The sequence below is a fragment of the Longimycelium tulufanense genome (assembly GCF_014645795.1).
In the GTDB taxonomy this organism is placed as follows: Bacteria; Actinomycetota; Actinomycetes; order Mycobacteriales; family Pseudonocardiaceae; genus Longimycelium; species Longimycelium tulufanense.
This window is the reverse complement of record NZ_BMMK01000005.1, coordinates 1-115,343: the sequence shown is the minus strand read 5'-3', so window position 1 is coordinate 115,343 and position 115,343 is coordinate 1. Positions and strand designations below refer to the sequence as shown.

Annotated in this window: 75 protein-coding genes, 2 pseudogenes and 2 riboswitches (1 of these 79 running past the window's edge); of the genes and pseudogenes, 42 read left to right on the top strand and 35 right to left on the bottom strand. The window is 70.2% G+C overall.

From position 1 onward, the window contains the following. Nucleotides 1–1,586: the 5' portion of a thiamine pyrophosphate-binding protein gene (locus IEY55_RS07900; RefSeq protein ID WP_189055514.1), read on the bottom strand. 148 nt of this gene lie to the left of the window's left edge; the window shows 1,586 of its 1,734 coding nt (coding positions 1–1,586); the start codon lies at nt 1,584–1,586; the stop codon falls past the left edge of the window. A gap of 471 nt (nt 1,587–2,057) precedes the next feature. On the opposite strand from IEY55_RS07900, the gene IEY55_RS07895 reads away from it, so the two are divergent. The 7 genes from IEY55_RS07895 to IEY55_RS07865 all read left to right on the top strand — a co-directional run bounded on the left by IEY55_RS07895 (nt 2,058) and on the right by IEY55_RS07865 (nt 27,833). Beyond that, nucleotides 2,058–3,650: an MFS transporter gene (locus IEY55_RS07895; protein WP_189055512.1), complete on the top strand. Its 1,593-nt coding sequence runs from the start codon at nt 2,058–2,060 to the stop codon at nt 3,648–3,650. Nucleotides 3,651–4,410: 760 nt separating this feature from the next. Beyond that, nucleotides 4,411–6,198, top strand: a complete 1,788-nt coding sequence (locus IEY55_RS07890) for a fatty acyl-AMP ligase (protein ID WP_189055511.1) — start codon at nt 4,411–4,413, stop codon at nt 6,196–6,198. Nucleotides 6,199–6,294: 96 nt separating this feature from the next. Then, on the top strand, nt 6,295–13,107 hold the full coding sequence (locus tag IEY55_RS07885; protein ID WP_189055509.1) for a type I polyketide synthase: 6,813 nt from the start codon (nt 6,295–6,297) through the stop codon (nt 13,105–13,107). Beyond that, nucleotides 13,104–18,467, top strand: a complete 5,364-nt coding sequence (locus IEY55_RS07880; RefSeq protein ID WP_189055507.1) for a type I polyketide synthase — start codon at nt 13,104–13,106, stop codon at nt 18,465–18,467. The genes IEY55_RS07885 and IEY55_RS07880 overlap by 4 nt, the downstream gene beginning before the upstream one ends. After that, nucleotides 18,467–22,960: a type I polyketide synthase gene (locus IEY55_RS07875; protein ID WP_189055505.1), complete on the top strand. Its 4,494-nt coding sequence runs from the start codon at nt 18,467–18,469 to the stop codon at nt 22,958–22,960. The genes IEY55_RS07880 and IEY55_RS07875 overlap by 1 nt, the downstream gene beginning before the upstream one ends. Next, on the top strand, nt 22,960–27,033 hold the full coding sequence (locus tag IEY55_RS07870; RefSeq protein WP_189055503.1) for a non-ribosomal peptide synthetase: 4,074 nt from the start codon (nt 22,960–22,962) through the stop codon (nt 27,031–27,033). Before IEY55_RS07875 ends, IEY55_RS07870 begins: the two co-directional genes overlap by 1 nt. A 50-nt stretch (nt 27,034–27,083) precedes the next feature. Next, nucleotides 27,084–27,833, top strand: coding sequence for a thioesterase II family protein (locus IEY55_RS07865; RefSeq protein WP_189055501.1), 750 nt, complete (start codon nt 27,084–27,086; stop codon nt 27,831–27,833). Between the two features lie 229 nt (nt 27,834–28,062). Here IEY55_RS07865 and IEY55_RS07860 read toward each other — a convergent pair whose 3' ends face one another. Genes IEY55_RS07860 through IEY55_RS07850 form a run of 3 tightly spaced genes read right to left on the bottom strand, consistent with a single transcriptional unit; the run spans nt 28,063 to nt 31,774 of the window. Next, nucleotides 28,063–29,412: a lysine N(6)-hydroxylase/L-ornithine N(5)-oxygenase family protein gene (locus tag IEY55_RS07860; RefSeq protein WP_229686164.1), complete on the bottom strand. Its 1,350-nt coding sequence runs from the start codon at nt 29,410–29,412 to the stop codon at nt 28,063–28,065. After that, nucleotides 29,409–29,996, bottom strand: a complete 588-nt coding sequence (locus tag IEY55_RS07855; protein WP_189055499.1) for a GNAT family N-acetyltransferase — start codon at nt 29,994–29,996, stop codon at nt 29,409–29,411. Before IEY55_RS07855 ends, IEY55_RS07860 begins: the two co-directional genes overlap by 4 nt. Before the next feature lie 5 nt (nt 29,997–30,001). Next, entirely contained in the window at nt 30,002–31,774 is a 1,773-nt protein-coding gene (locus IEY55_RS07850) for an IucA/IucC family protein (RefSeq protein WP_189055497.1), read from the bottom strand. A 686-nt stretch (nt 31,775–32,460) separates the two neighbouring features. Between IEY55_RS07850 and IEY55_RS07845 the strand changes: the two are divergent. Further along, nucleotides 32,461–32,586: pseudogene (locus IEY55_RS07845) on the top strand (DUF2397 family protein); the annotation flags it as partial. 93 nt (nt 32,587–32,679) lie between these two features. On the opposite strand, the pseudogene IEY55_RS07840 reads toward IEY55_RS07845, so the two are convergent. After that, a pseudogene (locus IEY55_RS07840) lies at nt 32,680–33,447 on the bottom strand (PIG-L family deacetylase); the annotation flags it as partial. Nucleotides 33,448–33,732: 285 nt separating this feature from the next. Between IEY55_RS07840 and IEY55_RS07835 the strand changes: the two are divergent. Continuing rightward, nucleotides 33,733–34,935, top strand: coding sequence for a YncE family protein (locus IEY55_RS07835; protein WP_189055495.1), 1,203 nt, complete (start codon nt 33,733–33,735; stop codon nt 34,933–34,935). 257 nt (nt 34,936–35,192) lie between these two features. Here IEY55_RS07835 and IEY55_RS07830 read toward each other — a convergent pair whose 3' ends face one another. After that, entirely contained in the window at nt 35,193–35,522 is a 330-nt protein-coding gene (locus tag IEY55_RS07830) for a hypothetical protein (RefSeq protein ID WP_189055493.1), read from the bottom strand. 161 nt (nt 35,523–35,683) lie between these two features. On the opposite strand from IEY55_RS07830, the gene IEY55_RS07825 reads away from it, so the two are divergent. From IEY55_RS07825 to IEY55_RS07800, 6 genes are all read left to right on the top strand, one after another. After that, entirely contained in the window at nt 35,684–36,556 is an 873-nt protein-coding gene (locus IEY55_RS07825; protein WP_189055491.1) for a helix-turn-helix domain-containing protein, read from the top strand. A gap of 77 nt (nt 36,557–36,633) precedes the next feature. Further along, nucleotides 36,634–36,837, top strand: a complete 204-nt coding sequence (locus IEY55_RS07820; RefSeq protein ID WP_229686178.1) for a DUF397 domain-containing protein — start codon at nt 36,634–36,636, stop codon at nt 36,835–36,837. Nucleotides 36,838–37,497: 660 nt separating this feature from the next. Then, a complete protein-coding gene (locus IEY55_RS07815; RefSeq protein WP_189055487.1) occupies nt 37,498–47,043 on the top strand; it encodes a polymorphic toxin-type HINT domain-containing protein in 9,546 nt (3,181 codons plus the stop codon). Further along, nucleotides 47,027–47,281: a DUF7660 family protein gene (locus IEY55_RS07810; protein ID WP_189055485.1), complete on the top strand. Its 255-nt coding sequence runs from the start codon at nt 47,027–47,029 to the stop codon at nt 47,279–47,281. Before IEY55_RS07815 ends, IEY55_RS07810 begins: the two co-directional genes overlap by 17 nt. 45 nt (nt 47,282–47,326) lie before the next feature. Beyond that, nucleotides 47,327–49,984, top strand: a complete 2,658-nt coding sequence (locus IEY55_RS07805; RefSeq protein ID WP_229686162.1) for a DUF8189 domain-containing protein — start codon at nt 47,327–47,329, stop codon at nt 49,982–49,984. A 166-nt stretch (nt 49,985–50,150) separates the two neighbouring features. Beyond that, nucleotides 50,151–50,681, top strand: coding sequence for a hypothetical protein (locus IEY55_RS07800; protein ID WP_229686161.1), 531 nt, complete (start codon nt 50,151–50,153; stop codon nt 50,679–50,681). A 136-nt stretch (nt 50,682–50,817) separates the two neighbouring features. On the opposite strand, the gene IEY55_RS07795 is transcribed toward IEY55_RS07800, so the two are convergent. Further along, on the bottom strand, nt 50,818–51,390 hold the full coding sequence (locus IEY55_RS07795) for a hemerythrin domain-containing protein (protein ID WP_189055481.1): 573 nt from the start codon (nt 51,388–51,390) through the stop codon (nt 50,818–50,820). A 547-nt stretch (nt 51,391–51,937) separates the two neighbouring features. Between IEY55_RS07795 and IEY55_RS07790 the strand changes: the two genes are divergently transcribed. The 3 genes from IEY55_RS07790 to IEY55_RS07780 all read left to right on the top strand — a co-directional run bounded on the left by IEY55_RS07790 (nt 51,938) and on the right by IEY55_RS07780 (nt 54,790). Further along, nucleotides 51,938–52,735 carry an ABC transporter ATP-binding protein gene (locus IEY55_RS07790; RefSeq protein WP_189055479.1) on the top strand — a complete coding sequence of 266 codons (798 nt, stop codon included), beginning with the start codon at nt 51,938–51,940 and terminating at the stop codon, nt 52,733–52,735. Next, nucleotides 52,732–53,610 (top strand): ABC transporter permease, encoded by an 879-nt coding sequence (locus IEY55_RS07785; RefSeq protein ID WP_229686160.1) that lies wholly within the window; start codon nt 52,732–52,734, stop codon nt 53,608–53,610. The genes IEY55_RS07790 and IEY55_RS07785 overlap by 4 nt, the downstream gene beginning before the upstream one ends. Nucleotides 53,611–53,785: 175 nt before the next feature. Beyond that, nucleotides 53,786–54,790, top strand: a complete 1,005-nt coding sequence (locus IEY55_RS07780) for an ABC transporter substrate-binding protein (RefSeq protein WP_229686159.1) — start codon at nt 53,786–53,788, stop codon at nt 54,788–54,790. 114 nt (nt 54,791–54,904) lie between these two features. On the opposite strand, the gene IEY55_RS07775 is transcribed toward IEY55_RS07780, so the two are convergent. After that, on the bottom strand, nt 54,905–56,608 hold the full coding sequence (locus IEY55_RS07775) for a HEAT repeat domain-containing protein (protein WP_189055477.1): 1,704 nt from the start codon (nt 56,606–56,608) through the stop codon (nt 54,905–54,907). A gap of 444 nt (nt 56,609–57,052) precedes the next feature. On the opposite strand from IEY55_RS07775, the gene IEY55_RS07770 reads away from it, so the two are divergent. Beyond that, complete coding sequence (locus tag IEY55_RS07770; RefSeq protein WP_189055475.1) at nt 57,053–57,988, top strand: MBL fold metallo-hydrolase; 936 nt, start codon at nt 57,053–57,055, stop codon at nt 57,986–57,988. A 52-nt stretch (nt 57,989–58,040) separates the two neighbouring features. On the opposite strand, the gene IEY55_RS07765 is transcribed toward IEY55_RS07770, so the two are convergent. Both IEY55_RS07765 and IEY55_RS07760 read right to left on the bottom strand, forming a co-directional pair. Beyond that, nucleotides 58,041–58,835: an Rv1486c family protein gene (locus IEY55_RS07765; protein WP_189055473.1), complete on the bottom strand. Its 795-nt coding sequence runs from the start codon at nt 58,833–58,835 to the stop codon at nt 58,041–58,043. Nucleotides 58,836–58,929: 94 nt separating this feature from the next. Next, nucleotides 58,930–59,355 carry an ATP-binding protein gene (locus IEY55_RS07760; RefSeq protein WP_189055471.1) on the bottom strand — a complete coding sequence of 142 codons (426 nt, stop codon included), beginning with the start codon at nt 59,353–59,355 and terminating at the stop codon, nt 58,930–58,932. A gap of 467 nt (nt 59,356–59,822) precedes the next feature. Here IEY55_RS07760 and IEY55_RS07755 point away from each other — a divergent pair, with 467 nt between their 5' ends. Next, complete coding sequence (locus IEY55_RS07755; protein ID WP_229686158.1) at nt 59,823–60,173, top strand: STAS domain-containing protein; 351 nt, start codon at nt 59,823–59,825, stop codon at nt 60,171–60,173. Between the two features lie 80 nt (nt 60,174–60,253). Here the strand turns inward: IEY55_RS07755 and IEY55_RS07750 are convergent, their stop codons facing one another. From IEY55_RS07750 to IEY55_RS07725, 6 genes are all read right to left on the bottom strand, one after another. Next, the gene (locus tag IEY55_RS07750; RefSeq protein WP_229686157.1) at nt 60,254–60,721 is read right to left on the bottom strand and encodes a MarR family winged helix-turn-helix transcriptional regulator; all 468 of its coding nucleotides are present in this window, start codon (nt 60,719–60,721) and stop codon (nt 60,254–60,256) included. A gap of 576 nt (nt 60,722–61,297) precedes the next feature. Then, the gene (locus tag IEY55_RS07745; protein WP_189055467.1) at nt 61,298–62,806 is read right to left on the bottom strand and encodes a PP2C family protein-serine/threonine phosphatase; all 1,509 of its coding nucleotides are present in this window, start codon (nt 62,804–62,806) and stop codon (nt 61,298–61,300) included. A gap of 280 nt (nt 62,807–63,086) precedes the next feature. Continuing rightward, nucleotides 63,087–63,491, bottom strand: a complete 405-nt coding sequence (locus tag IEY55_RS07740; RefSeq protein WP_189055465.1) for an anti-sigma regulatory factor — start codon at nt 63,489–63,491, stop codon at nt 63,087–63,089. A 239-nt stretch (nt 63,492–63,730) separates the two neighbouring features. After that, nucleotides 63,731–63,922, bottom strand: coding sequence for a hypothetical protein (locus IEY55_RS07735; protein WP_189055463.1), 192 nt, complete (start codon nt 63,920–63,922; stop codon nt 63,731–63,733). Between the two features lie 273 nt (nt 63,923–64,195). After that, a complete protein-coding gene (locus IEY55_RS07730; RefSeq protein ID WP_189055461.1) occupies nt 64,196–64,660 on the bottom strand; it encodes an STAS domain-containing protein in 465 nt (154 codons plus the stop codon). Between the two features lie 415 nt (nt 64,661–65,075). Continuing rightward, a complete protein-coding gene (locus IEY55_RS07725; RefSeq protein WP_189055459.1) occupies nt 65,076–69,533 on the bottom strand; it encodes a HAMP domain-containing protein in 4,458 nt (1,485 codons plus the stop codon). A gap of 330 nt (nt 69,534–69,863) precedes the next feature. On the opposite strand from IEY55_RS07725, the gene IEY55_RS07720 reads away from it, so the two are divergent. From IEY55_RS07720 to IEY55_RS07705, 4 genes are all read left to right on the top strand, one after another. Further along, nucleotides 69,864–71,438: a PP2C family protein-serine/threonine phosphatase gene (locus tag IEY55_RS07720; RefSeq protein ID WP_189055457.1), complete on the top strand. Its 1,575-nt coding sequence runs from the start codon at nt 69,864–69,866 to the stop codon at nt 71,436–71,438. Between the two features lie 138 nt (nt 71,439–71,576). Continuing rightward, nucleotides 71,577–72,407 (top strand): DUF3097 domain-containing protein, encoded by an 831-nt coding sequence (locus IEY55_RS07715; protein WP_189055455.1) that lies wholly within the window; start codon nt 71,577–71,579, stop codon nt 72,405–72,407. Between the two features lie 91 nt (nt 72,408–72,498). After that, nucleotides 72,499–72,930 (top strand): NfeD family protein, encoded by a 432-nt coding sequence (locus IEY55_RS07710; protein WP_189055453.1) that lies wholly within the window; start codon nt 72,499–72,501, stop codon nt 72,928–72,930. A gap of 12 nt (nt 72,931–72,942) precedes the next feature. After that, entirely contained in the window at nt 72,943–74,136 is a 1,194-nt protein-coding gene (locus IEY55_RS07705; RefSeq protein ID WP_373289976.1) for an SPFH domain-containing protein, read from the top strand. A 144-nt stretch (nt 74,137–74,280) separates the two neighbouring features. On the opposite strand, the gene IEY55_RS07700 is transcribed toward IEY55_RS07705, so the two are convergent. From IEY55_RS07700 to IEY55_RS07670, 8 genes are all read right to left on the bottom strand, one after another. Beyond that, nucleotides 74,281–74,979 carry a type 1 glutamine amidotransferase domain-containing protein gene (locus IEY55_RS07700; RefSeq protein ID WP_189055450.1) on the bottom strand — a complete coding sequence of 233 codons (699 nt, stop codon included), beginning with the start codon at nt 74,977–74,979 and terminating at the stop codon, nt 74,281–74,283. Nucleotides 74,980–75,009: 30 nt separating this feature from the next. Further along, nucleotides 75,010–75,768, bottom strand: coding sequence for an acetoacetate decarboxylase family protein (locus tag IEY55_RS07695; protein ID WP_189055448.1), 759 nt, complete (start codon nt 75,766–75,768; stop codon nt 75,010–75,012). A 103-nt stretch (nt 75,769–75,871) separates the two neighbouring features. Beyond that, a complete protein-coding gene (locus tag IEY55_RS32520) occupies nt 75,872–76,000 on the bottom strand; it encodes a hypothetical protein (RefSeq protein ID WP_268239287.1) in 129 nt (42 codons plus the stop codon). 148 nt (nt 76,001–76,148) lie between these two features. Then, on the bottom strand, nt 76,149–76,646 hold the full coding sequence (locus tag IEY55_RS07690) for a MarR family winged helix-turn-helix transcriptional regulator (RefSeq protein ID WP_189055446.1): 498 nt from the start codon (nt 76,644–76,646) through the stop codon (nt 76,149–76,151). A gap of 74 nt (nt 76,647–76,720) precedes the next feature. Continuing rightward, entirely contained in the window at nt 76,721–77,524 is an 804-nt protein-coding gene (locus tag IEY55_RS07685) for an energy-coupling factor ABC transporter ATP-binding protein (RefSeq protein ID WP_189055444.1), read from the bottom strand. Next, nucleotides 77,512–78,276 (bottom strand): cobalt ECF transporter T component CbiQ, encoded by a 765-nt coding sequence (gene cbiQ, locus IEY55_RS07680; protein WP_189055442.1) that lies wholly within the window; start codon nt 78,274–78,276, stop codon nt 77,512–77,514. Before cbiQ ends, IEY55_RS07685 begins: the two co-directional genes overlap by 13 nt. Beyond that, on the bottom strand, nt 78,277–78,657 hold the full coding sequence (locus IEY55_RS07675) for a PDGLE domain-containing protein (RefSeq protein WP_189055440.1): 381 nt from the start codon (nt 78,655–78,657) through the stop codon (nt 78,277–78,279). Then, complete coding sequence (locus IEY55_RS07670; RefSeq protein ID WP_189055438.1) at nt 78,654–79,376, bottom strand: energy-coupling factor ABC transporter permease; 723 nt, start codon at nt 79,374–79,376, stop codon at nt 78,654–78,656. Before IEY55_RS07670 ends, IEY55_RS07675 begins: the two co-directional genes overlap by 4 nt. Nucleotides 79,377–79,743: 367 nt before the next feature. On the opposite strand from IEY55_RS07670, the gene IEY55_RS07665 reads away from it, so the two are divergent. Together IEY55_RS07665 and IEY55_RS07660 are read left to right on the top strand one after the other, a co-directional pair. Continuing rightward, nucleotides 79,744–80,232: a YybH family protein gene (locus IEY55_RS07665; RefSeq protein WP_189055436.1), complete on the top strand. Its 489-nt coding sequence runs from the start codon at nt 79,744–79,746 to the stop codon at nt 80,230–80,232. Nucleotides 80,233–80,467: 235 nt separating this feature from the next. Continuing rightward, a complete protein-coding gene (locus IEY55_RS07660; RefSeq protein WP_189055434.1) occupies nt 80,468–81,748 on the top strand; it encodes an amino acid adenylation domain-containing protein in 1,281 nt (426 codons plus the stop codon). A 54-nt stretch (nt 81,749–81,802) separates the two neighbouring features. Here the strand turns inward: IEY55_RS07660 and IEY55_RS07655 are convergent, their stop codons facing one another. Then, on the bottom strand, nt 81,803–82,897 hold the full coding sequence (locus IEY55_RS07655; protein WP_189055432.1) for a type III polyketide synthase: 1,095 nt from the start codon (nt 82,895–82,897) through the stop codon (nt 81,803–81,805). Nucleotides 82,898–83,846: 949 nt separating this feature from the next. On the opposite strand from IEY55_RS07655, the gene IEY55_RS07650 reads away from it, so the two are divergent. After that, a complete protein-coding gene (locus IEY55_RS07650; RefSeq protein WP_189055430.1) occupies nt 83,847–84,977 on the top strand; it encodes an NAD(P)/FAD-dependent oxidoreductase in 1,131 nt (376 codons plus the stop codon). Between the two features lie 34 nt (nt 84,978–85,011). Here IEY55_RS07650 and IEY55_RS07645 read toward each other — a convergent pair whose 3' ends face one another. The 3 genes from IEY55_RS07645 to IEY55_RS07635 form a co-directional block, all read right to left on the bottom strand. Then, complete coding sequence (locus tag IEY55_RS07645; RefSeq protein WP_189055428.1) at nt 85,012–85,281, bottom strand: DUF1876 domain-containing protein; 270 nt, start codon at nt 85,279–85,281, stop codon at nt 85,012–85,014. Between the two features lie 40 nt (nt 85,282–85,321). After that, the gene (locus IEY55_RS07640; RefSeq protein WP_189055426.1) at nt 85,322–86,071 is read right to left on the bottom strand and encodes a sigma 54 modulation/S30EA ribosomal C-terminal domain-containing protein; all 750 of its coding nucleotides are present in this window, start codon (nt 86,069–86,071) and stop codon (nt 85,322–85,324) included. 200 nt (nt 86,072–86,271) lie between these two features. Next, on the bottom strand, nt 86,272–86,679 hold the full coding sequence (locus tag IEY55_RS07635; protein WP_189055424.1) for a hypothetical protein: 408 nt from the start codon (nt 86,677–86,679) through the stop codon (nt 86,272–86,274). A gap of 253 nt (nt 86,680–86,932) precedes the next feature. On the opposite strand from IEY55_RS07635, the gene IEY55_RS07630 reads away from it, so the two are divergent. After that, entirely contained in the window at nt 86,933–89,128 is a 2,196-nt protein-coding gene (locus tag IEY55_RS07630; RefSeq protein ID WP_189055422.1) for a phospholipase A2, read from the top strand. 588 nt (nt 89,129–89,716) lie between these two features. On the opposite strand, the gene IEY55_RS07625 is transcribed toward IEY55_RS07630, so the two are convergent. Further along, on the bottom strand, nt 89,717–90,940 hold the full coding sequence (locus IEY55_RS07625; protein WP_189055420.1) for a carboxylate-amine ligase: 1,224 nt from the start codon (nt 90,938–90,940) through the stop codon (nt 89,717–89,719). A 719-nt stretch (nt 90,941–91,659) separates the two neighbouring features. Here IEY55_RS07625 and IEY55_RS31935 point away from each other — a divergent pair. Together IEY55_RS31935 and IEY55_RS07615 are read left to right on the top strand one after the other, a co-directional pair. After that, nucleotides 91,660–92,361: a hypothetical protein gene (locus IEY55_RS31935; RefSeq protein WP_229686156.1), complete on the top strand. Its 702-nt coding sequence runs from the start codon at nt 91,660–91,662 to the stop codon at nt 92,359–92,361. A gap of 347 nt (nt 92,362–92,708) precedes the next feature. Continuing rightward, a complete protein-coding gene (locus IEY55_RS07615; RefSeq protein ID WP_189055418.1) occupies nt 92,709–93,647 on the top strand; it encodes a hydroxymethylglutaryl-CoA lyase in 939 nt (312 codons plus the stop codon). 21 nt (nt 93,648–93,668) lie between these two features. Here the strand turns inward: IEY55_RS07615 and eat are convergent, their stop codons facing one another. Beyond that, nucleotides 93,669–95,132, bottom strand: a complete 1,464-nt coding sequence (gene eat, locus IEY55_RS07610) for an ethanolamine permease (protein WP_189055416.1) — start codon at nt 95,130–95,132, stop codon at nt 93,669–93,671. Nucleotides 95,133–95,426: 294 nt separating this feature from the next. Between eat and IEY55_RS07605 the strand changes: the two genes are divergently transcribed. The 4 genes from IEY55_RS07605 to IEY55_RS07590 all read left to right on the top strand — a co-directional run bounded on the left by IEY55_RS07605 (nt 95,427) and on the right by IEY55_RS07590 (nt 99,717). Continuing rightward, a complete protein-coding gene (locus tag IEY55_RS07605) occupies nt 95,427–96,773 on the top strand; it encodes a glutamine synthetase family protein (protein WP_189055677.1) in 1,347 nt (448 codons plus the stop codon). Continuing rightward, nucleotides 96,754–97,500 (top strand): gamma-glutamyl-gamma-aminobutyrate hydrolase family protein, encoded by a 747-nt coding sequence (locus tag IEY55_RS07600; RefSeq protein ID WP_189055414.1) that lies wholly within the window; start codon nt 96,754–96,756, stop codon nt 97,498–97,500. The genes IEY55_RS07605 and IEY55_RS07600 overlap by 20 nt, the downstream gene beginning before the upstream one ends. Next, nucleotides 97,497–98,873: an aldehyde dehydrogenase family protein gene (locus IEY55_RS07595; RefSeq protein WP_189055412.1), complete on the top strand. Its 1,377-nt coding sequence runs from the start codon at nt 97,497–97,499 to the stop codon at nt 98,871–98,873. Before IEY55_RS07600 ends, IEY55_RS07595 begins: the two co-directional genes overlap by 4 nt. Nucleotides 98,874–98,952: 79 nt before the next feature. Then, nucleotides 98,953–99,717: a 3-oxoacyl-ACP reductase gene (locus tag IEY55_RS07590; RefSeq protein WP_229686177.1), complete on the top strand. Its 765-nt coding sequence runs from the start codon at nt 98,953–98,955 to the stop codon at nt 99,715–99,717. 350 nt (nt 99,718–100,067) lie between these two features. Here the strand turns inward: IEY55_RS07590 and IEY55_RS07585 are convergent, their stop codons facing one another. Continuing rightward, nucleotides 100,068–101,078 (bottom strand): Gfo/Idh/MocA family protein, encoded by a 1,011-nt coding sequence (locus IEY55_RS07585; protein ID WP_189055410.1) that lies wholly within the window; start codon nt 101,076–101,078, stop codon nt 100,068–100,070. 956 nt (nt 101,079–102,034) lie between these two features. Between IEY55_RS07585 and IEY55_RS07580 the strand changes: the two genes are divergently transcribed. From IEY55_RS07580 to IEY55_RS07560, 5 genes are all read left to right on the top strand, one after another. Further along, complete coding sequence (locus IEY55_RS07580; RefSeq protein WP_189055408.1) at nt 102,035–103,366, top strand: GDSL-type esterase/lipase family protein; 1,332 nt, start codon at nt 102,035–102,037, stop codon at nt 103,364–103,366. A gap of 205 nt (nt 103,367–103,571) precedes the next feature. Then, a riboswitch (glycine riboswitch) is annotated at nt 103,572–103,676 on the top strand. Next, nucleotides 103,677–103,777, top strand: a riboswitch (glycine riboswitch). Nucleotides 103,778–103,825: 48 nt separating this feature from the next. Beyond that, entirely contained in the window at nt 103,826–104,938 is a 1,113-nt protein-coding gene (gcvT, locus tag IEY55_RS07575; protein ID WP_189055406.1) for a glycine cleavage system aminomethyltransferase GcvT, read from the top strand. A gap of 89 nt (nt 104,939–105,027) precedes the next feature. Then, on the top strand, nt 105,028–105,411 hold the full coding sequence (gene gcvH / locus IEY55_RS07570; protein WP_189055403.1) for a glycine cleavage system protein GcvH: 384 nt from the start codon (nt 105,028–105,030) through the stop codon (nt 105,409–105,411). A 32-nt stretch (nt 105,412–105,443) separates the two neighbouring features. Then, nucleotides 105,444–106,709, top strand: a complete 1,266-nt coding sequence (glyA, locus tag IEY55_RS07565; protein ID WP_308424736.1) for a serine hydroxymethyltransferase — start codon at nt 105,444–105,446, stop codon at nt 106,707–106,709. Nucleotides 106,710–107,218: 509 nt separating this feature from the next. Continuing rightward, on the top strand, nt 107,219–107,866 hold the full coding sequence (locus tag IEY55_RS07560) for a FadR/GntR family transcriptional regulator (protein ID WP_444543286.1): 648 nt from the start codon (nt 107,219–107,221) through the stop codon (nt 107,864–107,866). A 209-nt stretch (nt 107,867–108,075) separates the two neighbouring features. On the opposite strand, the gene IEY55_RS07555 is transcribed toward IEY55_RS07560, so the two are convergent. Then, nucleotides 108,076–109,587, bottom strand: a complete 1,512-nt coding sequence (locus IEY55_RS07555; RefSeq protein ID WP_189055401.1) for a M20/M25/M40 family metallo-hydrolase — start codon at nt 109,585–109,587, stop codon at nt 108,076–108,078. Between the two features lie 340 nt (nt 109,588–109,927). Here IEY55_RS07555 and IEY55_RS07550 point away from each other — a divergent pair, with 340 nt between their 5' ends. Beyond that, nucleotides 109,928–110,803 (top strand): M23 family metallopeptidase, encoded by an 876-nt coding sequence (locus IEY55_RS07550; protein WP_189055399.1) that lies wholly within the window; start codon nt 109,928–109,930, stop codon nt 110,801–110,803. 126 nt (nt 110,804–110,929) lie between these two features. After that, nucleotides 110,930–111,760: a metallophosphoesterase gene (locus tag IEY55_RS07545; RefSeq protein WP_189055397.1), complete on the top strand. Its 831-nt coding sequence runs from the start codon at nt 110,930–110,932 to the stop codon at nt 111,758–111,760. Between the two features lie 5 nt (nt 111,761–111,765). Here IEY55_RS07545 and IEY55_RS32940 read toward each other — a convergent pair whose 3' ends face one another. Next, on the bottom strand, nt 111,766–112,131 hold the full coding sequence (locus tag IEY55_RS32940) for a zinc ribbon domain-containing protein (protein WP_373289978.1): 366 nt from the start codon (nt 112,129–112,131) through the stop codon (nt 111,766–111,768). 514 nt (nt 112,132–112,645) lie between these two features. Beyond that, complete coding sequence (locus IEY55_RS31930; protein ID WP_229686155.1) at nt 112,646–112,858, bottom strand: hypothetical protein; 213 nt, start codon at nt 112,856–112,858, stop codon at nt 112,646–112,648. A 392-nt stretch (nt 112,859–113,250) separates the two neighbouring features. Between IEY55_RS31930 and IEY55_RS07535 the strand changes: the two genes are divergently transcribed. Further along, the gene (locus IEY55_RS07535) at nt 113,251–113,664 is read left to right on the top strand and encodes a DoxX family protein (protein WP_189055395.1); all 414 of its coding nucleotides are present in this window, start codon (nt 113,251–113,253) and stop codon (nt 113,662–113,664) included. Between the two features lie 418 nt (nt 113,665–114,082). On the opposite strand, the gene IEY55_RS07530 is transcribed toward IEY55_RS07535, so the two are convergent. Then, complete coding sequence (locus IEY55_RS07530) at nt 114,083–114,922, bottom strand: helix-turn-helix domain-containing protein (protein WP_189055393.1); 840 nt, start codon at nt 114,920–114,922, stop codon at nt 114,083–114,085. Between the last annotated feature and the right edge of the window lie 421 nt (nt 114,923–115,343).

Here is a 115,343-nt window from a genome sequence, read left to right as displayed (position 1 = left end):
CCGAGCATCCGTGCGAACTCGTCGTAGCGGACGTCGCCGAGGGTGTTGCCGACCCGCTCCCGTTCGACCCCGTACTTCTGGGCCTGGCCGTAACGGATCTGGTTCATCGAGGAGTTGTTCCCCACGATGCCGACGAAGGGCAGGCCGAACCGGACCAGGGTCTCGAAGTCCCAGCCGGTGAGGCTGAACGCGCCATCGCCGAAGAGGGCGACCACTTCCTTGTCCGGACACGCGTTCTTGGCCGCGAGCACGAACGGGATCCCGACACCGAGCGTGCCCAGCGGACCCGGATCCATCCAGTGGCCGGGCGACTTGGGCTGCACGACCTGACCGGAGAAGGTGACGATGTCCCCGCCGTCCCCGATGTAGATCGAGTCCTCGGTGAGGAACTGGTTGATCTCGTGCACCAGCCGGTACGGGTGGATCGGGTTGGCGTCGGACTGCAACTTCGGCAGTCGGTCCGCGTACGCCTTGTCCTCGACGGCACGGAGCTCGTCGAGCCATCCCTTCCGCTCGGCCGCGCCGTTGTCCACCCACCCGGATGCGGCCGCGGTGACCGCGGACAGCACCAGCGAGGCATCCCCGACGATGCCGAGGTCCACGTCGCGGTTCCGGCCAACCGTGCGGTAGTCCAGGTCGATCTGGACCACCGTGGCCTTGTTGGACAGCCGCCGCCCGTAGCCGAGGCGGAAGTCGAACGGGGTGCCGACGACGATGATCAGGTCGGCGCTGGAGAAGGCATAGCGGCGGGACAGCTGGAAGTGGTGCGGGTCGCCCGGGGACAGCGTGCCCCGCCCGGCGCCGTTCATGTACGCCGGCACGTTGAGCGTGCGCACGAGTTCCCTGGCCGCGTCCGTGGCGCGCGTGCTCCAGGTCTGGCTGCCCAGCAGGATCACCGGCCGCCGCGAGTGGACCACCAGGTCCGCCAGCCGCTCGACCGCCGCCGGGTCGCCGGCGTTGCGGGTCGAGGCCCGGTAGTGTCCGGCACCGGGGACCCGGGCCGCGCCCTCGGCGACCTTGGCGTCCAGCACGTCCCGCGGAATCTCCAGGAAGGACGGACCGGGAGCCCCGTGGAAGCACTCGCGGAACGCCATCGACACCATGTCCGCGATCCGCTCGGTGGTCGGCACCGTCGCCGCGAACTTGGTGATCGGTGTCATCATCTCCACGTGCGGGAGGTCCTGCAGGGAGCCCATCTTGTGCTGGCCCAACGCACCCTGGCCGCCGATCAACAGCATCGGGCTCTCTGCGCGGAAGGCGTTGGCCACACCTGTGACCGCGTCGGTGGTGCCCGGCCCGGCGGTCACCACGGCGCAGCCGGGGCGACCGGTGATGCGGGCGTAGGCATCGGCCGCGTGCGCGGCGACCTGTTCGTGCCGCACGTCGATGATGTCGATGCCCTCGTCGACGCAGCCGTCGTAGATGTCGATGATGTGCCCGCCGCACAAGGTGAAGATGGTGTCGATGCCCTCTGCCTTGAGTGCTTTGGCAACCAGGTGACCGCCGGAAACGAACTCCGTGCGGATATCGGTTGCCTCGGCGGTGCTCCTGGGCTCGTCAGCTGCATGGGGCGCTGTTGACGCCATTGATCGCTCGCTCCTCGCTCACGCCGCGTGTGTGGCGTGGTGGTCGATCCATGCCGTGTGTGCCGTCCGCGAGTATCCCGCACCCGTGAGGGGCAACGGGGAATCGCCAACGACGGTTCAAAACTCTCGGACAGTGATTCACGTCATGTATGGGGTGCCGGCTTTGCGCGGCTCACCGGCATCCGTGCTACCTGGTGCTTTCCGTCTGGTGACGAGAAAGACAGTGACCCAGGTCCTTTCCTGACAATGGAATGTCCCGCTTCGGGCAGTCGGGTGCCAATCGGGATGAAGAAGGCGTTCGATCTCGGCGGAACGTCACGGATGTCCTTTTGCTTCATCTGGTCATGACTATTCGTTAACTCGGGCGATGTTTGACCTTCGCCTATGGGCGGACGACACTCGGCCGGGATCCGAGACGGGCCCGGTTCGTAATTGCGGCTCGTACCTGTTTGGTGTGGAAGGGCAGGAATCATGCCTGGACCCCGGACGAGGACCGCCAGCCCCCGGCGCTGGTTCGGCCTCGCCCTGATGTCGTTGAGCCTGCTGGTCATCGGTCTCGACGCGACGATCCTGGCGGTGGCGTTGCCCACGCTCACCACGGATCTGAACGCCTCCACCCGCGAGCTGCAGTGGATCGTCGACGCCTACAGCCTCACCTTCGCCTCGTTCCTGCTCCCCGCGGGACTGCTGGGCGACCGTTACGGCCGGCGGGCCGTCCTGTTGCTCGGCTTCGTCATCTTCGGCGCCGCCTCCGGTTGGGCGGCGTTCTCCTCCGACGCGCAGGGCCTGATCGCGGCGCGGGCGTTGATGGGTGTGGGTGCGGCCATCATCACCCCGCTCACGCTCGCGATGGTGCCGGTGATGTTCCCCCGCGAGGAACGCGGCAAGGCGCACGCCACCTGGTCGGTCGTCTCCGGCATCGGCCTTCCGCTCGGGCCGATCCTGGGCGGTTGGTTCCTCGAGCACTTCTGGTGGGGCTCGGTCTTCCTGATCAACATCCCGATCCTGGCGATCGCCCTGATCGGCACCCCGTTCCTGGTGCCGGAGTCGCGCGCCGCCGAGGCGCCCCGGGTGGACCTGCTCGGCACCCTGCTGTCCACGGCGGGCCTGGTGTTGCTGGTCTACGGGATCATCGAGGGCCCGCACCTGGGCTGGGTCGACGTCGAGACCACCGGCACGATCGTGCTGGGCCTGGTCCTGCTGATGGTGTTCGTGTGGTGGCAGGCCCGCACCGACCACCCGCTGCTCGACCTCGGCCTGTTCCGCAGCCGACGGTTCACCTGGCCCACCATGGCGCTGGCCCTGGTGTTCCTCTCGTTGATGGGCATGCTCTTCGTGCTGACGCCCTACCTGCAGACCGTGCTCGGCGCCAGCCCGTTCGGCACCGGCATCCGGTTGCTCCCGCTCGTGGCCGGGCTGCTGCTCGGCGCCGCTCCCAGCGACTGGCTGGTCAAGCGGTTCGGGGCCAAGCTCGTCATCGCGACGGGGCTCTTCGTGCTGTCGGCCGCGTTGTTGGGCTACACCAGGCTCACCGTCGGGGACAGCTACCAGTTCACCGGGACGCTCCTGGTCGCCGTGGGGCTGGGTATGGGCATGACGCTGCCCTCCTCGATCAACCACCTGATGGAGGCGTTGTCCGCGCACAAGACCGGGGTCGGTACCGCGGTCAACAACGCCTTCCGGCAGGTCGGCGCCGCGCTTGGTGTCGCACTCCTGGGCACGATCATCAACACCACTTACTCGGACAAGATGGATTCCGCGGCGGCGCTGCTCCCGCCGCCGCTGCGGTCGGTGGTGAAGGACTCGATCGGAGCGGCGCACGAGGCCGCCGCCCGCCTCGGCCCGGCCGGTGACCGGCTGGTGGCCGCGGCCAACGACGCCTACGTGCGGGCAGCCGCGAACGCGGCCCTGGTCGCGGCGATCGTGTGTGCGGTCGGGTTCGTCGTGATCCTGCTTTTCCTGCCGTGGAAGCCCGATGCCGTGCACGCACCGGCCGAGGCACAGCAGGAGCAGGCCGGCCAATCGGACGACACCGCGGTCGAAAGCTCATCGTCGCTGCCCTGACACCGAGGCCGCCGTCGGTTTTCGTTGCCAGCCCGCAGGCCCCGCCGAGGCCCTCGTGGTCCTTGGCGGGGCCTGTTGACAGGTGGCGCCCCGGAATTCGCGGGGGTTGCGTTCGGGACGACTCAGGTCGCAGTCAACTGCTCGGCCCCTGTCAGGACCAAGCTTGATCGGGCCGGTCCGTAGGGCGTTGCTGACGCTCTTCGCCCGCGTGGCTGCCACGTCGGGATCGCATTCCTGGCGAGCCCTGAAGGGCCGAGGTTCCTGTGAGAAGTCGGCGGAACTCACGCGGTCGTGGTGGGCATGGCGGACGTGTCACTCGTTGGCGTGAGCTTTGTCGCACCGTCCCCGGGGTCCGGACGTGCTGGACCTATTTACCTGATCTGTTTTGTGTTTTTCTTTCTCGGGGCTCCCGCTTACTGTTTCATTACTCGAGAGTAGCTTATTTATTGCGCAGACTTCTCCGGAATTGGTGAATCGGGTCACCGGGGCGGTCTTGTTGACGGATCTCTGACTTTGCCTCCCCGGTCGGGGCGCATAACATGCGGGTGTCAACGCAAGCCGGTGGGATTGAGGAGACCTGTCCATGGCGGCGAGGAACCAAAAACTCGACGTACCGTCGGGCGGTGGTCTCTTTGGGGCGAATGCCTCCGTTGTGGGTCGGGACGTCCGTTTTTTGTCTCCCCCGGTTGAACTTCAGCGGTCGAATTCCCGCACCGATCCCCGACTTTCGTGAAACGGGCGCGGGAGGAACGAGGTAGCGATGGCACTGGACCAGACGTCCGCCCCGGTCGGGGCGTTGGCCGGGTGGACGCTCACGGACTGGCTGGCACGGTGGTCCGTCGAGCGGGCGGACCGGCCTGCGTTCAGTTACGTCGACTTCGGCTCGGACCCCGAGGGCACCACGGACACCCTCACCTGGAGCGAGCTGAACCGGCGGGTGCGGGCGCTCGCGGTGCGACTGCGGGAGTCCGGTGCCCGCCGCGAGTCCCGGGCCGCGATCCTCGCCCCGCAGGGCACCGGCTACGTGGTCGCCTTCCTGGGCTGCTTTGCGGCCGGCACCATCGGCGTGCCGCTGCTCCCGCCGGACGCCCCCGGCCAGTCCGACCGCCTGCTGGCGGTCTTGGGCGACTGCGATGCGGAATTCGTGCTCACCACCCGCGACATCCTGCCGGCCGTTCAGGCGTTCCTGGACCGACACCCCGCGCCCCGGCCCAAGGAGCTGATCGCGGTCGACGAGCTCGACCTCGACGCCGCCGACCGGTACACGCGCCCCGTCGTGACCGGTGACGACGTGGCGTACCTGCAGTACACCTCCGGCTCGACCCGGGTGCCCTCCGGCGCGCTGATCAGCCACGCCAATATCGTGGCCAATGTCGAGCAGGCGCTGGAGGCGCACAACGCGCACGCCGACGCGGTGGGCGTGAACTGGCTGCCGCTCTTCCACGACATGGGGCTGGTGGCGACCGTCGGTGTGCCCCTGCTGCTAGGCAACGAGTCCGTCTTCATGGCGCCGTTCGCCTTCGTCCAACGCCCCATCCGCTGGCTGCGGCTGCTCTCGCGTCACTCGCCGTGCTACGGCGCCGCCCCCAACTTCGCCTACGACCACTGCGTCCGCGTCTCCACGCAGGACCGGGAAACGCTGGACCTCGGCGGGGTGCACTGGCTGCTCAACGGCGGCGAGCCGGTCAAGCCGGGCACCATGGAGCGGTTCGCCGAGATCTTTGCCCCGCACGGGCTGAACCCGCGCGCGCTGCGACCCTCGTTCGGGCTGGCCGAGGCCACGGTGATGGTATCCACCACGCGGGCCCCGCACGTGGTCGCCTTCGACGCCCGGCTGCTGGGCGCCGGACAGGTGCGCCCGGTCGCCCCGGACTCCCCACGAGCACGCCGGCTGGTCTCGGTGGGGCAGCCCGCCGGGCAACATGTCCGCATCGTCGACCCGGACCGCCTGACCGAGCTGCCGGCCGACCGCGTCGGCGAGATCTGGGCACACGGCCCGAACATCGCCGGCGGCTACTGGGGTGACGAGCAACGCAGCCTCGCCACCTTCCACGCCCGGCTCACCGACCCCTCGCCCGGTACCCCCGAGGGCCGCTGGCTGCGCACCGGTGACCTCGGCTTCGTCCACGACGGGCACCTCTACGTCACCGGCCGGATCAAGGACCTGATCATCGTCGACGGCGAGAACCACTATCCCCAGGACATCGAGACCACCGTGGAAGGAGTCCACCCCGCCGTCCGGCGAGACCGGGTGGCTGCCTTCGGGATCGCCGACGGCGAGGAGGAACGGGTGGTCGTGGTGGCCGAGGTGGTCCGCCGGGAAGTGCCCGGCGAGGCCGACCGCGCAGAGCTGGCCCGCCGGGTCCGGCGGGCCGTCGTCGCCGCCCACAACGTCCGCCTGCACGACCTCGTCCTGGTCCGGCCTGGCGGGATCCCCCGCACCAGCAGCGGAAAGATCCAGCGCTCCGCCTGTCGCGCCCGGTACGAGGCCGGTGAGCTCCCCCTGCTCCCACCCACCGGCGAGGGACGGACCGAGCCCCCCGGCTGAGGACGACGGGCCGGCCCCGACCTGGCTCACCGCACCGCACTCCGTCCCCATCCCAAGGAGCCTCCACTCCTTTCCCCGTCCCCCGAGGAGTCCCCCGTGTCCCACCAGCCGACCGACCCCGAGATCCGCCGCTGGCTGGTCGACCGCGTCGCCGAGTACTGCGACCTGGACCCCGCCGAGGTCGACACCGACCGGCCCTGGGACGAGCTGGGCCTGCTCTCCCGCGACGCCGTCGCGTTGTCCGGCAACCTCGAGGAGTTCCTGGGCCGGTCGCTGAGCCCCACCCTGGCCTGGCAACACCCCACCATCGCGCGGCTCGCACACGCCCTGGCCACCCCCGGCTCCGTGGCTCCCGCCGAACCCCCCGCTCCCACCGTGCCCAGCCCGACCGCGGGCGAATCGTCGGACGCCCCGATCGCCGTCATCGGCCTCGGCTGCCGGCTCCCCGGCGGTGTCGAGGGACCGCGGCAGTTCTGGGAGTTCCTGCTCGACGGCGGGGACGGGATCAGTGCGGTGTCCCCGCAGCGGTGGGAGCAGTTCACCGACGGCAGCGCCGAGTCCGAGGCGATACTGGAGCGCACCACCCGCTGGGGTGGGTTCCTCGACGATGTCGCCGCTTTCGACGCCGAGCACTTCAACATCTCTCCCCGCGAGGCCGAGACCATGGATCCCCAACAGCGGATGCTGCTGGAGGTCGCCGTCGAGGCGTTGCAGCACGCCGGTGTTGCGCCGGAGCGGATCCGGGGCACGAACGGCGGCGTCTTCGTCGGGGTCTGCTCGAACGACTACGGCTATCTCACCACCGCTGGGCTGGCCAAGATCCACGCCTGGACCGGGACGGGCGCGGCGACCTCGGTGACCGCCGGGCGGCTGTCGTACCTGCTGGACCTGCGGGGGCCCAGCCTCGCCGTGGACACCGCGTGCTCCTCCTCGCTGGTGGCGATCCACCTGGCGTGCGCGAGCCTGCGGTCGGGGGAGACCGGGATCGCGCTGGCCGCCGGGGCGAACCTGCTGCTGTCACCGGCGGTCACGGTCAACTTCGACCGGGCCGGCGCGATGGCCGGCGACGGCCACTGCAAGACCTTCGACGCGGACGCCGACGGCTACGTGCGCGCCGAGGGCTGCGGTGTCGTCGTGCTCAAGCGGCTGCCGGACGCGCTGCGCGACGGCGACCGAGTGCTCGCGGTGATCCGCGGCTCGGCGGTCCACTCCGACGGACACTCCAACGGCCTGATGGCGCCCAACCCCGAGGCGCAGGAAGGGTTGCTGCGCAGCGCCTGCGCCCTCGCGGGTGTGGACCCCCTCGACGTCGACTACGTCGAGGCGCACGGCACCGGCACCCTGCTCGGCGACCCGATCGAGGCGAACGCGCTCGGCCGGGTGCTGGCGTCCGGCCGCTCCGCCGAGCAGCCACTGTTGTTGGGGTCGGTGAAGACCAACGTCGGCCACTTGGAGGCCGCGGCCGGTGTCGCGGGAGTGATCAAGACCGTGCTGTCCCTGTGGCACCGGAAGATTCCCGCCAACCTGCACTACCGCGAGCCCAACCCGCGGATCGCGTTCGACGACCTGCCGATGCAGGTCGTCACCGAGACGAGCCCGTGGCCGACGGCGGAGCGACCGGCCCGCGCGGGCGTCTCCTCCTTTGGTTTCAACGGGACCATCGCCCACGTCGTTCTCGAGGAGGCGCCCGCCTCCCCGGGCGAGCAGCAGGATATCCCCGCTGAGCCAGCGATCGGCCACTACCTGCTCTCCACGCACTCCACCGAGCGGCTGCCCGCGGCTGCCGAGTCGCTGGCTGACTGGCTGTCCGGTGCCGGCGCCGAGACCCCACTGGCCGACGTGGGCGCGACCCTGGCGCGGCGCGGCGGCGGCCCGGCACGCGCCGTGGTCGTGGCCCGGTCCCGTTCCGAGCTGGTGGACGGGCTGCGGTCGGTGGCCACCGGCGAGGAAGGCCCCGGGGTGGTCGTGGGCGAGGCGATGGCGGCCAAGCCGGTGTGGGTGTTCTCCGGCCAGGGCTCGCAGTGGGCCGGCATGGGACGGCAGCTGCTGGCCGCCGAGCCCGCCTTCGCCGAAGCCGTGGCCGAACTGGAGCCCTTGTTCCTGGCCGAGGCCGGGTTCTCGCTGCGCGAGGTCGTCGAGTCAGGGCAGGAGGCCACCGGGATCGACCGCGTGCAGCCGGTGTTGTTCGGGCTGCAGGTGGCGCTGGCCCGACTCTGGCAGAGCTACGGCGTGATGCCGGCCGGCGTGATCGGCCACTCCATGGGTGAAGTCGCCGCGGCCGTGGTAGCGGGCGCCCTGTCCGCCGAGGACGGCGTGACGGTGATCGCCCGACGCTCGCGGCTGCTGCGGTCGATCGCCGGTGGTGGCGCGATGGCCGTGCTCGAGCTGCCCGCCGAGGAGGCCACCAGGCTGGCCGCGGACTTCCCCGGCGTGGAGCTGGCCGTCCACTCCTCACCCAACCAGGCTGTCGTCGCTGGGGACACCGAGCAGGTGGAGCGGCTGGTCGTCCTCGTCGGGCAGCAGGAGCGGCTGGCCCGCCTGGTCAAGGTCGACGTGGCCTCGCACTCGCCGCAGGTCGACCCGCTCCTGGCGGACCTGGCCACGCAACTGGCCGAAGTACGCGGCACCGCACCCGAGATCCGCTTCTACTCCACTGTGGAGGAGGACACCGCCGCCGTTCCCTCCTTGGACAACGCGTACTGGGTCAACAACCTCCGCCGCCCGGTGCGGCTGGCGCAGGCGGTCGCGACCGCGGCCGCGGACGGACACGTGGTCTTCACCGAAGTCTCCCCGCACCCGGTACTGATCTACGCGGTGAAGGAAACCCTGGCGGCCGAGGGTATCGAGCGCGCCGTGGTCACCCCGACCCTGCGCCGGGACACCGACGAGACCGCGATCTTCCACGCCCAGCTGGCCACCCTGCACGCCGCCGGCCACCCGCTGGCGGTGAACCGCATCTTCCCCGGCGGACACGTGACCGACCTTCCCACCACGCCGTGGCAGCGGTCGCGTTACTGGGTCCAGCCGACCAGGACCCGCCGGCCCTCCGGCAGCCACCCCCTGCTGGGCAGCGGCAGCCCGATGCCGGGTACCGATGCGCACGTCTGGCGCGCCGATGTCGGCACGGAGCTGCTGCCGTGGCTGGCCGACCACCGTGTGGACGAGATGGTGGTGCTGCCGGCGGCCGCGTACGTCGAGATCGCGTTGGCCGCCGCCACGCAGGCGTACGAGGTCCCGGTGTCCCGGGTCCGGCTCACCGATGTCGAGCTGCACCAGGTCCTGCCCCTGGCCGGGTCCACCCCGATCGTCACCAGGCTCACCGGTACGGGCACCGTGCGGGGGGAACAGACCGCGGTCGTGGAGGTCCACACCCAGGGGCCCAAGGGCGACTGGGTCCGCCACGCCAGCACGCGGCTGGCGATCACCGAGGAGCAGGCGGAACCCGCGCCCCCGGCACCGGTTCCGCACCCGAACGGCAACGCCGAACCCGTCGAGCCCGACGACCTGTACGCGCGGCTGCGTGCGGCGGGCCAGCAGCACGGCGCCGCTTTCCAAACCGTGACCGGTATCAAGCGGCTCCCGGAGGGCACGGTCGTCGGCACTCTCCAGTTGCCCGAGGCAGCCGCCACCGGCGCGTACGGTGTGCACGCGCACCCAGTCCTGCTGGACGGCGCACTCCAGCTGCTCGGCGTCGCCTTTGCTGCGCAGTCGCCTGCCGAGGCAGGGGAAGGCGGCACCGCGGAGGCGGACGAAATCGTGCTGCCCAAGGGATTCGGCGCTGTGCACGTATATGGCGACCTGCGGCGCGCCGTGTCGGCTGCCGCCGTGCTGCGGCCGACCGAGGAGGAGCCGGACCGGTTGACGGGCAGCGTGCGACTCGCCGACGACACCGGCGACGTCCTCCTGGAGATCGCCGATGTCCAGATCGTCCGCCTGACCAGCAACCCGGCCCGGCGGGAGCTCGACTCCTGGCTGTTCGAGCCCACTTTCGAGCCCACGCCGCTGCCGGAGACTCCGACGGCGGAAGGGTCCTGGCTCGTCATCGATGAGGAACGCCCCGCGGGCGAGGAAATCGATCCCGTCCTGGCCACCCTCGGCGCGAGCGGCCACGCCACCGGCGTGCTCGCCGACAACGACGACGCGGTGGCCAGTGCCGTCGCCCAGGCCGTCCGGTGCGGCACACCGCCCACCGCGGTCGTCGTCCTGTGCCCGCCCCGGGCCAGGGATGCCCAGCTCGCCGAGGACCGCGCGCTGACCACCGCCGAGCACCGCGTGTTGCGGATCGCCCGCGTGGCCCAGGCGATCCTGCGGACCGGCGTGCGTGACCTGCCCCGGCTGTACGTGGTGACCCGCGGTGCCCAGGCCGTGCAGCCCGACGAGACCATCACCCTGGCGCAGTCGGCGCTGCGCGGTGTGGTCCGCGTCCTCACCTACGAGCACTCGGAACTACGGCCCACCCTGATCGACCTGGACCCGGATCCGGGGCAGGCGGAGGCGAACGCGGCCGCGCTCGTCGCCGAGCTGACCACCGCTGCCGAGGACGACGAGATCGCGATCCGGGGAGGCACCCGGCTGTCGGCCCGGCTCGTCCCGGCACCGGTGGACCAGCGCGCCGGCCACACCGGCACGCCCCGTCGGGTCGACGTGGCCGAGACCGCGGTCGAGCTGGTCGCGCAGCGGCCCGGGGTGCTGGACACCCTCCGGCTGGCCGTGCGGGACCACGTCGCACCGGAGCCCGGGCAGGTGACAGCGCGGGTGCACGCGGCCGGCCTGAACTTCAGTGACGTGCTCAAGGCGCACGGCATCTACCCCAGCCACCCCGATGCGGGGCCGCCGCGGCTCGGCGGCGAGTTCGCCGGCGTGGTGACCGCGATCGGGGACGGCGTCACCACGGTTGCCGTGGGTGACCGGGTACTGGGCTTTGCCCCGGGCAGCCTCGGCTCCTTCGCGACCACGTCGGTCGAGCTGGTCGCCCGGATCCCGGACGGCCTGGAGACCGCCGCGGCGGCCACCCTCCCCATCGCCTACGGCACCGCCTGGTACGCGTTGCGGCACCTCGCTCGGTTGCAGCCCGGGGAGCGCGTGCTGATCCACGCCGCCACCGGCGGCGTCGGCCTCGCCGCCCTGGCCATCGCCCGGCTCGTCGGCGCAGAGGTCTACGCGACCGCGGGTTCGGAGGCCAAGCGTGCCCATCTCCGGGACGCCGGGGTGGAACACGTCTACGACTCCCGCAGCCTGGACTTCGCCGACGAGATCCTGGTCGACACCGGCGGCGCCGGCATCGACGTCGTGCTGAACACGTTGTCCGGCGAGGCACTGCGGCGCAGCATCGCCCTGGTCGCACCCGGCGGGCGCTTGGTGGAGCTGGGAAAGAAGGACACCTACGGCGACACCCAGATCGGCCTGGGGCTGCTGGCCCAGGGCGTCACCTTCGCCACGGTCGACCTCGACCTGCTGCTCCGGCTGCGCCCCGCAGTCGGCGCCCTGTTGCTGTCCGAGGTCCTGGCCGAGGTGACCGCCGGCCGGCTCACCCCGGTACCGCACCAGGAGTTCCCGCTGACCGACGCCGAGGACGCCTTCCGGCTGATGGCGCGGGCCGGGCACATCGGCAAGATCGTGCTCACCGTGCCCGAACACGGGCGGGTGCCCGCGGTCGCCGAACCTGCCCCGGCGGTCCGGCCGGACGGCGGCTACATCCTGGTCGGCGGCCTCGGCGGTCTCGGCCAGGTCGTGGCCGACTGGCTGGCCGAGCAGGGCGCGGGTCTGGTCGTCCTCAACGGACGGTCCGAACCCGACGCCGCGAACCGCGGGCGAATCGAGGCGCTGCGGGCGAAGGGCATGCGGGTCGAGGTCGTCACCGGCGACATCGCCCGCCCCGGCACCGCACGCCGGCTGGTGGCCGCGGTGGAGGACGCGGGCTATCGGCTGCGCGGTGTCGTCCACGGCGCCGCCGTGCTGGACGACGAGACCGCGCTGCGGATGACACCCCGGGCCGTGCGCCGGGTCTTCGCCCCCAAGGTCGCCGGCGGGTGGTGGCTGCACCAGGCGTGCCTGGACCGCGACCTGGACTTCTTCGTCGTGTTCTCCTCGGCCGCCTCGTTGATCGGCTCGCCCGGACAGACCGCCTACGCCGCGGCCAACGCCTGGCTGGACGGTCTGGTCGCGCATCGCCGCGCGGCGGGCCTGCCCGCGCTGGGCGTCAACTGGGGACCCTGGGGCGAGGTCGGCGCGGCCACCCACATGGCGGGCCGCGGGTTCCAGGTGATCAGCCCGGAGCTGGGCGTGCGGGCGCTGGAGGCGCTGATCGCCTCCGGCAGGACACGGGCCGGCGTGCTCCCGCTGGACGCCCGCCGCTGGTTCCAGATGTTCCCGGCGGTGGCCGGATCCTCCTTCTTCGTCCGGCTGTCCGATGCCGCCTCCTCCGACCAGCAGTCCACCGGCACCGTGCGCGCCGAGCTGGCCGCGGTGCCCCCGGGTCCGGAACGGGTGGCGCGGGTGGAGTCCTACCTGAGCAAGGAGATCCGCCTGGTGTTGCGGCTCGGCTCGGCCGAGATCGACCGCGAGGCCCCGATCGCCTCGCTCGGCTTCGACTCGCTGATGGCCCTGGAGCTGCGCAACCGGCTCGAGGTCGGCCTCGGCGCCAGGCTGCCGGCCACCCTCGCCTGGTCCTACCCGACCATCGCGGCACTGGCCGCCGAACTGGTCACCCGGCTCGGGCTCGGCGCCGAGGAGCCGGCCGAACCCGATGGCGGCGGCGGTGCGCGTGATGAGCCGGAACAGCTGTCCGGCACCGACGCCGACGTCCTCGCCCAGCTGTTGGACACCGCCGAAGAACTGTGGTCCGGTACGCCGCACGACGCCGAGGAACGTCAGCCGGCCCACCGTGCCGCCGGAGGGGGAAGCCGATGACGGACCTCGGTGCGCTGGTCGCCAAGCTCTCGCCGCAGGCACGCGAGGCGCTCGCCCGCCACCTCGCCGAGGCCGGGACCCCGGTGCCGGCCGCGCGTACGGCCGAGCCGATCGCGGTCGTGGGGATCGGCTGCCGGCTCCCGGGCGGGGTGCACGACCCCCGGCAACTGTGGGACCTGCTGGTGTCCGGGCGGGACGCGGTGCGCGAGGTGCCCGCCGACCGCTGGGACGTCGACAGCTACTACGACCCCGACCCGGCCACGCCCGGCCGGACCAACTCCCGGTGGGGCGGGTTCCTCGACGAGGTGTCCGGTTTCGACGCGGAGTACTTCGGGGTCACCCCGCGGGAAGCCGAGTCGATGGATCCGCAGCAGCGGTTGCTGCTGGAGGTGACGGTCGAGTCGCTGGAGAACGCGGGGATCCCGCCGGAGTCGTTGCGCGGCAGCCGGACCGGTGTGTTCGTCGGGCTGTCGTCCATGGACTACCTGATCCTCGGCGTCGAACAGCACGCGTCCGCGAACGCCTACACCGCCACCGGGAACCCGCACAGCATCGCCGTCGGCCGGCTGTCCTACTTCCTGGACGCCCGCGGGCCGAGCGTGGCCGTCGACACCGCGTGCTCCTCTTCCCTGGTCGCGATCCACCTGGCCAGCCAGAGCCTGCGTACCGGCGAGAGCGAGGTCGCGATCGCCGGGGGTGTCCAGCTGATGCTCACCCCGCACCTGACGATCGCCCTGGGCAAGTGGGCCGCGTTGTCCTCGGAAGGCCGCTGCAAGTCCTTCGACGCCAGCGCCGACGGCTTCGTACGCGGTGAGGGATGCGGTGTCGTCATCCTGAAGCGGTTGTCGGACGCGGTCCGCGACGGTGACCGGATCGTCGCCGTGGTGCGTGGTTCCGCGGTCAACTCCGACGGCCGTTCCCAAGGACTCACCGCACCGAGTGCCGCCGCGCAGCGGGACGTGCTCAAGGCTGCGCTGTCGCAGGCGGGCGTCGAGGCGGGCTCGGTAGGGCTCATCGAGACGCACGGAACCGGGACCGTGCTGGGCGACCCGATCGAGTTCGACGCGTTGTCCCAGGTGTACGGAACGGGCGCGGGTCGCTGCGCACTGGGCTCGTTGAAGACGAACCTGGGACACCTGGAGGCCGCGGCCGGCGTGGCCGGGTTCGTCAAGGCGGCCCTGGCACTGCGGGCCGGGAGCGTGCCACCGAACCTGCACTTCCGCCGCTGGAACCCGAACATCGACCCGTCGGACACGCGGTTCTTCGTTCCCACCGAAGCCTGCGAGTGGCCTGTTCCGGACGGTCGGCGGTTGGCCGCCGTCTCGTCGTTCGGCTTGGGCGGGACCAACGCGCACGTGGTGCTGGAACAGGCTCCCGCGACAGCCGCCGAACCCTCCGATACCGCGGAGGAGGACGGTCGACCGACCGTCTTCGTCCTGCGGGCGAGGACCGAGGAGCGTGTCCGTGCCGCTGCCGGTCGGTTCGCCGAATGGCTGCGTGATGCGGGCAGTGCGGCACGGTTGTCGGATATCGCGTTCACCCTCGCCCGTCGGCACGCTCAGGGACGTTTCGCCGGTGCGGTGGTGGCACGGTCGCACTCCGCACTCGCCGACGGCCTTGCGAACATCGCCGCTGGAAGCACGGATGGGGTTCTGCTGACGGAGACGTCCCGCGGTACGGGTGGGCAGCCGGTGTGGTTGTTCTCCGGCCGTGGTGCACCATGGCCGGGAGCGGGTCAGCGGTTGCTGGCCGAGGAGCCGGCGTTTGCCAACGCGGTGCACGAGCTAGACCAGATCTTCGTTGCCTGCGTGGGCTTCTCGCTGCGGGAGGCACTCACCACCGGTGAGAACCTCGCGAACAGCGACCGGACGCGACTGGTGCTGTTTGGTCTGCAGCTGGCCTTGGCGCGGCTGTGGCAGCACTACGGGGTGCGACCGGCAGCGGTGATCGGGCACGGAACCGGAAACGTGGCCGCCGCCGTCGTGGCCGGGGCACTCCGGGTCGAGAACGGCCTCGCGGTGCTGGCGCGCCTTTCCTTGCCGTATAAGGAAGAGCCGGGCGGCATTCCCGCGACCGCTCCGGAGATCCCTTTCCACTCCATGCTGTCCGACGATCCCCGAGCCGTTCCCAGCTTCGACGGCACGAACTGGGCCGACGAGGAACTCGGCTCGGAAGCCCTGGCCCGGTTCGTGGCCGCGGCGGCATCGGAGGGGCACCGGACCTTCGTCGAGGTGTCCGTGCACCCGGTCCTGGCCGACGCGGTACAGGAAATCCTGTCCGACGAGGGGGCCACCGACGCCACGGTGATCGCCACCCTACGCCGGGACAGCGACGACACCCGCGAGTTCCGCACCCGGTTGACGGCTGCGGCGCTGGCCGGCTGCCCGGTGGAGCTGGACCAGCTGGTTCCGAACGGGCAGTTGGTCGACCTGCCGCCAACGCCCTGGCAGCGGAGCACGTTCTGGTTCCAGGGCAACGAGAACGGAACTCCCGTCGATGTGCACCCGATGCTTGGTGTGCACGTGACCCTGCCCGAGCCGGCGGGCAACGGGCCCGCACCGCGCCCCGGACGGCACGCTTGGCAGGCCGACGTCGGAACCGACGCCGTGCCCTGGCTCATGGACCACCGCATCTACGGCCGGGCGGTGCTGGCGCAGTCGGTCTACATGGAGGTCGCGCTCGCCGCCGCCGTCGAGGCCTACGGCGAGCCGCCCGCGCGCATCCGGCTGAATGACCTGGAACTGCACCAGCTCCTCACCCTGGACGAACACACCACGCTCGTCACCACCCTGGTGCCGGGCGAGGAGGGCGATGCCCGGGTCGAGATGTCCTCGCGCCTGCCTGACGGATCCTGGGCGCTGCACGCGACGGTCCGGGTCGAGTGCTCGTACGCCCCCTACCACCCGGGCCAGCCTCCGGTGCCACCACACCGGGCCCAGGGTGAGGGCGAGCCGATCCAGGCGAACCAGTTCTACGCGGACCTGTGGTCGGTCGGACACCACCACGGCCCGGCCTTCGAAGGCGTCACCGAGGTGCTCACGATGGGTGAGGGCAGGGTCGTCGCCTCGGTCGCGCTGCCCACCGAGCTGCCACCGAACCCGCACTTCCACGCCCACCCGGTGCTCGTCGACACCTCCTGCCAGGTCCTCGCGGCACTCAACGCCGCCTGCCACGTCGGGGACTCCGGCCACCGGTACCTGCTCAAGAGTTTCGGATCCATCCGATTCACCGGGACGCCCCGGGGCCGGGGCTACGTCCACGTCGAGATGCGGGAACGGTCCACAGCGGACGGTGGCGGATTCGTGGGCGAGATGTGGCTGACCGACGAGGACGGTGCGGTCCTCGTCGAGATGACCGGTGTCGACGTGCAGCGTTTCGCGGCACCGCACGCGCCGTTGCGGGAGAAGGTTCTCGAGTCGGTCTGGCGGCCGACCCCCTTGCCCGCCCCGGATGAGGCCACCACGGACGCAACCCAGGAGACGCCCGCCACGGTCGCCGGACCGGCAAGCTGGCTGCTGCTCGGCGCGGGGCGGGCCGCAACGGGTTCGCTCGCCGAGGTCACCGACGCGATACAGGAGCGGCTGACCGCCGCCGGGCACCGGGTGGTGCGCGCGGACTACCGCGACGAGCCCGGTATCCGCGGCGCGCTCGCCGAGACCGGCGCCGACCGGGAACGACCTCCGGCGGGAATCGTCCTGGTCGCCGACGACATCCCAGCTACCACCGAGGACCCCTCGCGGGGACTGGCCACCGCCGAGGCACTGGTCCTCGGCCTCGCCAGCGCGGTGCGGGCCGTGGTCAGCGGCTGGCACGGTCGCCCGCCGCGGTTGTGGCTGGTGAGCCGCGGTGCGGCGGCGGTCAGCGCCGGTGCGTCCGTCGACCCCACGGTCGGTGCGCTCCGCGGGCTGATCCGGGTGCTGTCCTACGAGCACCCCGACCTGCACGCCAGCCAGATCGACCTGGATCCCGCCGAGGACACCGGGCACCAGCTCACGGCCCTGCTCACCGAGCTGCACGGCGCGGGCTCCGACGACGAGGTGGCCTGGCGCGGCGGCGTCCGCTACGCGGCACGGCTCGCCAAGGCCGTCCTGGACGACGAGGCACGGGACGGGGCGGACCGGCCCGACCCCGCCAGCACCCCCGTCGTCCGCCCCGGCGCCGGTTACCTCATCACCGGTGGCCTCGGGGGCCTCGGCCTGGTCGTGGCCAGGTGGCTGGTCGAGGGTGGCGCGTCCCGTATCGTCCTCAATGGACGGTCCGAGCCGGGTGCGGACGCCGAGAAGGCGATCGCCGCGATGCTGGCGGCCGGCGCCGACGTCGAGGTGGTCCTGGGCGACATCAGCGACACCGGCGACGGTACGACCACCGGCACCGCGCGGCGGCTGGTCGCCGCGGCCACCGCCGGCAACGTGCCGCTGGCCGGGGTCGTGCACGCCGCGGCCGTGCTCGACGACGCGATGATCCTCGGTCTCGACCGGGCGAGCACGCATCGGGTCTGGTCGCCGAAGGCGTACGGGGCGTGGGCCCTGCACGAGGCCACCGCAGGACACGACCTGGACTTCTTCGTCCTGTTCTCCTCGGCCGCGTCCCTACTCGGCTCGCCGGGGCAGGCCGCCTACGCCACCGCCAACGCGTGGCTGGACAGCTTCGTGACCTGGCGGCGCTCCCGGGGACTTCCGGCCACGGCGGTGAACTGGGGACCGTGGGCCGAGGTCGGGCTGGCCGTCGGAGGGGAAGCGGAGGCGGGCCGGAGCCGGCCCACCGCCGTGCAGATCGGTGCGATGGAACCGATCCTGCCCGCGAACGGCATCGAGGCCCTGGAAGAGCTGCTGGTCCGGGACCGCGTGCTGACCGCGGTGGCGTTGCTGCGGCCCGACCGCATCATCGCCACCTTTCCCCAGATCTTCGACCTGCCGTTCTTCTCCGAGATCGTGGACGGCTACGGCGTCAACGAGATCGGCGACGACTGGCCGGGCCCGCGGGCGCTCCGCGAGGCCGAGCCGGCCGCGGCCCGGCAGCTGCTCTCCGACCGGCTGCGTGGCCGGGTCGCGGCCGCCATGGGACTGAGCGTGGACCGGCTCGACTTGGCCACGCCGCTCACCGAGTTCGGTCTCGACTCGCTCACGGCCGTCAACATCCGCAACTCCGTGTCCCGTGACTTCGGTACCGACCTGCCGGTCGCCCTCGTGCTCCAGGGCGCCACCCTTCCCGACCTCGAACGCGAGCTGTGCGAGCAGCTCGGCGTCGCCGAGAAGGGGCCGGACCGGGCCGACGCGGAGACGCCGGAGACCGTCGCGGTGAGCCGGGCCCGGCAACGCGCCGCCGCCCGTGCCCGGCGCAGTGCTGGGAGGAACCAGTGATGACCAACGACACCAACGCCGCGGTCCCCGACGGCATCGCCGTGATCGGCCTGGCCGGCCGGTTCCCGGGCGCCCGCGACGTGACCCAGTTCTGGGACAACCTCGTGGCCGGCCGGGAGTCGCTGGTCACCCTCACCGACGACGAGCTGCTCGCCGAGGGCGTGCTGGCCGACGTGCTGGCCGACCCGACCTACGTGAAGCGGGCCGCACCGGTCGACGGGCTCGCCGAGTTCGACCACGAGTTCTTCGGTTTCAGCCCGCAGGCCGCCCGGATCACCGACCCGCAGCAGCGGCTGTTCCTGCAGACCGTCTGGCACGCGCTGGAGGACGCCGGCCACGACCCCGGGCGCGCCGCCGAGGCGGTCGGGGTGTTCGCCACCAGCTCGACCGGCGGCTACCTGATCCACAACCTGCTCGGCCACCAGGACATGGCGCTGGCGTCGTGCGGGGTGAGCATGGCGATGCTCGACCTGTCGTTCGGCAACGACAAGGACTACATCGCCACCCGCGTCTCGCACGCGCTCGACCTGCGCGGCCCCAGCATCGCCGTGCAGACCGCCTGCTCCGGCTCGCTGCTGGCGGTGCACCTGGCGGTGCAGAGCCTGTTGTCGGGAGAGTGCGACATCGCGGTGGCCGGCGGGGTGGCGCTCCGCGTCCCGCACCGCGTCGGTTACTTCGCCGAGCCCGGGTCGATCGTGTCCCCGGACGGGCACTGCCGGGCCTTCGACATCCGCGCCAACGGCACCGTGTTCGGCAACGGCGTCGGCGCGGTGGTGCTCAAGCCGTTGGCGGCCGCCCTGGAGGACGGCGACCCGGTGCGGGCGGTCATCCTCGGCTCGGCCGCGAACAACGACGGCTCCCGCAAGATGGGCTTCACCGCGCCCAGCGTGACGATGCAGGCCGCGGTGGTCGCCGAGGCCATGGCCGTCGCGGGCGTGGAGCCGGACACCGTCGGCTACGTGGAGGCCCACGGCACCGGTACCCCGCTCGGTGACCCGGTCGAGGTCGCCGCCCTGCACCAGGCGTTCGGGCCGGGTCGCAACCGTGCGGACCGGTGCCGGCTGGGCTCGGTCAAGACCAACATCGGCCACCTGGAGGCCGCCTCCGGCATCGCCGGCCTGATCAAGGCCGTCCTCGCCGTGCAGCACCGCATGCTGCCGCCCACCCTGCACTTCACGGCTGCCAACCCGGAGTTGAAACTCGACCGCACCGCCTTCACCGTGCAGGACGAGCTGAGCAAGTGGGAGTCCGACGACGTGCGCCGCGCCGGGGTCAGTTCCCTCGGCGTCGGCGGCACCAACGTGCACGTGGTGCTGGAGGAACCACCCGCCCTCGAACCGCGCCCGGCCACGGACGGCCCGCGGGTGCTGCTGCTGTCCGCCCGCACCACCGGAGCATTGCAGCGGATGCGGCAGGACCTGGCGGACCGGCTCACCGCCGCCCCCGGCACCGACCTCGCCGACGCGGCCTTCACCCTGGCCGAGGGTCGCGCCCGCCACGCGGTCCGGCTCGCGGTTGTCGCGCGGGACACCACCGACGCCGCCGAATCCCTGGTCAACCCGGCGAATTCGGTCGGCAGCGTGGTGGAGGGCGCCGCCGAGCAGGTGGCGTTTTTGTTCCCCGGCCAGGGCGCCCAACACCTCGACATGGCGGCCGGGCTCTACCGCGACCACGAGGTGTTCCGCGCCCGGCTGGACGAGCTCTCCGATCGGTTCGCCGAGCACATCGACCAGGACCTGCGGAAGGTGCTCTTCGACGGCGACGAGGACACACTACGCCGCACCGACATCGCACAGCCCGCGCTCTTCGCGGTCTGCTACGCCCTGGCCGATCTCCTGGCGCACCACGGAATCCATCCCACGGCCGTCGCCGGCCACAGCATTGGGGAGTACGTGGCCGCGACCCTGGCGGGCATCTTCACCCTCGACGACGCCATCCCGGTGGTGGCCACCCGTGGCCGGCTCATGCAGCGCTCACAACCCGGCGGGATGCTGTCGGTGAGCCTGCCCGAGAACGAGGTCGTTCCGCTGATCTCGGACGGCCCGCTCTCGGTGGCCGCGGTCAACGAGCCCATGAGCACCGTGGTCGCCGGTGACCTCACGGCACTGCAACGCCTCGAAACCGAGCTGACCGCGCATGGCGTCGGCACCCGTCGCGTGCGCACCGCGCACGGCTTCCACTCCGTCCTCATGGAACCGGCGGTGCCGGAGTTCGAGCAGGTGCTGGCCGGGGTGGGGCCCAAGGCGCCGACGCTTCCGCTGACCTCGAACGTCACCGGTGCCTGGATGACTTCCGCAGAGGCGGGCGACCCGACCCGCTGGGCGGGCCAGATCCGGGCCACCGTCCGGTTCTCCGACAACGTGGCGGCCCTATTGTCCGCGCCGAACCGGGTGTTGGTCGAGGTGGGGCCGGGCCGCACGCTGACCTCGGCCGCCCGGCGCCACCCCCGGTGGCGGGACACCCACCGGGTCGCCCGGCTCATGCGGCACCAAGCCGAAACCCGCGAGGACACCGACGTGTTCCTGCAGGGGCTGGGCCAGCTCTGGGCGGCCGGCGTGGACGTGGACTGGAAGCGGACCCGCGCCCAGCGTCCGCGACGTCGGGTGAGCCTGCCCGGCTACTCCTTCGAACCCAACCGGCACTGGGTCGACCCGGCTCCGCGTTTCCCCTTGCCCGCCGGTGCCGGCGGGGGAGTGGCCAGGTTGGTCAACAGCACGGTTGGCACCGATGTCGCGACAGCGGACGAGGCCGAGGACAGCTTCGCCAACGACACCGAGCGGGCGCTCGGCGCGATCGTGCGCGACCTGCTCGGGATCGCGGTCGGCCCGCACGACAACTTCTTCGACCTGGGTGGTGACTCGGTGGTCGCGGTGCACTTCGCCACCCGCGCCGCCCGGCTCGGGCTCCGGTTCAACCCGCGCGTGCTGTTCGAGTACCAGACCATCGCCGACCTGGCGGCAATGGTCGGGCCGCTTCCCGAACAGCCCGAGCAGCAGGAACTGTCCGTGGCGGTCTCGGTCGCCGACGACGCCGTCGCCCCCGCGTTGACCCCGAGCCAGTGGCGGTTCCTGCGCAGCGGGCTGCGCCCGGCGACGGCCTGGCGGGTACCGGTCCTGCTCCGGCTCGCTCCCGGCATCGACCCCGAGCAGGTGCGCCAGGCACTCACCGCCGTGGTCGCCCAGCACGAGGCGCTGCGACTTCGGGTCGTGACCCAGGGCGGATTGCCCGAGGTGACCGTGGATCCCGTTCCCGACACCGTGGAACTCCCGGTCCGAGAACACGATCCGCGTAGCGCGGAAGAGATCCTGCAAGAACTCGTGCGGGAATGGGGCACCGAGGACGCGACCGGCGCCGAGGACGATGTGCCGACGGGACCAGCATTCCGCGCCGTCTACTTCGCTTCCGCGGATGGGGGCCCGGCACTGCTGGCGCTGGGCACGCACCAACTCGCGATCGACGAGGCCGGGCAGGAAATCCTGTTCGGTGACCTCATCACCGCGTTGGAGCAGGTCCGCGGTGGCGCACCCGTCCAGCTGCCGCCAACCACCACCCCGTGGAGGGTGTGGACGGCACAACTGTCGGCGCTGGCAACCCATCCCGCGATCCAGGCGGAACGCGCCACCTGGCTCGCGCCGGAGCTGGCGGAGGACGGGCTGTGCTTCCCGTTCACCCCGGCGGAGACGCCCGCGAGTCCGCAGGACTACGCGCGCATCAGCTCCGCACTGTCCACCGAGGACACCGAAACCCTGTTGGGGCAGGAAGGTGAGCAGTGCACCCGAATGGAGCGGACCCTGCTGGCGGCCCTCGGCCGCACGCTGGCCGACCGTGCCGGACGTCGCCGCACACTCGTCGGGCTGACCGGACAGGGCCGCCTCGTTCCCATGGCGGGCGTGAACCTCACCCACACCGTCGGCTCGTGCACCACCCTCTACCCACTCGTGGCAGCGGGCGGCAGTTCGGCAGACGCTCTGGAACACGCGCGGGAACAGTTGCGCGCGGTGCCCCGGCAGGGACTGGGATACGGCCTGCTCCGCGAGCTGTACGCACCCACCTCGGCGGTGCTTGCCGGTCGGCCCGAACCGGAGTTCGTGCTGTCCTACCTGGGTGAGATCCCGGCCGTCCCCGAGGGCCTGGCCGCCGCACCGTGTGACGTGACGCATCCGGTCCGCCTCACACCTCCCGGCTTGGGCCACGCCATCGAGCTGCGTTGCTACGTCCACAATGGAGCATTGCACCTCGACTGGTGGTACGACACCCGGCGCGTCCCGAGCGAGCTGGTGGAGGGGCTGGTCGCCACGATGCCGGTGATCCTGTCCGAGCTGGCCGTTGCCGACCGCCGTGAATCCGACCGCCCCACGTCGAACGGGGCCGACCCCGCCCGCAACGACAGGCCGCTGGTCGAGCTCTCCGACGACCAGTTCGCCGACCTGCTGGCCGAACTGGGTCCCGCCGAGCCGGGCCCCACCCCGCCCGACGTGAGGAGGTCCCACTGATGCCCGTGGCCATCGAGGACGTCTACCCGCTGTCCCCCATGCAGGAGGGGATGCTCTTCCACACCCTGGCCGAACCCGGTTCCGGTGTCTACGTGGAGCAGATGAGCGTGGCCCTGCGCGGTGCGCTGGACCCGGTCGCGCTCCGCGCCGCGTGGCAGGGCGTCGTCGACCGGCACCCGGCGCTGCGGACCGCCTTCGCCTGGCAGCGCTCGGACCAGCCGCTGCAGGTCGTGCAGGAGCGCGTCGAGATCCCCTTCGTCGAGCTGGACTGGAGCGACCTCGCCCCGCAGCAGCAGGCCGAAGGCGTGCACGACCTGCTCGCCGCCGAGCGGGCCAGCGGCTTCGACCTGCACCTGGCGCCCGCCATGCGGCTGCACCTGATCCGGCTGGCCGCCGACACCCACCGGCTGGTGTGGACCTACCACCACATCATCGTCGACGGCTGGTCGCTGCCGCTGATCCTGGCCGAGGTCGCACGCCGCTACGCCGCACACCACGACGGGACCCCGCTGGACCTCGGCCCGGCGCACCCCTACCGGGACTACATCGCCTGGCTACGCATGGTCGACCCGACCGACGACGAGGCGTTCTGGCGGGGGGAACTGGCCGGCTACGAACCCGCCACGCTGGACATCCTGCGCCGGTCCGAGCCGCACGGGCATGGTGCCCAGGAAACGGAGGAGGCGGAGGACGCCTGCGAGCTCGTCCTGGACGCCACCGAGACCGCGTCGCTGCGTGCGGCGCTGCGGACGCGCCGGATCACGCTGGGCACCGCCGCGCAGGCGGCCTGGGCGGTCCTGCTCTCGCGCTACACCGGTCGTCGGGACGTCGCCCTCGGCTCGGTGACCGCGGCCCGCCCGTTCGAGCTGAACGCGGTCGACGAGATCGTGGGCCTGTTCATGAACGCCCTCCCACTGCGCCTGGTTGTCGATCCGGCCATGACCGGCGGCGACTGGTTCGACCACGTCCAGGACGTCATCTCCGGCGTCCAGGGGCACGAGCACGTCTCCCCGCTGGCCGTGCAACGCTGGAGCGGCCTTCCGCACGGGAGCCAGTTGTTCGAGACCACCGTCGCCGTGGAGAACCTGGCCCCCGACAGCGCCATGTGGTCGCGCTTCGCCGACCTGTCCCTGTCGGACATGAAGGTGCACGGCCGGACGAGCTTTCCGGTCAGCGTGAAGGTGATCCCGGCCGAGATGCTGCGCCTGCGGCTGGACTACGACCCCGCGCGCCTGGCGGTGCCGGCGGCGCACCGCATGCTCGGACACCTGCGCCAGCTGCTGGTCGGACTGACCTTCAACCCGGCGCGCCCGATCGGCCAGGTGCCGATGCTGACCTCGGCCGAGCGAAAGCAGATCGCAACGTGGAACTCCCGCCGGACCCTGACGCCCACCGCCCGCACGTGCTACCGCGCCATCGAGGAGGTGGCGGCGCGGCAGCCCGACGCGGTCGCCCTGGTGAACCACGAGCGGACCCGCACCTATGCCGAGATGGACGCCGAGGCCAACCGGCTGGCCAACCTGCTGCGCCAACACGGCGTGGACAGGGACCAGATCGTCGGCCTGGCACTGGAACGCTCCATCGAGCTGATCGTCGGCATGCTCGCCAGCCACAAGGCCGGCGGCGCGTTCTGCGTGCTCGACCCCCGGTACCCGGCGGCGCGGCTCGCACTCGTCGTCGAGGACGCCGCCCCGACCGTCATCGTCACCACGAAGGCCCATGCCCCGGCACTGTCCGCCTCGCCCGACAACGACATTCCGGTCATCGTGCTTGACGATCCGGCGTCGGGGCTCGCCGGTCAGCCGTCCTCGCCGCCGGGCGTGGAGGCGGGACCGGACTGGCTCGCCTACCTCGTCTACACCTCGGGCTCCACCGGACGTCCCAAGGGCGTGCAGGTCGAACATGCCGGGCTGCGCAATGTCGTTGCCGGCAACGAGAAGTTGTGGGGCTACACACCCGAGGACCGCGTACTCCAGTTCTTCGCCAACACCTTCGACGCGTGCCTGTTGGAGATCTTCTGCACCTTGGTGTGCGGAGCGCAGCTCGTCCTCATTGACCGTGACCGGCTGCTCCCGGGACAACACCTGGTGGACGCTATCGAGGAACACGGGATCACCGCGGCGAAGTTCACGCCCTCCGCGTTGGCCGCACTCCCCGCCGACGCGACGCTGCCGGGACTGCACACCATCACGGTGGGTGGTGAGAAGTGCACTGCGGACCTGGTACGCCGCTTCGCCCCGGGGCGCAGGTTCGTCAACCAGTACGGCCCCACCGAGGCCAGCATCGTCACCACGGCGCGCCTGTGCGAGCCCGACGACACCGACCCGACCATCGGACACCCCCTGCCCAACTGCACCGTCCATGTCCTCGACCCCGACGGGCAGGAACTGCCCGTGGGTGTCGTCGGCGAACTGTGCCTGGGCGGGATCGGCGTGGCGCGGGGCTACGCCAACCGTCCCGAGCTGACCGCCGAGAGGTTCGTCCCGGACCCGGCCAACCCCGGCCAGCGGCTCTACCGCACCGGCGACCTCGTCCGCCGCACCGAGGACGGGGACTGCGAGATCCTCGGGCGCATCGACCACCAGATCAAGGTGCGGGGCTTCCGGATCGAGCCGGGCGAGATCGAGGCGGTGTTGCGGGAGCACCCGGCGGTGTTCCAGGCGCTGGTGACCGGGCACGGCGAGAGCAGCGAGCGACAGCTGGTGGCCTATCTCGTGCTGCACGACGACGCTCTCGCCGAAGCGGGGGACGAGCGGGTCGTCGACGAGCTGCGCGCAACGCTGGCCGCAACGCTGCCCGAACACATGGTGCCCAACACGTTCGTGGTCCTGCCGAGTTTCCCGCTCAACCCGCACGGCAAGATCGACCGCAAGGCCCTGCCGGCCCCCGGTGCGGCCCGCACCGAGCACGCACCGGCACTGGTCCGGCCGCGGGACTCCGTCGAGCTGCTCGTCGCCCGGATCTGGGCCGAGGTGCTCGGGCTGGCCACGGTCGGCGTGACCGAGAACTTCTTCCACATCGGCGGCCACTCGCTGCTGGCGATGCGGGTCACCTCCCGGTTGTCCCGCGAGTTCGGCCGGGACTTGGACCTGCGGGCGTTGTTCGAGCGGCCGACCGTCGAGCAGATGGCCGACCTGCTGCGCTCCGGCGGCGGTGACCGGCCCCGGACCCCGGTCGTTGCCCTGCGCGGCACGGGAAGCCAGGCACCGCTGTTCTGCGTCCACCCGGCCGTCGGCAACGTCATCGCCTACCAGCCGCTGGTCGGTGCACTCGGCGAGGACATCCCGTTCTACGGCCTGGAGGAGATCGCACCGGAACCGGGCGAGCAACTCACCGTCGAGAAGGTCGCGGCGCGGTACCTGGAGCTGGTGCGGGAAATTCAGCCGACCGGGCCGTACCACGTCGGCGGCTGGTCGTTCGGCGGGGTGGTGGCCTACGAGATGGCCCGCCAGCTCACCGCCGCCGGAGAGAGCGTGGCGATCGTGGCGTTGTTCGACACCGCCCTGCCGCTGCGCGAGATGCCCAGGATCACCGACCAGGAGCGCACGGCGCACTGGCTCATGCGGGTGGTGCACTACCTCTCGGCCACCTTCGGCCATCCGATCCAGCTCGCGGTGGACCAGGTGGCGGGACTGCCCGAGGCCGAGCAACTCGACGCGCTGGCGGAGGCATGCACCAAGGCCGGCCTCATCGCCTCCGACACAAACCGCACGATGCTGCGGGCCCTCTACTCCAACTACACCCGCAGCAGCGCGCTGGCCCGTCACTACACGCCGCAGCCCTACGACGGCCCGGTGGTGCTGTACCAGGGCGAGGAACCGATGCCGGACGAGGCCTCCGACCCCGAGCACAATCGCACCCACCCGACCTTCGGCTGGAGCGAGGTGTGCCCCAACCTGGAGGTGGTTCCCGTACCCGGAAACCACATGACGCTGATGAACCAGCCGAACGTGGAGATCGTCGTGCGCCACCTACGCCCCCGGTTGGTGGCGGGCCGGGCGGACAGCGATTGGTCCGACGCGGTGTCCCCGCGCACGCCGAACACACCGCACCACCTGTCCACATCCCGCTGAGCAGTAGCGGAAATCCATACGGCGACGGAGGAACGACAGTGACCCTGAGCATGAGGACCACCACCCGCCGGGCGGGCCGCTATGTGGCGTTCGACGAGCGCCCGTACGCCCTGTACCGGCTGTACTGCTTCCCGTTCGCCGGTGGCGCCGCGTCCTCCTACCTGAGCTGGCGGAAATTCGTGCCGGAGCACGTGGAGTTGCGCGTGGCGCAGCTGCCCGGACGGCAGGACCGGTGCGCGGAACCGTTGCGCACCGAGGTCGACGCACTCGTCCCGATGCTCGCCGACGAGTTCCTCGAGGAAGGCGACGAGCGGCCGTTCGGGTTCTTCGGCCACAGCATGGGCGCGCTGGTCGCGTTCGAGCTGGCGCGGGAGCTGCGGCGGCGCGGTCACGAGGTGCCGCGGGTGCTCGGCGTCTCCGCCAAGCCCGCGCCGCAGCTTCGCGCGGACCGCAAGACGCTGCACACGCTCCCCGACGACGCACTGACGCGGGAGCTCGTCGCGCTGGGTGGAATGCCGACGGAGATATGCTCCTCTCCCGAGCTGCTTTCCTTCGTGCTCCCGACGATCCGGGCCGATCTCGCGGTCTGCGAGACCTACCGCTACCGCCCCGAACCCCCGTTGCCCTGCAAGATCAAGGCATTCGGCGGACGCCAGGACCCGATGGTCACCGACGCCGAGCTGGCGGCCTGGCAGGAGCAGTCGTCCATGCCGACCGACATCATCACCCACCGTGGCGGTCACTTCTACCTCTCCGACGCCTTGTCCCCGGTCGTCGACGCCATCGTCACGGCGCTGTAGCCGAGCGGGGTGGGCGGGCCAGACCCCCGAACTGGCCAGCCCACCCGCGCCGAGCACAACCCGGGCCGAACCGCGTTCACCCGGATACCCTCCAGCAGGGCACCCGCTGCCTCGTCCCCCAGCGGTCCGCGTGCCACCGATACGGAGCCCGAGCTGGTGAGCTCCTGCCGCCCGGCCGGCCCGCCGTCCCGGCGGTCGCGGCCAGGCGGCTCCGTCGGGTGGGGAGCGGTCAGTCGGTGCTGGCGGGAACCTCGAAGCTGGTGAATGCTGTGTGCTTGGGCAGGGGATAGATCTCTCGGCCGGTGATGGTGTTGAGGATTGTCGCGTTGCGGTACGCGCCGATACCGAGGTCCGGCGCGGCGACACCGTGGCTGTGCAGATCGGCGTTGGCAACGAAGATCCGGCAACTCACCGACTCGTCCAGCTCGATCGAATGATTCGACCGGACCCGGTACCGCCCCCGCTCGTCCCGCCGGACAAGGAACTCGATCGGGGCGAGAAACGCCGGGTGCCGCTGCCGGTAGCCCGTCGCCGCCACCACGAGATCGGTCTCGTGCCGGAAGACACGCCCCGTATCCCGTTGCCGGCAGGTCAACACCGCCCGCCCCGAGGGGGCCACGTGGGAGGACTCGACAGCGACTCCGCAACGCAGCTCCACATCGGCACACCCGTGCTGAAGTTCACGTTGATACAGCAGGTCGTGGATCTGTTCCAGTGTCTCGCTGGAGATTCCTTTGTAGTGCTGCCACTGCGCGGCGACCAGTCGGTCCCGCACGCCCTGCGACAGGGTGTGGAAGTATCGGATATAGGCCGGCGTGGTCATCTCCAGCACCAGCTTGGTGTAGTCCAGCGGCGCAAAGGAGGCGGTGCGGGTCAGCCAGCGCACCGCCGGACCTCCCGCGAGGTTCCGCCGCAGCAGGTCGAGAACGACCTCCGCACCGGACTGCCCCGAGCCGACCACCGTCACCATCCCACCGGCGCCAACCGCCTCAAGCTCGGACAACCGATGCAGGTAATCTTCGGAATGGACCAGGCGTTCACCGGGAAGGCCGGCGAGCGCCTCCGGTACCGCCGGTTCGGTGCCGATTCCCAACACCAGGTCCCGGGCCAGCATCCGTACCCGGGCGCCGTCGCCGCGCACCGCGTGCACCGCGAAACGGCCATCGTCCCATCGAATGGCCTCCACCCGGTGGGAGAAGCGGACCGAAGGCAACCGTGATGCGGCCCAACGCAGGTAGTCCTCGTACTCGCGCCGCGTCGGATGGAACTGCTCGCGCACGTAGAACGGGTACATGCGGTCGACGTCCCGCAGATACGCCAGGAACGACAGCGGGTGCGTGGGGTCGACGAGGGTCACCAGGTCGGCGAGAAAACTGACCTGCAACGTGGCGTCGTCGAACATCAGGCCGGGATGCCAACGCAGCTTCGGCCTGGCCTCCAGCACCACGACCTCCAGATCATCCACTGTGGATGACAACGCGGCCAGGCCGAGGTTGAACGGACCACAGCCCACGGCAACCACATCGTGCTCGGTCTGCAGGCCGGCGGCCTGCGGGTCGGACCGGGGATCGGCAGTCACGGCAGGTCCTCCTCGCAGCGGGGACGGATCATCAATGCGGCGGTCTTGTCCGGCAGCGTGATCTCGCCGACCGTCCGGAACCCTGCGGCGGTGAACGCGCGCAGGGACGGCACGTTGCGCACATCCGGCTCGGCCACGATCCGCCGGCATTCAAGATCGGCACGCAGAAGGCCCTCGGCCAGCACACGAAGCAGCGACCGTCCCAGCCCGCGTCCGGTCCGGCTTGGCTCACCGATCGCTAGGTGCACGCCCAGGTCGTGCGGTTGGTGCGCGTAGTACGGGGCAATCCGGTCCCGCACTACGCGGTAGATCTCCATATAGGCAAGCGGGACGCCGTGATGAAATGCCAAACAAGGCAGCGAATGGTCTCCGCTGAGCTGGCACGACAACTCCGACCGCCACCGCCCGATCGGCCACGCCTGCTCCCAGTACGCGACGATGTGCGGGTGCTGCATCCAACGATGGACGAGTTCCAGGTCGGATCCGTTGGCGGCGCAACGTCGAACCGACCACGGGTGCTCGACCACCGGCAAGGGCGGGCCCGGCGGCACGTTCCCGGCGTCCTCGGTTTGCTCGCCGTCCACCGTCGTCACCGTTCCGCCGCCCGGAGCGGGTTCGCCGCCTCGAGGTAGACGGACTGGGCATCGAGCGGGGCCAGCACCTCATCGATACCGTGCAGCCGTGTCAGCATGTTTCCCTTGCAGGGCAGGTCTTCCGCGGTCACCCAGCGCCGCACGAGACGATCTCCGTCGGGCCCGGCCGTGGCGAGCACAGGGAGCGCGGCACGCAGCCGGTCGACGAGAACCGCAAGCAACTCCTGCTCGCTGGCGAGCCCGTCCACCGCCAAGCAACCCACCACCGCGAGCGCCTGGTTCCGCAGCAGGTAGTAGCAAAGCCGTTCGTCGACGATCGCGTCATCGACTACTGCCAACGTCGAGGAGTCCTCGTTCAGGCAGGACAACACCCGGGAGAGGTGCGAGGCGGCCAGGTAGTAGCCCTGGTTGTCACGGAACGCCCCACCGAGCACCGAACCGTCCGGACCGAGGCGTACCAGGGTGTTCTGCTGGTGCCCCTCCAGGCCGATCCCGGTAGCCGCGTAGAGGTGCAGCATCGGTACCAGCACGCGGTCGGTGTAGTCGGCCATCCACCGCTCGGCCCCACCGCTGCCCAGCCCGGTCACCAACTGCCCCAGCCGGCTCCGGCCCAGGCCGGGCTGCGGGGCGACCAACCCGGCGAGGCAGCGCAGCTCGGCGATGCCCGGCGGCATCTCACGAACCGCGACGTCCAGGCCGGTCACCTCCGGTCCCTCGGCGCGGCCGGGCTCGTCCACGGCGAGCCAGGCCGGATCGCGCACGATGGAGAAGGACGGGCACGCCCGGAACGTGCGCTCGGCGTACCCGGCGTCGAGCAACCGGTGAATCTCCAAACCCCGCCGCAGCTCGGTACGGGTCGACTCGCGGCGCGAGTTGGTGATCCGCAGTCCCAGCGACAGCTTCAGCATCACCGCGGCGTCCGGTCGGTAGACCGTGCGCAGGCTGGAGGTCGGCCACCAACGCGGGCCGCGCTCTCCCAGCGGCTCCAGCAGACCGCGATCGACCAGTGCGGCGATCCGCGGCCGGTGCAGCAGATCGCGCGCCTGCCAGGGGTGGGCGGGGACCAGCACCCGCCCATCCGGCCGGCCGCCCGCGAGTTCGCCCAGCAACGCCACCGTGTCCCGGCCGGCCAATGCCGGTGACCCGGCGACCGCGCCGTGCGACACCACCGACTCGTCAGCGGCGAACCAGTGCAGCCGGAACTCGCCACGCATCTCGGGCGAGAACGCGGCATCATCGGCGGCCGAGATGCCGTCACGGCTCTTCGGCGCGGGATGGTGCAGGTGACCGAGCACCAATGCCTGCTCGGCGTCGAGAAAAGCGTCGACTTCGGACGGTGGTACCGGATTCTCCCTGCGGTGAGCCACGAAGGCCGCCACCCGGCGTATCGATTCGGCGGTCCGCTCCACCAGATCGGCCACCTCACCGCGGGGCACGCCCCCGGTCCTGGCCCCACCACGGGCCGCTGCCTCGGTGGCCACCAGCGCGACAGCGAGTACCGGGTCGGCGGTGTCACCAACCAGGCCGCCCCGCCCCTCCAGTCGCACCGACCCGAATCGGTGCCAGCCGGTGGGGGAGCGGTGCGTCACCTCCGTGACCAGGGCTGTTCCGGTCGCCGGGAGCTCCACCCGCAGCAGGCCCGTGCCCACCGGGGTGCCTGTCTCGCGCAGCCAACACCGCAGCAGAGCCTCCAGGTGCGCGTGCTCGGCCACACCCCGGGCGTCCGAGTCGTGCAGGGGATCGGTCGCGACGGCCTTCGCGGTGTTCATACGGCCCCTTCCTCGGTGAGCTGTGCCGCGTGCGCGCCGGCACGGTCGGCGGCCAGGACGTCCCCGAGCCCCCCGGTGTCCTCGTCGACGGGTGATGGGGTCGAGCAGGGTGAACCGAATGATTGTGTGGCAGCGAAAAACGGTCAACGACGTGCCTACATCGTTCGGCGGTTGCGCCAGCCCCCGCGTCATTGCCATCAAGGGCAACCGAATCCGGGACGGACCCCGTTCCCGGGTTTCGCGGCGCGGCTCAACCCTCCTGCTGGCGGCCGGGAAAGGTCTGGTTGGAGCACGGGAGATACCGAGCTTTGGCGGTACGACGACGATCGGTCACGATTCGGTCGCACTTGCGCGGGACCGGCGCCGGGCGTCCGCCGGTACGTCGGAAGGGCATGCGGTCAGCTCCCGGGGTCTGCACCAGAGGTACGGGGTCGCCGATAATTTAGGCAAGCCTTACCTAACTTTCAACCTGATGGCGTGGCTCCTGTCCTGTGACGCTCGCCATCGGCCAGCCCCGTGTCTCGTGTTTCTCGCACGGCCCGCCCCGCACTGCTCCATTCGAGGTGCGGACCGCAGGAGACGATCCATCCCCGGCGAATCGGGTCGGAGGTGGCCTCTACCGTGGGCGGGCACCACGGGAGCCAAGAGGGGGATCGATGGCGGCGTGGCACCGGGTACCGCCGGACATGTTCCGGTTCACCACCGGCGACCGGTCCCAGCTCTACTCCGCGATCCTGCACGCCTTCGGCGAGGCCAACGAACGGTTGGAGACCGCATTGGGAGTCGACGACGTCCGTGCCCGGGTGCGTGCCGCGCGCCCATGGCGTTGCGATCCCCGAGGAACGCGTCGCCGCCACCTTCCTGGCCGATCTCGCCGGCCGGACATGAATGTCAGAACCTGAACGTCAGAGCCCGGCGAACAGGTCGTGCTCGGGAATCGGTGCGCCGGTGGTGTCGTGGGTGCGGATGAACGCCTCGACGGAGAAGACGCGCGCGAACAGCTCGGCGGGGAGCTTCGCCACCATCGAGCTGCCCAGCTGGCTGGCGTGCGCGTGGAGCGCGGCCTGCTTCCGCTCGATCACGTGCTCGGCGTCGATGGTGGTGGTGATGCGCTGCTCGGTGCGTTCCCACGCCGCGACGAGTTCGGCGGTGGGGGAGGGCCGTTCGATCCCGACTCCGGCCAGCGCGCCACGAAGGAGCCGCGGGTAGCTGCTGCCGTGCGCCTTCAGGTACAGCTTGGCGGAAATGTTCGTGTCCTGGACGGCGAGTATGGCGGCGCGTGCGGCGTGCACGTGGTCCGGATGCTGGTAGGAGCCATCCGGGTCGTAGGTGACCACGACCTGGGGGCGGTGCCGCTCGATGAGGCCGGCGACCCGTGCCGCGACCGTTTCCAGTGGCACGTTGCAGAACACGTCGGGACGGTTCTTGTAGTCCCAGTCGAGCATCCCGGAGTCGTGGTAGCCGAGAAGTTCGAGGTCGGCAACGCCCAAATGTTCGCGGGCGGTACGAAGCTCGGCCAGTCGGATCGCCGCCACCCCGTGCGGGTCGTGGTCCGTTTCGGCCGGTTTCACGCCGCCGGGTCTATCGCCGAGTTCGCCATTCGTGCACGTGACCACGACGGTTCGCACGCCCTTGAGCGCGTAGTGGGCCAGGATCCCGCCGGTCGAGCTCGACTCGTCGTCGGGACGTGCATTGCACCGCCATCAACGTGAGCCCCGCTGCGGCGCGGCTCGTCATCGCTGGAGCTGTCTCCCCTGATCGTCTTCCCGGTCACGGTAACGGCCCGCGCCAACAAGGGGAAACCAGAGAGCGCGGTTCCCTTCCCAGGACACCAGGACGGATTCCCGTCGCCCTGCGGCGACATGTGCGGAATCCGGTCTACCCGAAATAGCTACCTTTGAGTAGGTTGTGGTCCTGCCGCCGCCGCTGACCCACCGCATGGGACCCGAGGGGACGCGATGGCCAGATTCCACACACCGAAACTTCGCCTGCTCCTGGCGGCCTGCGCCGCGGTCCTGCTCGCCGCGAGCAGTGGCGCGGCCGTCGCCGAACCGCCGGCACCGGGGGCGACCGGAGCCGACCGCGACGTCCTGCTCGTCGGCAACGCCGAGGGCGGCACCATCACGCTGCTCGACTCCCAGAACATGGCGAAGCTGGACGAGATCAACGCTATCCCCGACCTCCAGCAGCGCTTGGACCAGATGAACCCGGTGGAACGCATTGGCTACGAGGTCGTCCGGGGCCAGGCCGGCGGCGACCGGTTCGTGGACGACCTCGCCGTTTCACCTGACGGAAAAACCCTCTACGTCTCCCGCGGGAACCTCGCCGACACGGTCGCCATCGACCTGAAGACACGGCAGCAGCTCTGGCGCACCAAGATCGAAGGATTCCACTCCAACCACATGCAGTTGTCCCCGGACGGCACCCGACTGTTCGTCTCCGCGCTGACAGCACGGAAGGTCCAGGTCCTCAACGCGGCCGACGGCGCGGTGGTGGGGGAGTTCCCGACCGGCGACTGGCCGCACGGCAACGACTTCTCGCCCGACGGCCAGCGGCTCTACAACTCCAGCATCGGTGTCATTCCCGTCCCCGACTTCCTGGAGCCACTGAAGGGACAACGTCAGCTCACCATCGTCGACGCCAAGACGCTCGAGGTCATCCGGACAATTCCCTTCGAGCACGGCATCCGGCCCCTGGTGATGACACCGGACGAGAAGACCATCTACATGCAGCTCTCGTTCCTCAACGGCCTCGTCGAGGTTGACGTCCCCAGCGGAAAGATCGTGCGCAGGGTCGACCTCCCCCTCAGCGACGAGGCGAAGAAGATGAAGCGCGAGGACTACCCCCTCGATTCGGCGCACCATGGCCTGGCCATGTCCGGTGACGGCAGCAAGCTGTGCGCGGCGGGCACCATCTCCAACTACGTCGCGATCCTCAGCCGTCCGGCGCTGACGGTCGATCGAATCATTCCGGTCGGGCACGAACCGTACTGGGCGCTCACCAGCAAGGACGGCGCGCGCTGCTTCGTCTCCAACAGCCAGGACAGCACAATCTCGGTGATCTCCTATGACAAGGCGGAGGAGATCGCCCGCGTGCCGGTCGGCAAGTACCCCCAGCGCCTCCGGGAGGCCGCACTCCCCGAAGAGGTGATAGGTCACTGAGGTTCTCGGTCGCGTACCGGATGGCTTGTCAGAGCAGAGCGAAAAGGTGGTGAAGCCGACGCCGCATGTTCCTGCCCCGCCAGCGTGTGTTGGTCAGTGACGACCAAGCACCGCAGGCACACCACTGCTCGCTGCGGTTCAGATCGACGGTTCTCGGGCGGCAGAAGTGATGAGGGGGAGGGAGCGGTGTTCGCCACCACGGGCGGGCAATGAAGTGCCAGACGCCCGGCTGATCGGGGTCCTCAGACCAGCGGGCGTCAGTTCTGAGCCATCGGGGCGGGCGGAGGGGACTGAGTCGTACCACTGCGGACCTCCACGGTGCAGAGTTTCTGGATGCGGTCGGCTCCGGCGTCCGGTGCGGTGATGCGCCAAACGCGGACGATCCAGCGGCCGGGGCTGCCCCGCGCGTGCTCCTCGCAGAGTTCGCGGGCGTAGCCCTCGGCGGTTGCGGTGACGGTGGTGACGCCGGCCCGCCGGCCGACATAGAAGCCGTGGTCGCACACCCACTCGCTGTGGACGAGGCGCCGAACCCCGCGCACGACCTGGAAGTACTCGACGAGATGCCAGTAGTCCCGATCCGGGTCCACAAGCCACCTCCATCTAGGCTGAGCGCCTTGATCGACAACGTGACGTAGGCAACAGGATGCTGAGATTCTCAGTGTCTTGACAAGAGAAGACAGTGGAACTCTCAAGAGATCCACTCGTCCGAATGACGCGTGGGGCGAGGGCGCGAGCAGGAGGTGGACGGATGGAACAAGTCACCAGCCCGACCGTGGCCCGTAAGCAGCTCGCAGCGGAGTTGCGGGCTTGGCGGAAGCGGGCGGACCTGAAACTGGTGGAGGTAGCGGCACGCGTCCCGTGGACCTCGAAGGCCATGCTGTCGCGCATCGAAACCGGACAGCGGCCGGCGGATGTTCATGAAGTCCGCGACCTGCTCAATCTGTACGGCGTCGATGGTGAGGCACGGGACCGGCTACTCCATCTCAGCGAGTTGGCACGGGAGCGCGGGTGGTGGCAGCAGCCGGGTAACGCCCTTCCTTCCGACTTTCGAAACTATGTCGGATACGAGGCCGAAGCGTGTGAGATCCTTTGGTACGAGCCCCTTCTGCTTCCTGCCTTGCTCCAGACCGAGCCGTATGCGCGGGCGCTTATCGAGAACGGTGACGATGATGTTCGAGGAAGTGAGCTAGCGCGGCGCGTCCGAGCGCGTATGAAGCGGACGCGTCTGCTTACACAGGAAGACCCGATCAGCCTGCGGGTCGTCGTCGACGGGAGTGTCATCCGCCGGCCGATTGGGGGACCAGCTGTGCTACGGCACCAGCTGTCCCAGCTGCTCACGCTTGTCGATCGCCCGAATGTCACGTTCCAGGTGATCCCCTCGACGATCGGTGCTCATCCAGGCACGGCAGGGTGGTTCTGCGTGCTGAGGTTCGCCGACCCCGAGGCTGCGGACATGGCTTACACCGATGGCCGCGCCGGGAACCTCTACATGGTGGATCCGAAGGTCGTTCATGCATGTACCCTCGCGTTCGAGCGGCTGTCAACGATCGCTCTGAACCCGTCGGACTCGGTTGCGCTCGTGAAGGGCGTGATCGATGAGCTGCCCGAGGGGGCTCCATGACCTACGACTTCGCGCTATGGCGGAAGAGTAGCCGCAGCGGTACCTCGAGTGCCGGAGGCGGTTCGAACTGTGTTGAGGTGGCCTCCGCAGACTGGAGGAAGTCCAGCCGCAGCGGTACTTCGAACGGCGGTGGTGGCAGTCAGTGTGTCGAGGTCGCCTCGGCCCACACCGTCGTCGGCGTCCGTGACTCGAAGAACCCCACCGGCCCGGCACTGATCTTCGAATCCGCCACCTGGTCGGCGTTCGTCCGCCAGCTACAACGCGGCACGCTCGACGTCTGACACCTCCACCTACACACCGAAGCCCCGGAGATCCTCCGGGGCTTCGACGTACCTTCCACCTCTCACCGCAGGCTCGGCGGATCATTCAGCCGGAAGTGGTTAACCGCACTGACAAACTGATGTGTTTCGAACTGGCGGTTATTGACTGATGTGTCAATGACCGCTCCCGCGTCCGGGCGCATCGTGCTCGTGGTCGTTCTGCCGGGCCCCAGTGCTCGTGTGGCAGGAACACGACAGGACGAAACCGCAACGCTACCTCGCGGAGATCACTTCTTGACAATCCGTCGGGAGTCCGCCGAACGCCGTGCCGGGTGCGGCCGAATGGATGCTCACGGTGGGAACGGGCCTGTGCCAGGCTGACTTTGCTTGTCGCGGAAAACGTCCAGTTGGAGTGACCGTCCAATTGGCATAACTGGGGGCCGCATGGACGCGCTACGCCGGCCCGGACTGCTCTGGGCACCTCGGGTCATACCCGTCTCGCGGGCTGTCGTGTGGCTGTCGACAGTCGTCGTCGGTGCCCTGTTGCTGACCGTTGTCGGTAGTGGGCCGGTGAAGTTCGCGTCGCCAGATGTCGTCGAGCACCAGGCGCGACCTGCTCCCGAACAGCAATGGGGTTCCGCGGCGGGCTCGGAGCACCTGGTCGGGTCATCCGGCAATCGTATGAGACCCAAGACCTTGCGGAGCCAGTTTCCGCTGTGGACCGGCGAGCAACCACCCACTCCGGCAAACCATGCCGAAGTCGCGGATGCGCCAACGCGCGAGCCCACGTTCGACCCCGGGACAAGCGTTGAGCTTCCCGAGCGAAGAAGCTCGCACGAGCGCGTCTACCGCAACGAGGACGGCACCGAGACCACCGAGTTCGCCACCGCGCCCCTGAACTATCGGACCCGGGATGGAACCTGGGAACCGATCGACTCACGCCTGGTGCCCGCAGCCGACGGCTGGCGCAACGCAGCTGACGCCGTCGAGATTCGGCTAGCGGGCCAGGCGAAGGTGAAGGAACTGGTCCGGCTGGGTTTTGACGACTCCCGTGCGGCCGGCTTCGGTCTTGCGGGGGCGGCGGCGGTGGCGGGCAACGCTGACGGCGACACCGTCACCTATCCGGACGTGTTGGGCGGAGTCGACCTCAAGGTTCAAGCCCAGGGCGGGGGCGTCAAGGAGACGCTGGTCCTGCGCTCGCCGGACGTTCCGCACAGCTACGTGTTCCCGCTCTCGTTGTCCGGGCTCGAGGCGAAGATCGTCGGTGGACAGGTGGAGCTCGTCGACTCCAGCGGGCGGCAGCGGGCCGTCATCCCGTCCGGCTTCATGTGGGACGCGAAACCGGATGCCGAGGTCTCCAACGGGGTCAGTTATCGGATCGTGTCCCGTGACGGTGGCCCCGCGTTGGAGGTGCGCCTGGACTCGTCCTGGCTGCGGGACCCCGAACGGCGCTATCCCGTCATGGTCGACCCGAGCGTGGACTCAGCCGGTGCCGACAGCAGCATGGTCGTGCACGGCAACTCCTCCCGCTCGGGGAGCAGTGAGCTGCTTGTTGGCCGCAAGGGTGGTGCTGCGTCAGCGTCCTACCTGAAGTTCAACAAGCTGGTGGGCCGGCTGCGTCACCACACGATCTACGGCGCGCAGCTGCACCTGGTCAACTTCGACTCCGCGTCGTGCCGTGCGCGGCCGGTCACGGTACATCCGGTGACCCAGTCCTGGTCCGTTGGGTCGAACTACTCCTACCCCGGCCCCAGCGTGGGCCGCTCGCTGGCCAGCAAATCCTTCGCCTATGGTTACATCAGGACAGGTCAGTCGCGCTCGGCCTGCCCGGCCAAGGGAACCCTGTTCAACCTCGGAGTCTCTGGCCGCAAGGTGGTCCAGGGGTGGGTGGACGGTAAGCCGAACAACGGGCTGTCCCTGCGCGCCTCCGCCAGCGACTCGAACGCGTGGAAACGGATCGCCGGTTCCGGCACCGCGAACCCGCCGAAGCTGTTCGTCACCCACAGCCCGTACAACGCCAGCTACCGGATCCCCAACCCGGTCCCCGAGCCCCCGGTGCTGCAGAACCAGTCGGGCAAGGTGAAGGTCACCGTCACCAACCGAAGCGCGGAGAAGTGGACCCGGAGAAACTACTACCTCGCCTACCGGGTCTACGACGCCAAGACCGGACGTTCGGTGACCCAACAGCGTTCGGCGAGCCTGCCCGGCGATATCGACCGTAACGCGAAGGTCACCCTGACCGCCGAGATCAAACCGCTGCCACCGGGGAAGTACTTCGTGGACTTCACCATGGTGCGGTCCGGGGGAGTCGTCTTCACCGACCAGCAGGTGCCGCCGGCCCGCATCGTGCTCGAGGTCATCGACATTCCGCCCGTGGTGGAGAAGCTCCACCCACCGAACGGCTATCAGGCGCAGACGTTGACACCGCAGCTGTGGGCGCGTGCGATCGACATCGATGCACCTCCGGGAAGCCAGCTGAAGTACCGGTTCGAGGTCTGCAAGTCCGACGACAACGGCAAGCCGGTCAACTGCTTCCGCTCGGACTACCAAAACAGCCCCGCGTGGACGGTTCCGGCCGAGAAGTTGGTGTGGAGCAGGAACTACCTGTGGCGAGCCTTCGTCAAGGACGCCACCACCGAGGTTCCCTCGCCACAGAGCACCCTCGTCACCGCGGTCCCGCAGCCGGCGCTGACCTCGCGGATCGCAGGTGCGCCCTACGGCAGTGGTGACAAGGAGTTCGATCCCCAGGTAGGCAACTTCACCACGGTCGCGGTGGACGCTCCGGTCGTCACTGTGGGACCCGAACTGTCGGTGGTGCGGACGTACAACAGCCTCGACCCGCGGCGGGAGTCGTTGTTCGGCACCGGTTGGACGACCCGCTACGACATGCGGCTCGCTCCGGATGACGACGGCTCCGGCAACGTCGTGATCAGGTACCCGGACGGGCAGGAGGTTCGGTTTGGCAAGAACCCGGACGGCTCGTTCGCCCCGCCCCAGGGACGCACGGCGTCGCTGGGGCTGGAGGGGGCGAACTGGAAACTGCTCGACAAGTCCGGCATGGCCTACCACTTCGCGTCGTCCGGCCGGCTCACCAAGATCACTGATGCTGCCCTGCGGTCCCTCGTGCTCACCTACGGCACGGACGGGAAGCTCGCCAAGGCCACCGTCTCCAACAGCCAGACCAACAAGTCCGGGCGCTCGCTGCGGTTCGAGTGGTCGGGCGCACACGTGGCGAAGGTGACGACCGACCCGGTGGACGGGTCGCCGCTGAGCTGGACCTACCACTACGAAGGGGACCTGCTGACGAAGGTCTGCACCCCGGGCGGGGCGTGCACGACCTACACCTACGGCTCGGGCTCGCACTACCGCAGCGCGGTGCTGGACGACCGGCCCGAGTCCTACCACCGGCTGGGCGAGGCACAGGGCGACCACGGGGGCAGCGAGGTCGCCGTCAACCTCGGTAAGGACCGCGGCGAGTACAAGAACGTCGCGCTCGGCGCGCCCGGAGCCATCGCGGAGGCCGACGACACCGCTGCCTCCTTCAACGGGACCTCGTCCCTGGTCGACCTGCCGAAGGGCACGCTGAAGAAGAACCGGGACGCCAGCGTCGAACTGTGGTTCAAGAACAACATCACCGGCAGCGGCGGGCCGCTCATCGGCTACCAGGACAAGGCCCTCGACCAAACCTCGGGCAGCGGCATACCGATCCTCTACGTGGGTAACGACGGGAAACTGCGCGGGCAGTTCGCCAACGGTTCGATCGCCCCGATCACCTCCACAGCCCGGGTCAACGACGGCAAGTGGCACCACGCCGTCCTCACCGCCCGGGGCGACACCCAAACCCTCTACCTCGACGGCAAGGCCGTGGGGACGGTGCGCGGCAAGTACGCCGACCTGTCGGCGTTGACCTTCAACCAGGTCGGTGCCGCCTACGCCACCGGGTCGTGGCCGGCGTGGGGAAGTGGCCCGCGATGGTTCTACTCCGGCACCATTGACGAGGTCGCGGTCTACGCGCATCCGCTCGGACCGGGCGCGGTGGCGGCGCATCACCAGCAGGGCCTGCACAAGGCCGACCAACTCACCGAGGTCACCCTGCCCAGCGGCCGGACGGTGGCCCGGGTGGAGTACGACGTTCGGCTCGACCGGGTCAGGGAGTACACCGACCGCAACGGCGGGACCTGGAAGATCGGTGCGCCCATCGTGTACGGCGGGGACACCGACCTGCGGCGCTCGATCGAGGTCCGGGACCCGGCCGACCGGTTCCACCTGTACGAGTACGACGCCCTGGCCGGCCGCATGATCCGGTCCGCGGCGCCCACCGGCCTGGGCATGCGCGAGGAGGATCGGCCCGGCGAGCCGAGCCCCTCGCCGACGCCGACGACCACCCCCACCTGTACCGAGCCCGACCCCGGCGACCCGAAGTTCTGCACCACCGTCCCGGACTCCTCCAAGGGGCCGGTGTTCGACGGCCACTCGCTCGACGGAATGAGCGTTCGGACGTTCTCCTACGACGATCAGGGTTTCCAGAACCTCATCACGGACGAGAACGGCGCCTCGGTCCATCTGACCTATGACAAGCGCGGAAACGTGACCTCGCGCAAGACCTGCCGTACCAAGGAAAAGTGCTACACCGAGTACTACACCTACCCCGCCGAACCGGTCGATCCGTTCGATCCGCGCAGCGACATGCCGACCGAGCACCGGGACGGTAGGTCGGACGGCCCGAACGATAACCGGTTCCGCACCATCTACACATACAGCCGCACCGGAGAGCTGGCGACCCAGACCAACCCCGACGGTGGCATCGTTCGCCACACCTACAGCACCGGCTCGGAGCCGGCCGTCGATGGCGGGGCCACACCACCGGGGTTGGTCCTGCAAACCACGGATCCGCGCGGCGCCCAGACCAAGTACCGCTACTACCAGAACGGTGACCTGGCCCAGGTCACGGAACCTTCCGGCCTGGTCACCAAGTTCTCCTACGACGCACTCGGGCGGAAGACCAAGGAGACCGCCGTCTCCGACAGCTATCCCGACGGTGCGACCACCACCTACACCTACGACGGCCTGTCCCGTCTCACCAGCGTCACGAAGCCGGCAACCACCGACGCGGTCAACGGAACGAAGCACCAGGCCAAGAGCACCAACGGCTACGACGCGGACGGCAACGTGATCCGGGTCGAGGAGACTGACGCGCTCGCTGGCGGCGATGCCCGAGTGACGAGCTTCGAGTACGACGACCACGGTCGGGTCCAACGCCAGGTTGACGCCGAGGGCAATGAGACGAGCTTCGGCTACGACCGGTTCGGGAACAAGACCTCGATGATCGATGCGGAGGGAAACCGCTACGAGTACGGCTACACCGCCCGCAACAAGATTGCCGAGGTGAGGTTGTGGGACTTCAAGAGTGACGCGCCGGCGGAAGGTGATGAGCCCGAGTACCTCGTTCTTAACTCTTACGCCTACGACTTCGCCGGGCGGATGGTTCGGCATACCGACGCGATGGGTCGCCGCCTGGAGTACCGGTACTACGACGACGACAAGCTGCAGAGCGTCACGCTCAAGGACTTCCGCAACCTGGACGGCAGCAAACGGGACTACGTCGTCGAGTCGAACAGCTACGACGGTGCCGGAAACCTGATCAAACAGGTCGCTGGCAACGGCAGCGTGGTCACCGAGCACAGGATCGACCGAGCTGGTCGGGTGGAAAGCACCGTCGTCGACCCCGGTGGGCTGGCTCGTCGTACCGACTTCCGCTACGACCACAACGGCAACGTGCTGCGGGTCAGCCACTCCGGCAAGGCATCCAACGTGCCGTGGCCGGTGTCGACCAACGCCGAGACCGTCGACTACGTGTACGACGCTGCCGGCAACGTCACCAAGGAAACCGTTGTCGCGGGCGCGAGCAACCTGGTGACCTCGCGCACCTATGACCAGCGTGGTCTGCGAACGTCGACAACTGACCCCAGAGGAAACCTCGATGGTGCGGACAAGTCCGCGTTCACCACGACCTTCCGTTACGACGAACTCGGTAGGCAGGTGAGTGCTGTCGGTCCTACCGTGTCGGCGGAAAGCGGCGGGCAGGAACCCAAGACCGTCGAGCCGACGCGGCGGTTCGGGTACAACGCCTTCGATGAACAGGTCGCGGTCAAGGACGAGCTGGGCAACGTCAGCCGGGTGTCCTACGACAAGCTGAGCCGGCCCGTCACGAGCACGGCTCCCAGCTACAAACCACCGGGTACGAGTGATCCCATCACCCCCACGACCCGGACCCGGTACGACGGGCTGGGCAACGCCACGGAGGTCATCGACCCGCGCGGGAACACCACGCGCTACACCTACGACCGGCTCGGACGGATGATCGTCCGCGACGAGCCATCTGCCACGAACGATGAGCGGGCGGTGTGGCGCTACACCTACACGCACACGGGCGAGGTGCTCTCGGTCACCGATCCGACGGGGGCCCGGGCGGAAGCCACCTACGACGACCTCGACCGCAAGATCACCTCGACCCGGGTGGAGCGGCACCCGGTCGCCGACAACTACACGACCCGCTACGAGTACGACGACGCGGGCAACCTGACGGCCGCCATCACACCGAGCGGCGCCAAGACCACCTACACCTACGACGCCGTCGGTGAGCTGATCAAGAGCACGGACGCGGCCGGTACCCCGACTCACTACGGCTACGACTTCCGCGGCCGGCAGGTCCGCATCGCCGACGCGCTCGGCCGTACCTCCCGCCAGGACTTCGATCCGCTCGGCCGGATGACCAGCGAGTCGGACCTGAACCCGGCGGGGGAGACCCTGCGCACCCAGAAGTACGGCTACGACCACACGGGGAACCTCACCTCGTCCACCGACCCGTACGGCCGTCCCACCAAGTACGAGTACGACGCGGCGAACCAGCTCGTGCGGCAGACCGAGCCGGTGTCCGACAGCGAATCCATCACCACGTCGTTCGGCTACGACGCCGCGGGAAATCGCACCCGCTACACCGATGGCCGCGGGAACTCGACCCTCTACACCGTCAACAGCCTGGGGTTGGCCGAGTCCGTGATCGAGCCCGTCACGGCCAAACATCCGAAGGCGGAGGACCGCACGTGGACCGTCGCCTATGACGCGACGGCCAACCCGGTGAAGATGACCGCTCCCGGTGGCGTGAAGCGGTTACGCACCTTCGACGCCGCAGGTCGGATGACGTCCGAGAAAGGCGAGGGCGCAGAGAAACCCACTGCGGACCGCACTTTCGGCTACAACCTGCGCGGCGACCTCATCACCGTGAACGCGCCAAAGGACACCAACAAGTACGTGTACGACGACCGTGGGAACATCCTGTCGGCGGACGGCCCCTCGGGGAAGGCCGGATTCGAGTACAACGTCGACGGTCAGCTCACCGGCCGCACGGACGCTGCCGGCAAGGCCAGCTACGCCTATCGCAACGCACGGCTGGACACGGTGACCGACAGCCTCACCTCGACCGTGCAGCGGTTGGGATACGACGGCGCGGGCCAGCCGAAGACCATCGACTACGGCTCGGGGCGTGTGCGCACCTTCGGCTACGACGACATCGGGCGCATGGCGTCGGACAAGCTCGTGAACGCCACCGGTAACGCGGTGGCTTCCATCGAGTACGGCTACGACGAGAACGACCACCTGACGCGGAAGAACACTTTGGGAACCGCGGGAGCCGGGGAGAACACCTACGGCTACGACCAGGCGGGGCGGCTGACCTCGTGGACCGCCGAGGGGAAGACGACCGAGTACCACTGGGACGCCTCGGGCAACCGGGTACGGGCAGGGGACAAGGAAGCGAGCTTCGACGAGCGGAACCGACTGCGGTCCGACGGGGACTACACCTACGACTACACCCCGCGCGGAACCCTGGCGTCGCGGACGAGTTCCGGGCTCACTGAGCCGTTCTCCTTCGATGCGTTCGATCGGCTCATCGCCCAGGGTGGCACCGCCTACGAGTACGACGGGTTGGACCGGCTTGTGTCGCGTAACGGCACGGCGTTCAGTTACGCGGGCACCTCCGACGAAGTGGTGTCGGACGGAGTGGCGCGCTACGCGCGAGGACCGGCGGACGAACTGTTGGCCGTCGAACAGGACGGCACGCGGCGGCTGACGCTCTCCGACGAGCACGAGGACCTCGTCGCCGGCTTCGACCCTGCCGACACCGCCCTCGCCAGCCTGCCCGACTCCACCGCGTACGACCCCTTCGGCAAGGTCATCGCGAAGCAGGGGGAGCGACGGAACATCGGCTACCAGGGTGACTGGACGGACCAGGACAGCGGCCAGGTCAAGATGGGCGCGCGCTGGTACGACCCGGGAACCGGCCGGTTCAACTCCCGTGACGAGGTGGACTACGTCGCTGGCGAATCGATCCTGGCCAACCGGTACGTCTATGGCGCCGGGGCGCCGCTGGACTACACCGACCCGGATGGGCAGTGGCCGTCGTGCGGCTGGTGCAAGAAGGTCGTGAACAAGGCCGCCAGCGTGGTGAAGTCCAGTGCACGGGCGGTCTACAACGGGGTCCGCAAGGCGGCGAGCTGGGCCTGGTCCGGGGTGAAGAAGGTCGCCCGGAAGATCGCCAGTGCCGCGCGCTGGGTTTACCACAAGGCCAGGGCCGCCGTCCGCTGGGTCGGCAACAAGGTGCGCGCGGCCGCGCGGTGGGTCGGCAGCAAGGTGTCCGCGGCTGTGAACTGGGCCAAGAAGAGAGCGGCAGCGGCACGGAAGGCCGCCATCAGAGCCGCGAAGGCGGTGACCCGGAAGGCGAAACGAGCCGCGGCCTGGGTCGCCAAGCACAACCCGATACGAGTGATCAAGGCGGCGATCAAGCCGTTGTATGCCGGGATCAAGAAGGTGGTGTCGGCCGCGGCCCACCTGCCCGCGAGGGTCGTTGCCACAGTGCGTGACGTGGTCGCCGATGCCACGAAGGCCGTGAAGGTCATCTACAAGAAAGCGGTCGAAGCTGCCGGCACGGTCGTGGAGACGGTGTCCAAGGCGACACAAGCGGTGTCTGAGTTCGTGCAGACACACAAGGCGGCGATTGCGGGCTTCGTGGCCGGAGCAGTGGTCGGCGTCGGGTGCGGGGTCGCCATCGGGTGGACCGGGGTCGGTGCGGTGGCGTGTGGTGCCCTGGCCGGAGCGGTCGGATCGGTGGTGCACGACGTCGTCGAAGGTGGGCACAGCTTGCGGGAGATCGCGGGCAACGCCCTGTTGGGCGGGGTGCTCGGCGGCTTGACCGGTGGGCTGGGAGCCGTTGCCGGGCAGGCACTTCGGGCCGGTGTCGGTGCCCTCGGAGCTGGTTTCCGGTCCGCGGGGCAGAGTGCGTTGGGCGCGGCGCGTGCGGAAGCGGGGAACATCGTTCGCGGTCGGATGAGTGGAGGAGTGACCTCCCGGCTTGGTGGGTGCAACAGCTTCACCGCGAGCACGTCGGTGTTGATGGCCGATGGCACGCGGAAGGCGATCCAGGATGTGCGGGTCGGCGACATGGTGCTGGCCACGGATCCGACGACGGGGCGGACCGAGGCGAAGCCGGTCACAAACCTGATCACCGGGGAGGGCGACAAGACCATCGTCGAGGTCGTCGTCGATGTCGACGGGGACAAGGGCGACGCGACGGCGAAGATCGAGGCGACGGACCAGCACCCGTTCTGGGTGGACGACCAGGGCCGGTGGGTCGACGCGAAGGACCTGCGGCCCGGGAACCTGCTGCGGACCTCGGCCGGGACGTACGTGCAGGTCGTCCAGACCCGGACGCGCTCGGCATACGAGCGGGTCCACAACCTCACGGTCGATGGGGTCCACACCTACTACGTTGCGGCCGAAGCCCCCCAGGCCGCCGCCGCGGATACCCTTGTTCACAACTGCAGGAGCATCGATCCCTTCGAGGTGCGCTTCACACAGGACAGCGCGGGCAAGTTCTTTTCGAGCGGAAACTCGGTCTTCGAGCTGGCCCGGGACCTGAAGGCCGGAGCGGTAGAGGCCGCGAGTATTCCCCCGATCAGATTGGTACAGAATTCTGGCAAGCTTTTCTCGCTGGACAATCGCCGGTTGGCTGCTTTCCAGATGGCCGATGTTCCAGTACCATACCGAATGGCCACGCGGCGTGAAATTGCGCAGAAGTGGGACGATCATTTTACGACCGAGACCGATGGCATCGGAATCGCCATACGTCTCGGCGGTGGGAGAGAGGTGTGGTGGCGTGGAACTCGAGGATAGGGCCGGGAACGTACGTACCCGACAGGACCTCGCGGAGCTGCTCGGCCTGTTGGCCCAGGACTGTGCGCAACACGGTGATGAATGGGAGAACCCTACCCTCGAGCGCTACCTGGAAGCCATGGCGGCATGGGTCGCGAGCATGGCCAGCCTGTATCGAAACCGAGGCCAAGAGCCTCCCGAGTCTCCCTCGTGGGAACTGTGCGCCCGTATGTTGCTGGCAGCGCGAAACTACGAGTAGGGCCACTTTGTGTTCTGGTTGCGGGGTCGAGTGGGAGTTGTTCCAATGAAAAGACGTTTTCAAGGCCGCCTGTTGGTCGCCGTGGTCGCTGCGCCGGCGACAGTAGCTGGCAGTCTCCTTGCCGCAACGCCGGCTTCGGCAAAACAGGAGCCGGCGGTCAGTGGCTGTCCCGCGGCCAACTCGTATGCCCACCACATCCTCGCTCCGGGCCAGGTGAGTGGGGGCGGCTTCGCCTCGGGTGCCAGGTTCGGCGAAGCCGTGGCCATCGGTGACTTCAACAAGGACGGCTACGCCGACGTCGCCGTGGGCGCGCCGAACGACACCGTCAACGGCGCCGCGTCGGGTGCCGTATACGTCTACCTCGGTTCTGCCAACGGGCTTCAGCCCGGGGTCCGCCTCATCCAGCGCGACATCGGTGCCGGCGACGAGGCCGGTGACCGCTTCGGCGCCTCGCTGGCGGCCGGTGATTTCAACAAGGACGGCTACGCCGACCTGGCCGTCGGGATCCCCGGCGAAGCGGTCGGCTCCGAGGCGAAGGCGGGGGCCATCGCCGTCTTCCCGGGTTCGTCCTCCGGGCTGGCCAAGGGCAAGTGGTTCGGCCAGACGGTTGGCGGCGGCTCGGACGAGGCCGGCGACCGCTTTGGCACCGCGCTCGCTGCCGGCGACCTCAATGGCGACGGCTATGACGACCTCGCCATCGGCGTGCCCGGTGAGATCCCAGGCGACAAGAAGAAGCGCGGTGGCGGCGTCTACATCTACAAGGGCTCGTCCAGCGGCGTGGGCAAGGGCTGGTCGGCCATCCAGGAGGACGCGAACGGCACCACCGAGGACGGCGACCAGTTCGGCGCGGCCCTGGCCATCGGCAACGTGACCGGCAGCAGGCATGCCGACCTCGTCGTCGGTGCACCCGGTGAAGCCGTCGGCTCCAACCCCGCGAACGGCGGCGCCATCTACGTCGTGCCCGGCGCGTCCGGCGGCAAGTCCAAAGGTTTCCGTCGTTTCCAGAGCGACGCCAAGGGCGCCAACGAAGCCAACGACCGGTTCGGCGCCGCGGTCGCGGTAGGCAACTTCGACAAGGACGGCTACGCCGATGTCGCGGCCGGCGTCCCCGGTGAGGCACCGGGAAGCCTGCCCGCGGGCGGCTCACTTCTGATCTTCCCCGGCGCCTCCAAGGAACTCGCCGAGGGCTACTGGGTCCAGGAGCACTACACCGGCGAGACCCTTGAGGCGGGCGACCGGTTCGGTCACGCGCTGGCGGCCAGCGACGTGGACAAGGACGGCTACGCGGACCTGCTCGTTGGCACGCCCGGAAAGTCCTACGGCACGGTCAAGGGCGCCGGCGCCGTCTACCTGTTCCGTGGTGGCCCACGCGAGACGGACTCCACCCGGAGCCTGAGGCACGGCAGGCGTATCGCGCAGTTCGACGTGGGTGAGCGCAACGAGGGCGGCGACGCCTTCGGCTCGTCCCTCGCCATGGGCGACATCAACGGTGACGGCAAGATGGACGCTGCGGTCGGCTCCGTCGGCGAGGCAACCACAGGAAAGCCGCGGTCCGGCACGGCGACGGCCCTCACCAAGCTCGCCCGGCCCATCAGGTCCGACGTGGCGGTCGAGCAGTTCTCCCGCACCAGCGCAATGCAGGCATCCCCGTTGCCGGGTGCGGCGGCCGGCACGCTCGAATACGCCTACACCGACAACATCGGCCGGCTGCTGCACGGTCACCAGCCCGACCCGGACAACGTCAACTCCGTGCGGTGGACTGTGATCTCGGAGAACGAGGCGTTCACCGGCCAACCGGCCCTCACCGAGCAGGCCGACGGCAAGCTGCAGATCTTCGGGCACAACGCGACCGGACCCATGTGGACGCGGACGCAAGCGACGAAGAACCCACCGGAATGGGCTTCGTGGTCACCGGTCGAAGGTGCCATGGCCGCACACGCCACAACCGCACGCCAAGAAGACGGTGCCGTTGTCGCGTTCGCCAGCGACGCGGACGGCGTGCTGTGGGCGTTGCCACAGGGTGGCGCGAACGGTTCCTACACCTCCTGGCTCAGCCTCGGGTTGGCCGGCTTTGGCGGCACGCTGACGGCGGTCCCGGTCAGCGGCGGAATCCAGGTGTTCGGACTGGGCTCTGACGGCACGCTGCGGACCGTGCGGTACGCCGACCGAACGCTGTCGGACTGCACGGTGCTGAGTGACCCGGGACTGACCGGCATTCCCGCCGTAGTGGTGTATCCGGGCAGCAAGATCCAGGTCTTCGTCCGGGGTGGGGACGGCTCGATCCTGACCAAGAAGCAGGACGACACCGGGAGCTTCCCGCAGACATGGGACCGGGTCGGGACCTTCACCGCCGCGGGATCGCCCTCGGCACTCATCAGCCCGGCCTCGGGCAAGGTCGAGGTTGTTGCGCGCGGTACCGACGGCGGGATCTACAGCACCGGCGAGACCGTGCAGGGCTCCGGCGAGTGGCGCGACTGGTCCAAGATCACGTTCGACTTCGACAAGGCCGCCACGGACCCCACCGCGTTCGCCTACGCCAACGCGAACGGGCCCACGTGGGCATTCGTGTTCCGCAACAGTGACAACCAGAGCCGGCTCTACAACGTCACCAGCTCGTTCGGCGCGGCGATGACGATGACGCGCGGAGCGGCGCGGGAAGGAGAAGCGTTCACCGCGGTGACACTGCCAACGCCCGCGAACTGAGCGTCCGCTCCCGGGTCCGAAGCAGGGTCGGTGCCGGCAGGCGAGGGGCCTGCATCACAGCATCCTTTATGTGATCTTGGTGGGAAGGTAGCGTCGCCTAACTAACACCTGAATGGGTGTCGGTGGCGGTTGCCCGGTGTGATGGCGTCGCCACTGCGAGGTTGGAATGAGGTTCGTCGTGGCTGGTGACCTCGCCCCGGTGATCGCGGCCACAACACAATGGCTGGTCCGTGCCTACCCGGGCGTCGGCGGGAGCTTCAGCGCCACGCTCGTCAAGGTTCAGGCCCGGCAGGCCGTGACGGTGGCCGCGTGGCTGCGTTACCCCACCGCGCTCGACGCGGCGTTCCTGGACATGATGGGTCCGGGCGGCGCCGCGCGGCTGGACGGCGTCGTTGGTGGCGACGAGCCGGAGTCCGGCGAGGACACCTGGCGGAGCTGGGTCGACGAGGTCGTGGTCAGCTGGGCGGCCTGCCTGCTCGCCGACCCCGCCCTCGCGGCCACCGCGGTCGAGGCGCTGGCCGACACCGACCACGCCGGCGACCTGGAGCGGGACTTCCGTCGCCTGACCGAACCCGACCGGCGCGATCTGGAGGCGGCGGTGCTGCTCCGGCACCCCGACCTGCTGGCACCGATCGCGGATCTGCACCGCGCGGAGCTGCTCGCCTGCCTGAACTCCGACAGCGCCGACGCCGCCTGAGACCGGGAGCCCCTTGCGTCGAGCGGGTCGGCGCCAGCGCCAAGCGCGGTAACTGATGCTGCTGGTGACGCCGCCTGGTGCCGGAGATGCGTCGGGGGCGGACCGAGACCGCCCCCGACACATCCGGCCGGATCCGTCAGTCGTCCCGGTTCGACTGCCGCCAGTCGCGGACGGCGTCCCGGACCCGGTCGAACACCGCCATCGGCGGCCCGGCGAGCAGCTGTGCCATGGCCGACTCACCAACGCCCGGGTGCGGACGGGTCGGCGCGGTCGCCTCGGCGGCGCGGATCGCGCCCGCCATTCGGCGGCGCTGGTCGGCGGTGAGGTTCTGCCGCAGCTGCGGGAACTCCTGGTTCTCTTCGTGGGTGGCGTGGTCGATGACGTCCTTGGCCAGCGCCCGGAGCTTGCCGTCGAACTCGGGGTGGTCCACGCCGAGCTCGTACAGTTCGGCGAGCGCCTCCTTGGCCTCGTTCTCCTCGCGCAGCCGGTCGTCCACCACGGTCTCGCCGTTCTGGATGCGTCGGCGGGCGATCGGGTGGACGACCTCCTCCTCGGCGCTTTCGTGCACCGCGAGCAGCCGGACGAGGTCCTCGAAGAGCTCGCGTTTCCGGTCTCCCTGCGCGGTCGAAAGCTGGCTGAAAAGATTCTTGATCTCGTTGTGCTGCTCCAGAAGCAGCTCAACCACGTCCTGTTCTTGTGCGGTAGTCACGCGTCACCTCCCGTTGTCGGGCAGCGGGCTAGGCCATGGCTTCCCTCGAACGGCCGCACGCATGCATGTACCCGTGACCACCTCCGGGTGAAACGGGTGGAACCTTGGGTTCGTCGATCGCGCAGCGAGCATTTATTTTGGCGCTGTAGCTTCAGTGTCAATTAAAGCAACTCCGACCGACGAGGAGCCACGGCGCCACGTTCGGCCAGGACAGACACCCGCCCGTCCAGGCCGAGAGCCGCAACAGGGCAACTGGCCATAGGGTGCGAGGCCCTGTCGGCGCCCGCAGGGCGCCAAGCAAGTGGGCACCCGCACCAGCTGGGGGCCGCACGGACAGGAAACAACGAGCGGGGTTCATGCGGCCTGGCCTTGTGTCAGGCCATCGGGGCAAAGCCCTGCTTATCAATTCCGCAGGCTGGTCGATTCTGGTGATGAATAGATCCCTGGGCGGATCGGTCGCCTGCTGGCTCGGTACGTTCGCATGGTGGGGCGGGAGCCGTGGCGTCCGCTCATCCGGGCAGGTCCACACGAATGGGACGGACGGTTCATGCAGCGGACCCACGCGACCTCGGACACGAGGACGGCGTTCGCCGCACATCAGGTGTCGAAGCTGTTCTTCGGTGGTGACGGGCCACTGTGGGCGCTGCGCGACATGTCCTTGCACGTGGCGGGAGGCTCCTTCACCTGCATCGTGGGGCCGTCGGGCTGCGGCAAGTCGACGCTGCTGCGCATTCTTGCGGGCCTGGAGGAGGCCAGCAGCGGCGAGGTGGTGCGCCCCGAGGACGACGGCGCGCATCCCGCGACGGCGTTCGTGTTCCAGGATTCCGGCGTGCTCCCGTGGCTGACGGTGCTCGACAACGTTCTGTTCGGGCTGCCTCCCGGCAACCGCCGGGAACGGGTCGCGGTGGCACGCGAGTGGCTGGCACGCACCGGTCTGTCCGGCTTCGAGAGCGCCTACCCGCATCAACTATCCGGTGGTATGCGCCAGCGCGTCGCCATCTCCCGGGCTTTCGCGACCGGCTCGCCCTGCCTGCTGATGGATGAGCCGCTGGGCGCGCTGGACGCGCAGACCCGGATGCTGATGCAGGAGGAGCTGCTCGCGCTGTGTGAGGCCGAGCGCAAGACGGTCGTGTTCGTGACCCATTCCCTGGAGGAGGCGTTGTTGCTCGGCGACCGCGTCATCCTCGTGTCCGCCCGGCCGGGTCGCGTCCGCACCGAGGTCGAGGTGCCGTTCGATCGCCCGCGCAGCCCGGACGTGCAGCACCACGCGGAGTTCGTCGACCTGCGGTTCCATCTCTGGGACGTGCTGCGGGACGAGGTCGGGACGGAGCGGGCGGAAGCGTGAAACAGTACGTGGAGCGCACGGTCGACGCCCTGGGCGAGGAGGTCGTGCGGGCGGAGACCCGGCGCCGCCGCTGGCTGCGGCGGCGAGACGTGGTGCTGGCGGTGTTGACCCCGACCCTGGCCTTGCTGGCGTGGCAGTGGGCCGCGTCCGTCGATGTCATCGACGCGCGAACCTTCCCACCGCCAACCCGTACGTTGACCAAGGCCGTCGAGATGATCGGCTCCGGGGAACTGCCCAGGGATCTGCTCGCGACCGTGTTGCGGCTGCTCGGCGGCTACCTCCCGGCGGCGGCAGCGGGCATCCTGGTCGGACTGGCGATGGGAAGCTGGCGTGCGCTCGGCGCGGCACTCGGTCCGCTGTTCGCCGCGCTCTACGCGCTGCCGAAGATCGCGGTGTTGCCGCTGCTGCTCCTGGTGTTCGGGCTCGGCGACACACCGCGGATCCTCGCGGTCGCCATCACGGTCTTCTTCGTCACCCAGATCAACGCCCAGTCCGCGGTCCGCCAGATCGACCCGCGCACGATGGAGCTGGCCCGCGCCTACCGGGTGCGGGGCTGGCGACGGCTGTGCCTGGTCCTGGTCCCGGCCAGCCTGCCGCAGATGTTCACCGGGCTGCGGGTGGCCGTCGGGCTCGGCGTGGTGGTGACGATCGCGGTCGAGTTCGTGGCGGCTGATGAGGGGATCGGCTACCTGATCTGGAACTCCTGGCAGCTGTTCCAGCCGGAACGCATGTACGTCGGGCTGATGGCCGCAGCGCTGCTGGGGGCGACGCTGACCGGCGTCGTCTCGGCGTTCGGCTGGCTGGTGATGCCGTGGCGGCGCCAGCCGGCGACCGGCCGGCCCCGCCAGTCGAGGAACGGGGAGACCGCACTGTGACCTCCCGTAGCGCACAACCGGGACCCTCGCTCTCACGGGCCACGGTTCGGGCTCCACAGCCGGTGGCCGCCCGAGCGGCCTCGGACGATCCCGAACGAGCCCAAGAAGCACTTGCACCCAACACGAGTCCGATTACCCCGGGCCGAACGCCCGGCGCAACCACGGAGGTTCACCGGTGACAACGCACTCCCGGAGGCGGTTTCTCGGTGTCGTCGCCGTGTCGGCGGCGCTGGCGCTCACCGGCTGCTCCGACGGCGGCCAGCAGGCAGCATCGAACACCCCGGTGACGGTGGCGCACGTGCCGTCCACCCTGTTCGCCCCGCTGTACGTGGCCCAGGACAAGGGGTACTTCACGGACGAGGGGCTGTCGGTCGAACTGCGGAAGGTGAAGTCCGGCCAGGACGCGGTGGGTCCGGCCGCCGGCGGCAAGCTCGACGTCGTGGTGGCCGGGTTCTCCGCCGGGTTGTTCAGCGCCATCGCCAGCGGCCTGGACCTGAAGGTGGTCGGGTCCATGGGCGTGGCGCCCGGTGACCCGAAGGCCTCGCCCAGCGCGCTCGAAGTGTCGACCCGGCTCGGTGACATCTCCTCGCCCGCCGACCTGCGCGGCCGGAAGGTGGCGGTCGCCGGTGGCCCGGGCGCGGCGGGCGGCTTCCAGCTGGCCACCGTGCTGCGCCCGGCCGGGCTGTCGCTCACCGATGTCGAGGTGGTCAACCTCGGCAACCCGGACATGCAGGCCGCTCTGGCCAACGGCAGCGTGGACGCGGCCCTGGTGGCTGCCCCCTTCACCACCAAGATGGAGAAGGCGGGCGTGGCCAAACCGCTGGCCGTCCCACCCAAGGGCGCCTCCGCCACCGGTGTGATCTACGGCGGGGCGTTCGCGAAGAGCCAGGCCGCCCAGAAGTTCTTCAACGCTCTGGTACGGGCAAGTCGTGACCTGCAGGGCGAGGGGGCGCGATCCGAGGAGACCCTGCAGATCCTCGCGCGGGCAACGGGACAGGACGTCGCGGTGCTCAGGGACGTCCCCTCCTACACCTGGCAGCCCGACCTCGCCCCGCTCACCGACCAGCTCGCGAAGCAGGAGCAGGTCTACCGCGACGCGGACCTCATGAAGGACGCCAAGCCGCTCAGCACGGACTCCTACGTCGACACCGCCTTCGCGCGGAAAGCCGCCGGGAAGTGACCATCCCGGGGGTGAACCTCGGCGACCGACACCGGAACAACTCGGCCCAGCCAAGCCAGGTTGGTTGATCGGGCCGGTGCGTCACGTGTCCTCGCGAGGAATGCGGCCCACAACTCACCCCGACGCCGACTCACCGGCACGCCGGTCCAGCTCGGCACGTGCGAGCTGGCAGATCCCGGTCCAGCTCACGTCCTTGATCCGGTACGCCCAGGTCGGCTCGACACCCAGGTCCGAGTCGCCGGCTTCCAGCAGTTCGTCGGTGCGGTAGGAGGTCGTGCTGTCCGGCAGCTCGGCGAAGAACACCAGATCGTCCTGGGACAACTCGCCCGCGACCTGGCCGAGGATGTCCTTCAACCTGGGCCGCACCACACCGTCCAGCCAGGCGAACGGATCGAAAGCAGGATCCTCGGAAGCGGTGAAACGCTTGGTGGACTCGACAATGCGACGCAACGCCGCAGGATGAACGAGGCGAAGCACGAGCGTGATCGCCCTGGGAGAACGGTAACACGCACCGAGCAGAGCGCCGCGCACAGTTTCGGGCAACCGTTCCGCCGGCAACTCGTCGAGCGCCGCGGCGGCCGCATCCACCTTATGGGCGTCCACATGGGACAACACCGTGGTGAGCGCGTCAACCGCAGCATCATCGTGCTGTGCGTGCTTGGCCAGGAGTGCGGCGGCCTCCCGCGCAACCGGAAGGCTTGCGCGGGCCAGGACCAGCGAGAGCAGTTCGACGGCACGACCACCCGCACATTCGTCCAGCGTCCGAACCGCCGTGACCGCGACCTCGGTGTCCGGGTGGTCGCTTGCCTTGGCCAGCGCCTCGATTGCAGCCTGGCCGCGGGTCCGCCCCAGCGCCGACACCACGGCGAGCATGATCGCCTGCCGCTGTTCGGCGCCGATCCGACCGTCCCGGGCGTGCAGCAGCTCGGCGAGCAAACTGACCGCACCCGGGTCGCGCAGCTCCCCGAGCGCCTCGACCAGTGTGAGGATCACCTCGGACGAGCGGTGCAGGCCGTGGCTGTCGTAGCCCAGCCACGCTCCCTCGTCCTTGCGACCCAGCTCCCGGCGCAGTGCCGCGGTGAGCAGGGACAGCTTCTCCGGATGCGGAGCGCGCCGCAGCCCCTCGGCCGCGTACAGCCGGCGCTCGCACGTCGTGGAAACCCGGAACGCGTCGACGAGGACGCTCCAGGCGCGCTCGTCGTCGGCGAAGTCGCCGAGCAGGCTGAGCGCGGCCACCGCCCGTTCGTCCTGCGCCACCCGGGCCAGTTGGGCGACGGCCTGCAGCTCGTGCAGGGCCTTCACACAGCGGGCGTCGAAGTCGTCCCGCTCCTCGAAGATCCGCATCACCAGATCCGGCGCGAACGGGCCGCCGGCCTCCGCGGCGAGGTGCAGCGCGCTCTGGTACAGGCTGCGGACCCGCGGCTCGACCTCGGCGACGTCCTTCTCCGGCTCGTAGCTGACCTTCCCGCCGGCACGCAGCTCCTGCAGGTGGCGTTCCTCCCGCAGCTCGGCCATCCAGCGGTCCCACTCGGTCAGGACGCTGTCGAGCAACGTGGACAGGGCCGGCACCGCACGGGGATCGGCGAGCCTGCGCAGCGAGGCCGCGGCCGCCACCCGGACATCCAGGGAGGAGTCCTCCAGCGCGGCGATCAGCGGCTCGACCGCCCGCGCGTCGCCGATCGTGCCCAGGGCGGCCGCGGCGAGCTGGCGGACCCGCCGGTCGTGCGGATAGGCCAGCGCGGTGACCAGCCCCTCGACATCGCCGGCGCGTTCCATCTTGCTGACGCTCGGCGGCCACAGCCGCCCGAGGATCCCCATCGACCGCTCCCTTGCGTCGTGGGCCAACACGGCAGGCGGGACGTGTCCGCGCCTCGGTCGCAGCGGTGCGGTGTCCGTCCCCGCCTCGTCGGGTTCATGGTCGTGCGCCCGGCAGGGGATCAGAAAGCGCCGGAGGCGCGAGTCGTTCCCTCAGCTCGCGCATATCCCACGATCGGGGTGCTCAACCAGGCGAGCGGAGCAACGGGGACGGACCTGCGGGCGCCCCGGAAGCAGTCCGGATGACTGATGGCACGTATCCCGGGCTCACCGGGTCGGGGTAGTTCACCGGAGTAGCCAGGATTCCCCTTTTCCCCGGTGTACCAGCCTCGTGCGTCAGGGTCGCCGGGCGCAGGGCTTGGCATGATCGCACCGCGGTGCCGCCGAGCACACCGTGCGGAGCAGCAGCGCGGACGGAGACAATCGGTGCCCGACCGAGGGGGACTCATGAGCACACCGCGGGACGAGGTGGAACCCACACCACGGCTGGTCGAGCTGAGCGGAGGGATCTACGCCTACGTCCAGCCGGACGGAGGCTGGTACGTCAACAACGCCGGCCTGATCGTGGGCAGCCGCGGCGCGGTCAGCATCGACACCTGCGCCACCGAGCGCCGCACGCGCGCCTACCAGCACGCGATCGCCACCGTTACCGACCAGCCCGTGCGTACCGTGGTCAACACCCACCACCACGGCGACCACACCTACGGCAACTACCTGTTCCGCCAAGCCACGATCATTGCGCACGAGCGATGTCGGGACGCGGCCCTCGAACTCGGCCTGCCGGGAGACCACCCGTCCTGGACCACCGAGGTGGAGTGGGGAGACCTCGAGCTGGAGCCGCCCTTCCTCGGTTACCGCGACGGCGTCACGCTCCGCCTCGACGACCTGCGATGCGAGGTGCGCTACGTGGGTACGCCCGCGCACACCACCAACGACTCCATCGTCTGGATCCCCGACCGCGAAGTGCTGTTCGCGGGCGATCTGATCTTTCACGGCGGCACGCCGTTCCTGCTCCAGGGTTCCCTCAGCGGCGCGACCCGGGTCCTGGACGAGGTGCTCAAGCCACTGGGCGCCCGCGTCATCGTGCCCGGACACGGGGAGGTCTGCGGCCCCGAGGCCATCGACGAGACACTGGCCTACCTGCGCTTCCTGCGCCGGACCGCCGAGGAGGGCCGGCGGGCCCGGCTGACCCCGCTGGCGGCGGCCCGGCAGGCCGACCTGGGACCGTTCGCCGCCCTGCGCGAGCCCGAGCGCCTCGCCGCCAACCTCCACCGGGCCTACGCCGAGCTGGACGGGGCGGAGCCGGGAGCGCCGATCGATCTTCCGGCCGCGATCCTGGACATGGTCACCTACCACGGCGGGTTGCTGCCCTCCCGCGCCTGACGGTGTCGCCCGACCGGGGCCGGCCAGGTCCGCCCGGGTCGACCCGCTCGCGCTAGCGGCGGCCCGCCGAGTGGGCGAACGCGCGCACGGCCTCGTCCACCGCCGCGCGGCGCGCCAACCGCACCGCGTCGGCCAGCGGCCGGAGCGCCTCCCTCCGCCCCCGCATGGCAGAGGCGGACACCGCTGCGCCGTCCCCGTCACCGAGGGCGGCGGCCACGATCGCCTCGAGCTCACCGGCGCGCGACAAGACCCGAACCGCGCGCGCCGGGGCGCCTTCCGGCCATCGCATGCGCGGCTGATTCCGCAGCGCGGCCTCGATCTCGCCACGCACCCCCGGCCGGTCCCGGCCAACATCCAGGGCCGCCAGTGTGGCGGCTGCGGTCCGCATCGCCTCGGCCATGCGGTGCTCGGCCTCCCCGAGCGGCACATGCTCCGGCGGGGGCGGGAACGGCGGCAGGGCGAAGACCGTCCAGCGCAGCACCCCGTCCGCGACCGCCTCCGGCACCACGGCCACGCCCGCGTCGGGCAGCACCGCGGCTTCGCCGGCGCGCAGTGCCGCAGCGGTCAGCTCGTGAACCCCGCCCAGACCGCGCACGTCACCGGCGACCGGCAGCACGAGGTGCCCCACGCCGGCCCCGGCCCGCCGTAGTGCGGCGAGGAGCAGAGCGGGGGAGACGGGGCGGTCACCGGCCACCGGAAGGTCCAGCTGGCCAGCGGTGGCGTCGTCAGCCACCACCTCGTGGGCCTCGGCCCACGGGTTCAGGGCGTCGAGCGCGTCGTCGGCCGCGGCCGCACCGTGCAGCCACGCCGACGTCCACACCACCAGGGTTGCGCTGGGACAGGGCACGTCGCCCGAGGTTACGTGGCGGGCTGTCGCCTGTCCGCACCTCGTGGCAACTCACACGTCAGGGGTGCCCCCGCGAACTCCGCCGGGAAGTCGCTTACCTCGATGAGCTCTCCAGCGTCAGCTCCGCCCAGACGGTCTTGCCCTCCGGCGTGGAGGTCACACCCCATCGGCTCGACAGATGGTCGACGATGATCAGACCCCGACCTCCGGTGCTGCGTGGATCCGGGTCGCGCAGCACCGGCTGGGCGCTGGACCGGTCCGCCACCTCGATGCGGAGCCTGCCTACTCGGTCGTCGACCACCAGCCGCAGCTCGCGGGCACGCACGGTGTGCGCGTAGGCGTTGGAGACGAGCTCGGTGGCCACGAGCTGGGCGTCGTCACGCACCTCCGCGGACGTCGGTGGGAGCTGCTCCCGCAACCACTGCCGGACTCGGTACAGCGGCGGGCCGGTGCCGTCGAGGGCAAGCCGTAACGCCCGCGCGCCGTTTCGCACATCCCCGGACGCACCCGTGTCGGTCACGATGGCTACCTCCACTGGCCTCGACCAACCCCGGCTGCGCGTGCGTCCGGAGCGCCTGCGATCCCTTGCCGCGCCCCGGATTCAACGGTTGGAACCGGGGAACGCGTGCTGCCACCGAACGGGGACAGCGGAGCACACCTGTTGCGCAGCGTTCCACAGCAGTTGTGCGCATGCGCCGAACCGGGCTCTTCGCTATCCGGTCCTACACCATTCCCACCCCCAACGGCGGACCCTCCGGCCCGGTCGATAGAAAACGGAAACCGAGGCGGCGCAAGCCCGGTCCTCCGACGCGGTGGCACGCTTGGGCGACCTGCCGGGCGGGACTGGATGGCGTACGGTCGGTGCCACGGCGTGCTTCACGGGCACCCCGGCGCTGCTCGGCCCGCCACACCGGCCGCCGAGGGCGCGGCACGGGTTGGCCCGGCGAGTGGGTCACCAACCCGACGGCCAGGGAGGCGAGCGACCGAGTGGGCGAGGACACCAACCGGACGACCCCCGGGGTGGCACATGGCCGGGTCACGGGCACCGAGGCGATGATCGTCCTCCGGGGCGAGGTCGACCTGGGTAGTGCCCCGCAACTGGACAACGAGGTTGCCCGGGCGTTCGACGCCGGCGCACGGCGTATCGTCGTCGACTTCGCCGCCGTGACGTTCTTCGACTCCGCGTGCCTGAGCGCGTTGGTCCGAGCCAAGGAAGCGGCGCAGGCACGCGGCGGCGACGTGGTGCTACGCAACGTCGACCGTTACGCCAGGCGCATCCTGGACATCACCGGCTTGAGCGAGATGTTCGTGGTAGACGGCGGGCAGCCGGCGAAGTGATCCCGGCCGCGGTCGGAACTACACACCGACCACGGCGCTCACCCGCCAACGCCGTACGTGCCGGGACCCGCTGGGACGCGCTACGCCGGCTTCTCCCGTAGTGACCCCACCACGCCCGCGGCGGCTCCGAACTCGCGTAGTCCGCACAGCAACGCGCGCTGTCCTTCGGGCGTCATCCGGCCGAGCACCGTGCCCAGGTCGACGCGGCGGGCTTCTTCCAACTCCGCCAGCAGCCGACGCGCCTCGGGCGTGAGCCGGAGCAACACCTCGCGCCGGTCGGCGGTTCCGGAGTGCCGGGTGATGAGCCCGGCGGCCTGCAGGCGGTCGCACAACCGGCTGGTGGAGGAGGCGATCGCACCGATCTCCTCGCCCAGCCTGCGCAGGTTGATCACGCCGTGCCGGGCGATGGTGAGCAACGCGCGCAGCTGGGGTGCCGACACCCGGGGGTGCACCTGCTCCGCGGCCCGTCCCCATACCAGCAACAGTGGTTCGAGGGCCGCCTCGACCGAGGCCACGACGTCAGCCGGATGACGGTCGCGATGCCGCACCAACGCGCTACCTCGCTCACCGTGTCGCCCTGGTCCGATGCGATGTTCGTCCATGCTGACGTCGATGGCCGGCGTGAGGCAAGGGCTCTGCGCGTCACAACGGGGCACCACGCTGGGCCAACCGGGCGACAATCCCCGCGTGGGTGGGGTTGTCGTGGCTGGTAGCCGGGCCTCAGCGCCCGGCTGTCGATGCACTCGTCATCCCGGACTCCGGTTTGCCCGGTGCCGGGGTGTCAGCCGCCGGCGGCCGAAGTACGCCGAGGTCGATCCGGGCCATGAACGTGGAAACCGTGGCAGGCCAACGCGTCCCCGCAACGCCACGGCCGACAGGGCCATGTTCGGATCCGTTCCCCACCACCACTACCTCAGCCGGATCCGGCCCACACCGTCCCACAACGCCACGACCAGTGCTCCCGCGCCCGGGCGAGCCGCGCCGTCGCCACCATCCCAGGTGAACCGGTCATGCCACCACCTCCGCACACGACGAATCCGCCGGGAACCGGGGCAACGGCAAGCCACAGATGGCTTACCCCGCCGAGGCATCGCGCAACGAGGAGTGTGACCCAAACCGCACGGTCAGCCTGCTCGGGATGGAGGAGTGGCCGGCTGTCCAAAGGTGGGCAACCGGCGGCACACCAACAGGCACACGTCGTCGGCGTGGCGCTCCTCACCCAGCATGGTGTGCAACAGCGTCCGAGCCGCATCGGCCGCGTTCTGGCCGGCCACCGCGGACAGCGTGCCCGCTAGCGTGTCCAGGCGGCTGTCGATGTCGCAACCCCGGCGCTCGACGAGCCCGTCGGTGTAGAGCAGGACATTCCCGCCCGGTGGCATGACGTCCACCTGCTCGGCGAACGGCCGGTCGATGGGAAGGCCGAGCATCGGGGCGGTGGCGCCCTCCAGGACGCGGATCCGCCCCGAGGAGTCGGACAACATCGGCGGGAGGTGACCGGCCAGGGCACACCGCAGCTCCCCACCGGGCGCCAGCTCCACGACGGCCGCCGTGGCGAACAGCCGGGTGGGTGCCTGCCGGGTGAGCTGGTGCATCAGCTCCAACGTGCGTGCCGGACCGTGGCCCTCCAGGGCGTAGGCGCGCAACGCGTTTTGTAGCTGCCCCATGAGGATCGCCGCGTCCAACCCGTGGCCGGTGACATCACCGACGGCCAGCACCACGGTGCCGTCCCGGCGGACGAGGACGTCGTACCAGTCACCGCCGATGTTGATGCCGCGGCTGGCGGGCCGGTACTCCGCCTCGAACTCCAGCCCGGCCACGGCGGGCGGCTCCGGCAGCATCGCCCGCTGCAGGGTCTCGGCCAGCTCCCGCTCCCGCTGGTACTCGCGCGCGTTGCGCACCGTGATCGCCACCCGACCGGCCAGGTGCCGGGCGAGCACCTTCTCCTCCGGCCGGAACGGGCTTCTCCGCCGGGCCAGCTCCAACACACCCCACCGCTGGCTGCCGACGTCCAGCGGGGTCAGCAGCTGCCGGGAGTGATTCGCCAACCGCGTTCCACCGCCCCGCAACACCTCCCGCACCTCGTCGGCAGTGGACGCGGTGCCCTCGCGCGGGATGCGTCGTGGCCGGCCGCCCTCGTCCACCATCCACACTGCGGCGTCATCGGCAAAGCCGTTGTCCCGCAACAACTCCACCAGGATGCGCGTCATCTGCCCGAGGTGCAGCGAGGTGGCGGAGCGCCGGGTGACCTCGTCGAGGAAGGCCAGCTGCCACCGTTGTCGCTCCAGCTCGGCATGCAACGCCAGCAACCCGGTGTTGGTCTGCTGCAGCTCCCGCTGGTACCGCTCCAGCGACTCCTCGTACTCGGCGAGCAGGTCCAGCAGCGGCCGCAGCACCAGGTCGTCCGCCGGGCCGGACAACACCGGCCGCTCGGCCGTCCCACCCGGCCACTCCTCCAGGCGCACCCGCAGCCGGCCGCCACGTGCTCCCAGGTCGCGCAACCGCTGGGCGGCCTCGCTGAGCAACTCCGCCCGTGGTCGTACCTGTAGCGGCAGGTCGGCGACGATCCGGGTCAGGGCGTCGTGCGCCAGGACCGCGTCCTGCTCCCCGGACACGGTGAAGTCGTAGGACGTCATTGCCCACCTCGCGAGCAGATGGCCGCCACAGGGTCGTCCCCGAGGCTGGGCTGCCACCGTACCCACGCACCGGTGACGGCCGGATCATGTCTGGTCGGCCTGTCCCGTCCCGGCAACGACCACCGCGCGGGTCGGTTGCCAGGCACCGGAACCGAGCCCGCCGATACGGCGTCGGTTCGTCCCGGAGCTGGCAGAAGACCGCCGGTCTCCCGCGGGGCGCTGTGGTGTCGGCGGTGGGCAGCTGCCGGCAGTGCGGCATTCGGGCCCGGTGACGGCGCGCTCAAGGGGCGTGCCCGGTATCGGACGTGCAGCTGACGACGACGGTGGTGCCGTGCCCCGGCGTGGAGTCGATGGTGAACTCGTCGACGAGCCGCCGGGCCCCGCCCAACCCCAGCCCCGGCCCGGAACTTGTGGTGAACCCGTCGACGAGTGCCTGGTCGACGTCGGAGATTCCCGGCCCGGAGTCGACGAAGGTCAGCCGCACCGTCGGGGTGTCGGCCACCAGCTCGACGTGTACCTGCCCGCCCCCGCCGTGGACGAGGGTGTTGCGGGCCAGCTCCTCGGCCGCGGTTACCAGCTTGGTCTGCTCGACAAGGGAAAAGCCGGCGGTGACCGCGGCCCGGCGGGTCGCCTGCCGCACCCGGACGATATCCAGCTCCGTGCGGATCGACATGGTCGCGCTCATGCCCGCTCCCCGGCATCGGTGCCGGACGTCGCGGAAACTCTGCCTCCCCTCGACCCGGTCGGCCCGCAGGGCAGGAATCGCTTCGGCTCAACCGGAACGCGAATCGGCCCGACGTCGCCGAGGAGGAGAACGGGAAGGTCCACGAGGCCACCTCTGGAGTCCGGGATCGGGCTGGGGCTGCCGAAACAGGCTCGGTCGGCACGGGGCCGACGGGGATGGTGCGGGCGCGGGCAGACACGTCAGGGCGGGAGCGCGTCCAGGCTGTCCGCGACGACCCGGTTCCGATCCTCGTGGCCGACAGCGACGACCGGTGCCACCCGTCCGAGCGAAACCGTGGTGCGGTGGTCGAGCGAGAGGCCAGCGGTACGGGCACCCACGTCGGCGGGGAAGGTCATGGTGGGAACCGCTCTCGTCCGGTCGAACCTCGTCACGCCTCGACTCCGTCCGGCGTTCACGCTACCTGACCCTTGTCCGAAGGCAAAGACATGCGGTACCGGACGGCAGGGGCACCACACCCCCGTTGGTGGACGCCGGCCATTCCCGCAACGGCGTGTTTCCCCGGGAACCCACGAGGAAAGGCGGCGCGACGGACCACGAATCGGACCGCACCTCCGAAGTCCCTTGTGGACGGACACGCCGCCCGCCCGCCAGTGCCCCTCGTGTACTGTCGCCCATCCACGTCACGGGAAACGTCGGCCGGCGACCTAGTTCAACGCCTCCTCGATGCTCGGCCGGACATCCAACTCGGCGGCCAGGCCGGTCACCGTCAGCGGATGCAACACCGGCCGTGTGTTCACCACCAGCCGGAACCCGACCCCGCGGTCCGCGGCCCGTCGGCCCACCTCGTACAGCAGCGACAGCCCCGCGGAGCTGAGGAAGGTCACCTCGGTGAGGTCCAGGACCAGCAACGTCCCGGCGTTCTCCAGCTGCTCGACCAGCTCCCGCTGCAGCGGGGGAGCGCTGACCAGGTCCACCTCGCCGCGCACCGACACCACGATCGCGGTCGGCCACCGCAGCACCGAGACCTCGATGAGGTCCTCGATGTCCTGCAGCTCGTCGGAGACCGTGAGTTCGACGCAGGGCTGGGGTGGCCCGGCCGCGCCCGGCCGGCGCGGGGCCGGCACCGGCTCGCCGGAGGGGGTCGCGATCTCGTCCGGACGCTGGGACATCTGTCGCTCCTTCGGTGGCGGGTCACCCCCGTTCGTCCGCACCGGCGTGACGCAGCGTCGTCGCACGCCGGCGGGGACGTCGGAGTGGTGGCGGGCGGCCGCTCCGCGATGTCGCCGCTAACAGGCTCGGGTGAAGGGCATCATCGGGCGATGTGGGCCGCCAGCGGAAGGCCCGGTGGGCCGAATCGGCCACGATATGGGCAAGTCCGTCCGAACCGCCCAACGGGTGAGCTGTCGGCAGTACCGAGCGTGACAGCGCGGCGATGCCCGTCCCACCCCCGCGCCGGGCTGAACGTGCCTGTTCACCCGGCAGGAGCCGGCACGCCCCTCATCCGAACGGGGTCGTGCCCGTTACCTCGCACGCCCGCGGGGACGGGGCCGTCCGGCGCACGGGTTCCCTGCCGCGCCCGTCCCCTCACCCGGGGCCGGTGTCGGACCGGTGGTCGGCGTCGAGGTGGTGGGCAATGAGCCGCAACAGCTGGTCGGTGTCGACCGGCTTGCTGACGTAGTCGGTCGCCCCGGAGGCCAGGCTCTTCTCCCGGTCGCCCTTCATCGCCTTCGCGGTCACCGCGATGATCGGCAGGTCCGTGTACTCCGACATCTCCCGGATCGCCGCGGTGGTCGCGTTACCGTCCAGCTCGGGCATCATCACGTCCATCAACACCAGCGCGATATCCGGATGCTGTTCCAGCGCCCGCACCCCGGCGAGCCCGTTGTCGGCGTAGACCACCTCCAGCCCGTGCATCTCCAGCACGCTGGTCAACGCGAAAACGTTACGCAGGTCGTCGTCGACGATCAGGATCTTGTCGCCGTGGAAGCGGGCGGGCGGATCGGCGGGCCCCGGTGCCGACGATCCCTCGGCCGCCGAATCCCCCGCCGGGGAAACGGAAACCAGCTCGCCTGACGGCTGGGGCTGCACCGCTTCCACCGCCTCCGGGGGCGGGAGGGCGACCCGCTCGGTCATCCGGTCCGGTGTCGGCACCCACCCGGTGGCGGCCGGGCCGATCGGCAGGTAGAGCGTGAAGACGCTGCCGGCGCCCGGCTGGCTGCGTACCCGCAGCTCCCCACCGAGCAGGTGGGTGAGCTCCCGGCTGATGGACAGGCCCAACCCGGTACCCCCGTACTTGCGGCTGGTCGTCCCGTCGGCCTGCTGGAACGCCTGGAAGATCACCGAAAGCTTCTCCGGTGCGATCCCGATCCCGGTGTCGCGCACGGCAAAGGCGATCCGCCCCGGCTCCCGACGCAACGCCGCGTGCGTCACCTCCGCCGGCTCCGCCGGCCGGATGTGCAGCTCCACGGCGCCCTCGTGCGTGAACTTCACCGCGTTGGACAGCAGGTTCCGCAGGATCTGCTGCAGCCGGTGCTTGTCGGTGCGCAACACCTCCGGTGTCCCCGGCGCCACCACGACTTGGAAGTCCAGCCCTTTCTCGCTGGTCAACGGCCGCCACAGGGACCGCACGTAGTCCACGAGCTCGGCGACCCGCACCGTGGCCGGGCGCAGCTCCACGCGCCCGGCCTCCACCTTGGCCAGATCCAGGATGTCGTTGATGAGCTGCAGCAGGTCGCTGCCCGCGGAGTGGATGGTGCGCGCGTAGTCGACCTGCTTCGGCGTGAGGTTGCCCTCCAGGTTGTCGGTCAGCAGCTTGGCCAGGATCAGCGCGCTGTTCAACGGCGTGCGCAGCTCGTGCGACATGTTCGCCATGAACTCCGACTTGTAGCGGGAGGCCGAGGACAGCTCGCGGGCCCGCTGCTCCAGCTCCCGCCGGGCCTGCTCGATCTCCCGGTTCTTGATCTCGATGTCGCGGTTCTGCCGGGCCAGCAACGCCGCCTTCTCGGCCAGCTCGGTGTTGGAGCGCTGCAGCTCCTCCCGCTGTGCCCGTAGCTCCGCGGTCAGCCGCTGCGACTCGCCCAGCAACGCCTCGGTACGCGAGTTGGCCAGGATCGTGTTGACGTTGACCCCGATCGTCTCCTTCAACTGCTCCAGCAAGTCCTGGTGCACCGCGGTGAACTCGCTCACCGACCCCAGCTCGAGGACCCCGAGCGGGCGTCCCTCGAACAGCACCGGTAGCACGATCAGGTTCACCGGTGAGGTCGAGCCCAGCCCCGAGGTGATCCGCACGTAGTCCGGGGGTACCCGGCGTACCACGATCGTGCGTTTGTCCAGAGCCGACTGCCCGACCAGCGACTCGCCGAGGGTGAACCGGTTCGGGGTATCCCCGGAGAAGCCGTAGCTGGCCAGTCGCTCCAGCACCACCGGCCCGTCGCCGTCGGAGCGAGCCAGGAAGAAGGCCCCGTACTGGGCGGAGACCAGCGGCACCAGCTCGGTCATGATCAACGACGCCATGGCCCCGAGATCCCGGTGCCCCTGCATCAGGCTGGAGATCCGGGCCAGGTTGGTCTTGAGCCAGTCCTGCTCCCGGTTGGCCCGGGTGGTCTCCTTGAGGTTGGCGATCATCTGGTTGATGTTGTCCTTGAGCTCGGCGACCTCGCCCGAGGCGTCCACGGTGATCTTGCGGGTCAGGTCGCCGGCGGTCACCGCGGTGGCCACGGCCGCGATGGCGCGCACCTGCGTGGTGAGGTTGCCGGCCAGCCGGTTCACGCTCTCGGTCAGCCGTTGCCAGGTACCCGACACCCCGGCCACCTCGGCCTGACCGCCCAGCTTGCCCTCGGTGCCGACCTCGCGGGCGACCCGGGTGACCTCGGAGGCGAACGCCGACAGTTGGTCGACCATCGTGTTGATGGTGGTCTTGAGTTCCAGGAACTCCCCGCGGGCCGCCACGTCGATCTTCTTCGACAGGTCCCCCTGGGCGACCGCGGTGGTCACCTGCGCGATGTTGCGGACCTGGTTGGTGAGGTTGGTGGCCATGGAGTTGACGTTGTCGGTGAGGTCCTTCCACGTGCCGGCCACCCCGGGTACCCGTGCCTGTCCGCCGAGGATCCCCTCGGTGCCGACCTCGCGGGCGACCCGGGTCACCTCGTCGGCGAACGCCCGCAACGTGTCGACCATCCCGTTGATCGTCTCCGCGAGCGCGGCGATCTCCCCCTTGGCCTCCACCGTGATCTTCTTGCTCAACCCGCCCCCGGCGACCGCCGTTGCCACGGCCGCGATGTTGCGGACCTGGTTGGTGAGGTTGGTGGCCATGGAGTTGACGTTGTCGGTGAGGTCCTTCCACGTGCCCGCCACGCCGGGTACCCGTGCCTGTCCGCCGAGCTTGCCCTCGGTGCCCACATCCCGTGCGACGCGGGTGACTTCGTCGGCGAAGGCGGAGAGTTGGTCGACCATCGTGTTGATGGTGTTCTTCAGCTCCAGAATCTCCCCGCGGGCGTCGACGTCGATTTTCTGGGAGAGGTCGCCGCGGGCGACCGCCGTGGTCACCTGGGCGATGCTGCGCACCTGTGCGGTGAGGTTGTTGGCCATGAAGTTCACCGAGTCGGTGAGGTCGCGCCAGGTTCCGGCCACGCCGGGTACCCGTGCCTGTCCGCCGAGCTTGCCCCCGCTGCCGACCTCCCGTGCGACGCGGGTGACTTCGTCGGCGAAGGCGGAGAGTTGGTCGACCATCGTGTTGATGGTGTCCTTGAGTTCGAGGATTTCGCCGCGGGCGTCGACGTCGATTTTCTGGGAGAGGTCGCCGCGGGCGACGGCGGTGGCGACCTGGGCGATGTTGCGCACCTGGCTGGTCAGGTTGCCCGCCATGGAGTTGACGTTCTCCGTCAGGTCGCGCCAGGTTCCGGCCACGCCGGGTACCCGTGCCTGTCCGCCGAGCTTGCCCTCGGTGCCGACCTCGCGGGCGACCCGGGTCACCTCGTCGGCGAACGCCCGCAACGTGTCCACCATGGTGTTGAGGGTGTTCTTCAGTTCGAGGATTTCGCCGCGGGCGTCGACGTCGATTTTCTGGGAGAGGTCGCCGCGGGCGACGGCGGTGGCGACCTGGGCGATGTTGCGCACCTGTGCGGTGAGGTTGCGCGCCATGAGGTTCACCGAGTCCGTGAGGTCCCGCCAGGTTCCCGCCGCACCCGCCACCTCGGCCTGACCACCGAGCCGACCGTCGCTGCCGACCTCCCGCGCCATCCGGGTCACCTCGGAGGCGAAGGCGGAGAGCTGGTCGACCATCGTGTTGATGGTGTTCTTCAACTCCAGCATCTCGCCCGACACCCGCACGGTGACCTTGCGGCCCAGATCGCCCGTGGCCACCGCCGTGGCCACCTGCGAGATGTCCCGCACCTGCGCGGTCAGGTTGGCGGTCATGAAGTTCACCGAGTCGGTGAGGTCCCGCCAGATTCCGGCCACCCCCGGTACCCGGGCCTGCCCACCCAGCCGGCCTTCGGTGCCGATTTCCTGTGCCACCCGGGTGACTTCGGCCGCGAACAACGCCAGCTGTTCGAGTAACCCGTTGACGGTGCGGCCGAGCCGGGCGAATTCGCCGCGCAACGGCTCGGCGCCGATCCGGGTGGACATCCGCTGCGACAGGTCGCCTTCGGCCACCGCCACCAGCACCCGGCTCAGCTCGGTCGTCGGCAACGTCAGGTCCTCGACCAGCCCGTTGACCGCGGCCCCGGCCACCGCCCAGTCCCCGCACGCCCCGGCGGTCGTCATCCGCCCGTCCAGCCGGCCCTGGCGGCCCACCGTCTCCCGCACCCGCACCAACTCGCCCACCAGGCGCTGGTTGCGGTCGGCCAGCTCGTTGAACGCGGTGGCCACCGCGGCGCCCAGGCCGTCGCCGGTGACCGCGAGGCGGCGCCGGAAGTTGCCGTCCCGCAAGTCGTGCAGGGCGGCGTACAACCGTTCCAGCACCGCTTCCTCGGCCCCCGACGGACCATCCGGCGCAGAGGTACGGACCGGTGATGTGACGACGTGCCGCGGCTGCTCGGTCACGGCTGCCTCCAAAACGGGTGGCGATCGCGCGACGCAAGGGTCCCATGGGAACAAGCGATGCTCGACCACGCGGAGCTTCCACCGTGGCGAAACCGGTGGATCCCCGCTCACAGCGCCGTGACCGATCGCTTCGCTACCCTGACCATGCCGCGCCGCGGCCCGGGCGGGAGCTGGTCCCGCACGGACTTCGCTCGTCGACCGCCCGGGCGGACGGTCGACGCAGCCGGTCGACCGGCACCGACGACGACTGGCATCGCCGCAGGAGGTGCGCGCGATGGGTGAGCGACCGCAGGAGCGCCCGCACCGGCCCGGTGCCGGGAGACCGTGCCGGTGAGCGAGGGCGCTCACCCCGGGTACCCCGCCGCGCCCGGCGCCGAGCCGGATCCCCTGCCGCTCCGGGGAGTTCTGGAACACCTGGCGGTGCCCGTCGTCCTCGCCGACGGCCGGGCCGTGCGCCTGATGAACCACGCGGCCCGTCGGGTTCTTCCCGGGCTCGCGATCGGCGACGACCCCGCCGAGGCCGGGTTGCCCTGGAGCGGATCATCCGCCGGCAACGGTGCCTTTCGCCTGGAGCGAGGTGGACTCCGGCTGTCCGGCACCAGCCGCCCGGTCGGATCCGGTTGGCGCGTGTGGGAACTGGGGCAGACCGGCGACCAGCCGCCCGCGCCCGCCGGGGAACAACACCGACTCCGGTTCGCCGTCGAGACCTCCCGTCGGCTGCGCGGCGTGGTGGACGAGGAACACGTGGCACGTTCCCTCGTCGGGCTGGCCACCGAACACGTGGCGGACCACGCCGTCGTGCTGCTGCCGTCCTCGCGGGGACGGATGCGGTGGTGGTGCGGTGCCGCGCGGACTATGACCACCGGATTCATCCGGGTCCGCACCATCGCGGCGTTGACACGACTGCTCACCGGTGCCGAGAGCATCAATGAAGTACCCATGTCGTTACGGGCCTCGCTCCCATGGCCGGAGTTGGGGGAGAACGACGTCGACTCCACGCTTCTCGCCGGGATCGGTGCGGAGGACCCGGGATGGCTGCTCGTGGCGCGACGCCACCGCCACACCGACCACGAGCTGGTCATGCTTCGCGACCTCCAGGCACAGGCCAGGGCGGCGCTGGTGGCCGCCCGGCGGGTACGGGAGCAGGAGGTCGCCCTTCTCGCGTTGGAGAACGAGCTCCTGCCCGTCCCACCACCGGAGGTGCCGGGCGTGTGCTGGGGCGTGGACTATCGGCCGGCGCGCGGCCCGCTCCGTGTCGGCGGCGACTTCTTCGACGTGCACCCCCGCCCCGAGGGTGCCGTGCTCTTCCTCGGCGACGTCTCCGGCAACGGTGCGGAGGCCGCCGCGCTCACCGGGTGCATCCGCTCCACCCTCGCCGCACTGCTGCTGGTCGAGCACCGGCCCGCCAGGCTGTTACGGCTGCTCAACGAGGTCCTGCTGACCCGGGCGGGCAGCCGGTTCGCCACGCTGGTCGTGGGCTTGGTCCGGCTGGACGGCACGGCCGGGCTGACCCTCACGCTCGGCTCCGGGGGCCACCCGCCGCCGCTGGTCCTGCGCCGGGACGGCACGGTCGAGGACGTCCCCCTGCCCGGCAGCCTGGTCGGCATCCTCCCGGAGGCACACCTCGGCGAGGTCGACGTGGTGCTGGCCCCGGGCGAGCTGTGCCTGCTCTACAGCGACGGGGTCACCGAGGCACGCAGCGGGCCGGGCGGACGGGAACTGTTCGGTCTGGACCGGCTGCGGGACGCGGTGGCCGCCGGCGTGAACCGGGGCGCCGCCGAGCTGGTGGCCGGGGTGCGTGCGGCGGTGGACGGCTGGCTCGGCGGGCGGGACCACGACGACATCGCGATGCTCGCCGTCCAGGCCAGCCCGTCGGGCACCCGGTCCAAGCCCGCCACGGGCTGAGCCGACAAAACCCTGACCCATAGGGGTTTTCCCGCGACCTTTCCGACATTCCTCGCGCCCGGCCGGTGGCCGAGGAAACCGGACCGGCCGGCGTGGCGGGGCCGAGAAACGGAACCGCACCGGTTAGCGTCCGCCGTCGTGCGATCGGTGGAGTACGGACGCGATGTGCTGGCCTCGGGCACCGGGCGGTCCCGTCGCCGGGTGCCCGAGGTCGTCGCCGAACCCGGGCTCGTGGTGGAGGATTCGGCCAGTGGGTTCTGCGGCGCGGTCCTGCGGGTGGACAAGGGCATGCCCAACGACGCCGTGGTGCTGGAGGACCGGCACGGAAAACAACGCCACTTCCCCCTCCGGCCGGCCGCCTTCCTGCTGGAAGGCACGCCGGTCACCCTCGTCGGGCCCCCGGCGACCACCGCCCCGGCCACCCCGCGTCGCTCGGCCTCCGGCTCCCGCCGGGTCACCGACCTGCGCGCCCGCACCGCCCGCGCCAGCCGGATCTGGGTGGAGGGAACGCACGACGCCGAACTCGTGGAACGGGTGTGGGGACACGACCTGCGCGTGGAGGGCGTCGTGGTCGAGCCGCTGGGCGGCATCGATGATCTTCACACCCGCGTCGCCGCGTTCGGCCCCGGGCCGCGGTGCCGCCTCGGTGTCCTGGCCGACCACCTCGTGCCCGGGAGCAAGGAGAGCCGCATCGTCGACGCGGTCGACGACGAGCACGTTCTGGTCACCGGTCACCCCTACGTCGACATCTGGCAGGCCGTGCGGCCCGCCGCGTTGCGCATCCCCGCATGGCCGGAGGTGCCGCGGGGGGTCCCCTGGAAGGAAGGGGTGTGCCGGGCCCTGGGGTGGGGTGAGCCCGCCGACGGGTGGCGGCGGGTCCTGGCCGCGGTGGACAGCTTCCGCGACCTGGAGACACCGCTGGTCGGCGCCGTGGAGCGGCTGATCGACTTCGTCACGGCGACCGGTTGACCGGCACCCGTCACGACGCCCCGCCGAGGTCAAGATCACGAATTGTGCCAAGCCGGGGACGCGCTGTCGCGCGATCTGACAGGATGAGGCCATGGCCGCTCTGGTGTGGCTGATCATCGGCATCCTGCTGATCGTCGGCGAGGTCCTGTCCGGGGACCTGTTCCTGCTGATGCTGGGCGTGGGCGCGTTGGCCGCCGCCGGCTCGGCGGCGCTGGGTGCGCACGTGGTGGTCAGCGCCGTCGTGTTCGGGGTGACCTCGCTGGGGTTGATCGTGCTGGCCCGACCGGCGCTCAAGCGCCGGATGGCCCGGCAGGTCGAGGGCACCCGCACCAACGTCGACGCGCTGGTGGGGAGCAAGGCCGTCGTGGTGGCCACGGTCAGCCCGGACGGCGGTCAGGTCAAGATCGGGGGCGACGTCTGGTCGGCCCGGACCTCCGACCCGACGGAGGTCCTGGAACCCGGTCGGGAAGTCACGGTCGTGGAAATCTCCGGGGCCACCGCGGTCGTCTGGGGTGGCCTCTAACGGGAGGTGCGTGTGGTCGCACTCATTGTTGTCGCAGTCATCGTCCTGCTGGTCCTGGTGACCACGGCGAAGTCGGTGCTGGTGATCCCGCAGGCACAGACCGCGGTGGTCGAACGGCTGGGCCGGTTCCGCACCGTGGCCCAGCCCGGGCTCAACTTCCTGGTGCCCTTCTTCGACCGGGTACGGGCCCGCATCGACATGCGCGAACAGGTGGTGTCGTTCCCGCCGCAGCCGGTGATCACCCGGGACAACCTCACCGTCTCCATCGACACGGTCGTCTACTTCCAGGTCACCGACGCCCAGCGGGCCGTCTACGAGGTGTCCAACTACATCGTCGGTGTCGAGCAGACCACCACCACCAACCTGCGTGACCTGGTGGGCGGGATGAGCCTGGAGGATGCGCTGACCTCCCGCGAGCTGATCAACAGCAGGCTGCGCGGGGTGCTCGACGACGCCACCGGTGGCTGGGGCATCCGGGTGTCCCGGGTGGAACTGAAGGCGATCGACCCGCCGCCGTCCATCCAGGACTCGATGGAGAAGCAGATGCGGGCCGACCGGGAGAAGCGCGCGATGATCCTCACCGCCGAGGGCCAGCGCGAGTCGGCCATCAAGAGCGCCGAGGGCCAGAAGCAGGCGCAGATCCTGTCCGCCGAGGGCGCCAAGCAGGCCGCCATCCTGTCCGCCGAGGGCGAGCGGCAGTCCAGCATCCTGCGCGCCCAGGGTGAGCGGGCCGCCCGCTACCTGCAGGCCCAGGGCCAGGCCAAGGCGATCGAGAAGGTCTTCGCCGCGGTCAAGGCCGGCCGGCCCACCCCGGAGTTGCTGGCCTACACCTACCTGCAGACCCTGCCGCAGATGGCGCAGGGCGACGCCAACAAGGTGTGGATGATCCCCAGCGACTTCAGCAAGGCGCTGGAAGGCTTCGCCACCATGCTCGGCAGCAAGGGTGAGGACGGCGTGTTCCGCTACGAGCCGCCCACCGAGGAGCTTCCTGAGACGCGTCCCGAGGCCGACGACGAGTCGATCGCGAGCTGGTTCGAGACCGCCTCGGACCCGGCGGTGCGGCAGGCGGTCAAGGAGGCGGAGGAGGTGGCGAGCAGGGAGGTGCCCAGCCCGCTGGCCCCGCCCGCGGTCGAGCCGCCCCGCTCCAGCATCACCCCGTCCGCCGAGAGTGCGACCGAGCTGTCCGACCAGCCGCCGCAGCACTGATTCCCTACGGGGCACCGGGTTCGTAAAGCCGGGGCTGCGGCGACGACCCCAGCCGCCGACGGCCACCGGAGACGACAGCGTCGGGTCCCGCGCGACGATATGGAGCCGTCGCGCGGGACCCGACTGCTGTGTTGGGCGTGGGGCTCAGCCGAGCGCCTTGACCACCTGGAGAGCGATCTCGCTGCTCGACTCAGGATTCTGGCCGGTGTAGAGGTTCCCGTCCATAACGACCTTGCTGCCGAACGCCGGGCCAGGTTCGAGGACGGCACCGCGCGCCCTGGCCATGGTCTCCAGCAACCACGGCGCGCCGGCCGCGGTGTTGTAGGCATGCTCCTCCTCGTCGGTGAAGACGGCCATGCGTCGGCCCGCGAACAACCAGCGACCGCCGGACAGGTTCGCCGACAACAGGCCACCAGCGCCGTGGCACAGCGCGGCAACGAGCTTGCCCTCGGCTTCGGTGGCCAGGAGCAGCCGGCCGAGATCCGGGTCGTGCGCCAGGTCCTCGAGGGGACTGTGGCCGCCCGGGATGAACACGGCGTCGTAGTCGGCGATGCGGACGTCGGCCAGGCGCAGCGGAGCACGCAGCTCACGATCGATCTGCCGAAGGTAGGCGGTGTAGTCCCGGGCGTTGTCCTCCCCGCCGGCGTACCGGGCGGTGAGACTCTGGTGATCGAAGGTCGGCGCAACCCCGTCCGGGGTGGCGATGTCCACTCGGTGACCGGCTTCCAGAAAGGTCCGGTGCGGCACCACGAACTCCACACTCCAGGTACCACTGGGGCGCTTGGTGCCGTCGTTCTGCGTCCAGTCGGCCGCGCCGGACAGGACCATGAGGATCGTTGCCATGGTGTTCCGTTCTGTCTTGCGACGCGACGATTACTCCGCGGCCGCGAGGTAGTCGTGGATGGGTTCCCCGTAGGGCAGGGTCATGTCGAAGGTCCCGTAGAAACCGCCGAGGATCCGCGTGGGCGCGAAGGCGTGCAGGGGATCGACCTCCGAGCGGGAGTCCATGGTGAGTGAGGCACGCCCGGCCCACAGGTCGGGTGCGCCGCTCGCGGTGGTGTGCGGGATGAACTGCGGCTCGGTTCGGGTCAACTCGCACACGCTCGGCGGGGCGCCGGCACGGCTGTTGGGGATCTTGCGCAGGAGCAGGACCGGAAAGTTGTCCAGCTCGCCGGGATCGGCGGGCCGGTCGACGGTGGTGGACAGGGTCATGATGCGCCGGCCGGTCGGCCGTTCCGTCGTGGTGATCATCTGGTTCTGCTCGAAGCTGACCCGGATGTCGGCCAGTTCCTTGGGGAAGCCCCAGACCTCCCGGCCGGCGGCCATGGCGGCGTCGCTGGTCACCCAGATCAGCGGGTTGTACACGTAGGGCTGGCCCTGGAACTGGACGCGGACGAACAGGAAGGACTCCCGGTAGGGGCCGTAGGTGGTGAAGGGGAACTCCGCGCCCCAGGCGGTGATGCGGACCGGGTCGTCCAGCGGGGTGACGCCGTCGGGCAGGTAGGCGGCGACCTTGGCGGTGTCGGCCTCGTATGAGGCGAGCATGATCCGCGAGCCCCGGTAGTAGTGGGTGGGCTTCTCGTACAACGGCCCCGCGGTGGGAACGGAGAATCCCTGGTTGACGACGTCCATGACGGGCTCCTGCGTCTTCGGTTCGGTGATCTGTCTGATGTGGACGGTTCTGGGTGGTCGGCTCGTGGGCCGAGCCGTCACCATTGCTTCTGACGATGGGAGGTCAGGTGGTGGCGTGCAGTACGGCGAGCCGCCTTTCCACCTGTTCCGTGGTCGCCAGGCCGGTGACGACCGGCACCACCCGCTCACCGAGTACGGCGAGCAGGGTCGGATACAGCGACGTCTCGGTCATCGCAACTGCCTCCCAGGAGTGGGACGGGGCGCCCGCGGCGCGACCACACTCGATCCGACGTTATCTGACTCGTCAGATATTTCCGGAGTGGCCGAGGTCACCTGATCCCGGTCGGCCCGGGCGGTGGGGAGGCTGGGACGCCGGTGCGTCAGTGCAGGTAGGGAAGGCGTTCCCGGAGGGCCGCGCCCAGCCGGTCCAGCGACTCGAACATGCGGGTGAGCTCCTCGGCCGGCAACGGCTCGCCGAGCAGCTCCCGGAGATGGGCGGCATGCACCGCGGCGGCCCGCCGGAGCACGTCGGCGCCGTGATCGGTCATCTCCACGATCTGCACCCGCCGGTCGATCGGCGAGGTCCGGCGATGCACCAGGTCGCGCTCCGCCATGCGGTTGACGAGCCGGGTCGCGCCGCCGCTGGTCACCACGAGCAGGCGACCCAGCTCGCCGACCGGCAGCCGCCGGTCGGGCGCCTCGGCCAGCCGGAGCAGGACCTCGAACATCGTGTGGCTGATGCCGAACTCGCGCTCCAGCGAGGTCGCGACGAGCCGCTCCAGCCGAGCCGTCACCTCCAGGATCACGCCGAAGCCGCGGACCAGGGGATCACCGAGCAGTGCCGCGAGATCCGTCGCATCGTCCTCGGCCCCGGCCACGGCGCTCCTCCGGCATCGTCCACCCACGTCCGCGCCCACCGTAGCCGAGGCGGCGCAACCACCCCGGTCTCGTGTCAACCGTGCGTCGGCTCCGCCGCGGAGAGGGAGAAACCCCAGGGAAGTTCCAGCCGGTGCCGGGCCAACAGGGCCGAGTCGGCCAGGATGTCGCGGGTGGGCCCGTCGGCCACCACGATTCCGCCGTCGACCAGGACGGCGCGGGGGCACAGCTGCAGGGCGTAGGGCAGGTCGTGGGTGACCATGAGCATCGTGTGGCCCAGCTCGCCGAGGACCTCGGCCAGCTCGCGGCGGGCCACGGGCTCGAGGTTGGCCGAGGGTTCGTCGAGCACGAGGATGTCTGGCTCGCACGCGAGGACGCAGGCCAACCCCACGCGTCGACGTTGGCCGCCGGACAGGTGCAGGGGGGAACGGTCGACGTGCTCGGTCATGCCCACGGCGGCCAGTGCCTGACGCACCCGCTGCCGCAACGCCTCGCCCCGGAGCCCGAAGTTCGCCGGGCCGAATCCCACGTCCTCGGACACGGTCGGCATGAAGAGCTGGTCGTCGGGATCCTGGAACAGCAGGCCCACTCGTCGCCGGATCTCGCGTAGGTTCGGCCTGCACACCGGCAACCCGCTGACGTGTACGGTGCCGCCGCCACCGCTGAGGACGCCGTTGAGGTGCAGCGCCAGCGTGGTCTTGCCCGCACCGTTCGGGCCGAGTAGGGCCACCCGTTCCCCAGGCTCGATCCGCAGGTCCACGCCGAACAACGCCTGCCGGCCATCCGGGTAGGCGTAGGTGAGTTGTTCCACCAACAGCGCGGGCGGAGCCGGCGTACCCGCGTCCACAGTGGTCTGGGTTGGTTCGGTCAACTGGTCCACAACGCCACTCCCCACACCAGCGCTGTCACGGCCACCGGCGACAAGCCGGCGCACCAGCTTCGCGGTGATGTCCGACGATCATCGGCATCGGGCAGTGCCCCGGTCCATCCCCGTGACAGCATTGCCAGGTGTACCCGTTCTCCGCGTTCGTAGGCGCGCACGAACAGTGTGCCGAGCCCGCGGGCGGTGGCCCCGACCTGCCACAGGAATCGCGGATTGTGGCCGCGGGCCAGGCGCGCCAATCGCATGCGTCGTTCCTCGGCGACGATCACCTCGGCGTAGCGCAGCATCAATGTTGCGATGGTGGTCAGCACCGCCGGGGCGTGGAGCCGGCGCAGACCCACCAACAGCTCGGTGGGGGAGGTGGTTGCGGCCAACGTCAGCGAGGTGAGCACGCCGAGCGTGCCTTTGGCCAGGATTGCCCAGCCGGCGAGGGCTCCCTCCACCGAAACCGGGACACCCAGCACCTCCACACGCGGGCCGACCCCCACGAACGGCATCAGCACGGCGAGCACGACGAACGGCAGCTCGATCAAGGCGCGCTTGGCGAACCAACGCACCGGAACCCCGGCGACCCGCCACAGCACCAGCAACACCAACAGGTAGCCGCCGAACGCCCAGAACACCTGGCGGGGCGTGGCCACCACGCAGATCACCAGCAGCAGCGCGGCAACGATCTTGACCTGCGGCGGCAGCCGGTGTCCTGGCGAGTTTCCCGGCCAGTGCAGCGGATGTCGGTGCCCGCCACCCATTCAGTCAGTCCGCGGGGTCTCGTCCGGTGTGGAGCGTCGACGCAACAGCCAGAACAGGCCACCCGACACCGCCAGCACGACCACGACACCGAGCACACCGGCCACACCGGTGAGACGGCTGTCTCCCCTCACGGTGTAGTCGGCCAGCGGGCTGCCGGCGAGCGCGTGGTCCTGTGCATGTTGGGCGATGCATTCACCCTCGACCTGTTCGCCCCGCTCGGTCTCGGTGACCGTGCAGCCCTGGCGGGTCACCGCGTCCAGTCCGTCCGGCTCGCTGGACGCGAACGCGGAGACCACACCGGCCAACAGCACCGCGACCAGACCGAAAATCAGGAAGAAGGCTCGGTTGCGACGACGGGTGTCGTGTTGTTGGGTGCTCACGCGCCACTCTCCTCCGGTCGGGCCACGGGCGAGGGACGAAGCTGCAGCGGGCGGTCCGCACCGCGCAACACGTGGACCAGGTCGGGGCGTACCGCGGCCACGGCGGTCACGGTCAACGCCGTGATCACGCCCTCACCGACCCCGATGAGAATGTGCACCCCCAGAATGGCTGTGGCGACACCCACAAGCGAGACCCCGCCCTGGCCGCCGATGCCGTATTCCACGACGAAGCCCGACGCGGCCGCCACGGTGTTCACCAGTGCGGCAAGGAAGGCCATCACGGCCAGCCCGGCACGACCGCGAACCGCGAACCGCCGCAACCCCAGGGCGACGAGATAGCCGGCCACCGTCCCGATCAACGCCATGTTCGTGACGTTCGCGCCCAGCGCCGTCAAGCCGCCGTCGGCGAACATCAACGCCTGGATCACCAGCACGATCGTCAGGCACAACGCGCCGACGGCCGGCCCGACCAGCAACGCGGCGAGTGCCCCGCCGAGCAAGTGGCCGCTGACCCCGGGCAGGACCGGGAAGTTCAGCATCTGGGCGGCGAACACGAACGCGGCGACCAGCCCGGCCATCGGGGCGGTACGGTCGTCGAGGTCCCGGCGGGCGCGCAGCACCGCCAGCGTCAGGCCGGCCGCGGCCACCAGGCCGAACAACGCCGACGTGGCGGGATCGAGCAGGCCGTCGCTCATGTGCATGGCCATCGGGGTTGTCACGAGCGCCTCCAGCGATCGGACCAGCGGCGACGGGCCGCCGGGCTACTCCCGGGCGTGGCCGGCGGCCCAGGTGACAGAAACCTAGTTGCCGATAGCCTGCTATGGCGAGACCTGTGCATTAACGACTTGTTGGCCGGCTGACGGTGGTGTAGCTGCTCCGGCGGGTGGGCGAAGCGCTCCCGTGGGGCCGGGCGACAAGGCGCCGGAAACGTCGGGCGGATTCCTGTCCGAGGCCCGGGTCTCGTGCCGGGAGCGGGGCGGGGGCCCGTCGCATGATCCGTGTCGCAGCTGGCTGACCCGAGACGCGACGGGCGAGAGACTGGCGCGTGACGGCCGAACCAGCAGCCCCGAGACGTGGAGTCACCGAATGATCCAGCACACCGCTCTGCGCTATGGCCCAGAGGCACGAAACCGACTCGTCGAGGCGACCACGCCCACCATCGAGGGCGCCTACGCCGCCCTGGAATCGTTCTACTATGCCTTCAACCAGCGCGACGGTGACGTACTTCGCGAGGTGTGGGCACAGCATCCACTGGCCCAACTCAACAACCCACTGGGAGGCATCCTGCGTGGCGGTGACAAGGTCGCCGAGTTGTACGAGAAGGTCTTCCACGGTTCCGCCCGGGTCGAGGTGACCTTCGGCGACATCGTCGAGTACTCGGACGAGCGGCACGCCGTCTTCGCCGGTCGGGAGACTGGCAGCTACACCGGGGCCGACGGCGACACCATCGCCCTGGAGATCCGCACCACGCGGTACTTCCGGTACGACGAGGGTCGCTGGCGGCAGTACCACCACCATGGCAGCATCGATGCCCCCGACGCGCTGGGCGCCTACCAACGTGCGGTAACCGGCTGACCCCTCGGGTCATGCTGCAAACGGGTCCTGCGGTGGTCGGACCCGGTCGCCCTCGACCACGCGGCCGACATCCTCGCCTCGGCCGTGTGGCAGCTCACACGTTGAGCGGGTCTGCGTAGGGCACTCGGGGGTGACACGGCCGGCGCAGCGGTCCTGGTCCGTTCGGTCCCAGCTTGTCCCGGACTCTCGGCGCCGCGCCGAAAGTGCGCTTTCATGCTTCACCGTGGGTGGCGGCGTGGGCAGTGACACCGAGGACGTTGCGCTGGTCCGCAAGACCCTGGCGGAGACGCTCGCGGTCGCGGACTCCGAACCGGACGGCGCCCGGCTGGACCGGGTAGCCGCCGCGGTCGACCTGCTGGGGCGGTGGGTCGCCGAGGACGGTGCCGCGGCGGTCCTGCCGCTGGCGCAGGACGTGGTCGAGACGGTGGTCGCCGCGTTGTCGCGGTTCCCGAACGACCCACGGCTCCGCGAGCTCGCCGAGACGGCCCTGGCCGTGCACGCGGCCGCGGCCCGGGCGAGCCGGGCCGACCCGACAGAGCTGGCCGACTGGCTGCTGCGGTTGCAGTTGGAGCATCCGGAGGGTCCCGAGGTCGCGCTGGCCGACTACGACGGGGCGCTCGGTGCCACCGGGCTGGCCGCCTATCGGCAGCGTGCCGAAGAACTGTGCCGCGGCCTGCCGACGGTGCCGTTCGGGCAACCGCCCCGACTGGATCGGCACCGGTGGGCGGTGCTGCGCGTGCTGGAGGAGTTGGCCGAGCACACCGGGGACGTGGATCTGCAGGTCGACGTGCTCGCCAAGGACCTCTCCACGGGCTGGCAGTACCTGCGGATCGCCACCCTCCTGCAGGAGGCCGGTCGCTCCGCGGAGGTGCTGCGCTGGGTCGAGCGCGGGCTGGGCGCCACCCGCGGGCGCGGGGCGGCCGGCCGCCTGGTCGATCTCGCCCTGGACGAGTGCATGCACCGCGGCTGGCTGGACCGCGCCCTGGAGTTGCTGCGCGCGGCGTTCCAGCAACGGCCCGGCCTGGACACCTTCCTGCGGCTGCGCGCGGTCGCCGAACCCCTGCGGCGGTGGCCGGCCGAGCGCGAGGGCCTGCTGGGCTCGTTGCGGATCACCACCAACGGCTCCCGCCCCGACCTGGAACGCAGCTCGGCCTGGGTGCGCATCCTGCTCTGGGAGGGGGACCTCGACGGCGCCTGCCGCGTCGCCCGCACCTTCGGCTGCGACGACCAGACCTGGGCGGCGCTGGTCGATGGCCGCCCGGACGGTCAACCCGACCAGGCACTCGCGGTCTACCGGCGGCTCGTGGAGCGACACCTGGCCCGCCCCCGGCAGGAGGTCGAGGAGGTGCCCGAGCTGCTGGACGAGCTGCGGGTGCTGGCCAAGGGCAACGGGCAGCCCGACGACTTCACGCACTACCTCGACGAGGTACGCACCCGGCACGCCGCCGACCGCGACCTGCTCGATGCCTTGAGCCGCCGTGGGACGTATGCCCGACCCGGAACCTGGCAAGCCTGAGGAAGTGTCGCGTTCCAGGGTGGATCGATGCTGGGCCGCAGGGGTTTGGTGCGCTCAACTCACACTTGCGTTCCACGTGCCGGCGAGCGCCTCGGTGGTGAACCCCGGGCCGAAGGCAACGATGAGGCCGGGAGCGTCGTGCCGGGGAGCGTCGTCGTGGTGCCGGCGCAGGACGTCGAAGATGCTGACGCTGGACGTGTTGCCGATGTCGGCCATGCTCGCCCGGCTGGGGGCCAGGGTTCCGGGTGCCAGTCCCAGCCCGGTCTCGACGCCGTCCATGATCTGCGGCCCGCCGGTGTGCGAGACGCAGAACTCCAGCTGATCGGGTGACCATCCCTGTTCGGCGATCAGCGCGTGCAGTTGCGGGACGACCCGGCTGACGGTGCGGCGTACCCGGGGATCGGTGCGGAAGTGGAAGCCGATCTCCGTTGTGGTGCCGGCGATGACGGACTGCGAATCGGGGAGAAGATGCTGTCGGCAGCCGCGGATATGGAAGCCGACGTGTTCGGGGCGGGCCCGCCGGACGATCGCGGCGGCCGCGCCGTCACCGAAGATGCCGTTGGAGATGAAGTCGCTCAGCGAGTGCTGATCGACCTGGAAACACAGGGAACTGAGCTCGACCGCCACCACCAGCACCGTGGCCTCCGGATATGCCTGCAGGAAGTGGAAGGCATCGGCGAGCGCGGTGGCCCCGGCGGCACAGCCGAGTTGCTGGATGGGGGTGCGGCGCATGGTGGGCCGGCAACCCAGCTCCTGCGCGATCGAGGCGTCCGGACCGGGCAGCATGTAGCCGGTGCAGGAGACGAACACGAGATAGTCGACGTCGGCGGCCGTGGTCCGGGCGATCAGCAGTGCCGCCTCGGCCGCCTCGGTGCCGAGTCGCACCACCTCACGGGCGTAGCGGGCGTTGCGGACGCCGAAGGAGTGTCCGACCAGCATCTCTTCCAGGTCGACGACCAGATGCCGATGCTGGACGGTTGTGTTGTGCATCAGCTCCAGGCCGCGCTCCAGTTGCGGTGCCTCCGCGTGGTGCCTGCGCACGGCCTCGATGACTTCATCCTGCTTCACCACGTACTCGGGCAACGCGAGGGAGGGGCGGGCGATTGAGGCAATAGTCCTTTGCTCACGACGTCCCGTGGCACCGGGCATGACACCTGTCCTTTCGACGCGTTGTGCTACTGGCGCTGGGTTGCCTACGAACGGCCGTCGCGGGACAGCTCATGATGGAACCCGGGGACGCCACCAACGGACCTGGCGTGCGCCAACCTGTGTAGCCGGTTCCGGATGTCCAGCACTGTTGCCTGAATTCTGGGAAAAAGTGTTTCCTGGCAAGGCTGCCGCGGCAGCGCCGGCGGGCCGCCGCACTCGGCCTTGGTCGGGGGCGCTTCGTGCCACCCTTGCGGCACATTGATGCTTTCCTTGACACACAACGTATCTGGTACCGCGCGCTCCACGAACGGCTGCCCCTGCACGTGCTTCGCAAGTGTTCTCCCCAGGCGCGTCAACAACGGCGAAGGTTGAGGATCGCGAGTCTCTGCGCGAGGAGTCTTACGGCAGCACCACATTCTCCGCCACCCCTCGGTGCGAGAACACCGAACCGGCGGAGCATCGTGTTACCCACGGTTTGTGGACACCGCTTCCCGGCTGAGATGAAGGGCACAGCCTGCGACAGTGGTGTGAGTGAAAAGTAAGTTCTTACGAACTGAGGAAGGAATTACCTGTCTTCTGGCGGGTCGACCGTTGCGAAGATAATATTCCCGGTTTTTTCGCGGTCGGGGAGGTCCGTCGAGGGGGCCGACCGCGGGCCCGGGCGCGCACCGAGACCGGAGCTGGTCGCCTCCGGTCACGGGCCGCCGGCACCGGTGGAAGCACCGCCAGTCGTGGTGGCGTGGAAAGCTGGGGGCGAACCTGCCCGCGCGGTCGGGTCGCCCCTCGGTCGCAAGCCGGCGACCACCTGCCCCCCGTGCGGCGGCGCCCGGCCGAGGGAAACCGTGCCAGCGGGCCGGTTTCCTCGGGCATGCTCGGCGCGGAAACCATGATCGGCACGCCGGTCGTGGCACCCGGGTGGGGGATGCCCGCGAGACGACAGGGGAGCGGCATGCGCGTGATCGTGGTGGGGGCCGGGATCGTGGGGGCCAGCGCCGCCTACCGGCTCGCCCGGCAGGGGGTAGACGTTCTCGTCGTGGACCGGGCCGACGTCGGCCAGGCCACCGCGGCGGGCGCCGGCGTCATCTTCCCCTGGCCGGTCGGACCGGTCCCGCCGGCCCATGCGGCGTTGCACTGGGCCGCGGCCGACCACTACCCGAGGTTGCTCACGGACCTGGCCGAGGACGGCATCACCGACGCCGGCTACACCCGGGTCGGCGGGATGACGGTCGCCGAGGACACCACCCTGCTGCGCGGCATGCGGGACGAGCTGGTGGCCCTGCGCGGGCGCGGCGCCACCGGGCTCGGCGAGATCGACCTGCTGGCACCGGCCGAGGCCCGGGACCGCTTCCCCGTGCTGGGCCCCGACCTCGCCGCGGTGGCGGTGGCTGGAATCGGCCGGCTGGACGGCCGGACGTTGCGCGACGCCCTGTTGACCGCCGCCGCCCGCCACGGTGCGCGGCGCCGGGTCGGCGCCGCGCGGCTCGCCCGTGCCGGCGACCGGGTCACCGGCGTCGAGATGGCGGGGGAGGTGCTCGGCGCGCACGCGGTCGTGCTCGCCGCCGGCGCCTGGACCGCGGAGCTGTGCCGGCCGCTCGGCCGGGACCTCCCGGTCTACCCGCAGCGCGGCCAGCTCGCCCACCTGCTGCTACCCGGTGCCGAGACCGAACGGTGGCCGGTGGTGCGCACCCTCGGCGAGCACTACCTGCTCGCGTTCCCCGGCTCCCGGCTGGTGGTCGGCGCGACCCGGGAGAAGGTGGGCTTCGACCACCGGGCCACGGCCGGTGGCGTGCACGCCGTCCTCGACAACGCGCTCGCCACCGCTCCCGGGCTGGCCGAGGCCACCCTGGCCGAGATGCGGGTGGGCTTCCGCCCCGCCAGCCGGGACGGGCTGCCCCTGCTGGGGCCGCTGTCCGGGCTGGGCGGACTCGTCGTGGCCACCGGGCTGGGTGCCGGCGGACTCACCCTCGGCCCGATCACCGGCGAGGTGGCCGCGGACCTGGCACTGGGTCGCGAACCCGGCTGCGACCTGACCCCGTTGCGGCCGGACCGCAACACCCACCAGGTGGTGCCCACGGCTTGACCGCCGGCCCCTGGGGAGCCGGCGGTCAGCACCGTCAGACGCTGAGCCGCTGCACCCGCTGGTGGGTGTGCGACTCAATATCCATGGCCGCCGCGTGCAACAGTTGGTGGGACAGGTCGGACAGGGCGCGCGCGCTCGCCAGCTCATCGCCGATGGACGGTACGTTCTCGTCGCTGGGATTGCACCGCGCCGTGCCCTGGCCGACCAGGGCCTCGGAGTCCTTGCCGAGCAGCCGGGCCTCCGCCTTGGTCAGCCGGTCCACCTCGGTGATCTCGATCTGGACGTTCCACATCTTGGCGGGCATTGGGACCTCCTCGGATCGGGCTTGCCGGGCCGGCGCCGGATCACCGGGCCGGGCTGATCAGGCCGTACCGGCCGTCGTAGCGGCGGTACACCACGTGTCCCCGCCCACTGGCCGCGTCGACGAAGAACACGAACCGCGCCCCGGTGGCCGCCAGTCGCTCCACCGCCTCGGCCGTGGTCAGCCGGGGCGCGCTGGCCCCCACGACCGGGAACGGGGCGGGTACGTCACGGTCTGGCCGGATCCGGATCAGCCGCGGTAGGCCGGCCGGGTCCCGGAACACCACCGCGTCGCGGTCGGTGGTGGCGTCCCGGAAGAGGAAGAAGTCGTAGTCCAGCAGCTCCATGTCGAAGGCGGCCTCCTCCGGGGCCAGCCGCTCCGGCGCGTAGGTCTTGTGCCGCACCACCCGGGGCTCCTCCGCCGGCAGCTCCGGGTTGCGTGCCGACGCGAGCGGCTCGGCCGGCCGGATCCGGCCGATCCGGGCGATCCGGGCGAGGTTGCTCAGCCGCTCCCGGAGCCGCTCGTGCACCAGGTCGACGGCCTCGGTGAAGGTGGGTGCGGCCGCCTGGGCCCGGACCCCGGTGCCGGCGACGTCGAGGTTGACCTGGGCGAGGGCCGGTTCGGCGGGATCGGCCGACCGGCTGAGCCGGACCCGGGCGTAGGGCACCGGGCCGGGACAGTCCCGGCTGAGTGCGAGCACCCGCTCCCTGGCGTACTCCGCCGCCCGGGACGACACGTGACCGCCGGTCTGGACCCGGACCCTGGGCATCACCGACGCGGCTGACCCGGTCATGGCGACCTCCCGCTATACCCGAAGTCGCCGGGGCACCACCCGGCCGAGCGCGGGGACCTGCCGCTGGGTGGGAGGCCGGACCACCATCACCCGTTCCGGTCCCCGCCTCCTCGTTGGGCTGCAGCACCCAGTCTGCGCCGGACGGGTCGGGCATGCCAGCCCGGCCGCCCGGTCGTGCGCCCCCGGCGTTGCCCCGCCCCTCAGCCGTTGCCGTTGCCCGACACCAGGCGGTGCACCACCCGGGCCATCCCGGCCCGCACCTCCTCGGCCGTGGGCACGATCGTCTCGGTGGGCACCAGGTCCTCCGGCTCCGGCTCGGTCAGCTCCCCGTTCGGCCCGGTGGTCTCGGCCTCGGCCGCCGCGCGCAGCTCGGCGATGTCGGCGAGCACGTCGTCGGGGGCCAGCGCCGGTAGCAGTGGCTCGACGTCGGCCAGCACGTCCTCGGAGTCCACGGCGACCGCCTCGGCCAGCGCGATGGCGTGCGCCCGCTCGTACGGCCCGCAGATGAACGGGTCCCAACTGTCGTCCCAGGAGCGGAACGTGACGACCCAGGGCACGTCCTGCAGCGGGGAGCCGGGCTCCGGCTCGTAGATGATCACGCCGCCCACTGATTACCCCTCCTCGCTCGCACCCCTCGCCTCCGACGGTAATCCCGGTCCGCGAGCGGCACCGGCCGAGCCGGGCGCACGCCGTGCCCGTCGCTTCACCAGCGCGTTCACCCCCAACCATCGACACACCCGGCACCGGATGGCCCACCTGTGTTTCTCGCCTGGCGGCGGGGGGTGACACGGGGTAGACACCCCATCGCCTAGCCTCAGCCCTTCGTAGCCGGACCGTGACCTTGGCGAGGAGGGCCCGCCGGTGCATCCCCCCGACGGCACGACCCTCACCAGGGCCAGCGACCGTGCCGGCGAGCCCACCCGGCCTGTCCTCTCCGGCCCGCGCCGGCTCACCGCCCTGCTGCCCTGGCGGCTACCCCAGCTCCCACTGGCCGTGCGTGCCGTCGCGGTGGTCGCGGTGGTCTTCCTCTGCGGACTCCTGCTCTCTCGGCCGACCGACCCCGGCAACGGACCGGTCGACCCGTCGGTGGCCGGCGCCGCCCGGGTGGCCGCGGCGCTGGCGCACCCGAGTGTGGACCGCGACCCGGTGGCCGATCTGCCCGCCGACTTCGCCCAGCAGTTCGGCTACGAGCCGATCATGGTCCGGTTCCCGGACGGCAGGCTGCGCGCGTTGCATCCGCGCGGTGACTGCTCGGCGCCCGGCGGCGCCACCGCCTACGACTTCGATGCCGGCTGCAAGGCCCACGACTTCGGCTACGACGTACTGCGGTATGCCGAGCGCAAGGGCCACCCACTGGGCCCGGAGGCGCGGCGCGGGATCGACGACCAGCTCGCGGCCGACATGCACGCCCGCTGCGCCACCCAGCGCGGGCACGACGTGGTGGCCTGCCACGCGCTCGCCAACACCTACTCGGCTGGCCTGACGTTCAACTCCTGGCGGCAGCGGTACGGCCCACCCAGCTACGAGCCGGTGGCCTCCTGGACGGCCGGCCTGGCCGTCATCGCCTGCCTGATGCTGGCGCGCCGCCCGGGCCGGTTCCGCGCGCCCCGGCCCGCGCCCGCCACCCCGGCCGTCGGCCACGGCACGAACCGGGTGGAGCACTTCCTACCGCTGGCCAGCATCCTGCTCGCGCTGGTCGGGATGCCGCTGGTCGTCGCCCTCGGCTGGGGCGGGGAGGGGCTGGCACCGCAGCCGGGCCTGTGGATCACCATCTGGGTGCTGCAGGTGCTGCCGTTGTTCTTCTTCGCCGGTGGCCGCGCCAACCTCGCGGTGTGGCGGGCGGTGCGCGAGCGCGGTGGCGGGTACGTCGAGTTCCTCTGCGAGCGGGTGGGCCGGCTGTTGCGGCCGGTGGTCGCCTTCGTGCTCGCCTGGCTGATGCTGCCGCTGGGGCTGGGCATGCTCGACGCCGGCGCCCGGCTGGACGGGCTCGGCTGGCTGGTGGCGCGACCACTGTGGTACCTGGGCGTCTACCTCCTGGTCGCCGCGGCGAGCCCGGTCGCGGCGTGGCTGCACGACCGGTTCGCCTGGGCGGTGCCCACGATGCTGGCCGCTCTCGCCCTGAGCCTCGACCTGGTCCGGCAGGCCACCGACAACGCGCTGATCGGCTACCCCAACGTGCTGGTCGTGGGCCTACTGGTGCAACAACTGGGGTTCTGTCACGCGGACGGGCGGCTGGCCGGGCTGAACCGACGCACGCTGGCCCTGGTGGCGTGCTCCGGGCTCGCCGCCCTGGCCGTGCTCGTCGCCACCGGCGCCTACCCCCGCACCCTCGGTGGTGAGTCGGGATCACCGTCGGGGCTCAACCCACTGGCGGTCTGCGGCCTGGCGCTCGCGGCGTGGCAGATCCCCTTCGTGTTGCTGTGGCGTGGCCGCGCGGCCCGGTGGCTGGCGCGGCGTCGGCCGCTGCGGCTGCTGGGCCGGCTGGGCGCGACACCGGTGACGTTGTTCCTCTGGCACATCGCGCTGGTGCTGGTGGCCGTCCGGCTGCTCGCCGTGCTGGGCGTGGAGGTGCCCTGGCCGGTACCGGGAGCCGGATGGCTGGCCGCGTTGCTGGCCCTGGTCGCCGTGCTGGTGTTCGTGTTCCGCCGGCTGGAGCACACCGAGCTGCCGGTCCGGGCCGGGTCCCGCGTGGAGTCCGCGCACGGGCGGCTCGCCGCCGCGCTCGGCGTGGGGTTCGCGGCGCTGGGCCTGCTCGGCTTCGTGGCCACCGGATTCGCCGCCGGCCCGCAGGCCCGCACCGTGTGGTTTCTCGACGTCGACCCCATGCAGAACCTGCTCCACCTGCTGCTGGGCGTCTACCTGGTGCGGGCGGCCCGGGCCGGGATCACCGGGCGGCCGCTGCCCTGGCTGCTCGGCGCGCTGGCGAGCCTGCCCCCGCTCCTGCTGCCGAACCCGGCCGTGGTCACCCAGCTGCTGCACGGGGGGATGCTCGCCCTCGCCGGCCTGATGCTGCTCGTCCCGCGCCGGCACGTGGCTGTCCTGCTCGCACACCGCTGATCCGTCCGCGCCGCCGGCGTCGCCGAGGTCGGATTCTTGCCGGGAACCGCAAGATCTCGCGCGTATCTGGCAGCCCGGGGCGATCTCTTTTTCACGGGTGGGTTCACCCCCGCGAGGGGGTGTACGGGAGGTGGGTCCGGGGCCACGACCAGCGGTTGGCGCATCCGCGGGATCGCCGCCACACCGCTGTTGCGGCCGACGCATTGGGGGAGACCGGCCCACCTCCTGCCCACCCCACGCATGGGCGCTGCCAGGACTCGCCCCGGGGGTGTGGGGCATCGGTCGGCATCGGCTGGGGGTGGTGCCGACCGATGCCTCAGCTGACGGGCGGAGATTCCTCACGCGCTGTCTCCGAGCTGACGGCCGGGGAGCAGCGTCGGGAGAGCGCCCGATCGGGATTGACGGCTCACCGCCGGTGGGCCGACCGATCAGGGCGAGCGCCCCGGGATGGGCCGGCGCGACGACCGTAGGGAAGGCCAGCAGCGATCTCGACCGGCGACCCGGCCGCATGTTGTCCGGCGCCAAGCCACATCGCCGCCCGCCTCCTCGCGGCCGGGCCACGCCACCGGTTCCCGGCCCAAAACCCGATCAGACCGGGCGGGGCTGAGGGATGAACAGGGTGCCCGGGGTCTGTGCGACGAGCATGTCCACGACGTCGACCAGGCGTCCCCGTCGGGCGAACGCACGACGTTGCCGGGCCGACCCGGATCCGCGCGCCAGCAGCGACTGGAGCACCTCCTCGACCAGGGCCATGTCGTCGCCTTCGACCAGGGCCGGGCGAACCCGCCGCAGCAGATGGTCGAGCGCGACCTCCACCGGCACGGTGCGCCCGGTGACCGGGTCGAAGCAGTCGCCCTCCAACCCGTCGTGGGCCGCGCGCCACAACGCCGCCCGCAGGTCGGACTGCCGCAGCACCGGGCCGGGCCGGCCGGCGCGTACGTCCAGCATGGCCATCGCCACCAGCCCGCGGGTCAGCGCCGCGAGCAACGCGGCCTCGTCGGCCGTGGGCGCCACGTCGCAGACCCGGATCTCGATGGTCGGCTGGTGGTCGGAGAGCCGGATGTCCCAGTAGATCATCCCGCGGTCCATCGCCGCCCCGGTCTCCAGCAGGGTGCGCACGGTGGCCTCGTAGTCCGCGGTCGAGTCGAAGCGGGGCGGGGGACCGGCGGTGGGCCAACGGGCCCAGATCATGGACCGCCAACTGGCGTGCCTGGTGTCGCGCTGGTGCCAGAACGGTGAGTTGGTGCTCAGCGCGAGCAGCAGCGGTAGCCAGGGCCGGAGATGGTTGCTGACCTGCACGGCCGAGTCCGGGTCGGGCATGCCGACGTGTACGTGGCAACCGCAGATGGAGTGCGTGTCCACCAGCCCACCGAACTTCTGCGCCATCCGCAGGTAACGCTCGGCCGAGGTCAGTGGTGGGGGAGTGGCCTCACCGAGCAGGGCGGTGCCGGCGGCCACCAGCCGCAGGTCCTGCTGCTCGGCGGTGTGCGCGAGGCTGGCGCGCAACCGCTGCAGGTGGTCGCGCAGCTCGCCGGCGCGCAGGCAGACCGGACTGGTCGTCTCCACCTGGTAGAGCGTGATCTCCCGCTGCAGCACCGGCGAGATTCCCGTGCCCGCCGCCAGCACGGCTGTCGCCGCCGGTGCCACCCGCCGGGTCGCCGCGTCGACCAGGAGGAACTCCTCCTCCACACCGACGGTGAGGCGCTCGGCCACTTCCCCCGGGTCGCGGGGGATCGCCTCGGCCGAGACGGGCGGCGGGGTGAGCCCGGCCGCCCGTGGCGTGCCGGTACCGCCGGGTTCGACGTGGTTCATCGCGAGCGCCTCCCTGACAGCAGTCCGCCCGGTTCGCGGGACGGAACGCCCAGTGCGCGCGGTATTCGAGTGGAAGCTATCGGTAGTCGTAGGGCTGTCGCGTGGTGCATTGGGTGGAAACACCTGCGGTTCCGGGCGGGGAGCCGAGATGCCGACCACCTCCTATGGTTACCTCTTCCGGAGCAGTGTGAAGGCCCCCGGACAGATGACGCTTCCCCGACTTCCTGGCGGGCCGCCGGTCGGCTCCCCCACCGGGGACGCGATGCTTTCTGCTGTGGTCACGGTAGTTTCAGTGCCAACCAAAATGCCATGCGCACCGTGACCGACCTTCGCCTGACCGTTATCGGCCACGTCAGCGACGGGCCGGTAATCGAACGATTGGCCCGATAACCGGCTGCGCGCACTTCTACCCCAGCATGGGTAGGAAGTCGCGTTCCTTCTCGTGAGTACGGCACGCTGCTTTCGCCCGCAGCATCCCCATGTTCCGCGCAGGCAGCTCAACCGCGTGATCTCGCCGGGGATCGCGCCGCGTGCGCGTGAACAGCTCGAATATCCCGGAATACCAGGACTTCTTCGCTGATCATCCACAGTGGACGGCGAGCGAGTCCGTGATCGGCAACGCGGTCAGGGCCCCCTGAGTTTTTCCTGAGAGCTTGAACCGCGCTGTCCTCCGCCGCGTATCGAGGGTCGTAGTCGGCGCCCAGCAGAAGGGGAAAGTAGTGGGTCGACAGACACGATGGATCGCGGCGGTCGGCGCCATCGGTACCGCTGCCGTCTTGGTGTGGTGGACCACCACGGCGAATGGGGCGCAGCCGGAGGCGGCGACGCCGGCCGCACAGGTGCAGCAGCAGGGCGTGGTGTCCGAGCCGGAGACCACCACGCCCGAGGCCCCGGAGGCGCCGGATGTGTCCGAGGGCTACGCCCCGCCGCCGGGCTCGGTCCCCTCCGAGCAGCCGCCCGCCGGCAACCAGACTCCCGCCAAGCCGAACCCGCCGGCCGACTCGGGTGCGGGTGCCCCGAAGGGGGTTACCACCAGCGCGCTGAAGAAGGTCAAGCTGTCCGCCATGGGCGAGGCCGTGGCCGACAGCGAGGGCTTCCTGCTCTACCGCTTCGACAAGGACACCGCCAAGCCGCCGAAGTCCAACTGTGCGGGCGAGTGCGCCAAGAAGTGGCCGCCGGTGCTTGCCCAGGGCAAGCCGACCCTGGAGGGCGTCGACCCGAGCCTGGTTGGCACCGTCAAGCGCTCCGACGGCACCGAGCAGGTCACGCTCGCCGGGTGGCCGCTGTACCGCTTCGCCGGTGACCCCAAGCCCGGCGCCTGGAAGGGCCAGGGCCTGCAGGGCGTCTGGTTCGTCGTGGCCCCCGACGGCAAGCGCAACGTCAGCTGCCTGCCCAAGGGTGTCACCCCGCCCCAGTCCTGACGTTGCCCCCTGCCATAACAAATTCCCCAAAGTCCATAGTGGACGACACACTCCCTCGCGTCGTCCGTCCCTGGGCGAGCGCCCGGTGCATCCCCCGTCGCGCCGGGCGCTCGCGTATGTCCGGGCACCGCTGCGTTCGCTGCGGCGCATTCAACCTGTCTCCACGCTTCCACCCCCTGGGTGACCTCACCGCCCGACAACCGACATCGACGTCCCCGACCGCGTGCGTGCACGCGGCGGCACGCGCGGGGAGAGTGGGAGACTGGACGGCGACTGTTAGTCAGCGTTAACTTGGTTGCTGGCTTCGCCGCACAGGTTCGCCGTGGGGTGGCGATGAGGAGGTTGGGATGCGGGCACCGCAGCGGGTCGCCGGTACCGGGCTGCCGGGACTGGTGACCATCTGGGAGGTCGGCGCGCGGGACGGGCTGCAGAACGAGGCCACGACCGTGCCGGTCGAGGTCAAGCTGGAGTTCCTCGACCGACTCGCGGGTGCGGGCCTGCGCGTGCTGGAGGCGACCAGCTTCGTGCACCCACGGTGGGTACCGCAGCTCGCCGACGCCGACGAGCTGTTGACTCGGCTGGGCCGCCGGCCCGGCGTGCGCTACCCGGTGCTCGTGCCCAACGAGCGGGGGCTGGACCGGGCGTTGTCCACGGGCGTGGAGCACATCGCCATCTTCGCCGCGGCCACCGAGACCTTCGCGCGCCGCAATCTCAACCGATCCCTGGACGAGCAGTTCACGATGTTCGAACCGGTCGTCACGCGGGCCCGCGCCGAAGGGCTGGCGGTGCGCGGCTACGTCTCGATGTGTTTCGGTGACCCCTGGGAGGGCAACGTGCCCCTCGACCAGGTGGTGTCGGTGGGACGCCGGTTGCTGGACATGGGCTGCCAGCAGCTGTCCCTCGGCGACACGATCGGCGTGGGTACCCCGGGGCACGTCCGGTCGCTGCTGTCCTCCTTCACCACCGCTGGTGTGAACGTCGACACTCTCGCGGTCCACTTCCACGACACCTACGGCCAGGCGTTGTCGAACACCCTCGCCGCCCTCGAGTCCGGCGTGACCACAGTGGACTCGAGCGCGGGAGGACTGGGCGGGTGTCCCTACGCCAGGTCCGCCACGGGCAACCTCGCCACCGAGGACCTGGTGTGGATGCTCGACGGCCTCGGCATCGAGCACGGAGTCGACCTCGAGGCGTTGGTGGCGACCAGCACCTGGATGGCGGGGCAGTTGGGGCGTCCCAGCCCGTCCCGGGTCGTCCGCGCCCTGTCCGGTACCGAGTCGGGCTGACTTTCCGTACCGGGACAACGTTCAGGCCAGCTCGCTCTCGGCCTCGGCCACTGCGGCGAACTCCTCCTCGGGTGCGTTGGCGACCAGGCGGTGCCGGCTGTAGAACCAGAAGAAGGCGATCGCGGCGAGGAAGATCAGTGCCGTGATGGCGGCCGCCTTCATGTCGACCAGGAACGTGGCGACCACGGCCATGATGGCCAGCACCAGTGCGATGCCGGTGGTGACCACCCCGCCGGGGGTGCGGTACGGCCGCGGCAGGTCCGGCTCCCGCACGCGGAGCACGATGTGCGACGTCATCATCAGGACGTAGGAGACGGTCGCGCCGAAGACCGCGATGTCCACCAGCATCGCGCCGTCACGGGTGACGGCGGCGAGGACGAACCCGATGGTGGCTGGCACGAGCAGGGCGGTGAACGGAGTCTTGCGTCGTCCGGTCAGCGACAGCCAGCGTGGCAGGTAGCCCGCCCGCGACAGCGCGAAAAGCTGCCGGGAGTAGGCGTAGATGAGCGAGAAGAAGCTCGCGACGAGCCCGGCCAGACCGACGTAGTTGATGAATTCCGACAACGCGGTGTTGCCACCAAATGCTGCCCGGACCGCGTGCGGCAAGGGGTTGTCGGATTCGGCGATCGCCGACGAGCCTGCTCCGCCCGGGGCGACCACCAGGATGAAGGCGGCGAACACCAGCAACACCAGCATCGCCCCGATGATGCCCTTCGGCATATCCTCGCTCGGGTCGCGCGCCTCCTCCGCGGCCAGTGGAACGCCCTCCACGGCAAGGAAGAACCAGATCCCGTACACCAGGGCGGCCAGTGCGCCCGCGATCCCGAACGGGAGGAAGGCGCTGGCACCGAAGGCATCCGTGGGCGCGATGTCGAAGAGCTTTCCGGTGTCGAAGTGGAAGATCATGCCGGCGACGAACGCCACCAACGCCACCACCGCGACGGCGGTGATGACGAACATCAGGCGCAGTGCCTCACCGACGCCGTAGAGATGCACCCCCACGAAGATGGCATAGCAGGCCAGGTAGATGGGCCAGGCGTTGGTCAGCCCGAACAGGCCGAGTGCCTCCACGTAGCCGCCGATGAACACGGCGATGGCGGCGGGTGCGATGGCGTACTCGATGAGGATGGCCGTGCCCGTGGCGAACCCACCGAGCGGGCCGAGTGCGCGGCGCGCGAAGCCGTAGCCGGCACCGGCCACCGGCATCGCCGCGGCCAGCTCGGCCAGGCCGAACACCATGCAGGTGTACATCGTGCCCATCAGCAGCGTGGCCAGGAGCAGGCCGCCCCAGCCGCCGTGGGCGAGCCCGAAGTTCCAGCCCGCGAAATCCCCGGAGATCACGTAGGAGACACCGAGCCCCGCCAGCAGCACCCAGCCGGCCGCGCCGCGGCGGAGCTGGCGGCGGTGGAGGTAGGCCGCATCGACCCGCTCGTAGTCGGCACCGGCCAGATGTCGTTTCCCGTCACGCACAGCGCGCCCCTCCATCGGTTGTCGGTGCGCGGCGCGGCCGTCCGCCCGCCGCGGCTGGGCCGGTCGCAATGGGTCAGGGGCTGACCTTTCAACCGGATGGGCGAAGAGAGTCGCGGTACGCCGGGTTGCTGTCAAGGCGCGGCGGGAAACTTTCCGATTGCCGGTCGGAGGTGTTGACACCGGCTGACGCGGGGTGCTTGCATCCGAACCTCCAAAAGGTCTGGTTCAAGTGCCATTGCGGCGCGGGGCTCGGGCACCGCGGGCGCGGCCGGTGAGACGAGGAGGCACGGGGTGGGACGGACCGAGGGCATGCTGACCGTCGAGGAGTTGCGGGCCGCGGTCGGGGCCGGTGCGATCGACACCGTCCTGCTCGCCATGACCGACATGCAGGGCCGGCTCCAGGGCAAGCGCCTGTCGGCGCGCTACTTCCTGGAGGAGGTTCTGCACCACGGGGCGGAGGCGTGCAACTACCTGCTCGCCGTGGACGTGGACATGGCCACGGTGGACGGCTACGCGATGTCGTCGTGGGACCGCGGCTACGGCGACTTCGTGCTGCGTCCCGACCTCGCCACGTTGCGTGCGGTTCCCTGGCACGAGGGCACCGTGCTGGTGCTGGCCGACCTGGCCTGGGAGGGCGGCGACCCGGTGGTGGCCTCGCCGCGGCAGGTGCTGCGTCGGCAGCTGGACCGGCTCGCCGAGCGCGGCTGGACCGCCTTCGCCGGGACCGAGTTGGAGTTCCTGGTTTTCCGGGACACCTACGAGGAGGCGTGGCGGCGAGGATACGCCGATCTCACCCCGGCCAACCAGTACAACGTCGACTACTCGATGCTGGGAACGGCGCGGGTCGAGCCACTGCTGCGCCGGGTCCGCAACGCGATGGCCGGCGCCGGGATGTACGTGGAGTCGGCCAAGGGGGAGTGCAACCTCGGCCAGCACGAGATCGCCTTCCGTTACGCCGACGCGCTGACCACGTGCGACAACCACGTCATCTACAAGACCGGCGCCAAGGAGATCGCCGCGCAGGACGGCATGAGCCTGACGTTCATGGCCAAGTACGACGAGCGCGAGGGGAACTCCTGCCACATCCACCTGAGCCTGCGGGGTGCGGACGGGACTCCGGTCATGGCCGGACCGGGCGAGCACGGTTTCTCCCCGGTGATGTCGCACTTCCTGTCCGGCCTGATCGCCTGCCTGCCCGAGCTGACGCTGCTGTTCGCCCCGAACATCAACTCCTACAAGCGGTTCGTGCCGGGCAGCTTCGCACCGACGGCGGTCGCCTGGGGGCGGGACAACCGCACCTGCGCGCTGCGGGTCGTCGGGCACGATGCCTCGCTGCGGGTGGAGAACCGGGTACCCGGCGGGGACGTGAACCCCTATCTCGCGATCGCCGCGATGATCGCCGCCGGGCTGCACGGGATCGAACGTGAGCTTCCCCTGGAGCCGGCGTTCGAGGGCAACGCCTACGCCTCGGACAAGCCGCGTGTCCCCCTCACCCTGCCGGCGGTGGCCCGGCTGTTCGGGGAGAGCAAGGTGGCGCGTGCCGCCTTCGGCGACGAGGTGGTGGAGCACTACCTCAACGCCGCACGGGTGGAGGTTGAGGCGTTTTCCGCCGCGGTGACCGACTGGGAGCGCAAGCGTGGTTTCGAACGACTGTGACAACGGCGTGCCCCGAGCGGTTGTTGGGGTCACCACGTACTCGGAGGAGGCCGGTTGGGGAGTGTGGCGACGTCGCGCCGACCTGCTTCCACGTTCCTATGTGGACACCGTTCTGGCATCCGGCGGGGTTCCGGTGCTGTTGCCTCCGTTGCCTTCGGGCGCAAGGGAAGCCCTTCGCGCGGTCGACGCGCTGGTGATTGCCGGTGGGGCCGATGTCGATCCTGCGTCCTACCGGGCCGAGCCGCACCCGAAGACCACCGGGGTCCGTCCGGAGCGGGACGCGTGGGAGCTGGAGCTGCTGCGGGAGGCGCTGGCGCAGGACCTGCCGGTGCTCGGGGTGTGCCGGGGCATGCAGGTGCTCAACGTCGCCTACGGCGGAACGCTGACCCAACACCTGCCCGATGACGTCGGACATCTCGAGCACCTGCCGGCTCGTGCCCTGTTCGGTACCACCGAGGTCCGGGTGACCGAGGGAAGCCGGGTGGCCGGCATGGTGGGGGACCGGTGCACGGTCTCCTGCTACCACCACCAAGCCGTCCGCGACCTCGGTACGGGCCTGACCGCGGTCGCGTGGGCGGCCGACGGCACGGTCGAAGCCGTCGAGGACGGTAATCGTGAGTTCGTCATCGGGGTGCAGTGGCATCCCGAGCAGGACATCGACGCTCGGCTGTTCGCCGGGCTGGTTCAAGCGGCTCGCAAGCGGGCGCGCGTGAGGGAGAGCTGGTGACCCAGACGCACGACGTGATCAACCCGGCAACCGGCGAGGTGCTGCGCACCGTGCCGTTGACGTCGGCCGAACAAACCGACCGGGCGATCGCCGCGGCACGGGAAGCGTTTCCGCCCTGGCGAGCCGTGGCGCCCGGGGACCGGGCCAGGCTGCTACGCCGCTTCGCGGACCTGGTCGACCAGCACCGGGAGGAGCTGGCCGAGCTGGAGGTGCGCAACTCCGGGCACACCATCGGCAACGCCCGCTGGGAAGCAGGCAACGTCCGGGACGTCCTGCACTACTACGCCGCCGCGCCGGAACGGCTGTGCGGCCGCCAGATCCCGGTCCCCGACGGCGTGAACATCACCTTCGCCGAGCCGCTCGGCGTGGTCGGCGTGATCGTGCCGTGGAACTTCCCCATGCCCATCGCGGCCTGGGGGTTCGCCCCCGCGCTGGCGGCGGGGAACACCGTCGTGCTCAAGCCGGCGGAGCTGACGCCGCTCACCGCGCTGCGGCTGGGCGAACTCGCCCGGGAGGCCGGCATTCCCGAGCATGTCCTCCAGGTCCTGCCGGGACGCGGCTCGGTGGTGGGGAACCGGTTCATCGAGCATCCGGACGTACGCAAGATCTGTTTCACCGGCTCCACGGAGGTGGGCAGGCAGATCATGGCCGCTGCCGCGCGGCAGGTGAAGCGGGTGACGCTGGAGCTGGGCGGCAAGAGCGCCAACATCGTCTTCGCCGACGCCGACCTGGAACGCGCCGCCGCCACCGCACCCTACGGGGTCTTCGACAACGCCGGGCAGGACTGCTGCGCGCGCTCGCGGATCCTGGTGCAACGTAGCGTCTACGATCGGTTCCTGGAGCTCTTGGAGCCCGCCGTCAAGGGTGTACGCGTCGAGGATCCCGCACGGGAGGAATCCGAGATGGGTCCGCTCATCTCGGCGGCGCAACGAGATCGCGTCGCGTCCTACGTGGACGGCGATCGGGTGGCGTTCCGCGGTAGCTGCCCGGACGGGCCCGGGTTCTGGTACCCGCCAACGGTGTTGCTCGCCGAGAACGGGACCGAGCGCAGCTGGCGCGAGGAGATCTTCGGCCCCGTGGTGTCGGTGCTGCCGTTCGACGACGAGGCCGACGCGGTCCGGCTGGCCAACGACACCGAGTACGGGCTGTCCGGCTCGATCTGGACCCGCGACGTGGGTCGCGCGCTGCGCGTCTCCCGGGCCGTGGAGGCCGGCAACCTCTCGGTCAACTCGCACGCGTCGGTGCGGTACTGGACCCCCTTCGGCGGGTTCAAGCAGTCCGGGCTGGGGCGCGAGCTGGGACCGGACGCGCTGACGGCGTTCACCGAGACCAAGAACGTGTTCATCGCGACGTCAGGAGGCGACCATGAGTGAGCGGCAACTCCCCGCCCATGGTGGGGGAACTCGTGGGAGCCAACCTGATGCGGGTGACCTGAAGGACATGGGAGTGGGTGTGCAGCGTCTGCAGGGAAAGGTCGCCGTGGTCACCGGTGCCGGTAGCGGCATCGGGCTGGCCAGTGCCAAGCGGCTGGCGGCCGAGGGCGCGCGCGTGGTGTGCGCCGACATCGACGAGACCGCGGGCAAGGCGGCGGCCGCCGAGGTCGACGGCCTGTTCGTACGCGTGGACGTCACCGACGAGGCCGACGTCCAGGCGATGTTCGCCACCGCGCACGGTGAGTACGGATCGGTGGACATCGCGTTCAACAACGCCGGCATCTCACCGCCCGACGACGACTCCATCCTCACCACCGGCATCGACGCCTGGCGCCGGGTGCAGGAAGTCAACCTCACCTCGGTCTACCTGTGCTGCAAGTACGCCATCCCCTACATGCAGCGGCAGGGCAGGGGCTCGATCATCAACACCGCCTCCTTCGTGGCGGTGATGGGGGCTGCCACCTCCCAGATCTCCTACACCGCCTCCAAGGGCGGTGTGCTGGCGATGAGCCGCGAGCTGGGTGTGCAGTTCGCCAGGGAGGGCATCCGGGTCAATGCGCTGTGCCCCGGGCCGGTGAGCACCCCGCTGCTGCGGGAGCTGTTCGCCAAGGACCCGGAGCGTGCAGCGCGGCGGCTGGTGCACGTGCCGATGGGCCGGTTCGCCGAGCCGTCCGAGATCGCCGCCGCGGTCGCCTTCCTCGCCAGCGACGACGCCTCCTTCATCACCGCCTCCACCTTCCTGGTCGACGGCGGCATCTCCGGTGCCTACGTCACTCCGCTGTAGCTGTTCGGTCCTGGCGCGGCGTCGCGGCGGTTGATCGGCCGCCGCGGTTGGTCGACCGGGGTTCGGCCCAGCCGGACCGTGCGGTGCCGGGACCCTGTCGCCAGGTTTGGGGACCGGGCACCGGCGCCGCAACCCGCCGGGCTGTCGGCGTCGGCCAGTAGGTGCCGCGGTCGACCAGGGTCGCAACCTTCTCGGCCCGGGGCTTCTCGACCAGCGTCGGGCCGGCGAGCAGGTGCTCGCCGGACCGACGCCAACGTCCCGGATCCGTCCAGAGTCGGAGGTGGGGGGTGGTCAGCCAACGTGATCGCACCCCGTCGAGCTGGTTCCTCCCTCGGCACCGGCGCGCGTGCTCAGCGGCGCACCTCGTCGAGCCGGACGGAACGGTTCTCCTGCCTGGACCGCTCGCACGCCTCGGCGATGTAGAAGGCTTCCAGCGCGTCGAACACCGTGCAGGGACTTTGCCCACGACCGGCCACGAGGTCGACAAATGCGCTGAGCTCGGCGGCGAACGCCGGCCGGAACCGGTCCATGAACAGCGGGTAGGCCGGCCCACCGGGCCACCGCACACCTGGCTCCACCGAACGCAGCGGGAGGCGGTCGTCCAGCCCGACCGCGACGCTGTCCTGCGACCCCAGTACCTCCAACCGCACGTCGTAGCCGGCGGCGTTGTACCGGGTCGCGGACACCAACGCCAAGGTGTCGTCGTCCAGAACGAGCATCGCCGCGAGGGTGTCGACATCGCCGCTGGCGCGGAAGAAGTCCGCGCCACGGTTGGTGCCCCGCGCGAAGACCTCAACCACCTCCCGACCGGTGACCCAGCGGATGATGTCGAAGTCGTGCACGCTGCAGTCACGGAAGAAACCGCCGGACGCGGCCACGTACTCGGGCGTCGGCGGGCCAGGGTCCAGCGTGCACGCCCGCACCGTGTGGACCCAACCGAGCTTGCCCGCCGCCACGGCATCCCGGGCAGCGGTGTAGCCGGCATCGAAGCGTCGCTGGAAGCCCACCTGCACCGGCACCTCGGTCCCGCCGACCCGATCGATGACCGCCAGCGTGCCCTGCACATCAGGCGCGACCGGCTTCTCGCAGAACACCGGGATCCCCGCGTCGACTCCCCGTTCCAGCAGCTCGGGATGGGCATCGGTGGCGGCGGCGATAACGAGCCCGTCGAGACCGGCCGAGAACAGATCGTCGGGTCGATCGAGGACCACCACACCGGTCTCGCCGAGCTGGGCCGCCACCAGGTGTGCCCGCACGGCATCGGTATCGGCCAGCACCAGGGTCCCGATCGCCGGCAGCGTGCGCAGGGTCTGGGCGTGGAAGGCACCAATCCGCCCCACACCAGCGAGTCCGATCCGCATGGGTAGGTTCTCCATCCTCGTGTCCACACCCTCGTTGGAGCGCTCTAACTTTTAGAGCGCTCCAAATCCTGTGGTACGAGACACAGTAGGGTCAAGGGTCCTGGCGAAGTCCTGGCCACCTGACCGATCCAGTGGGAACGCGTCGTCGCTGCCACGCCTCGCAGTGATGGCCTATCCGGTGACTCAGGAAGAGGCCCGGCATATCGCAAACCGAACCCGTCAACAACGTCGCCCAGCGCGAGTGCGCTTCGGGCGGCCGCGTCCTGATCGTGAGCGCCAGTCGTCCGTGCCCGGGGTGGGAACCCAGGCCCGCACCCTCGTTGGCGGCTCGGATGTGGCATGTCTCGGACGGCGCTGTCGCTGGACTCCCGATACCGGACGATATCGGACCCGACGCTGGACTGGCCACCAAAGTGGCCGGGCGAGATGTTGGAAAATTGCTGTCATCGGAAAACCTCCGGCAACCCGTCATATTGTGCACGTTGTGCTTGGCACATGGATGCGCACGGGCCGGCGGCTGATTCGTTGGACGTAACGGGAAGCGTGATCCGGTAGGTGGAACTCAGTCGGGTGATTGTGTCCTGGCGGTCGGAGTTTTTCCGACATAACAGTCTTGCGAGATGCGAGCCCAGTGCCATGGCCGGTCGGCGCCCCAGTGCCCGCTGTGGCTGTACGACAACAGGGCAGGTATCGACTCTTCACTGGATCGTCACCCGGTGGCAAACACGTCCTGCCTCGCAGTGACCGAAACTGGCCGATGACTGGAAGTGATTTTCTCAATATCAACACTTCCGCGTGCGTAGGGGTCGGTAAAACTCCACGTCAGCTAGAAACGAAACAGCAGTCAGCCAAGAGGGAAACAACAACGGTGTGCGAGGCGTTGCCGAATGGAGGCATTTCGTATGGCAAGGTCAACAACTCGTGGGCAGGCCAGGAGGTGGGGACTGGTCACGTCGGTGGCTACGGCCCTGGCGGGCGCGGTGCTCGCGACACCCGGCACCGCAGCGGCGGCCGAACCGGCACCGGGCCCCGCACCGGTGACCTGCTCCTCGGCCGGTTGGGTGGGCGCGTGGGCCGCCGTTCCCGGCGGCCCCCAACGCTTCGTCCAGGAAGACACCAACGGGCCCTCGATCAACGTCGATGGCTACCCCCTGACGTTGCCTCGGGCGATCGCCAACGAATCACTGCGCATGATCACCACGCCGGAAACCTCGGGTACCGCGGTGCGCGTGCACCTGAGCAACCGCTACGGCACGGACCCGATCACGTTCGCCAACGTCCACGTCGGCCGGCAGCAGTCCGGTTCCAGCCTGGTCCCCGGCTCGAACAAGCCGTTGACGTTCTCCGGCGCCGACAAGGTCACCGTCCCGCCCGGGCAGGACGTGGTCAGCGACCCGGTGGCGATCACCGTCGCTCCCTTCGACAAGCTCGCTGTCAGCTTCCACGTTCCGCAGGTCTTTCACTCGGCCCCGACCTATCACTGGGACGGGAACCACACCTCGTACCTGTCGCCACCGCTGAGCGGCGACCACGCCGCGGAGGAGAACGGCAACGCCTTCGGCGACCGGACGAGCTCGATCTACTACGTCGACGCCGTCGACGTCTACGCCCCCGCCGGCACCTCCGCGGTGGCGGTCCTGGGTGACTCCTTCACCAACAGCGTCGCCACCACCGCGGACGCCGACCGGCGCTGGCCGGACTTCCTCACCCGCCGGCTCCAGGCCACCCCGGGTGGCTCCCGGCTGTCGGTGGTCGACTCCGCGATCAGCTTCAACTTCGCCAGCCCGGGGATCCGGCCGGGCATTCTCGGTCCCAACCTGGTCGGCATCGGCGGGCCTTCGGGGGTGGAGCGGTTCCGGGCCGACGTGGCCAGCGTTCCGGGGGTCCGGGCGGTGGTCGTCGTGCTCGGCATGAACGACCTGGCGTTCTTCGCCTCCGCTGACGAGGTGATCGACGCCTACCGGCAGATCGTCGACCAGGCGCACCGGGCCGGGCTGAAGGCCATCGGAGGCACGCTCACCCCCACCGCCGGCGCGGAGGGCGTGGCCTTCACCTACGGGCTCCCCGGAGCGCAGGCCAACCGGAAGCAGGTCAACGACTTCGTCCGGAACAGCGGGCTGTTCGACGGTGTGGTCGACTTCGCCGCCGCAGTGTCCGACCCGAACCAGCCGGACCACTGGGCACCGGGACTGTCCCCGGACAACGTGCACCCCAACGACCAAGGTGCCGAACGCGAGGCCAACGCGATCGACGTGGCCCAACTCCAGGACCTCGCCGGCTGCCACTGAACATCTGTCGAGCGGTGGCCGGGTAGGGCGGGAGCGTCCTACCCAGCCACCGCACGCTCATCTCCCTGCCGATCGGGCAGCTCGTCGGGCAGGGGCAGCCAGCTGGCGCCCGAGGGGGCGGCCACACCCACGTCGCACCTACTCGGGGTGCAACCCCGGCGCCGGTCTGCGTATGCTGCGGGCCACAACCGAACATCGCGCCGTTCGAGTCCGGGCGGGAGAGACCTCCGTGGCCGTGCGCGGCGGGCGGGGGCGCCGAAGGAGCAACACTCCCGGGAAACTCTCAGGCACCAACTACCGTTCGGACGAGGCGACCTCTGGAAAGCAGGCGGCACCCCGTGCCGCCTCACCCACGGTGCAAGCCGCGACCCGTCGCGGCGAAGCTCTCAGGTCCACGACAGAGCAGGGAGGCCCACCCAGGCACGCCGGCAGACCACCGGCACGACCGAGGGAGCCTCGATGCAACCCCAGGACCCACCCAAGCAGACCCCGCTCCACGCGGTGCACGTCGCGCTCGGCGCGAACATGACCGACTTCGCGGGCTTCTCCATGCCCCTGCGCTACACCAGCGAGCTGGCCGAGCACCACGCGGTGCGGCAGGGCGCCGGGCTGTTCGACCTCTCGCACATGGGCGAGATCGTCCTCACCGGCCCGCAAGCCGCCGCGGCCCTCGACTACGCGCTGGTCGGCAACATCGGCAAGCTCGGCCACCACCGCGCCCGCTACACCATGATCTGCGCGCCCGACGGCGGCGTGCTGGACGACCTCATCGTTTACCGCACCGGCGAGCAGGAGTACCTCGTTGTCGCCAACGCGGCGAACACCGACGTTGTCGCTGCGGAGCTGTCCGCGCGTGCCAGCGGCTTCGACACCGAGGTCACCGACGCCAGCGCCGACCACGCGCTCCTCGCCGTGCAGGGACCGGCCGCGGCCGGCCTGCTGGCCACGCTGACCGACGCCGATCTGGACAACCTGAAGTACTACGCCTGCCTGCCCGCCCGGGTGGCCGGCCACGAGGTGCTGCTCGCCCGCACCGGCTACACCGGCGAGGACGGCTTCGAGCTGTTCTGTGCCCCCGCCGCCGCCGAGTCGCTGTGGCAGGCGCTGCGCGCGGCCGGCGGTCCCCAGGTCCCGCTGCCGGCCGGGCTGGCCAGCCGGGACAGCCTCCGCCTGGAAGCCGGCATGCCGCTGTACGGCCACGAGCTCACCCGGGCGCGCACCCCGTTCGAGGCCGGCCTGGGCCGGGTGGTCAAGTTCGACAAGGGCGACTTCGTCGGCCGGGGCGCCCTGCTGGCCCGCAAGGAGGCCGGCCCCACCGAGACGCTGGTGGGCTTGGTGGCGCGCGGCCGCCGCGCGCCCCGCGCCGGCTACCCCGTGGTCGACCCCGCGAGCGGCACCCCGATCGGGACCGTGACCAGTGGTGCGCCCTCACCTACGCTGGGCCAGCCGGTTGCCATGGCCTACGTGCCGGTCGACCGGAGTGCGCCGGTTACCGAGCTGGCCGTCGACGTCCGCGGCCGCCAGGAGCCCGTCGACGTCGTCGAGCTGCCGTTCTACCGCCGCGGCGCCTGACCCGCCGCACTTCCCCAACACACCGGTGCCCGTCACACGGCGGCACCGGTCCCCGTCGACTTCCTGACTTCCCCGTGCCTGGAGGAACCATGAACTTCCCCGCCGACCTGCGTTACAGCCAGGACCACGAGTGGTGCACCGAGCCGGCGGACGGCGTGACCACCGTGGGCGTCACCGGATACGCCGCCGAGTCCCTCGGTGACGTGGTGTTCGTCCAGCTCCCCGAGGTGGGGACCACGGTCGCCGCCGGCGAGGTGTGCGGCGAGATCGAGTCCACCAAGTCGGTCAGCGACCTCTACGCGCCGGTCACCGGCGAGGTCGTCGAGGTCAACCAGGCGGTCGTGGACGATCCCGCACTGGTCAACGCCGAGCCCCACGGCCGGGGCTGGCTCTTCCGGGTCCGGGTGGAGGCACTGCCCGCCGAACTGCTCGACGCCGCGGGTTACGGTGCCCTGGTCGGCGCCGAGGCATGAGCACCGCCGACGATCACGACGAGGAGCAACGCATGGACCTGATGCACGCCCCGCTGACCGAGCTGGACCCGGAGGTCGCCGCGGCGGTGGGCGCCGAGCTGCGCCGTCAGCAGGGCACCCTGGAGATGATCGCCTCGGAGAACTTCGCGCCGGTCGCGGTGCTCCAGGCGCAGGGCTCGGTGCTGACCAACAAGTACGCCGAGGGTTACCCGGGGCGGCGGTACTACGGCGGTTGCGAGCACGTCGACGTGGTCGAGCGGTTGGCCATCGAGCGGATCACGGCGCTGTTCGGTGCCGAGGCCGCCAACGTGCAGCCGCACTCCGGCGCGCAGGCCAACGCCGCGGCGATGTTCGCGCTGCTCGACCCGGGTGACACCATCCTGGGCCTGGACCTCGCGCACGGTGGGCACCTCACCCACGGCATGCGGATCAACTTCTCCGGCAAGCTCTACAACGTGGTCGCCTACCACGTCTCGGAGGCCGACTACCGGGTGGACATGGCCGAGGTGGAGCGGCTGGCCAAGGAACACCGGCCGAAGCTGATCGTGGCCGGTTGGTCGGCCTACCCGCGACAGCTCGACTTCGCCGAGTTCCGGCGGATCGCCGACGAGGTGGGCGCCTACCTGATGGTCGACATGGCGCACTTCGCCGGCCTGGTGGCCGCGGGGCTGCACCCGAACCCGGTGCCGCACGCGCACGTGGTCACCACGACCACGCACAAGACCCTCGGTGGCCCGCGGGGCGGGGTGATCCTGACCACCAAGGAGCTGGCCAAGAAGATCAACTCCGCGGTGTTCCCCGGGCAGCAGGGTGGCCCGCTGGAGCACGTCATCGCCGCCAAGGCGGTGGCCTTCAAGGTCGCGGCGAGCGAGGAGTTCGCCGACCGCCAGCGTCGCACGCTGGAGGGGGCGCGGATCCTGGCCGACCGGCTCCGCCGCGAGGACTGCGCCGCCGCCGGCGTGCGGGTGCTCACCGGCGGTACCGACGTGCACCTGGTCCTGGTCGACCTGCGTGACTCCGAGCTGGACGGCAAGCAGGCCGAGGACCTGCTGCACTCGGTGGGGATCACGGTCAACCGCAACGCCGTGCCGTTCGACCCGCGGCCGCCGATGGTCACCTCGGGCCTGCGCATCGGCACGCCGGCGCTGGCCACCCGCGGTTTCGGGGCTGAGGACTTCGCCGAGGTCGCTGACGTGATCGCGACCGCGCTGCAGCCGGGGGCGGACGTGCCCGCCCTGCGCGACCGGGTCACCGCGCTGGCCGCCAAGTACCCGCTCTACCCCGACCTGGGTCGCTAGCAGTACCGCCTGGACGCGGCGGCCCGCACCTTGTCCAGTGTGCGGGCCGCCGCGTTCGCGCGTTTCGGGCTGTCGCCTGGCTGCCATGGCTTTCCGGCGCGGGTTGCCACCTACGCGTGCCCTCCCCAGCCAGGAAACCCGGTGCGGTGCTCGGCTTTTCGGGTTTCCGGACTGCGGTTGGTTATTGTGAATTTCCTCCGTTGTGTCTGTATTGCCGCGGAGTTTCTCTCCGGGGCATGTCCCCTGTGTGGTATCGCGTCTCACCGCCGCCTGATCCGTGCTGCTGGGCGAGCAGCCTGGCGGCTTCGTGCCGGGGAGCCCTCCGGCCGTGGAGCGCTCGTCGGGTTCCGTCGATGTTCTAATCTGACCACGGTCAGACCATTGGCGGTTCGGGGAGGCGGGCGGTGCGGGAGCGGGAGGCCAGTGCCGGGTCGGTGCCCGCCGGCGCCGAACATCCGATGTTCCGGCCACTGCGCACCGGTAACGCCTTCGAGGAGACCGTCGAGCGGCTGCTGCAGGCGATCCGGCTCGGCGTGGTGGGGCCGGGGGAGAAGCTGCCGGCCGAGCGGGAACTGGCGGCACGGCTCAACGTCAGCCGGGTGACGCTGCGGGAGGCGATCCGCGCGTTGCAGCAGGCCGGGTTCGTCCAGTCCCGCCGCGGCCGCTACGGCGGCACCTTCGTGGTCGACGAACCGCCCACCGCCATCCGCCACGACGTGCGGGGCGTGGCCCGGCGGTGGGACGCGGCCCGCCTCGCCGACGTCTTCACGTTCCGCCACGTCCTGGAGACCGGCGCAGCTGAGGCCGCCGCCGCCCGCGAGCTCACCGCGGCCGAGCGGGAGCACCTGACCGCCAAGCTGGCCGAGGCGGGCCGGGCCGACCTCGCCGACTTCCGGCGCCGCGACTCCCGCCTGCACCTGGCGATCGCCGAAGTGACCGGGTCCAGCGCACTGGTGTCGGCCGTGGCCGACGTGCGCATGCGGCTCAACGAGCTCCTGGACGCGATTCCCCTGTTGGAACGCAACATCGAGCACTCCCGCGAGCAGCACGAGCAGGTCGTGGCCGCGATTTTGGCCGGCAACCCCAGCGCCGCCCGGGAAGCCATGGCCGAACACCTCGCCGGCACGGCCTCGCTGCTGCGTGGCTTCCTCGGCTGAGCACCACTGGCGTCCCCGCGGCCGTGACGCCCCTCGCTTTCGGCCCGACGTTGTCACGCCGAGCGGGCGGGCGACCGTCGTTCCGGTGCCATGAGCGGCCGGTGCCGCACGTTCGCCCGAGACGAGGGGCCAGGTTGCTGCTCGATCCGGCGCGGTTGTCCGAGTACGAGATCTACAAGCTCATGATCGGAAGCATCGTTCCTCGGTGGTTAGACGGTGAAGCGACGGAACAATCGGTAGAGCAGCTCCATGCCCTGGCGGAGGGCGTCAACACGGACCCGTTCGTTGGTGCCGTGCATCGAAACCATGGCGGCGTTGTCGACAACGTACGGGTAGATGCCGTACACCGGAACGCCCTGCTTCCGCCAGGGACCGCCGCTGGTGCCCGCCTCGAACATCGCGGGAACGGCGGGAACACGGGGCAGGACCTCACCCGCAGCGGCCCGCCAGGCGCGGAAGACGTCGGTGTCGGTGGTGGACGGCTGGGACGCCCAACGTTCGTTCCAACCGGCCAGGATCTCGTCCTGGGTCTGCCCGGGCTGGCCCACCAGGGTGAGCTCGATTCCCCCGTCGGCGATGGCGGTGCGAATCCCGTCGATCACCGCGGCCGGGCGCTGGCCCTGCGGGGTGAAGCGAATCTGGAGCTGTACTGAGGCCCGGGAGGGGATGACGTTGGACCGGTACCCGCCCTCCTGGACGACGTAGGCGACGGTCGCGCGGAGCAGCGCGTTGTGCAGCCAGGGGTAGGGGCTCCTGTCGACGACGAGGCGCGCGGCGCGCTCGACCTGCCGTGGGTTCCGGGCGTGCAGCAGCAGCCGGATCCCGTGGGCGAAGCTTTCGTCGGTGGTGGCCTCGGCCAAGGCCTCGAAGTACCGGCGGTTGATGTCGGTGAGCACGACGTCCGGCTGGTGGTCGGCCAAGCGGGCCACGGCCCGGTTGAGCCGGACGATCGCGGAGTCGGGAATGGGCTTGGACGAGTGTGTGGCCGTGCCTCGTGCGGTCAGCCGGACCAGGCCGAACACCCGGTCCTGGGTGGTGACGGACAGCATCATCGGGGTCCGGCCGTCCCGCTGCGCCAGCTGCCATCCGCCCTCGGTGAGTACCGCACCCACCCGTAACAGCTCCGGCTCCTGCTGCAGCAACCAATAGGTGCTGTGCGGTCCACCCTCCTCGTCGCAGTCGGACAGGAAGATCACGTCCCGGTCGAACCGGGCACCCTCTCGGACCAGGCGCAATAACGCACTCATATAGGCGGCGTTCGCGCCCTTCATGTCAACCGCACCGCGTCCCCACAGCTCGCCGTCGACCACCTCACCGCCGAACGGGTCCCGCTGCCAGTCCTCCCGCTCCACCGTCACGACGTCGGAGTGGCAGAGCAACAACAGGGGCGGGCGTGCACCCGTGCCCTGGATGCGCGCGACGAGGTGCACGTTGTCGGGCTTGGGCGTGGGCACGATGCGCGTGTTGACGCCGTGGGCCTCCCAGATGGCGCGTAGGGCGCGCGCGTGCGGCAACGTCACCCCGCCCTCACCGTTGTGGGACGTGTCGAACCGGATCATGGTGCGGGCCAGCGACACCACGTCGATGTCGTGCACGTCGTGCTCGGGCGCGGGTGGCGACGGCGCCGCGGTAGCTGCCGGGGGAGTGGCCATGGGCAGCGCGAGACCGGCGGTGACCCCGGTTGTGCGGAGGAACCCACGTCGGCTGAGATGCGCACCCATCGACCTCGCGTCCCCTCACTAGCCGAACACCCGACAGGTTCCGATCGTGGCCGATGGCGGCGGGCTTGTGGGTGGGTGGGAAAGAAGTTGGCCGAAAGTGTTCGCTGAACCCGAACGACTCGGTCGCAACGAGTGACAATTTTACGCGATTCTTATACCAAAAGGCGACGAAGGTCACTCCAACTTGCCCCTTCCGGTGACCCATCGTTAGCGTCGCTCGACGAAAGTCACGGTTCGGTTAACAGTGGGACACGGTATCGATCATCCCCCGGGTCCATACCAGCCCGACCCCGACGGGTGTCCCAGACCGAACTCCCCGAACAATTGAAAGGTCTGAGCAGTGGCTCGACACCGTGCGAGCGGTGGTGAGCAACCCTCTCCGGCACTTCAGCAGGCGCTGAGCAGCATCACCCCGAATGCCAGAGGCGCGCGCCACCGAGCACCGTCCCCCACCGTCATCCGTACCCGGGTCATCACCGCGGCCCTGGCCGCCGGCACCTTCGTCACGGGCGCGGCGAACCTGGAGACGGTCAAGTCCGCCGCGAACGAGATCTCCCCGCTGGGCAAGACCACCGACCTGGCGATGACCAGCACCGGCATCCAGCCCCGGAGCGGGCATCCCGAGACCCTCCCGGTGGCCGACATCGCCGAGCCGGCCGGCGCGGCCGCGAAGCTGGGCCGGGCCGCCCAGCAGCAGCTCGAACAGGCCGCCAAGGCCGCCTCCGACCAGGCCGCCGCGGCCCGCGCCGCGGCCGAGCAGGCCGCCCGCGAGGCTGCCGAACGCGACGCCCGGGAGGCCGCCGAACGCGAGCGGGTCGCCGCGCTGCGCGCCCAGTTCGTCAAGCCCGCCGAGGGCGTCTTCACCTCCGGGTTCGGCGCCCGCTGGGGCACCAGTCACCAGGGTGTGGACATCGCCAACGCCATCGGCACCCCGATCCGCTCGGTGGCCGACGGCGTCGTGGTGGAGTCCGGCCCCGCCAGCGGCTTCGGCCTGTGGGTCCGCATCCGCCACAACGACGGCACGGTCACCGTCTACGGACACATCAACGAATCGCTGGTGCAGGCCGGCCAGCGCGTCACCGCCGGCCAGCAGATCGCGACCATGGGCAACCGCGGCCAGTCCACCGGTCCACACCTGCACTTCGAGGTGTGGCTGAACGGTAGCCAGAAGATCGACCCGCGCCCCTGGCTCGCCGAGCGTGGCATCCAGGTCTGACCGACCGCCGGCGCCCACACGCCACCGGATGGGCCCTTGTCGTCACGTGACGGCAAGGGCCCATCCGCGTGGTCCCGCCTATCGCCCGAACGAATGAACGCGTGACCGCGGGCTACGCTCGGAACTGTGTCCCCTGACCAGGCCAGAGCCACGTCACTGCACGTGGTCGGCGACGTCCACGGCCACCTCGAACCGCTGGTCGCCGCGCTGACCACCGCCGGGTTGGTGGACGCCGCCGGCGACTGGGCCGGCGCGGACGCCGGGCTGTGGTTCCTCGGGGACTTCACCGACCGGGGCCCGGATGGCATCGGCGTCATCGATCTCGTCATGCGCCTGGCCCGGCAGGCCGACGAAGCCGGCGGCCACGTCGGCGCGGTGCTCGGCAACCACGAGCTGCTGTTGCTCGGCGCGCACCACTTCCCGGACGAGCCGGTGTCCCCCAACCCCCGCACCTACCGGGAGCTGTGGCAGCTCAACGGCGGCCGGACCGAGGACCTCACCCGGCTGCGCGACGAGCACGTCGCATGGCTGTCCGGCCTGCCCGCCGCGGCGGTGGTGGCCGACCACCTGCTGGTGCACTCCGACACCACCGCCTACCTCGAGCTGGGCTCCTCCGTGACCGAGGTCAACCGGACCGTGGCCCGGGTGATTGCTGAGCCGCGACCGGAGGAGTGGACCGACTGTATGCGGCTGCTGTTCCGGCGCGGCGAGTTCCTGGACCCCACCCTCGGGCCCAAGGCGGCCGAGGTGGTGCTCCGGACGCTGGGCGGGCGACGGATCGTGCACGGGCACAGCCCCATCCCGGTGATCCGCGGCATCGACCCCTGGGAGGTCGAGGGCCCCTACGTCTACGCCGACGGCCGCGTCGTGGACGTCGACGCCGGCCTGTTCTTCGGCGGACCCTGCCTGGTTGTTCCGTTGCCGTTGCCCGAGTCGGGCGATGAGGAGCCGGCGTAGCCACCTCAATGATCACCCATCGTCACCAAACTGTGGCGACCGGGGCCCGCTCTCGGCATGCCCCGGACGGCGCCATCGTCGATCCTGGGAGCATGGTCGAGGTACCCACAGGCGGTGCAGCAGAAGTGTTCCCGGTCGCGGTTGCTCTCCGCGCAATGCCCACAGCATGGGCAGGTGGGGGAACTGTTGCGGAGGCCCACAGCTATCACTCGTCGACCGGCACTTTCAGCCTTGTGCGCAAGGAGCCTGAGGAACACCCCCCAACCCGTGTCGAGGGTGCTGCGGTTCAGCCCGGTCTTCGCCGCTGCTCCGTTGGGGAGAAACACACCCGGCTGGTCGGGATCAGGTTTGGCTTGCGGTTTGCGCACCATGCCGGTGATATTCATCCGTTCGTGAGCGATGACATCAGCTGCGCGCACCACGTGGAGCGCAGTCTTGTGCGCGTGGTCGAGGCGTGGTCGGCAAATCTTGGCGTGTAGGCGGGCGACTTTGCGGCGGCAGCCCGATGCTGACGGGAGCGCTTGGTGCGGTGTCGTTGTGGGAACGTAGACAAGGCATGTTGCACCTGCTCCAACGCCTCGGCCAACCGCTTCAGGACACCTTGGGTTGGGGATGTGCTCTCCGGTGTGGGTGGTGGCGAAATGGGTGATACCCATGTCGAGCGCCACCACGCGGCCCGTCGCGGGCAACGGTTCGACCGGCACGTCGTCGCAGGAGAGCACTACGAACCAGCGCGAGCCCTCACACTTGACGCTGACCGTCCTCACACGACCCAGGATGGCCCGGTGCTCGTGTGCCCGTACATGCCCGATACCCTGGAGATGGAGACGGGTGGCGGGGGGTGTGGGGCTGCGAGTCCGAGCGACAGCCGTCCCCGCCCTGAGATCACTCCACGGTGTCGAACCAGCCAACTCCCTTGAACCGCGGATAACCGGGTTGCTGGCCGTTTTTGATGCGGCGGAAGAACGCAGCGAATGCCTTGTTCAACCGGCGCAGGGTGGCCTGCTGGGAGGAGAACGAGCACCGCCCCTGCCCCTCTGGGTCGGCACGGCCGATGTCGCGGAGTTGAGCGGACTGCTCGACATACTGGATCGACACGCCCGCCATACGGTAGCCATCCCCCTGCTCAGTCAGCGCGGCGTTGTAAAGCTACCGGTGATCCTCGAGACACGTCACCAGGGCAACATACTGCTTAGCTGTGGGGCGCAACAAAAACTTGAAGGACTGGCGCATCCTCACCCACCCGCCTTCAGGGTGCGGCACCACTGGGTGGCGACCACATGCAAGCCCAAGTCGTACACGCCACTGGAGAACCGGCGGACGCTCGCGCCATCACACGATCCTTCTACGAGTTCCTTGTGTCGATCCGATTCCCGGGAGACCCGTCCACTCACCTGCTTGGTGCCACGCCGGCTGACGCCGGCCCTGGCCAACGGGTCTCCGAATTCATCCCCCTGCCCCAAGGCAGGGCTCCCCATTGGAGGTTTGTGATGGATCTCGTCGCACTCGTCGGACGCATCCTCTTCGTCCTGATCTTCTTCGGGTCCGCCTACGGCCACTTCACCAACACCGACTACATGGCCGGCTACGCCCAGGCGAAGAAACTCCCGGCACCGCGGCTGGCCGTGCTCGGCAGCGGGGTGTGGATGGTGGTGGGCGGGCTGCTGGTCCTGCTCGGCCTGTGGGGCGATTTCGGGGCGTTGATGTTGTTCCTGTTCCTCGCCCCGACCGCACTCGTCATGCACGCCTTCTGGCGGGAGACCGATCCCCGCGCACGTGCCAACGAGCAGATCCAGTTCATGAAAGACATCGCGCTTGCCGGCGGCGCCCTCCTCATCTTCGTGCTCTACCGCACCGACAAGGTTGGGCTGGCGATCACCGGGCCACTGTTCGGCTCCTTCTGAGCCACCGCCTACAACACTGGGAATCGGTGGGACACCGGCTCCTAGGTCCGTCCCCCGCTGCCGCCGCAACGCGGCCGTGGCCGGGGCAAGCGACGCTGTGTCCTGCGGGGAGCTCAGATGACGGCTGGGTCGCTTGTAGCGACTGAAGTATCGGCGCGGGCAAGAGTGCTTGCCCGGCAGCAGCATGTCCCACGACGTACAGCTGCCCGCGGGATCGTTCACTGTACCGCTGGGAGGAGCGATGCTGGACGCGGCTGCCGGGCTACCTTCGATCACCTGAGGACATTGAGACTGGCACATCGACTTTCCGGCCTCGGCACGAGAGGGCGTTGCGCGGAAGGGCACTCGGCGGACCCATCCACTTGACCAGCGCGTGCCCGCTTCCCCTCGGGCCCGCTGGCCAACGGCATGGCCACCGTCAGGCCGACTGGCGACGTGCGGGCCTTCGCGCCGGAGTGAAGGTGAGCAGTCGCAACCCGGACCGCAGCTTGACCGTAACCCCGAACATACCGCGCTGGCCGTATCTGGGGTGGCTGAGGCACGTCGTGAAGTAGCGGTTGGACGGGGCGAGGTGAAACTGGTCCCACAGCACGCGCGCCTGGTGGCTGATCGCAAGAAGACGCGAGATGACCCGTTCGAGGTCCGGGTGGCCGGGATGGCGTGCGTAGTCGGTATGCAGCTGGCCGATCAGTGCGCAGCGTTCGCTGTTGATCTCGACGAAGCGTTGGGCGGCATCTTCGCTGAAGAGCCAGAGCGCGAAGTTGCGGTCTTCCTCGTTGTGATCGCTGAAGTTCGCGAACCATTCGGTGACCGCGGAGTTCCAGCACAGGAGCTGCCAGGAGAGGTCGGTGACCATGGTGGGCTTGGGCACCTGGCTGCGGACGAACTCGCGGAGCCCGGCGTCCACCGTGGCCCTGGGGGCTTCGTGTCGTGTGGGTTCGTGGCCGGACGCCAGGAGGTAGAGGCACGTACGTTCCGCCTCGTCCATCCGCAGAACACGCGAGATTGATTCCAGGATCTGGCTGTTGGGCGTGGTCAGTTCGCCACGCTCGAAAGCGGCGTACCAGCGGGTGCTCAACCCCGCCATGATCGCCACGTCTTCCTGCCGCAACCCAGTGTCCCGCCGTGACAGGCTGAGCGGCAGCCCGACCTGATCCCGCCGCAGGCGGGCACGACAGGCGCGCAGCAGCGCGTTCAACTCCCGGCGACGGGCATCTTCAGTCGTCTCCAGACTGGGAATCTCTTCGACGAGAAGCACGGTTCCTCCTGGTTGCTTCTGTTGTGGGAACTTCATTTGGCCGTGCGAAGGCGAGACCTCCTTTTAGGAATGAAGGCCACCGAAAAAGCGATAAACCGACGCTGCGGTGTCGGACAAGGCTAGGGCCAACCTGATGCCGATCTGACATGATCCATCCCGCACCTCACCCTGTCGAGCGAGATCAGCCGGAGTGCTCGATCAAGTGCTCTGACCGGGCACGTTCCCAGGTTGACTGCCTCCTGACCTCTTCGCTTGATCAATAATGCGAGACCCCACGAATGGGTAGTACATGATCCAGTTCCTGAAGTTGAAATTTCATCATGTTTCATTTGGTGGCGCGACTGGTTCAAGTTTTGACTAAGAGCGTGTCTCACTTGGTAGATCGTTGAGGTGGGGTAGATGATCTCCACTCGTGGACGAT

What these genes read in the sequence shown, in the direction of transcription:
- IEY55_RS07895 (WP_189055512.1), top strand. Translation starts at nt 2,058, where the DNA reads ATGCCTGGACCCCGGACGAGGACCGCCAGCCCCCGGCGCTGGTTCGGC.
- IEY55_RS07890 (WP_189055511.1), top strand. Translation starts at nt 4,411, where the DNA reads ATGGCACTGGACCAGACGTCCGCCCCGGTCGGGGCGTTGGCCGGGTGG.
- IEY55_RS07880 (WP_189055507.1), top strand. Translation starts at nt 13,104, where the DNA reads ATGACGGACCTCGGTGCGCTGGTCGCCAAGCTCTCGCCGCAGGCACGC.
- IEY55_RS07875 (WP_189055505.1), top strand. Translation starts at nt 18,467, where the DNA reads ATGACCAACGACACCAACGCCGCGGTCCCCGACGGCATCGCCGTGATC.
- IEY55_RS07870 (WP_189055503.1), top strand. Translation starts at nt 22,960, where the DNA reads ATGCCCGTGGCCATCGAGGACGTCTACCCGCTGTCCCCCATGCAGGAG.
- IEY55_RS07865 (WP_189055501.1), top strand. Translation starts at nt 27,084, where the DNA reads ATGAGGACCACCACCCGCCGGGCGGGCCGCTATGTGGCGTTCGACGAG.
- IEY55_RS07850 (WP_189055497.1), bottom strand. Translation starts at nt 31,774, where the DNA reads ATGAACACCGCGAAGGCCGTCGCGACCGATCCCCTGCACGACTCGGAC.
- IEY55_RS07835 (WP_189055495.1), top strand. Translation starts at nt 33,733, where the DNA reads ATGGCCAGATTCCACACACCGAAACTTCGCCTGCTCCTGGCGGCCTGC.
- IEY55_RS07825 (WP_189055491.1), top strand. Translation starts at nt 35,684, where the DNA reads ATGGAACAAGTCACCAGCCCGACCGTGGCCCGTAAGCAGCTCGCAGCG.
- IEY55_RS07815 (WP_189055487.1), top strand. Translation starts at nt 37,498, where the DNA reads ATGAGACCCAAGACCTTGCGGAGCCAGTTTCCGCTGTGGACCGGCGAG.
- IEY55_RS07805 (WP_229686162.1), top strand. Translation starts at nt 47,327, where the DNA reads ATGAAAAGACGTTTTCAAGGCCGCCTGTTGGTCGCCGTGGTCGCTGCG.
- IEY55_RS07800 (WP_229686161.1), top strand. Translation starts at nt 50,151, where the DNA reads ATGAGGTTCGTCGTGGCTGGTGACCTCGCCCCGGTGATCGCGGCCACA.
- IEY55_RS07790 (WP_189055479.1), top strand. Translation starts at nt 51,938, where the DNA reads ATGCAGCGGACCCACGCGACCTCGGACACGAGGACGGCGTTCGCCGCA.
- IEY55_RS07775 (WP_189055477.1), bottom strand. Translation starts at nt 56,608, where the DNA reads ATGGGGATCCTCGGGCGGCTGTGGCCGCCGAGCGTCAGCAAGATGGAA.
- IEY55_RS07770 (WP_189055475.1), top strand. Translation starts at nt 57,053, where the DNA reads ATGAGCACACCGCGGGACGAGGTGGAACCCACACCACGGCTGGTCGAG.
- IEY55_RS07745 (WP_189055467.1), bottom strand. Translation starts at nt 62,806, where the DNA reads ATGACGTCCTACGACTTCACCGTGTCCGGGGAGCAGGACGCGGTCCTG.
- IEY55_RS07740 (WP_189055465.1), bottom strand. Translation starts at nt 63,491, where the DNA reads ATGAGCGCGACCATGTCGATCCGCACGGAGCTGGATATCGTCCGGGTG.
- IEY55_RS07730 (WP_189055461.1), bottom strand. Translation starts at nt 64,660, where the DNA reads ATGTCCCAGCGTCCGGACGAGATCGCGACCCCCTCCGGCGAGCCGGTG.
- IEY55_RS07710 (WP_189055453.1), top strand. Translation starts at nt 72,499, where the DNA reads ATGGCCGCTCTGGTGTGGCTGATCATCGGCATCCTGCTGATCGTCGGC.
- IEY55_RS07700 (WP_189055450.1), bottom strand. Translation starts at nt 74,979, where the DNA reads ATGGCAACGATCCTCATGGTCCTGTCCGGCGCGGCCGACTGGACGCAG.
- IEY55_RS07695 (WP_189055448.1), bottom strand. Translation starts at nt 75,768, where the DNA reads ATGGACGTCGTCAACCAGGGATTCTCCGTTCCCACCGCGGGGCCGTTG.
- IEY55_RS32520 (WP_268239287.1), bottom strand. Translation starts at nt 76,000, where the DNA reads ATGACCGAGACGTCGCTGTATCCGACCCTGCTCGCCGTACTCGGTGAG.
- cbiQ (WP_189055442.1), bottom strand. Translation starts at nt 78,276, where the DNA reads ATGGGTGGCGGGCACCGACATCCGCTGCACTGGCCGGGAAACTCGCCA.
- IEY55_RS07665 (WP_189055436.1), top strand. Translation starts at nt 79,744, where the DNA reads ATGATCCAGCACACCGCTCTGCGCTATGGCCCAGAGGCACGAAACCGA.
- IEY55_RS07655 (WP_189055432.1), bottom strand. Translation starts at nt 82,897, where the DNA reads ATGCCCGGTGCCACGGGACGTCGTGAGCAAAGGACTATTGCCTCAATC.
- IEY55_RS07650 (WP_189055430.1), top strand. Translation starts at nt 83,847, where the DNA reads ATGCGCGTGATCGTGGTGGGGGCCGGGATCGTGGGGGCCAGCGCCGCC.
- IEY55_RS07645 (WP_189055428.1), bottom strand. Translation starts at nt 85,281, where the DNA reads ATGCCCGCCAAGATGTGGAACGTCCAGATCGAGATCACCGAGGTGGAC.
- IEY55_RS07640 (WP_189055426.1), bottom strand. Translation starts at nt 86,071, where the DNA reads ATGACCGGGTCAGCCGCGTCGGTGATGCCCAGGGTCCGGGTCCAGACC.
- IEY55_RS07625 (WP_189055420.1), bottom strand. Translation starts at nt 90,940, where the DNA reads ATGAACCACGTCGAACCCGGCGGTACCGGCACGCCACGGGCGGCCGGG.
- IEY55_RS07615 (WP_189055418.1), top strand. Translation starts at nt 92,709, where the DNA reads ATGCGGGCACCGCAGCGGGTCGCCGGTACCGGGCTGCCGGGACTGGTG.
- eat (WP_189055416.1), bottom strand. Translation starts at nt 95,132, where the DNA reads ATGGAGGGGCGCGCTGTGCGTGACGGGAAACGACATCTGGCCGGTGCC.
- IEY55_RS07605 (WP_189055677.1), top strand. Translation starts at nt 95,427, where the DNA reads ATGCTGACCGTCGAGGAGTTGCGGGCCGCGGTCGGGGCCGGTGCGATC.
- IEY55_RS07585 (WP_189055410.1), bottom strand. Translation starts at nt 101,078, where the DNA reads ATGCGGATCGGACTCGCTGGTGTGGGGCGGATTGGTGCCTTCCACGCC.
- gcvT (WP_189055406.1), top strand. Translation starts at nt 103,826, where the DNA reads ATGCAACCCCAGGACCCACCCAAGCAGACCCCGCTCCACGCGGTGCAC.
- gcvH (WP_189055403.1), top strand. Translation starts at nt 105,028, where the DNA reads ATGAACTTCCCCGCCGACCTGCGTTACAGCCAGGACCACGAGTGGTGC.
- glyA (WP_308424736.1), top strand. Translation starts at nt 105,444, where the DNA reads ATGGACCTGATGCACGCCCCGCTGACCGAGCTGGACCCGGAGGTCGCC.
- IEY55_RS07555 (WP_189055401.1), bottom strand. Translation starts at nt 109,587, where the DNA reads ATGGGTGCGCATCTCAGCCGACGTGGGTTCCTCCGCACAACCGGGGTC.
- IEY55_RS32940 (WP_373289978.1), bottom strand. Translation starts at nt 112,131, where the DNA reads ATGGTGCGCAAACCGCAAGCCAAACCTGATCCCGACCAGCCGGGTGTG.
- IEY55_RS07535 (WP_189055395.1), top strand. Translation starts at nt 113,251, where the DNA reads ATGGATCTCGTCGCACTCGTCGGACGCATCCTCTTCGTCCTGATCTTC.